Source organism: Vibrio sp. 2033 (assembly GCF_033339735.1).
In genome coordinates, this window is sequence record NZ_JAWOVC010000016.1 from 1 (window position 1) to 115,343 (window position 115,343).

The 115,343-nt window shown below is 43.8% G+C and carries 95 protein-coding genes, 4 tRNA genes, 1 pseudogene and 1 other annotated feature (1 of these 101 running past the window's edge); of the genes and pseudogenes, 40 read left to right on the top strand and 60 right to left on the bottom strand.

The genetic code is table 11. The features are described 5' to 3' along the window. The first annotated feature begins 288 nt into the window (after positions 1 to 288). The gene (locus tag R7P74_RS18250) at positions 289 to 1,251 is read left to right on the top strand and encodes an integron integrase (RefSeq protein WP_017636093.1); all 963 of its coding nucleotides are present in this window, start codon (positions 289 to 291) and stop codon (positions 1,249 to 1,251) included. Between the two features lie 43 nt (positions 1,252 to 1,294). Here R7P74_RS18250 and R7P74_RS18255 read toward each other — a convergent pair whose 3' ends face one another. From R7P74_RS18255 to R7P74_RS18290, 8 genes are all read right to left on the bottom strand, one after another. Further along, positions 1,295 to 1,768 carry a DUF2947 domain-containing protein gene (locus R7P74_RS18255; protein ID WP_017636094.1) on the bottom strand — a complete coding sequence of 158 codons (474 nt, stop codon included), beginning with the start codon at positions 1,766 to 1,768 and terminating at the stop codon, positions 1,295 to 1,297. A 13-nt stretch (positions 1,769 to 1,781) separates the two neighbouring features. Further along, a complete protein-coding gene (locus R7P74_RS18260) occupies positions 1,782 to 2,369 on the bottom strand; it encodes an HD domain-containing protein (protein ID WP_318123023.1) in 588 nt (195 codons plus the stop codon). 1 nt (position 2,370) lies between these two features. Beyond that, positions 2,371 to 2,955: a ribosomal protein S5-alanine N-acetyltransferase gene (rimJ, locus tag R7P74_RS18265; protein WP_225474039.1), complete on the bottom strand. Its 585-nt coding sequence runs from the start codon at positions 2,953 to 2,955 to the stop codon at positions 2,371 to 2,373. 36 nt (positions 2,956 to 2,991) lie between these two features. Further along, on the bottom strand, positions 2,992 to 4,536 hold the full coding sequence (gene tyrR / locus R7P74_RS18270; protein WP_005388272.1) for a transcriptional regulator TyrR: 1,545 nt from the start codon (positions 4,534 to 4,536) through the stop codon (positions 2,992 to 2,994). Between the two features lie 100 nt (positions 4,537 to 4,636). Continuing rightward, positions 4,637 to 5,677, bottom strand: a complete 1,041-nt coding sequence (locus R7P74_RS18275) for a YcjF family protein (RefSeq protein WP_017636096.1) — start codon at positions 5,675 to 5,677, stop codon at positions 4,637 to 4,639. Then, complete coding sequence (locus R7P74_RS18280; protein WP_047103200.1) at positions 5,674 to 7,050, bottom strand: YcjX family protein; 1,377 nt, start codon at positions 7,048 to 7,050, stop codon at positions 5,674 to 5,676. The genes R7P74_RS18275 and R7P74_RS18280 overlap by 4 nt, the downstream gene beginning before the upstream one ends. A 256-nt stretch (positions 7,051 to 7,306) precedes the next feature. Continuing rightward, positions 7,307 to 7,492, bottom strand: a complete 186-nt coding sequence (locus R7P74_RS18285) for a hypothetical protein (protein ID WP_005376906.1) — start codon at positions 7,490 to 7,492, stop codon at positions 7,307 to 7,309. Between the two features lie 174 nt (positions 7,493 to 7,666). Continuing rightward, positions 7,667 to 9,184 carry a fumarate hydratase gene (locus tag R7P74_RS18290; RefSeq protein WP_005396913.1) on the bottom strand — a complete coding sequence of 506 codons (1,518 nt, stop codon included), beginning with the start codon at positions 9,182 to 9,184 and terminating at the stop codon, positions 7,667 to 7,669. A 271-nt stretch (positions 9,185 to 9,455) separates the two neighbouring features. Between R7P74_RS18290 and pabB the strand changes: the two genes are divergently transcribed. Further along, positions 9,456 to 10,820 (top strand): aminodeoxychorismate synthase component 1, encoded by a 1,365-nt coding sequence (gene pabB, locus R7P74_RS18295; protein ID WP_225474040.1) that lies wholly within the window; start codon positions 9,456 to 9,458, stop codon positions 10,818 to 10,820. Positions 10,821 to 11,131: 311 nt separating this feature from the next. Here pabB and R7P74_RS18300 read toward each other — a convergent pair whose 3' ends face one another. Next, positions 11,132 to 12,832, bottom strand: a complete 1,701-nt coding sequence (locus tag R7P74_RS18300; RefSeq protein WP_005388280.1) for an ATP-binding protein — start codon at positions 12,830 to 12,832, stop codon at positions 11,132 to 11,134. Between the two features lie 7 nt (positions 12,833 to 12,839). Then, complete coding sequence (locus tag R7P74_RS18305) at positions 12,840 to 13,379, bottom strand: heme NO-binding domain-containing protein (protein ID WP_005388282.1); 540 nt, start codon at positions 13,377 to 13,379, stop codon at positions 12,840 to 12,842. Positions 13,380 to 13,610: 231 nt separating this feature from the next. Here R7P74_RS18305 and R7P74_RS18310 point away from each other — a divergent pair, with 231 nt between their 5' ends. From R7P74_RS18310 to R7P74_RS18330, 5 genes are all read left to right on the top strand, one after another. Next, on the top strand, positions 13,611 to 14,210 hold the full coding sequence (locus R7P74_RS18310; protein ID WP_005376901.1) for a CoA pyrophosphatase: 600 nt from the start codon (positions 13,611 to 13,613) through the stop codon (positions 14,208 to 14,210). A 345-nt stretch (positions 14,211 to 14,555) separates the two neighbouring features. Next, positions 14,556 to 15,809: an aromatic amino acid transport family protein gene (locus R7P74_RS18315; protein WP_005388284.1), complete on the top strand. Its 1,254-nt coding sequence runs from the start codon at positions 14,556 to 14,558 to the stop codon at positions 15,807 to 15,809. Between the two features lie 97 nt (positions 15,810 to 15,906). Beyond that, entirely contained in the window at positions 15,907 to 17,268 is a 1,362-nt protein-coding gene (locus R7P74_RS18320; protein ID WP_005376899.1) for an L-serine ammonia-lyase, read from the top strand. Positions 17,269 to 17,479: 211 nt separating this feature from the next. Continuing rightward, positions 17,480 to 19,195 (top strand): cyclic di-GMP phosphodiesterase TpdA, encoded by a 1,716-nt coding sequence (gene tpdA / locus R7P74_RS18325; RefSeq protein WP_005389236.1) that lies wholly within the window; start codon positions 17,480 to 17,482, stop codon positions 19,193 to 19,195. Positions 19,196 to 19,289: 94 nt separating this feature from the next. Further along, the gene (locus R7P74_RS18330; protein WP_017636099.1) at positions 19,290 to 19,757 is read left to right on the top strand and encodes a GNAT family N-acetyltransferase; all 468 of its coding nucleotides are present in this window, start codon (positions 19,290 to 19,292) and stop codon (positions 19,755 to 19,757) included. A gap of 89 nt (positions 19,758 to 19,846) precedes the next feature. On the opposite strand, the gene queD is transcribed toward R7P74_RS18330, so the two are convergent. The 4 genes from queD to R7P74_RS18350 form a co-directional block, all read right to left on the bottom strand. Next, a complete protein-coding gene (queD, locus tag R7P74_RS18335) occupies positions 19,847 to 20,218 on the bottom strand; it encodes a 6-carboxytetrahydropterin synthase QueD (protein ID WP_017820449.1) in 372 nt (123 codons plus the stop codon). Between the two features lie 584 nt (positions 20,219 to 20,802). Next, positions 20,803 to 21,720 (bottom strand): hypothetical protein, encoded by a 918-nt coding sequence (locus tag R7P74_RS18340; RefSeq protein WP_318123029.1) that lies wholly within the window; start codon positions 21,718 to 21,720, stop codon positions 20,803 to 20,805. A gap of 20 nt (positions 21,721 to 21,740) precedes the next feature. After that, positions 21,741 to 26,528 carry a PAS domain S-box protein gene (locus R7P74_RS18345; protein WP_318123031.1) on the bottom strand — a complete coding sequence of 1,596 codons (4,788 nt, stop codon included), beginning with the start codon at positions 26,526 to 26,528 and terminating at the stop codon, positions 21,741 to 21,743. Further along, positions 26,528 to 27,730, bottom strand: coding sequence for an EAL domain-containing response regulator (locus R7P74_RS18350; protein ID WP_318123032.1), 1,203 nt, complete (start codon positions 27,728 to 27,730; stop codon positions 26,528 to 26,530). Before R7P74_RS18350 ends, R7P74_RS18345 begins: the two co-directional genes overlap by 1 nt. 380 nt (positions 27,731 to 28,110) lie before the next feature. Between R7P74_RS18350 and R7P74_RS18355 the strand changes: the two are divergent. Then, a pseudogene (locus R7P74_RS18355) lies at positions 28,111 to 29,735 on the top strand (methyl-accepting chemotaxis protein). A 189-nt stretch (positions 29,736 to 29,924) separates the two neighbouring features. Beyond that, positions 29,925 to 31,325, top strand: coding sequence for an asparagine--tRNA ligase (asnS, locus tag R7P74_RS18360; protein WP_017636101.1), 1,401 nt, complete (start codon positions 29,925 to 29,927; stop codon positions 31,323 to 31,325). Between the two features lie 91 nt (positions 31,326 to 31,416). Here the strand turns inward: asnS and R7P74_RS18365 are convergent, their stop codons facing one another. Continuing rightward, entirely contained in the window at positions 31,417 to 31,641 is a 225-nt protein-coding gene (locus tag R7P74_RS18365; protein ID WP_017636102.1) for a hypothetical protein, read from the bottom strand. A gap of 98 nt (positions 31,642 to 31,739) precedes the next feature. After that, complete coding sequence (locus tag R7P74_RS18370) at positions 31,740 to 33,131, bottom strand: aminotransferase-like domain-containing protein (RefSeq protein ID WP_054574732.1); 1,392 nt, start codon at positions 33,129 to 33,131, stop codon at positions 31,740 to 31,742. A 259-nt stretch (positions 33,132 to 33,390) separates the two neighbouring features. Between R7P74_RS18370 and R7P74_RS18375 the strand changes: the two genes are divergently transcribed. The 3 genes from R7P74_RS18375 (at position 33,391) to R7P74_RS18385 (ending at position 35,689) form a co-directional block, all read left to right on the top strand. After that, on the top strand, positions 33,391 to 33,621 hold the full coding sequence (locus R7P74_RS18375; RefSeq protein WP_017636104.1) for a hypothetical protein: 231 nt from the start codon (positions 33,391 to 33,393) through the stop codon (positions 33,619 to 33,621). Between the two features lie 245 nt (positions 33,622 to 33,866). After that, positions 33,867 to 34,166 (top strand): hypothetical protein, encoded by a 300-nt coding sequence (locus tag R7P74_RS18380; RefSeq protein ID WP_005376885.1) that lies wholly within the window; start codon positions 33,867 to 33,869, stop codon positions 34,164 to 34,166. A 332-nt stretch (positions 34,167 to 34,498) separates the two neighbouring features. Then, positions 34,499 to 35,689: an amino acid aminotransferase gene (locus tag R7P74_RS18385; protein ID WP_017636105.1), complete on the top strand. Its 1,191-nt coding sequence runs from the start codon at positions 34,499 to 34,501 to the stop codon at positions 35,687 to 35,689. A gap of 93 nt (positions 35,690 to 35,782) precedes the next feature. On the opposite strand, the gene R7P74_RS18390 is transcribed toward R7P74_RS18385, so the two are convergent. Beyond that, positions 35,783 to 36,424, bottom strand: coding sequence for an outer membrane beta-barrel protein (locus R7P74_RS18390; protein WP_064354122.1), 642 nt, complete (start codon positions 36,422 to 36,424; stop codon positions 35,783 to 35,785). 314 nt (positions 36,425 to 36,738) lie between these two features. Between R7P74_RS18390 and R7P74_RS18395 the strand changes: the two genes are divergently transcribed. Together R7P74_RS18395 and R7P74_RS18400 are read left to right on the top strand one after the other, a co-directional pair. Continuing rightward, a complete protein-coding gene (locus tag R7P74_RS18395) occupies positions 36,739 to 38,628 on the top strand; it encodes a DUF294 nucleotidyltransferase-like domain-containing protein (protein WP_033905640.1) in 1,890 nt (629 codons plus the stop codon). Positions 38,629 to 38,636: 8 nt separating this feature from the next. Continuing rightward, positions 38,637 to 39,356, top strand: a complete 720-nt coding sequence (locus R7P74_RS18400) for a 3'-5' exonuclease (protein WP_081107483.1) — start codon at positions 38,637 to 38,639, stop codon at positions 39,354 to 39,356. Positions 39,357 to 39,426: 70 nt separating this feature from the next. On the opposite strand, the gene R7P74_RS18405 is transcribed toward R7P74_RS18400, so the two are convergent. Both R7P74_RS18405 and R7P74_RS18410 read right to left on the bottom strand, forming a co-directional pair. After that, the gene (locus R7P74_RS18405) at positions 39,427 to 41,310 is read right to left on the bottom strand and encodes a methyl-accepting chemotaxis protein (RefSeq protein WP_005376880.1); all 1,884 of its coding nucleotides are present in this window, start codon (positions 41,308 to 41,310) and stop codon (positions 39,427 to 39,429) included. Between the two features lie 231 nt (positions 41,311 to 41,541). Next, the gene (locus tag R7P74_RS18410) at positions 41,542 to 43,113 is read right to left on the bottom strand and encodes a BCCT family transporter (protein WP_005394723.1); all 1,572 of its coding nucleotides are present in this window, start codon (positions 43,111 to 43,113) and stop codon (positions 41,542 to 41,544) included. A 387-nt stretch (positions 43,114 to 43,500) separates the two neighbouring features. On the opposite strand from R7P74_RS18410, the gene R7P74_RS18415 reads away from it, so the two are divergent. Next, a complete protein-coding gene (locus tag R7P74_RS18415; RefSeq protein ID WP_005376877.1) occupies positions 43,501 to 43,977 on the top strand; it encodes a MarR family winged helix-turn-helix transcriptional regulator in 477 nt (158 codons plus the stop codon). A 40-nt stretch (positions 43,978 to 44,017) separates the two neighbouring features. Here the strand turns inward: R7P74_RS18415 and R7P74_RS18420 are convergent, their stop codons facing one another. The 6 genes from R7P74_RS18420 to R7P74_RS18445 all read right to left on the bottom strand — a co-directional run bounded on the left by R7P74_RS18420 (position 44,018) and on the right by R7P74_RS18445 (position 50,020). Next, the gene (locus R7P74_RS18420; protein WP_005376875.1) at positions 44,018 to 44,656 is read right to left on the bottom strand and encodes a response regulator; all 639 of its coding nucleotides are present in this window, start codon (positions 44,654 to 44,656) and stop codon (positions 44,018 to 44,020) included. Further along, positions 44,649 to 46,004 carry a cache domain-containing protein gene (locus R7P74_RS18425; protein WP_005376873.1) on the bottom strand — a complete coding sequence of 452 codons (1,356 nt, stop codon included), beginning with the start codon at positions 46,002 to 46,004 and terminating at the stop codon, positions 44,649 to 44,651. Before R7P74_RS18425 ends, R7P74_RS18420 begins: the two co-directional genes overlap by 8 nt. 151 nt (positions 46,005 to 46,155) lie before the next feature. Next, a complete protein-coding gene (locus R7P74_RS18430; protein WP_005376871.1) occupies positions 46,156 to 47,442 on the bottom strand; it encodes a TRAP transporter large permease in 1,287 nt (428 codons plus the stop codon). Between the two features lie 12 nt (positions 47,443 to 47,454). Continuing rightward, positions 47,455 to 47,994, bottom strand: a complete 540-nt coding sequence (locus R7P74_RS18435) for a TRAP transporter small permease subunit (protein ID WP_005376869.1) — start codon at positions 47,992 to 47,994, stop codon at positions 47,455 to 47,457. Positions 47,995 to 48,109: 115 nt separating this feature from the next. Further along, complete coding sequence (locus R7P74_RS18440; protein ID WP_017636112.1) at positions 48,110 to 49,201, bottom strand: TRAP transporter substrate-binding protein; 1,092 nt, start codon at positions 49,199 to 49,201, stop codon at positions 48,110 to 48,112. Between the two features lie 414 nt (positions 49,202 to 49,615). Further along, positions 49,616 to 50,020, bottom strand: coding sequence for a hypothetical protein (locus R7P74_RS18445; protein ID WP_005376863.1), 405 nt, complete (start codon positions 50,018 to 50,020; stop codon positions 49,616 to 49,618). 273 nt (positions 50,021 to 50,293) lie between these two features. On the opposite strand from R7P74_RS18445, the gene R7P74_RS18450 reads away from it, so the two are divergent. After that, entirely contained in the window at positions 50,294 to 50,959 is a 666-nt protein-coding gene (locus tag R7P74_RS18450) for a DUF2982 domain-containing protein (RefSeq protein WP_005376857.1), read from the top strand. Between the two features lie 18 nt (positions 50,960 to 50,977). On the opposite strand, the gene R7P74_RS18455 is transcribed toward R7P74_RS18450, so the two are convergent. The 15 genes from R7P74_RS18455 to nrfB all read right to left on the bottom strand — a co-directional run bounded on the left by R7P74_RS18455 (position 50,978) and on the right by nrfB (position 65,471). Beyond that, complete coding sequence (locus tag R7P74_RS18455) at positions 50,978 to 51,634, bottom strand: MBL fold metallo-hydrolase (protein ID WP_115386146.1); 657 nt, start codon at positions 51,632 to 51,634, stop codon at positions 50,978 to 50,980. A 129-nt stretch (positions 51,635 to 51,763) separates the two neighbouring features. Further along, positions 51,764 to 52,312 (bottom strand): DUF882 domain-containing protein, encoded by a 549-nt coding sequence (locus R7P74_RS18460; RefSeq protein ID WP_031778936.1) that lies wholly within the window; start codon positions 52,310 to 52,312, stop codon positions 51,764 to 51,766. Between the two features lie 166 nt (positions 52,313 to 52,478). Further along, positions 52,479 to 54,020 carry a L,D-transpeptidase family protein gene (locus R7P74_RS18465; protein WP_064354124.1) on the bottom strand — a complete coding sequence of 514 codons (1,542 nt, stop codon included), beginning with the start codon at positions 54,018 to 54,020 and terminating at the stop codon, positions 52,479 to 52,481. A gap of 153 nt (positions 54,021 to 54,173) precedes the next feature. Beyond that, positions 54,174 to 55,256 carry a DUF1513 domain-containing protein gene (locus R7P74_RS18470; RefSeq protein ID WP_225474044.1) on the bottom strand — a complete coding sequence of 361 codons (1,083 nt, stop codon included), beginning with the start codon at positions 55,254 to 55,256 and terminating at the stop codon, positions 54,174 to 54,176. Continuing rightward, the gene (locus R7P74_RS18475; protein WP_318123034.1) at positions 55,237 to 56,274 is read right to left on the bottom strand and encodes an imelysin family protein; all 1,038 of its coding nucleotides are present in this window, start codon (positions 56,272 to 56,274) and stop codon (positions 55,237 to 55,239) included. Before R7P74_RS18475 ends, R7P74_RS18470 begins: the two co-directional genes overlap by 20 nt. Before the next feature lie 10 nt (positions 56,275 to 56,284). Next, positions 56,285 to 57,667 carry a di-heme oxidoreductase family protein gene (locus tag R7P74_RS18480; RefSeq protein WP_065274667.1) on the bottom strand — a complete coding sequence of 461 codons (1,383 nt, stop codon included), beginning with the start codon at positions 57,665 to 57,667 and terminating at the stop codon, positions 56,285 to 56,287. A gap of 92 nt (positions 57,668 to 57,759) precedes the next feature. Beyond that, on the bottom strand, positions 57,760 to 59,022 hold the full coding sequence (locus R7P74_RS18485) for an imelysin family protein (RefSeq protein ID WP_318123035.1): 1,263 nt from the start codon (positions 59,020 to 59,022) through the stop codon (positions 57,760 to 57,762). 174 nt (positions 59,023 to 59,196) lie between these two features. Continuing rightward, complete coding sequence (locus tag R7P74_RS18490) at positions 59,197 to 59,793, bottom strand: GTP cyclohydrolase II (protein WP_025767283.1); 597 nt, start codon at positions 59,791 to 59,793, stop codon at positions 59,197 to 59,199. Positions 59,794 to 60,064: 271 nt separating this feature from the next. Further along, complete coding sequence (locus R7P74_RS18495; protein ID WP_020480909.1) at positions 60,065 to 60,241, bottom strand: hypothetical protein; 177 nt, start codon at positions 60,239 to 60,241, stop codon at positions 60,065 to 60,067. 146 nt (positions 60,242 to 60,387) lie between these two features. Further along, entirely contained in the window at positions 60,388 to 60,798 is a 411-nt protein-coding gene (gene nrfF, locus R7P74_RS18500) for a heme lyase NrfEFG subunit NrfF (RefSeq protein WP_053306573.1), read from the bottom strand. Next, the gene (locus R7P74_RS18505; protein ID WP_005376839.1) at positions 60,785 to 61,318 is read right to left on the bottom strand and encodes a DsbE family thiol:disulfide interchange protein; all 534 of its coding nucleotides are present in this window, start codon (positions 61,316 to 61,318) and stop codon (positions 60,785 to 60,787) included. The genes nrfF and R7P74_RS18505 overlap by 14 nt, the downstream gene beginning before the upstream one ends. Further along, the gene (locus R7P74_RS18510; RefSeq protein ID WP_225474046.1) at positions 61,296 to 63,203 is read right to left on the bottom strand and encodes a heme lyase CcmF/NrfE family subunit; all 1,908 of its coding nucleotides are present in this window, start codon (positions 63,201 to 63,203) and stop codon (positions 61,296 to 61,298) included. The genes R7P74_RS18505 and R7P74_RS18510 overlap by 23 nt, the downstream gene beginning before the upstream one ends. Before the next feature lie 9 nt (positions 63,204 to 63,212). Next, positions 63,213 to 64,184 carry a cytochrome c nitrite reductase subunit NrfD gene (gene nrfD / locus R7P74_RS18515; RefSeq protein ID WP_213969741.1) on the bottom strand — a complete coding sequence of 324 codons (972 nt, stop codon included), beginning with the start codon at positions 64,182 to 64,184 and terminating at the stop codon, positions 63,213 to 63,215. Next, the gene (gene nrfC / locus R7P74_RS18520; protein ID WP_086046905.1) at positions 64,181 to 64,867 is read right to left on the bottom strand and encodes a cytochrome c nitrite reductase Fe-S protein; all 687 of its coding nucleotides are present in this window, start codon (positions 64,865 to 64,867) and stop codon (positions 64,181 to 64,183) included. The genes nrfD and nrfC overlap by 4 nt, the downstream gene beginning before the upstream one ends. 1 nt (position 64,868) lies before the next feature. After that, positions 64,869 to 65,471: a cytochrome c nitrite reductase pentaheme subunit gene (gene nrfB, locus R7P74_RS18525; protein WP_225474047.1), complete on the bottom strand. Its 603-nt coding sequence runs from the start codon at positions 65,469 to 65,471 to the stop codon at positions 64,869 to 64,871. A 450-nt stretch (positions 65,472 to 65,921) separates the two neighbouring features. On the opposite strand from nrfB, the gene nrfA reads away from it, so the two are divergent. Then, entirely contained in the window at positions 65,922 to 67,349 is a 1,428-nt protein-coding gene (nrfA, locus tag R7P74_RS18530; protein WP_213874770.1) for an ammonia-forming nitrite reductase cytochrome c552 subunit, read from the top strand. A gap of 118 nt (positions 67,350 to 67,467) precedes the next feature. On the opposite strand, the gene R7P74_RS18535 is transcribed toward nrfA, so the two are convergent. The 3 genes from R7P74_RS18535 to gyrA form a co-directional block, all read right to left on the bottom strand. Then, entirely contained in the window at positions 67,468 to 68,022 is a 555-nt protein-coding gene (locus R7P74_RS18535; protein ID WP_225474048.1) for a hypothetical protein, read from the bottom strand. A 42-nt stretch (positions 68,023 to 68,064) separates the two neighbouring features. Then, positions 68,065 to 68,688 (bottom strand): TPR domain-containing protein, encoded by a 624-nt coding sequence (locus tag R7P74_RS18540; RefSeq protein ID WP_225474049.1) that lies wholly within the window; start codon positions 68,686 to 68,688, stop codon positions 68,065 to 68,067. A 123-nt stretch (positions 68,689 to 68,811) separates the two neighbouring features. After that, positions 68,812 to 71,532, bottom strand: a complete 2,721-nt coding sequence (gene gyrA, locus R7P74_RS18545) for a DNA topoisomerase (ATP-hydrolyzing) subunit A (RefSeq protein ID WP_318123036.1) — start codon at positions 71,530 to 71,532, stop codon at positions 68,812 to 68,814. A 475-nt stretch (positions 71,533 to 72,007) separates the two neighbouring features. Here gyrA and ubiG point away from each other — a divergent pair, with 475 nt between their 5' ends. From ubiG to yfaE, 4 genes are all read left to right on the top strand, one after another. Continuing rightward, positions 72,008 to 72,715: a bifunctional 2-polyprenyl-6-hydroxyphenol methylase/3-demethylubiquinol 3-O-methyltransferase UbiG gene (gene ubiG, locus R7P74_RS18550; protein ID WP_017636129.1), complete on the top strand. Its 708-nt coding sequence runs from the start codon at positions 72,008 to 72,010 to the stop codon at positions 72,713 to 72,715. Positions 72,716 to 73,216: 501 nt separating this feature from the next. Beyond that, positions 73,217 to 75,499, top strand: coding sequence for a class 1a ribonucleoside-diphosphate reductase subunit alpha (gene nrdA / locus R7P74_RS18555; protein ID WP_005376819.1), 2,283 nt, complete (start codon positions 73,217 to 73,219; stop codon positions 75,497 to 75,499). Positions 75,500 to 75,582: 83 nt separating this feature from the next. After that, complete coding sequence (nrdB, locus tag R7P74_RS18560) at positions 75,583 to 76,716, top strand: class Ia ribonucleoside-diphosphate reductase subunit beta (protein WP_005376818.1); 1,134 nt, start codon at positions 75,583 to 75,585, stop codon at positions 76,714 to 76,716. Beyond that, complete coding sequence (yfaE, locus tag R7P74_RS18565) at positions 76,716 to 76,997, top strand: class I ribonucleotide reductase maintenance protein YfaE (protein WP_005376817.1); 282 nt, start codon at positions 76,716 to 76,718, stop codon at positions 76,995 to 76,997. Before nrdB ends, yfaE begins: the two co-directional genes overlap by 1 nt. Before the next feature lie 96 nt (positions 76,998 to 77,093). On the opposite strand, the gene R7P74_RS18570 is transcribed toward yfaE, so the two are convergent. Then, entirely contained in the window at positions 77,094 to 78,326 is a 1,233-nt protein-coding gene (locus R7P74_RS18570; RefSeq protein ID WP_151514966.1) for a CinA family nicotinamide mononucleotide deamidase-related protein, read from the bottom strand. Positions 78,327 to 78,517: 191 nt separating this feature from the next. On the opposite strand from R7P74_RS18570, the gene R7P74_RS18575 reads away from it, so the two are divergent. Together R7P74_RS18575 and R7P74_RS18580 are read left to right on the top strand one after the other, a co-directional pair. Continuing rightward, on the top strand, positions 78,518 to 79,420 hold the full coding sequence (locus tag R7P74_RS18575; RefSeq protein WP_005376815.1) for a DUF3943 domain-containing protein: 903 nt from the start codon (positions 78,518 to 78,520) through the stop codon (positions 79,418 to 79,420). A 221-nt stretch (positions 79,421 to 79,641) separates the two neighbouring features. Beyond that, complete coding sequence (locus R7P74_RS18580; protein WP_064354133.1) at positions 79,642 to 80,154, top strand: glycine cleavage system protein R; 513 nt, start codon at positions 79,642 to 79,644, stop codon at positions 80,152 to 80,154. A 77-nt stretch (positions 80,155 to 80,231) separates the two neighbouring features. Here the strand turns inward: R7P74_RS18580 and nspC are convergent, their stop codons facing one another. The 10 genes from nspC to uvrY form a co-directional block, all read right to left on the bottom strand. Then, positions 80,232 to 81,365: a carboxynorspermidine decarboxylase gene (nspC, locus tag R7P74_RS18585; protein WP_025767273.1), complete on the bottom strand. Its 1,134-nt coding sequence runs from the start codon at positions 81,363 to 81,365 to the stop codon at positions 80,232 to 80,234. Positions 81,366 to 81,468: 103 nt separating this feature from the next. Then, complete coding sequence (locus R7P74_RS18590) at positions 81,469 to 82,713, bottom strand: carboxynorspermidine synthase (protein WP_012841628.1); 1,245 nt, start codon at positions 82,711 to 82,713, stop codon at positions 81,469 to 81,471. Positions 82,714 to 82,731: 18 nt separating this feature from the next. Then, positions 82,732 to 85,608 carry a pyridoxal phosphate-dependent class III aminotransferase gene (locus tag R7P74_RS18595; RefSeq protein WP_064354134.1) on the bottom strand — a complete coding sequence of 959 codons (2,877 nt, stop codon included), beginning with the start codon at positions 85,606 to 85,608 and terminating at the stop codon, positions 82,732 to 82,734. Positions 85,609 to 86,504: 896 nt separating this feature from the next. Next, positions 86,505 to 86,580, bottom strand: a tRNA-Gly gene (locus R7P74_RS18600). 13 nt (positions 86,581 to 86,593) lie between these two features. Continuing rightward, positions 86,594 to 86,680, bottom strand: a tRNA-Leu gene (locus R7P74_RS18605). A 78-nt stretch (positions 86,681 to 86,758) separates the two neighbouring features. Beyond that, a tRNA-Gly gene (locus tag R7P74_RS18610) sits at positions 86,759 to 86,834 on the bottom strand. Between the two features lie 38 nt (positions 86,835 to 86,872). Continuing rightward, positions 86,873 to 86,946, bottom strand: a tRNA-Cys gene (locus R7P74_RS18615). A gap of 463 nt (positions 86,947 to 87,409) precedes the next feature. Beyond that, a complete protein-coding gene (pgsA, locus tag R7P74_RS18620) occupies positions 87,410 to 87,967 on the bottom strand; it encodes a CDP-diacylglycerol--glycerol-3-phosphate 3-phosphatidyltransferase (RefSeq protein ID WP_005394805.1) in 558 nt (185 codons plus the stop codon). Positions 87,968 to 88,013: 46 nt separating this feature from the next. Beyond that, on the bottom strand, positions 88,014 to 89,846 hold the full coding sequence (gene uvrC / locus R7P74_RS18625) for an excinuclease ABC subunit UvrC (protein ID WP_080960110.1): 1,833 nt from the start codon (positions 89,844 to 89,846) through the stop codon (positions 88,014 to 88,016). A 1-nt stretch (position 89,847) separates the two neighbouring features. Next, positions 89,848 to 90,492 carry a UvrY/SirA/GacA family response regulator transcription factor gene (gene uvrY, locus R7P74_RS18630; protein WP_005386783.1) on the bottom strand — a complete coding sequence of 215 codons (645 nt, stop codon included), beginning with the start codon at positions 90,490 to 90,492 and terminating at the stop codon, positions 89,848 to 89,850. 427 nt (positions 90,493 to 90,919) lie between these two features. Between uvrY and R7P74_RS18635 the strand changes: the two genes are divergently transcribed. After that, entirely contained in the window at positions 90,920 to 93,283 is a 2,364-nt protein-coding gene (locus R7P74_RS18635; RefSeq protein ID WP_258481327.1) for a DNA polymerase II, read from the top strand. On the opposite strand, the gene R7P74_RS18640 is transcribed toward R7P74_RS18635, so the two are convergent. Continuing rightward, a complete protein-coding gene (locus R7P74_RS18640; protein WP_318123038.1) occupies positions 93,280 to 94,047 on the bottom strand; it encodes a nucleotidyltransferase domain-containing protein in 768 nt (255 codons plus the stop codon). The genes R7P74_RS18635 and R7P74_RS18640 overlap by 4 nt on opposite strands. Before the next feature lie 194 nt (positions 94,048 to 94,241). On the opposite strand from R7P74_RS18640, the gene efpL reads away from it, so the two are divergent. Next, positions 94,242 to 94,808: an elongation factor P-like protein EfpL gene (gene efpL, locus R7P74_RS18645; RefSeq protein ID WP_005376801.1), complete on the top strand. Its 567-nt coding sequence runs from the start codon at positions 94,242 to 94,244 to the stop codon at positions 94,806 to 94,808. A gap of 2 nt (positions 94,809 to 94,810) precedes the next feature. Continuing rightward, positions 94,811 to 95,131, top strand: coding sequence for an HI1450 family dsDNA-mimic protein (locus R7P74_RS18650; RefSeq protein WP_005376800.1), 321 nt, complete (start codon positions 94,811 to 94,813; stop codon positions 95,129 to 95,131). A gap of 187 nt (positions 95,132 to 95,318) precedes the next feature. Here the strand turns inward: R7P74_RS18650 and rluB are convergent, their stop codons facing one another. Next, positions 95,319 to 96,257 carry a 23S rRNA pseudouridine(2605) synthase RluB gene (rluB, locus tag R7P74_RS18655; RefSeq protein WP_005376798.1) on the bottom strand — a complete coding sequence of 313 codons (939 nt, stop codon included), beginning with the start codon at positions 96,255 to 96,257 and terminating at the stop codon, positions 95,319 to 95,321. Between the two features lie 566 nt (positions 96,258 to 96,823). Here rluB and R7P74_RS18660 point away from each other — a divergent pair. Beyond that, the gene (locus R7P74_RS18660) at positions 96,824 to 97,534 is read left to right on the top strand and encodes a calcium-binding protein (protein WP_005376796.1); all 711 of its coding nucleotides are present in this window, start codon (positions 96,824 to 96,826) and stop codon (positions 97,532 to 97,534) included. A gap of 91 nt (positions 97,535 to 97,625) precedes the next feature. On the opposite strand, the gene R7P74_RS18665 is transcribed toward R7P74_RS18660, so the two are convergent. Together R7P74_RS18665 and rnm are read right to left on the bottom strand one after the other, a co-directional pair. Beyond that, positions 97,626 to 98,246 carry an L-threonylcarbamoyladenylate synthase gene (locus R7P74_RS18665; RefSeq protein WP_005376791.1) on the bottom strand — a complete coding sequence of 207 codons (621 nt, stop codon included), beginning with the start codon at positions 98,244 to 98,246 and terminating at the stop codon, positions 97,626 to 97,628. A gap of 59 nt (positions 98,247 to 98,305) precedes the next feature. After that, positions 98,306 to 99,163, bottom strand: a complete 858-nt coding sequence (gene rnm / locus R7P74_RS18670) for an RNase RNM (protein WP_005386777.1) — start codon at positions 99,161 to 99,163, stop codon at positions 98,306 to 98,308. 95 nt (positions 99,164 to 99,258) lie between these two features. Between rnm and R7P74_RS18675 the strand changes: the two genes are divergently transcribed. The 8 genes from R7P74_RS18675 to R7P74_RS18710 all read left to right on the top strand — a co-directional run bounded on the left by R7P74_RS18675 (position 99,259) and on the right by R7P74_RS18710 (position 107,205). Beyond that, the gene (locus R7P74_RS18675) at positions 99,259 to 99,384 is read left to right on the top strand and encodes a trp operon leader peptide (RefSeq protein WP_005376787.1); all 126 of its coding nucleotides are present in this window, start codon (positions 99,259 to 99,261) and stop codon (positions 99,382 to 99,384) included. After that, positions 99,331 to 99,434, top strand: a sequence feature (Trp leader region). It overlaps the preceding gene by 54 nt. Before the next feature lie 126 nt (positions 99,435 to 99,560). After that, positions 99,561 to 101,126, top strand: coding sequence for an anthranilate synthase component 1 (locus tag R7P74_RS18680; RefSeq protein WP_225474054.1), 1,566 nt, complete (start codon positions 99,561 to 99,563; stop codon positions 101,124 to 101,126). A 16-nt stretch (positions 101,127 to 101,142) separates the two neighbouring features. Further along, positions 101,143 to 101,751, top strand: coding sequence for an aminodeoxychorismate/anthranilate synthase component II (locus R7P74_RS18685; RefSeq protein WP_054577042.1), 609 nt, complete (start codon positions 101,143 to 101,145; stop codon positions 101,749 to 101,751). 37 nt (positions 101,752 to 101,788) lie between these two features. Continuing rightward, positions 101,789 to 102,799, top strand: coding sequence for an anthranilate phosphoribosyltransferase (trpD, locus tag R7P74_RS18690; protein WP_225474055.1), 1,011 nt, complete (start codon positions 101,789 to 101,791; stop codon positions 102,797 to 102,799). 13 nt (positions 102,800 to 102,812) lie between these two features. After that, the gene (gene trpCF, locus R7P74_RS18695) at positions 102,813 to 104,252 is read left to right on the top strand and encodes a bifunctional indole-3-glycerol-phosphate synthase TrpC/phosphoribosylanthranilate isomerase TrpF (RefSeq protein ID WP_225474056.1); all 1,440 of its coding nucleotides are present in this window, start codon (positions 102,813 to 102,815) and stop codon (positions 104,250 to 104,252) included. A gap of 64 nt (positions 104,253 to 104,316) precedes the next feature. Next, positions 104,317 to 105,507, top strand: a complete 1,191-nt coding sequence (gene trpB, locus R7P74_RS18700; protein ID WP_005376781.1) for a tryptophan synthase subunit beta — start codon at positions 104,317 to 104,319, stop codon at positions 105,505 to 105,507. Then, the gene (gene trpA, locus R7P74_RS18705; protein ID WP_047009991.1) at positions 105,507 to 106,313 is read left to right on the top strand and encodes a tryptophan synthase subunit alpha; all 807 of its coding nucleotides are present in this window, start codon (positions 105,507 to 105,509) and stop codon (positions 106,311 to 106,313) included. The genes trpB and trpA overlap by 1 nt, the downstream gene beginning before the upstream one ends. Positions 106,314 to 106,509: 196 nt before the next feature. Next, entirely contained in the window at positions 106,510 to 107,205 is a 696-nt protein-coding gene (locus R7P74_RS18710; RefSeq protein ID WP_005376777.1) for a Crp/Fnr family transcriptional regulator, read from the top strand. Between the two features lie 126 nt (positions 107,206 to 107,331). Here the strand turns inward: R7P74_RS18710 and R7P74_RS18715 are convergent, their stop codons facing one another. Both R7P74_RS18715 and R7P74_RS18720 read right to left on the bottom strand, forming a co-directional pair. Further along, complete coding sequence (locus R7P74_RS18715) at positions 107,332 to 108,873, bottom strand: long-chain-fatty-acid--CoA ligase (protein WP_064354141.1); 1,542 nt, start codon at positions 108,871 to 108,873, stop codon at positions 107,332 to 107,334. 213 nt (positions 108,874 to 109,086) lie between these two features. Beyond that, the gene (locus R7P74_RS18720; protein ID WP_318123039.1) at positions 109,087 to 109,305 is read right to left on the bottom strand and encodes a hypothetical protein; all 219 of its coding nucleotides are present in this window, start codon (positions 109,303 to 109,305) and stop codon (positions 109,087 to 109,089) included. Between the two features lie 111 nt (positions 109,306 to 109,416). Here R7P74_RS18720 and R7P74_RS18725 point away from each other — a divergent pair, with 111 nt between their 5' ends. From R7P74_RS18725 to R7P74_RS18745, 5 genes are all read left to right on the top strand, one after another. Beyond that, positions 109,417 to 110,676 (top strand): dicarboxylate/amino acid:cation symporter, encoded by a 1,260-nt coding sequence (locus tag R7P74_RS18725; RefSeq protein WP_005376774.1) that lies wholly within the window; start codon positions 109,417 to 109,419, stop codon positions 110,674 to 110,676. A gap of 156 nt (positions 110,677 to 110,832) precedes the next feature. Beyond that, positions 110,833 to 112,017 (top strand): acyl-homoserine-lactone synthase, encoded by a 1,185-nt coding sequence (locus R7P74_RS18730; RefSeq protein ID WP_262687744.1) that lies wholly within the window; start codon positions 110,833 to 110,835, stop codon positions 112,015 to 112,017. Beyond that, positions 112,010 to 114,550, top strand: coding sequence for a quorum-sensing autoinducer 1 sensor kinase/phosphatase LuxN (gene luxN, locus R7P74_RS18735; protein ID WP_213901600.1), 2,541 nt, complete (start codon positions 112,010 to 112,012; stop codon positions 114,548 to 114,550). Before R7P74_RS18730 ends, luxN begins: the two co-directional genes overlap by 8 nt. A 111-nt stretch (positions 114,551 to 114,661) precedes the next feature. Then, positions 114,662 to 114,904, top strand: a complete 243-nt coding sequence (locus tag R7P74_RS18740) for a hypothetical protein (protein ID WP_017634694.1) — start codon at positions 114,662 to 114,664, stop codon at positions 114,902 to 114,904. Between the two features lie 198 nt (positions 114,905 to 115,102). After that, positions 115,103 to 115,343 carry the start of a septation protein A gene (locus tag R7P74_RS18745; RefSeq protein ID WP_005376769.1) on the top strand. The gene runs 323 nt beyond the window's last position, so only the first 241 of its 564 coding nucleotides appear in the window; it begins with the start codon at positions 115,103 to 115,105; its stop codon lies beyond the right edge, outside the window.

Here is a 115,343-nt window from a genome sequence, read left to right on the forward strand (position 1 = left end):
TGAACCAAACAAACAGCTGCCAAATTTTGAGCTCAGAAACATGATTTTGATTACTAGCTTTTTCTGGCGACTAACGCTTTCTATACGGCGATTTGCCGTTTTTCTGGCAGGCTACCGCCTTCTTTCTTATCAAAAGCGCTATCAATCGTAGCACTTATATATATGAAACAAATAGAAAAACAGTATGAATATGTGTGGTAGCGCGCGCAATTAGGCGGCGCACAGCACGCTAATTTCAAAAGTGGTGATACATCAAGGGAGCTGTATAAATAAACAGGTTAATTTATCATGAAAAGTCAGTTTTTACTTAGTGTAAAAGAGCACATGCTTACTCGTCATTATGCGAATAAAACTATCGAAAGTTATCTATTTTGGATAAAACGCTTTATCACTTTTCACCAGCTTGCTCACCCATCAACACTAGCAGAAGATGATGTCATTCAATTTCTGAGTTACTTAGCGGTAGAAGAAAAAGTTGCGGTAAAAACGCAAGCTTTGGCGCTGAACTCAATATCATTTTTATATCGTGATTATTTCAAAACCCCACTATCACTTGATATGAGATTTCAGAAATCCTTGACCGAAAAGAAACTTCCCGTTGTGTTAACCAGGGAGGAGATCCGAAGATTCGTTCAGCATATCGACCCGAGGTATAGACTCCATATTCAGCTGCTTTACGGCTCCGGGCTTCGAGTTATGGAATGTTTACGCTTAAGAGTTCAAGATATCGATTATGATTATGGTGCAGTTCGCGTGTGGCAAGGAAAAGGAGGTAAAAATCGTACAGTCACATTAGCCAAAGAACTGCATGAACCACTCAAAGCTCAAGTTAATTTAGCAAGAAACTATTACTTTAAAGATAGGCACATGCCTGGTTATGCGGGCGTATACATCTCTGAAGGTTTACGACGTAAATACCCAAAAGCGGAGCTAGATTTTAACTGGCACTTTTTGTTTCCATCAACAAAGTTAAGCGCAGATCGAGACACTGGTGAATTGAGAAGGCATCATATCAATGAAAGCGCAATACAAAGAGCAGTAAAGCGCGCGGCAAGCGACGCAAGCATTGAGAAAACTGTAACTTGCCACACACTAAGACACAGTTTTGCCACGCACTTATTGGAATCTGGCGCAGACATTAGAACTGTTCAGGAACAATTAGGGCATACTGATGTAAAAACCACGCAAATCTATACTCACGTTATCGAGCGCGGGGCTGGTGGCGTGTTGAGTCCATTATCCAGCCTTTAGAAAAACAAAGCCACCTCGAAAGGTGGCTTTGCTTTATAACTCGTTATTGACGAACACCGAGTTTCACATTGCCTTTTGAATCAAACCAAAGTGCTTGCGAACGGCGACGTCCTATTAGTATCGGACCATCGTCATAAAAGAGAAAGTTCTTCCAGTGCTTTTTAAAAATAGACCATTTCGTTTCGATGACATTGTACTTCTCGTAGCAAAAGTAAACGGTTACATCGTCTTGCCAATCGATATGTGCCTCAGCTTCCGCTGGCATGTCAGGATCATCCGACTCCCACGCAGCCATCCAATCCACAGTTTCAGACCAATTCGCCTCGTTCATTGGCCAGTCTTGGGAACTTAGTCTATCCATATCAGGGCTTTGAGCACTGATATTTTCTTTCCAAAATTGTGCTGAGCGGGCTTGGCTCATCGGCTTAATAAAAGCCAAATCTTCTTCTGGCACAGGCATCGACTGATGCGTAAAAATCCATTTTCTTTGGTATTCGTCCAAAGGCAAATAAGACATTCAGTCTCCTTTATTACGATTTCAGCCAACCTTTCTCTGTGGCTTCTTCAATCAACTCTTTCGCTTTGTCCCATAAGGTAACAGAGCCAAATTCAATTCGTTTATTAATGGTAAGTGCTTGTTCGCTTGAGACACCATGTTCCTTCCAACTCTGACCATTATTATGGTAGTTCAAGAGCATTGGAATTAACCGATCGAGTGCTTTTGCATACTTAGCATCATCGGTCTGCGCGGCTTCAAATTCATGCCAAAGCGCCAATAGCTCTTGCTCCTGATCGCTGGGTAACATACCAAACAAGCGCTCTGCGGCTCTAATTTCTTTTTTTGCTTGCTCTTGAGACGCAGCAGTATCATAAACAAAGGTATCGCCCGCGTCGATCTCTACTACGTCATGTATCAATAACATTTTCATCACTCGGCAAATATCAACAGGTGCATTCGCATGCTCTTCCATCAATATTGCCATCAGTGCGACATGCCAACTATGCTCACCACTATTTTCGAGGCGCCCTTCAGCACTTTTAACTCGAGTTCGGCGCAAAATGCTTTTGAGTTTATCGAGCTCGATTACAAGTGCTAACTGCTTTTCCAATCGTTCCATACTATCGCCCTTCTGGCTGCCAATTCGGATTAATAAGCGACGTTAGAACGTGGTCTTGCCACTCACCATTAATCAAAAGGTAATCTTTTGCATACCCTTCTCGGTTGAAACCTACATGCTCTAGCACAGCTTCACTGCGTTTATTGTGAGGCATGTAGCCAGCTTGAATACGATGCAGTTTCTGAACGTTAAACATGTAGTCGCAAGCCATGGTTAATCCACGACGCATATAACCATGCCCTTGCGCTTTTTCAGCGAGAGAATATCCGACGTTACAAGAATAAAAAGGAAAACGACTCAAACTACTAAAGGATATCGTACCTAGCATTTCACCCGAAGAGGCTCTGACTAAAAGGCAATAATACCCCAATCCCATTCGATGCAGCTCATTGAGCTTGATAAGCTTTTGCAACCAACCGTTAACTGAGAAAAAAGCCTCTTCACGTTTCGGTTCAAACGGTTTCAGGTATTCTCGGTTCGCTTGAAAATAGTCGGCAATCATATCTGCGTCACCGATTTCAGCGGTACGAAGAAGCAAGTCACCGTCCAACTTATGAACGGCGATAGATGAGCTGTTATCTTCCATTACAAATGATTAATTCCGTCTTTTCGTTCAATTCGATTAATTCTTACGTATACCGTAATCACGCAGTTTATTAGCGATTGAGGTATGCGATACATTTAAGCGCTTAGCAAGCTTGCGGCTTGATGGGAATGACTGATACAAACGTTCCAGAACTTGAGATTCATAATCACGCATGATCTCATCCAATGAACCGTCGATGTTAAGCGTTGTACTACCAGCGCCGACTGACTGAGGCTGAGGTAAATTGAAGTGATCCGCGTTTAGTATACCACCATCCATTTCCGTGAGCGCTCGAAGAACCATGTTATCCAGCTGGCGCATGTTTCCTGGCCACTGATAATTTGCAAGGGCATCAACTAGACCATCATCAAACTCTGGCTTATCAATCCCAAGCTGTTGAGCATGTTTCGCCACAAACAACTCAAGCAATGGTGCAACGTCGTTTGAGCGCTTACGTAACGGAGGAATGCTGAGCGTAAGTACGTTGAGGCGATAATACAAATCTTCACGGAACATTCCTGCTTCAGAAAGCTCGGCAAGGTTATGTTTTGTTGAAGCGATGATACGAACATCGACATGCATCTCATCTTCTGCACCGACACGACGGAAATTACCATCTTGTAGAAAACGTAACAGCTTGATTTGAAGGTGCGAACTCATTTCACCGATTTCATCAAGAAATACCGTCCCGCCATTTGCTTGCTCAAAGATGCCTTTGTGGCCTTGTTCATGATTAAATGAACCCGGCGCATGACCAAAAAGTTCGGTTTCTGCTACATCGTCAGGCATCGAAGCACAACTCAAAACTAGGAATGGCTTGCTCGCACGGCTAGAACGACTGTGGCAAGCTTTAGCAAGCATTTCTTTACCGGTCCCCGTTTCGCCCTCAATCAACAATGGTTGGTCAAGCACAGACAGCTTCTTAGCTTGGTTCATTAGTGCTTTATGACGGTTCGATATACCAACAAAGTGCTCAAAACCCAGAGGATTATGCAGCGGTAGTGCTTCTTCAATTCTGGCAACTTGCTGACTAGAGCGAATCGTCATTAGAGTACTCGCTAGAGTCGAGTTTTGCGCTTCGTCTCGGATATAAACGGGCATCAACTCTAGAACATAGTCCAAGCCATCAATCACAAGGTTTTCCCGCGTTCGACCATTAACACCTTCAGACCAACGAGAGAAACGAACACTTGGTAACAAAGCACCGATTTGAGTACCAATCACTTCTTGCTTGTGAAGGCCAAGCAATGAAAGTGCAGACATGTTTGCCATGTCTACGGCACCTTTAAGATCAATGGCAAAAACCGGATCGGGCAAGTTATCAACTAACGAGAGCAGCTCCGTATTGTGGCGCTCCATCGGCATAAACTGGATTTTACGTACGTCTTTCACCCCCGGAATACGGCGGATTTCAGCCATCAGCTCACTAAACGTATCAAAATCAATATCCGGGCAATTCAAATAGATAATACCGCTAATATCGATTTCGATACCACGCAAGTCGATGCTTTTAGACGCTAAAATATCGAGCAGTTCTCGGGTCAAGCCGAGTCGATCTTCACATAAGACTTCAAGACGCACTTAAAATATCCCAATTCACAACTGTCAGGAAAAGTTGACAGTAGTTTCTATCATGCTTGGAATGGCGTCAAGCAATCCTATCCATCAAAGTTGATATTCGTTACGGTTTCATCGTAATTGATGCAACTTTCGCCGCCACTGCCTTGCGTATGGTGCCCAACTTAACCTGACGGTCAGGATACCAGGGTAGTGGACGCAATAAGGTCATCGCTTTCAAGCCCAAACGTGCCGTTAGAATACCAACACCTAGTCCCTGCCCCGCACGAGCAGAAACTTTGCCAGCAAGATCCATCGACATCAAATCCATACTGGCATCAATAGCGAGCTCACTGGCACCAGCCGCCGCCATATTGACAAATACCGCTCTTAGTAACTTGATGCGAGAGGCATAACCTAGCTCTACCCCATATACCTTGGAGAGGTTGTCGATCATTTTGAAATTTCGCCAAGCCACCAGCAACATATCAGCGGCAGCCAGAGGGCTCACGGCGACTAGGGCCGCACACTCGGTTGCGTGCTGTGATACGATTTTCGTTGCCAACTTGTCTTGTTGGCTCACCACCATCGAGTCATACATATCAAGAATTTCAGCGTCACTATGAGCAGGGTTAATACTGTTCTGCCAACGATCAAAGCCCGGATTCTCTGCCATCACACCACTTTGTTCTGCTACGGTTTCGCAAAAGGCTTTCCCTTTCCCAACGCTCTCACTATTAACAAGTGCTTCTGCTTCTTCTTGAACACTAAAATGATTTCGTAGTTTTCGCAGTTTCCAAAGCTCTTTACCCATAGCTCCTAAACCAAGCGAAGCGATCGCAGCAATAAACCCCGTCCAGCTTAAGGCTAGCCAATCAGAAGCCTGAATTGCGGTTATAACCGAGTCCACCGCTTGCCAGCCAACCAAACCAGCAAAAGTTGCAAATGCGCCAGTCGCGAGCCATTTTCTGCCCGATTTTGGACGAATGACATGCTCGAGTTGCAATTCCTGTTCGGTCTCCTGGTGCGCTTCTTTAACTTCAACAGGTACAAATGTTTCTTTTTCGCCGAATGTTTGCTGCGCCGTCAACTCCGGTTGATTCGATTGCTGATCTTTTTCCATTACCTTTTCAGAGAAAACTTGTTTTTGCTTCAACTCACTCATTTCAATTTATCTCCAATCAGGTAATCCAGTGCTTTGTCTAAGCGTATGTGCTTCACTGGCTCATCATTCGGTGAGGGCATCGGACGAAACGACGTAAAATCAAACCCGTTGTTTTGCCAATAAGCTGCATTTGGTAGCTTTTTCGGCACCTCTCCGGGAAACATAGTCATCGGCTCACCACCCAATGTTGTTCCTTGTAACGCCGGGATGGTCTTATCTCCAGAGGAAATAAACCCCGTCGTGGTTGCTTGGATGGAAGCGATACTCATGCAGCTCATCTCAATATTCTCGTAGGCTGCCGTTTGCCATGCTGGATGCACCATTTGTTGGAGCAGAGACACCAAATTTGGGTGCTGATCGGGCGTGATATGATCCGCTTTTGTAGCAGCAAACAACACTTTGTCGATTTTTGGTGAGAACAAACGACGCAAAAAGCTACTACGACCATAACGGAAGCTATGCATGATCTGTTCTAGCGCTTGGCGCATGTCGTAAAACGCTTCATCACCAGCATTGAGAGGCTGCAAACAATCCACCAGTACAATCTGGCGATCGAAGGTCGCAAAATGATGCTTATAAAACGCTTTCACTACTTTTTGTTGGTATTCCTGAAAACGGGCTTCTAGCATCGCTAAGTTACTGCCCTTGGGCGCTTTGCTTTCCGAATCAGCACGACACGGAAAAAACTGTAGCACCGGCGCGCCTGCTAGCTCACCAGGTAATACAAAGCGGCCAGGCTGAACCCAATGAAGGCCAGAGTCTTTACAAGAATGAAGGTACTCTGTGTATGTGTGTGCAACTTTCTCAAGTAGTTTCTCATTCACTTCTGTAAAGAGATCCACTTTCTCCAGTTCAGAAAGCCAAGCTTTGGCTAAATCGCCACGCTGGCCTTTAAGTGCATCAAACTGAGTTTGCGACCACGTTGCAAAGTCCATGTCCAATAAAGGCAGGTCGAGCAACCACTCTCCTGGATAGTCGATAATATCAACATTTAAAATTGCGGTTTTACTCAACAGCTTTTTCGTGGTTTTATTTGGTTTGTACTTGAGCGCTAAGCGAATCTCACTCACATCACGTGTCGGTACTGGCCACTGAGGTGGAGTCGCATGAATTTGGCTCATCGCCTCATCGTAAGCAAAGCGTGGCACCATCATATTCGATTGAGGCTCACGTTTCGCCCCAATAAGGCGCTTATCTCTAGCCGCAGTCAAAAGAGGCAAATTGTCATGGGTTGCAGTATGAAGAAGCTGATTCACTAATGACGTGATGAATGCCGTCTTACCGGCACGAGAAAGTCCGGTGACAGCAATTCGAACATTAGAGTCCATACCTCTGTTGATAAAGTCATTAACTTCTTTCTTTATTCTCTTCATTACGCTTCTTTATCTTACTCCACTTTAAAACAACGTTGTCAGCGACTTCGAATTTCGAGCTACGAATACTGTTCTATCCCGAATTCTATGAGTTTAACTTTATATACCTTAATAAAAGATGAACAAAACATCCGGCTTGATGCTGTATTAAAAAAAGAAAAGCCCCTGAGTGGTTCAGAGGCTTACTTAATTTACAGCATTAGTAACTCTATATGCGCTGATTACTATGTTAAACAGGAACCCGCTTTCTTTAAGCCTAGTCGTCTTCGATCAACTTATAGATAACAAATAGAGCGATTTCTAAAATCAGCCACAACACACATGTGATGGTCACGTACTTTTCATCAAAGATGCTGATACCGTGAAGAATCAAGTCATAGCCAACAAAGCCACCTATCACTACAGCAAGAATAATTTGTAGAATCTGAATAAAACGAGGCATGCCGTCTCCTAATTATTGTTCGCATAACGTTTGATTGCTATGCCTAAAGGTTTATATCCTTAATTATATAGACAAAAAGTGCAGGTTTCGCTGCACTTTTGTCAATTGTTTGCTAGGTAAATCAGCACCTTGTCACATTCTCTCTACTGAGACGCAGCAAGATTGCCCTTTGCCTTATGCTTCCATCTCTTGAATTTTCACTTTCCAAGTGTCTGGACCAATTTGGTGCGCGTTAACACCATTTGAGTCGACGGCCACTGTTACTGGCATATCTTCAACTTCAAATTCGTAAATCGCTTCCATACCTAAATCTTCAAATGCGACAACGCGAGCTTTCTTGATCGCTTTCGCCACCAAGTACGCAGCGCCACCGACAGCCATTAGGTAAACCGCTTTGTGATTCTTGATAGATTCAACCGTTGCAGGGCCACGCTCAGCTTTACCGATCATGCCCATGATGCCGGTCTTTTCTAGCATCATGTCGGTGAATTTATCCATACGCGTTGATGTTGTTGGGCCAGCAGGACCAACGACTTCATCACCAACTGCATCGACAGGGCCTACGTAGTAAATGAACTTGCCGTTTAGATCTACGCCTTCAGGTAGACCTTCGCCATTATCTAGCATGCCTTGAATACGTTTATGCGCAGCATCACGACCAGTCAGAATTTTACCTGATAGAAGAACCGTTTCGCCTGTCTTCCACTCTTGTACTTCTTCTTTAGTAATTGTGTCTAAGTTTACGCGACGCGTATTTTCGCCCGCTTCCCAAGTGATATCTGGCCAATCTTCTAGTTTAGGTGGTGTTAGCTCTGCTGGGCCGCTGCCATCAAGTGTGAAGTGTACATGACGAGTCGCCGCACAGTTCGGGATCAAACAAACAGGCTTAGAAGCCGCGTGCGTTGGCGCCGTTTTGATTTTGACGTCGACAACAGTCGTCAAACCGCCGAGGCCTTGCGCGCCGATACCAAGTTTGTTCACGCGATTAAAGATATCCAAACGAAGCTCTTCTTCTGCGTTTTGTGGGCCACGGTCAATAAGCTCTTGAATATCGATGTGTTCCATTAGAGATTCTTTTGCCAATACCGCTGCTTTTTCAGCCGTACCGCCGATACCAATACCAAGCATGCCAGGAGGACACCAGCCCGCCCCCATTGTTGGTAGCGTTTTTTCTACCCACTCAGCAATATCGTCAGATGGGTTTAGCATCACCATCTTAGTTTTGTTTTCGCTACCGCCGCCCTTCGCAGCGATCTGAATTTCAACTTTATCGCCCGGAACCATGTTGATATGTACGACGGCAGGCGTGTTGTCTTTGGTATTAATACGTTTACCAGCAGGGTCCATAAGTACTGACGCACGCAACGGGTTGTCTGGGTTCGTATACGCTTGTCGAACACCTTCATCTACCATCTGCTGAACCGTCATGTCGGTTGAGTCCCATTGCACGCCCATACCGATGTTGACGAAACACGTCACGATACCAGTATCCTGACAAATTGGTCGGTGACCTTCTGCGGACATTCGGGAGTTAATTAGGATCTGAGCCATCGCGTCTTTAGCGGCTTGGCTCTCTTCGCGGTGGTAGGCTTTTTCAAGAGCTTGAACAAAGTCTAGCGGGTGGTAGTAAGAAATATACTGTAGCGCATCAGCGACACTGCTGATCACATCCTGCTTGCGTATTACCGTCATTACATGCCTCGTTATAGTTATGCTTCCATTATTGGCTTGGCTTCAATCGTGTTTGTTGAGCTTATTGCTCTTTTGAGCTTCGTTTTTTTATAAACAATTGTCGAACGGCTGATATCGACACACGAAACGCTGAAGTCGCCTACTTGTAAACCATCTCAAAACCCTATGAATAGAGGGAGTTTGGCTATACAGAGGAATATGATACTCTTGCTGCCCATGACATGCCATGCAGTGAACGATCTCTTTGTCACAAATTACACAAATGAACAACATGGACAATCAATTCATTGATTTTAAAACGCTGGAATACGCACCAGAGTTTGCTCTTCACCTCTTTTCTCGCATTCAACACCAGCCTTGGGCGATGTTGCTGCGTTCTGCATCAGAAACGCATATCGATAGTCGCTTCGATGTGTTGGTTGCCAACCCAATTGCAACGTTAGAAACCACTGCCGAAAGCACACAAGTTGAAACACCATCGAATGCCTATTCAACTCAAGATGACCCATTCGCGCTGCTTCATCAGTTGCAGGAACAGTGGCTTCCTCACGTTGAGTTAAATAAAGAATTGGATTTGCCTTTTGTCGGCGGAGCGCTCGGTTACTTCAGTTACGATTTAGGTCGACGCGTAGAAACGATGCCAGAACTGGCCGAAAAGGACCTCAACGCGCCGGATATGGCGGTAGGTCTGTATGAATGGGCCGTCGTTGTTGACCACAAGCTTAAAAAAGCCTGCCTAGTCGGTCAGAATATCGAGCAAGCTTGGCAATGGTTAGACGAGCAAGAAGCAGAGCAAAGCGTAGACTTCGCTCTGTCTGGTGATTGGCAGTCAAACATGACGAAAGAGAGCTACGCTACTCGCTTTGACCAGGTGCAAGAATACTTGTTGAGCGGTGACTGTTATCAGATCAATTTGGCGCAGCGCTTTAACGCACCGTATCAAGGCAGTGAGTGGCAAGCGTATCTGAAATTGGAGTCCGCCAACCAAGCGCCATTCTCAGCGTTTATCCGTATGCCTGAGTCTTCGATTTTGAGTATCTCTCCAGAGCGCTTTTTAGAGCTCAAAGATCGCGTCATTGAAACAAAACCAATCAAAGGTACTCGCCCACGCAGCGAAGATCCAACGAAAGATAACGCTAATGCCCATGACTTGCAGACAGCGGAAAAAGATCAGGCAGAAAACCTGATGATTGTCGATTTGCTGCGTAATGATATTGGTCGAGTTGCATCACCGGGTAGCGTTCACGTTCCAAAGCTGTTCGATATTGAAAGCTTCCCTGCCGTGCATCATTTGGTGAGCACCATTCGTGCAAATTTGGATGAACAATACGCTCCTGCGGATTTGCTGCGAGCGTGTTTTCCAGGCGGTTCAATTACGGGCGCACCTAAAGTTCGCGCAATGCAGATCATTGAAGAACTGGAGCCGCATCGACGCAGCGCGTATTGCGGCAGTATTGGCTACATTTCACGCCATGGTCGTATGGACACCAGCATTACTATCCGAACTCTTGTAGCGGAACAAAACAAACTTTACGCTTGGGCTGGCGGCGGCGTCGTGGCAGATAGCGATTGCGCCTCTGAGTATCAAGAAACGTTGGACAAGCTTTCAAAGATTTTGCCAGCGCTGCAATCGTAGGTTTCAAAAGCGGACAATGCCGCTCGTTTAACAGCGAGTGGCATATTTCTGTATCTCATCACCCTGCACAGCGACGAAAGAGCGTGATACAGGTTCTTCTATTCAAGCACTTTGTGGTCAAATTTGTTTCATTACCCGCTCATCGTGCTGCTACTAGATTCTCAGTATCGCCAAGGCTCGCTAGAATGACCCAAAAAACATCGTTAAATGATCGGCATTATCCAGCGTGGTGCGTTTTTTGTGTGCTTTATTTGCATGTACTTTAGCTTTTAGCCGTTGGCCAACAAAAATTCTTTTTTAAAAGGCAGCGTCTACTGCTCAAGCCACTTACACATAATCTGTTCAATATCGGTTGCGGTGTACGGCTTAGTGAGGATGTCGTCCATGCCTGAATCAATACACTTTTGACGCTCTTCGATGGTAGTGCCAGCGGTTAATGCAATAATAGGATGAGTAAAGCCACGCTCTCTCAGATACATCGTCGCCTCATAGCCATCCATTTCTGGCATTCGGCAGTCCATGAATATCAGTTCGTAGTCTTTACTTTTCACCGCTTCTAATGCTTCTTTGCCGTTGGCTTTTAAATCAGGTGTGATGTCGAGTTTTTTCAGCATTTGAGTAACAATGACTTGATTCATTCTGATGTCATCAACCACTAATATTGAGCGTCCTGCTAAATCGCTTCGCTCTATGGTGACCAATTCCCCCTCTGCTGTACCTTGTGCTTGCCCTTCCTCAAGAGGAATAGCAACTTTAAAAGTTGTCCCTTTGCGCTCTTCACTTTCAAAGCTAATTTGACCTTGCATCAAATCCACAAGGTTTTTACAAATCGCGAGACCTAAACCTGAGCCTTCAAAGCTGCGTTTCGCCGAGCGATCAACTTGGACAAATGGATCAAATAGTGACGGCTGTGCTTTTATTGGGATGCCAATACCAGTGTCTTCAACCTCAAAATAAGCCGTGCCGTTAAGCCATTCCACCCGTAACACGACGCCACCCAAGTGAGTAAACTTAATCGCGTTTCCCACCAAGTTAACCAAAATTTGTGTAATGCGCTCTAAGTCACCGACTAAAAATTCCGGGATCCCCAGCTTTTTGTCGATAGAGAAATGGATACGTTTTTCCGCAGCCTTAGCTGCAAATACACCCATGATGGCTTTTTCAAGTTCCTCCCAGGCAAAGACTTTATGTATGATTTCCATCATACCGGCATTCATCTTACTGAAATCAAGAAGATCATTAATGATAACTCTCAATAAGTCCCCTGATTGAGTCAGATTGCTCAAGTATTGACGCTGCTCTTCTTCTAATTGGGTTCGACTCAATAACTCCGCACTACCCAATACGCCATTGAGAGGAGTTCGCAGCTCATGGTTAATCATGGCGACAAACTCCTTCGTCGCTTTTTCTGATTCCTCAGCCCGCTTTCTCAGCTCGACCTCTCGCTCTAAACTTAAGTGTCGACCAATAACACCATGAACTAAGTCAGACACGAGCTCCATCTGTTTGGAAATAAAAGACTGATCGATTTGATCTTGCAACACAGAGAAAATCAACTCCCCAACCGTTTCCCCATCAATGATAACTGGCAAATGCAAATTCTCTCCCTGCCAATTAGGAGAGGTTAAAATCTCGTTGTTATGACGAAGCTGTAAGTGACCAAAGTGATGACGACGCAATGAGCTCAGCTTTGTAGCGTCAAGAAACAAGTAAGCCGCAGAAATGATCGAGTTAGAAGTGAGCTGCTCAATAAAGCTCGCTATCATTGCTTCATCGAACGTGCTCGATAAAAAAGTACGACCGAACTTAATCAACGTGGCATCAATTTGCTCTTCAAACTCAAACTTACGAAGATCCTTTTTAGATTTCAGCTCCAGCTTTTTCAATGCAACACTGAGTTGCTGGTTGGATTCATATAACTCTAAGCTTTTCTGTTCCAACAGCTGCTCAGCTGCTTTTCTTGATGCAACTTCTCGTTTGAGTTTCCTTTCTAATGAGGAACTTCCCGTCATATCGTTCTTATTGAGCCTCTAACCAAAAACGTACTTTGCTGCCATCCTCTGACTGGTTTTGATGTTTGATATGAACTACCTCACCAAAATGCGCAGCACAGCCTTTTATCAATCCTAAGCATACGTGAGACATACATCTTGCGCTGTGGTAGTCAAATACCAATTGGGATTGGTTTTCACTAATGAAATCAAATTGCGGAGGGTTAGCATCAGGATAGAGCTTCTTAACTTCGACATGAATAAAGTCTTCAACATGGCGAACAAATTGAAACGTCGTTTCACACTGTTGCAAACTGGCGTGACTAGGAATGGAGCGAAGTAAATTCAAAAAGACGCACTCTCCAAACACTTCTTGCAGTTGCTCGGGGGGAACACCAGATACTTTACTGAGATTCACGATCAACTTAACCAAGTCTTTGTGATCGTAACTACCAACAGCGGTGTAAACACCTTCATCGTTAGAAAGGTCGAGAACTTGGTCTAACACATCAAGACCGAATTTCTCTTCTACTAACTCCATGAACTCGGTGAAAATAATCCCTTTCATTGGCCAATACTTGCCCTATAGTGACGTCCTAAAATAAAGAATGGTGTATAACCTTATAAGTTTCAAATTAATATGTTCAAGCAGAGTGAGACACACAACACAAAGAGGGAAAGTGCTGGCGAGTGTTTTAATGTGAATGCTTTATTTGGCAACCAGTAACGATAACGCCATACGCTTTGCCGTCTTTGAGTATAATAAATAATGGTTAGGCACGATAAATAAGGACTCAGTTTGGTTATCGACAAAACTCATTTACTACAGAACTTTCAATTTCGGCTTCCAACGGGCTACCACAAAGAGTCCCTTGCACGACTAAAATGGATGAAAGAAAAGTCCCTGAGAGATGCGGCAGTCTTAATCGGTTTTGTGGAACGCGATGACGGGTTACAAGTCATTCTGACTAAGCGTGCAGCCCACTTACGCCATCATCCGGGACAAATCAGCTTTCCCGGTGGCAAATATGAGCAGGAAGATATTCAGCTCGTGAATACCGCTTTAAGGGAAACCAAAGAAGAAGTTGGGATAGAAGATGAGCATATTCATGTGTTTGGTCAACTGCCTACACTACCAACGATTAGTCAATTTAATGTGACACCTTTTTTGGCTTTTGTTTCTCCGGAATATAAAACGCATATTGACCCAAATGAAGTAGAGTCAGTTTTTGAGGTTCCTGCCAACCATATTCTGAACCCCAAAAAATTGTATAGCACCAAATTTGACCTAAAAAGAAGCAGTCATCGTGTATTTGCTATCCCATATAGACAGCATTTCATCTGGGGCATGACGGCACAAATTATCGAATCAATGCAAAAACATATTATTTCACATTAAACAGTTGTTGATATCGGTGCTTTTATAGGCGCGATCATTATGCGCATCAATATTAATAAAACGTTGCTTCATAAACATTCATTCACATTAGATTAATTTTCCATTTTCACCGCAAACGCTTGCGGTGAAATAAATTTATACAAACAGCCCTATTGATAAGTTTTTCTAATTTTACTCATTAGCAGAAATCACGAGTAGCACATCATTTTCGTGATAAAAAGCAGGTTTTTGACATATCATTCAATAAGCGTAAGCAATAAATGATTTAGATCTAATTTTCCTAGTGTAAAATCTTGCAAAATTACTCCCGACTTATTTCCTGTTCCCAAAATGAGTAACTAAAAAATGAATACAACTACTTCTGCGGTTTCTACCGCACAATCGTCTAGTAAGTTTTCTTACAAAGACTTTACCTGGTGTCTGTCCCTTTTTGGTACGGCAGTAGGTGCAGGTGTACTGTTCCTTCCTATTAAAGCAGGTGCAGGTGGCTTTTGGCCATTAGTAATCCTAGCCCTAATCGCAGCACCAATGACTTGGTTCGCACACAAATCTTTAGCTCGTTTCGTTCTTTCTGCGAAAAACCCTGAAGCGGACATCACCGACACAGTAGAAGAGCACTTTGGTAAGACTGGCGCAAACCTTATTACGTTCGCTTACTTCTTCGCTATCTACCCAATCGTACTTATCTACGGTGTTGGTATCACAAACACAGTTGACTCTTTCCTAGTTAACCAAATGGGCATGGAATCTATTCCTCGCTGGCTACTTTCTGGTGCACTTATTGCTGCAATGACAGCAGGCGTAGTATTCGGTAAAGAGCTTATGCTGAAAGCAACTTCAGCAATGGTTTACCCTCTCGTGTTCATCCTACTAGCACTGTCTGTATACCTAATTCCTGGTTGGAACACTTCAATGATGGAAGTGTCACCTGACTGGGGTGCAATGCCAGCTATCGTTTGGCTAGCAATCCCTGTTATTGTGTTCTCTTTCAACCACAGCCCAATCATTTCTCAGTTCTCTAAAGAGCAACGTCGTGTATATGGTGATGACGCAGTTAAGAAAACTGACGCTATCACTGGTGGCGCAGCAATGATGCTGATGGGCTTTGTTATGTTCTTCGTTTTCTCTGTTGTACTTTCTCTGTCTCCAGAGCAACTAGCAACAGCGCAAGAGCAAAACATCTCTGTTCTTTCTTACTTAGCAAACGTGCATGAATCTCCACTGATCTCTTACATGGGTCCATTGGTTGCTTTCGCAGCGATCACCTCTAGCTACTTTGGCCACTTCTTAGGTGCGCACGAAGGTCTAGTTGGTCTAGTGAAATCTCGTTCAAAATCACCAGTAAGCAAGATCGAGAAGATGTCTCTAATCTTCATTGTAATCACAACTTGGATCGTTGCTATTGTTAACCCAAGCATCCTAGGTATGATTGAAACAATGGGTGCACCGATGATTGCGGCAATCCTATTCTTGATGCCAATCTTCGCAATGCAAAAAGTTCCTGCGATGGCTAAGTACAAAACTTCAGCACCTGTGCAAATTTTCACAGCAATCTGTGGTCTTGCTGCAATTAGTTCTGTAATCTACGGCGCTCTTTAATCATCTCTGCCCAGTGCAGTATGATTAATCCAAAAATATAACGATAAAATTAAGCCTCCCAACTCCCCTTGGGAGGCTTTCTTCTGAGGTAATCGATATGATTAGTGTTTTTGATATCTATAAAATCGGTGTTGGACCTTCAAGCTCACACACTGTAGGCCCAATGAAAGCGGGTAAAGAGTTTATTGATGATCTTCGTGCAATGGGAAAACTGCGCGACATCACTAAAATCACCGTTGACGTTTATGGATCACTATCACTGACAGGGAAAGGTCACCACACAGATATTGCTATCATCATGGGTCTTGCAGGCAACACTCCTGAGAAAGTTGATATCGATTCTATCCCGGGCTTTATCGCTCGTGTAGAAGAAACTGAACGCCTTCCTGTTGGCATGCACTGTCACACAGTATCGTTCCCACGTGAAGGTGGAATGAACTTCCACAAAACAAACCTAGAGCTACACGAAAACGGCATGCAGATCCACGCTTGGATTGATGACGAAAAAGCGTACTCAAAAACTTACTACTCTATCGGCGGTGGTTTCATCGTTGATGAAGAAAATTTCGGTAAAGAAGCTGAGAACCCAGTAAAAGTACCTTACCCGTTTACAACGGCAGAGGAACTGGTTAACCAATGCCACGAAAGTGGATTGTCCATCAGCGCACTAACCATGAAGAATGAGCATGCGCTTCATTCAGATGAAGAAACTCGTACTTATTTCGCTAACATCTGGCGCACAATGCGCGAGTGTATGGATCGCGGTATGAATGAAGAAGGTATTTTGCCTGGTCCACTACGCGTGCCTCGTCGTGCAGCAGCACTTCGCCAGCAGCTACTTACTTCAGAAAAGACGACAAACGACCCAATGTCTGTTGTTGATTGGGTAAACATGTTTGCTTTCGCAGTAAACGAAGAGAACGCAGCAGGTGGCCGCGTTGTCACAGCACCAACTAACGGTGCGTGTGGCATCATCCCTGCGGTACTGGCTTACTACGATAAGTTCATCCAAACTGTGACTGAAAAAGATTACATCCGTTACTTTGCAGCTTCTGGCGCAATCGGAGGTCTTTACAAGCGTAACGCGTCTATCTCTGGTGCAGAGGTTGGCTGTCAGGGTGAAGTTGGCGTGGCATGTTCTATGGCAGCAGCAGGCCTTGCTGAGCTTATGGGTGGTAGCCCAGAGCAAGTATGTATGGCAGCAGAAATCGCGATGGAGCACAACTTAGGTCTAACGTGTGACCCAGTTGCAGGTCAGGTTCAGGTTCCATGTATTGAGCGTAACGGTATTGCGGCAGTAAAAGCAATCAACTCTACTCGCATGGCACTACGTCGCTCTTCAGCTCCAACTGTTTCTCTAGATAAGGTTATCGAAACCATGCTAGAAACAGGTAAAGACATGAACGCGAAATACCGCGAAACATCTCAAGGTGGTCTAGCAATCAAAGTGATTTGCTAACACGCCTTTCTGAATACCAATCAAAACCCGAGTTTATGCTCGGGTTTTTTTATACCCAAAAAACCTAGGAGAATACGTTATCAGGACAAGTAAAAAAAACCTAAAACGTTGAATATATCCAAATATTATGGATATCTCAGTAAAAAATCACATCTCTTCCCTAGCTTTATTGATAACGTAGCCAAAAATTAAACTTGGAGCACATCAACACATGATTAGGTTTGAAATTGGAAACCAAATCTGCGTTTGCTTGTCCGAAAACGAAATATCTCTAGAGCTCAATCAGTCACTCCACCACTCCATTCCTGTCAACCCAAATGAGTACGCCATTCTGTCAACTATCGCCACATACGGCAGTTTAAATACGCCGATTAGTCAGCGGTTAATAGAAAGCAAAATCACTCAACAATACAAAATGACACTGCCTGAAAATGGCTTTAAAAACGCGGTGGCCGCTCTAAGAAAGAAATTTCGCAAGCTCACGGAAGAACATTTAACCACTAACAAAAACATTATCGAAAACATTCACCGGACCGGATACTTCATCCCTTTTACTATGCAAAACAACCACCAGAATGGCATCGAACATCAACAGAAGATCAATCAATACACAACCAATAGTCTTCGTAAAGCGCTTCGTATTTGCCTGCGTAATAAAAAGATCTATTCAGAAGCAATGTGGGTTGTGTTGATCACTGCGACCATTTTCTTTGCTATCTGTTACTACGCGATAAACAGCATCGTTAAACATAATTATCTGGATAACGCCTTCGAAATTGCAGAGAGCCTTTCCCGCAGGAGTTGCTTTGCTAATGAAAGCGAACTGAAGTCGCTATTTGATAATGTGAAGTTGGTGGAATCGAGCATGATGCTAGATCGTTTCAATATTCGATGCTTAGTCACTCCAGAAACCGTTGTCCCTGTCAGCAAAAAAGCCTTTGAAGAGTGGAGTAACAATAACAATTACACCACCCAATCATTTGACTTAAATAACGCAACTGTTTTGGTTCGTGTTAAAAACATTAACTTATCCGACAATGTTGAAAATCATATTTCACGTTTTTTTCTTTCTGGTATGAAGCTATCAACGAATACCGGAACGTCGTTAGAGATTGGTAACACCAATGAACGCTTTTTCAATTATCACGTAAAGAATAGTGGCTATAAAGAGGTGTATTACATCTCTGGACCGTTTCAAAGTATCATTCTACTGAGCTTACTTTTTCTCATTATACTGCGTCACCGCTCCCTACAAGCCTTTATGGCTTACTTGTGCGCAATTCGACAATTCAAAATAAAACTGGAACCGATTTATAACACTTCGGCACAAAAGATTGTGCACTACGAAGCCCTCTCCCGGTTTAAGGTAAAAAATACGCAACGGTTTATTGAAACACTGATCCGCAATGGATTGCTGCTAACTCATACCTTACTGGTGATTGATTCGATCTACACCAAACAAAAAGCGTTGCCCATCCCTATCAGCATTAACGTTTGTCCTTCTTTGCTGCGAGGGCGTAACTTTTCAATCCTATATAGAGAGCTATCTAATCGGGATTGCCGTTTGCTGACAATCGAAATCACAGAAAATGCATCGATGTACTATACCTCTGAGATTTATGGCAATGTCGCAAAACTAAAAGCTCTGGATTGTAAAATCAGTATTGATGACTTTGGCACCGGCAATAATAACGTGGCGCTTATCAGCAAGCTGAATCCGGACTACCTCAAAATCGACCGAGAATTTGTTATTGGCCTAAAATCTGATGATAAAAAGATAGAAACCTTGCGTCAGTTAATTGCTATGGGCAATACGTATCGCTGCACGGTCATTGTTGAAGGCGTAGAAACGGCAGACAGTGCTCACTTACTCACAACATTGGGCGCCTATATTCACCAAGGTTATTATTACCCTCTTCATTGCTAGCTTTTCTTCACTCGGTTAGTTACTTAAAATAGATCTAATACTCTATAAAAACTCGTGGTGGCATAACGGTATGCCGCCAATTTGTGATTGAGCGATGATTGCGATTAAACCCACCAAACTGAAAGATTTTTCAAGTTTGATGCAATTGGATGTGCAAGAAGAGCAAAAAGGATTTTTTACACCGTTTGAAATGGCTTATCAAAAACGTAGTAAGTCAGAGGCGTTCTTTACGATTTATTCTGATGATCTATTAGTAGGCTATCTTGTTATCGATAAAGGTTTCTCCCAACATGCGCCGTTTGCTAAACGATACGAACTGGAGCTTAAGTACTTGATGATTGATCAACGTTTCCAACGTCAAGGGGTTGGGAGTGAGGCATTGCGTAAACTGTTCCTTTATGCGTATACCATTAACCCTAAAAGCACCTCTCTTTGCGCCACTGTCCCACAAAGTCAGCAATACGCTATCAGTTTTTTTGATGCGTGCGGATTCATTAATACAGAGGAAACAACATTGGGGGATAATGAAAAAGAATGGATTCTACGACACCCATTAAGCTAGCAGGCGAAGCCTAATCAAAATTGGGGCATTCAGATACAACAAAGGCAAGCTTCTCGCTTGCCTTTGTTTAATGCTCAATAGAAAGTGACTTATTCACCTTTGTAAATACAACCCGCTGTGCACGTTTCTTTGATTTCTACTTTACTTAGCAGTGGTAAGCTTGGCTTAAGCTGCTGCCAAATCCATTTTGCTAACACTTCGCTAGTCGGGTTCTCTAACCCTTCAATGTCGTTTAGGTAGTAATGGTCTAAGCGATTGTAAATTGGTTTAAATGCAGCTTTGATCTCTGCAAAATCCACTACCCAACCTGTATGTGGATCAACTTCACCTTCTACATAAAGACGAACAAGGAAAGAGTGTCCGTGCAAACGACCACACTTGTGACCTTCTGGTACGTGTGGCAAATGGTGTGCTGCTTCGAACATAAACTCTTTGTATATTTCAGATGTATAAGATGACAACTTAGTAAACCTCTGTTTTAAATGACTTTTCACACCGCGATTTGAGTATTAATACGTCTCGATAGAAACACTCACATACACGCTGTATTTCTCATACTCCTCGATGTACAAAAATCTTAATGATGGAGCAGAGAGCGATAAATAACGACACGGTTATTATCCTTAGCACAGAACCAACGTGCAAGCTTTCTAAAAGTAAGTTCATGACAAAAAGAACTCTCAATGCAACCCATTTAGTAGATACTAGTTATTCTTTCTTCATATCACCAGTCATACTCAAGGACGGTAACTGGCTATTGGCATCGTGCTTACATTGAACACTGTAGAACGTCTCATTGTATTCAAAAGTACCCATACGAGTTTTTCTATATGCAATCAGACAACTTCAGCTTAAAATTATCGTAGGTTACCAACGGCTAACAAATACACCCAGTCGATCACGCGAGTTGATTAGTCTTAATAAATTAGTCCTAGTTCGTAAAGAACGCCGACAAACCCGAAGCTATCGAAAAAATATAAATTAGAAAGAAAATCATATGAAACATGCTGTCGAGATATTAATTAAAATTACAACATCTCTATTCTTATTGAGCGTCTTTTATAGCTTCAATAACTGTATCGTCTAAGTTTTTATTATATAAATGTTTCTTACATCCGATTTTAACCTGAAGCTCTAAATTAGATATATTTTTGTACAACTCATGGTATAGATTATTAAAATCTATAGTGTTTATATCATGTACTAATATAGTAAAGATGCTATCATTTAGTCTGGCTATATAATTATCACCTCTTTGAAAATTTTTTAAAATTTCACATAAATTGTATAAATTACTCTTATAAGAATCTCCACTCTCATCAAATATACCCAGTGCATCAATAGCAATTATATATAATGGAACACCAACGGTTCTGACATCGCTCTGCTCTTTTTCTAAAAATATAGACCAACCTAATCTATTAAAAAAACCAGTCTCAGCGTCCTTAAACTGACTTGGGAGGTGATACATTTGTCTACTCGCCGCGGTATTTCTCTCTATTTCCATACACAGCATGCTAGACAAAAGCTTTGAAATAAGCTCTACCGTGGCTTGCCCATCAGATGGAATAGATTTATGAACTGCAGTATCTATAGCACACAATGTTCCAAACAACTCCCCATCAGGGTAACAGATAGGGATTCCAACATAAGAGCAAATACTTAGCTGTTGGTTTATAGGTGCACATTTGTAATTTTCAATAGCTTGCACAGAAGGAGCCCACCTAGGCCCGTTACCTTGTACCATTCGGCTACAAATCGAATCGCTCCAAACCAACGTCGATAGCTCCTTAATATTGTACTTGTCGCTTTCTACCTGCAAAATGATCCAATCTTCTTCATTTTTTCTTGTTAACATCCAGGCGCCAAATCCATACTTTTTATGAAGATACTTCAGTGTAAAGCGACTAGCTTCTTCGAAGGAGTCGAAAGGAGCTTGATCTATCGTATTTGAGTTAAACATCCATATCTCCTAAAGGAACGCTAAATTATATTCTCTTGCATTAACTGGCTCTCAACCTGTTTAATGAGCTGCTTTATCTCTCTCATAAGAGAGTCAACTTTCCTAGCATTGACGTAGTTTTCTTCTAACCTTTTGAATAAAAACCCTAATGACAATACCCCACTTGATGTAGCCGCGCCCTTAGCTCCATGAGCAAGGTTTCTCACTAGTTCAAGGTTAGCCTCTTTAATGGCAGCTTCTAGCTTCTCTATGTCTCGAACAATATTATCCCAAAACATTGAGAGCACTGCTTTCTGCATCTCCACATTGTCAGACCCGATAACGGCAGATAGATGATCATAATCGATCAATTTAGAGAAATTAGCCTTCTCAATTGAATTCATATGCGATGTTTCAATCAGCTTTGTATCACTCTTGTTTCTTAATGTTTTTCCCCTTAAGCGTAACGACAGCACTTTATTCAACGTTTTTAACTCCACAGGTTTAGTTATGTAGTCATCCATACCGGCTTCTAAACAATGCTCAGCCTCACCTAACATTGCATTAGCGGTAAGGGCGATAATTAGTGTTCTCCCCTCGCCCCTCATTTCCTCTACTCGCCTTATTTCTGATGTCAACTCAAATCCATCCATCCTTGGCATATGACAATCTGTTAATACTAAGTCATAATCTCCCTCTGACCATCGTTCAAAAGCCTCTTTTCCATCAGAAGCCATATCATAACTGAAACCAAGATGGTCCAGCTGTTGAGATAGAACTAACTGGTTAGTCGGTTGATCTTCAGCACAAAGTATAGTGATGCCACTTTTATCCTTATCATTCGAATCAAACTGACAATTATCTTTACCATAAAGGCACTCAGACCAATCAAAGTCAGGGCTTTCTTTTCCAGATAACACCGCAAGGGCCGTAATAAAATCACTGGGTTTGAAAGGATGTGTACCAATCACATACTTATTAGGTTTAATATAACCTTTAATTGCTGTTGGATTATCTATGACTTCTAAAACACGGAATTTACTATTTTCATCTAATTGGTTTGCTTGGTCACCAATATAAATAATGCTCGACTCACTCTGATTCGTTAATTTTTCAATCTCATCAAAAATATCTGCCACCTTGAGGTCCAAAAGCATTTTTCTGACAATATGTGATAAGTTTTCATCATCGATATTTAATACAACTTTAAAACTCGATAGTTCATAACTGTAGAGTGCTGGCGAGGATTCATTAGGCTCTGCGGGAATGGAGAATGAAAAACAGCTTCCGTAACCAAGCTTGCTTGAAACTTCTATTTGTCCTCCCATAAGCTCAACAAAGGATCTGCTAATACTAAGCCCTAAACCTGTACCTCCAAATTTTCGTGTAGTTGAGCTGTCCGCTTGAACGAAAGGAGTAAAGAGTCGAGACACTTGCTCTGGGCTCATTCCTACTCCGTTATCGTCAACTGAAATTCTTAAACTATTGTTTTGATAACTTACACATAATTTGATAACTCCTTTTTTCTCTTCACTACTTGTAAATTTGATAGCGTTACCTAACAAATTTAGAAGGACTTGACGAATTCTAACGGTGTCTAGCAGTAGTTCTTGAGGAATTGTATTTTCGAAATAAAGATACAAACCGATACCTTTCTGATGAGCATTAACCCATAAGGCATCTAGGGTTTTTTCAATTAAACTGAGAATATTTACAGTGGTAAGGTCAAGCTCGATTTTTCCTGACTCTATTTTTGAAAAGTCTAATATGTCGTTTATTATCTCTAGCAAAGAAAACGATGAATCACGTATTGTACGAACCATACTGTGCTGATCTGTACTCAGATTTGTTTCTTTAAGTAAATCAACCATACCGATTACACCATTCATAGGCGTACGTATTTCATGACTCATGGTAGCGAGAAAACGAGACTTCGCAGCATTAGCCTGTTTTGCCGATAAGGTTTCACGCTCTAAAGCAGCTTGAGCATCCTTCTCATCAGTGATATCCACGTTAACTCCAAAAACCATCTCATCACCAGATTCTTTGTCGAAGACAACATCTCCAGCCGCTTTTATCCACCGAATTTGATCTGTATCTTGATTAATTATTCTAAACTCAGCGTTGAATACTTCCTTGGTTTCTAGAGATTTAGTAAAGGCATTTGTTGCTTGTTCGTAATCGTCTGGATGTATTGCTCCTTCCCAATCTTTTACTGAAAGCTTAGTGCCTTTTTGGACGCCATAAAGCTCATACATCTTATCGTCCCACTTAAAAACTCCTGATTCCGTGTTCAGCACCCAATTGCTAATTCCTCCTGCATCTGAAGCTAGGCGCATACCCCTTAATAACTCATCTCTAGATCTTTTCGCCGATCGAAGCTCTTTCTCAATTTTCTTCCGATTAGATATATCTTCTATTACTGATATAAAATATTTAGGTTGATTATCATCGTCTAAAACAGCCGATACAGAAACCGTAGCCCAAAATATTCCTTTTTCTTTACTAAGATATCGCTTGTCTATTGAAAAACTACGCTTTTTACCTTCAATTAATAAAGACATCATTGCTCGACTTTTGTTGAGGTCGTCGAGATGAGTAACCTCTTCTACTGACATACAAAGTAATTGCTTTTCACTGTAGCCAAATATGTCACACATTTTATCGTTAACTTCGATGAAACTTCCCTCTAAACTAACACGACAAATTCCTACAGCGGCTTGGCTAAAAGCGGCTCTGTAGATAACTTCTCGTTCACGTAGTTCGTTTTGAAGCATTAATTCTCGTTGCTTTGTATCCTCTTGACTAGTTATATCTTTTATAATCCCAACAAACACTTGAGAGTCATCAACCTTAGTTTCTCCTACAGATATCTCTATTGGAAAAACACGTCCTGACTTATGCAAACCTTTAACTTTTCTTGGAGTTCCAATTAACTTCTTATCACCAGTAAACAAAAACTTACGAATATATTCATCATGTTCATGAGCATAACTCGATGGCATAAGTATAGAAACATTCTCTCCGATTAGTTCTTCTCTAACACGTCCAAATATAAGTTCAGTTGATCGATTAATATCTAATACAATTCCATTTTTGTCGATAACAACGGTGCCATCTAAAGCGGTATCAAATACCGTTCTTAATCGAGTCTCAGACTCTCTAGCTTCTTTTGTTCTAGTTTGTATTTCTCTTTCCAGCTTAATCTTTGTCTCTTCTTCGCGTCTTTTTATCTCTGTTATATCAGTAATGATACCAATGAAATGTGTGATTTTATTTTCATCATCAAAAACTGGGTCAATTCTTAAATTATTGTAGAATAATGTTCCATCTTTACGGTAGTTCCGCAAAATAACAGATATAGATGAGTTGTTTTTTAGAGCCTCACGTATCGCCTCTAAACCATCTTGATCTTTATCGTCACCTTGTAAAAATCGACAGTTTCTACCAAGAACTTCCTCTTTAGAATAACCTGTAAGAATTTCAAAAGCTCTATTTGCAAAAATAATTGGATAATCTTCCCGATTAATATCAGTAACAATTATTCCTGATGCTGTAGAGTCTATTGCTTTACTCTGAATATCTAACAAAAACTTTTGTTCATCCGTTTCTTTCGTCAGCCTTTCTCTTTCGATAACAATTTCTTTTAAATTATTAAGCTCTGCTACCATAACCGCTAGTTCATTTTTACCGTAAATAGCAGGAAGCTCTATATTCTTCTCTCCACTTGCTAATCGCTTAATACTCAGCGCTAAGGCACTTAGCGGACGAGCAATCTGTTTGCCCAAATAGAATGATACTAGTAAAATCAAACCCAAAATTAGTATTGAAAGAAGCAATGTATTTTTAAAAAGGGAGTCAGACTCGTAAAATGCTTCATCAACACCAACACGAATCATTGCAGACCAACCCAGACCAGGGTAATCATAAGCACCACTGGTATGTGCGTAACCTGTAACTTGTTGCACTTGTTTTCGAAAATGTCTTGAAATATTAGACCCACTGAGCCCTGCGACCGCCAGTCTTGCTCCCTCGACACCATTATTTGCTAGATTCAAACGACTTAAGACACTAAAATCTCGTGTATATCTTGACTTACTCTGTCCAACAGGATCATAGTCCACGATAATTCTTCCTTGATCATCAAGGATGGTTAGCTCTGCACTTTGCAGCCCTCGGCTTGAAAGTAGCTCATATGTTTCCTCAACTATCTTTTCGACCGCGCTAAAATCGACGACATTTACCCAAAGTCCTATACTTTGACCATTAGCGTTGCGAATAACTGATGCAAAAAGCATATCGAAAGAGTTAGAGTCATTATCAATCAAATATCGATTCGGACCCGTTACATAACTGCTTTCTGGTTGCTCTGGCTCAAGCGTAAGACCATTCATAGCCTCTTGAAACCAGATGCTATCACGTATTTTACTAGGGCTTATATCAAGATCTATGAGTTCCTTTCCAAAAGGATTTTCAGAGTTGCTAGCTAAAACATTTCCATTAGAATCAAATATTATTACTCGTCTATACACCTTATAATTTCTTACAAAATCATTTAGGTTATCTATAACTTTAGGACTGAGAGCGTTTTTGTCTAAATAATTCACTTCAAATTGACCTAAAGAAAGTTTAAAAGCCTGTACATCGTGATATCGTTCAAATAAATTTCTCTCTATTAGTCTAATTAATAAAGTGGCTTCCCTTTCTATATTTGTTAAAGTGGTATCCTGAAGAATATCTTTACCTTTCCAAGAAACAAATGTAACCGCACTTAGCATAACCAAACTTAATATAAAAAATAATAAAGGTAACTTAATAGAAAACTTCATTAACGACTCTCACTATTAAAGTTAAATTCATTAATTACATTTATTATTTCACTAGACTTAGTTGGTCTGTAATAAAAATATCCCTGTCCTATTTCACAACCCTTACTAATTAGAAACTCCTCCACCTCAATGCTTTCAATACCTTCTGCAACAACTGACATTCCTAGCGCTTTTCCCATTGCTATACTTTGCTCAACAATCGCAGCAGATTTAATGTTAGTGAGACAGTTAAAAACAAACTCTTTATCTATTTTTATTTCATTAAATGGGATCGTATGTAACTTAGCTATTGATGAGTACCCAGTACCAAAGTCATCGATAGATAACTTAAATTTCATAATTCTCAACCTGAGCATTTGAGTATCGACAATAGTCGGGCTGGAGCTTATTGCTGTTTCAGTTAACTCACAAATAATGTTTTCATGTGGAATACCATACTTATCAACCGTTCTACAGAGCCAATTGGGAAAGTCATTATTTTCTAAAACTTTCCCTGATATATTAAACGCATATGTTAGATCACAAAAAGAGTCATAGTTTTCTGATATTTCTTTCAAGGCCTTATCAATAACATTCTTCGTAAGATCAAGTATGATAGAAGGAGACCTTTCTGCTGTGGGAATAAAACTATCCGGTGGGATCAATGAACCTTGGTCATCACTAATTCGTGCTAAAATTTCTACACCTTTCATCTTTCTTGACGCCAGATCTACTTGAGGTTGAAAGTAAGCCTCAATTTTCTGTGCTTCTAGGTATTTAACTAGTTCATCTTCAGGCAGTTCGAAAAGTTGTGTTTCTGTACGTTTAAGAGTGGGTAACGCTTCAATTCCCTCTATGATATTTTGAACCACTTTAAACGTTATAGGTTTTTCTACACACCCTATAATATTCAAGTCATAAAAGCGCGCTAAGTTAGATGTAGATGCTAAGATTTCTTGTTCTTCACTACTAATGATTATGACAGCACCTGGAAACTTCATGGTACCTAAAAACATCAGGACCTCGAAGCCATCCTCTACTGGCATATTCAAGTCACAAAAAATTACGTCGAATTCGCCAAACGCCACAAGCTCCTTTGCTTTCTTGCCATTTTCAGCTTCTAAAACTTTCTTTATACCTAAGTTATTCAAACAGATCGTTAATGTTTTCCTGACCACTGGTTGATCGTCAACTACGAGTATCTTATATTCTGAAGTCTTCACGCTATCCTCCCCTTCAGAAAGATGTGAGCCACTAACTACAAGTACTTCACTTCTATCAATTTTCAGTGTAGATGCGAGCAACGGTTTATGCCAAAATTACGCGTGATTACATGTGCTGCTCTCAAAAATGACGTATGTTTTGGTTCAACTTTACTAAATACAAACGCAACAAAACGTGGAGGGCTCTCAGCGCAAGTAATCAAAACTTTTGTCTCGGCGTCGTATTTTTGTCACGCGCCAAACATTTGATTACACAGCACTCACATCACAATTACATATCCCCAACATGTGTGGGGTCACAATCATTCATTTCGTTGTTCGCAGTGCGCATTTGTGCACATTAATATTGTGCAGTTCGTTCCAATTACACTTATAAATTTATGCGCTCAACTATCACTTTTAAGCTCTTACTGGCGTTAATTGCTGTCTTCAGCTGCGTTCTAGCTGCCTCTACGGCTTACCAATACCATCAACAAAAAACCTTAATCAATGATGTTCTTAGTGAACAACTCCATGATAAGGCTAGCAATTATTTCGATAGCCTAAATATGATGATGCTTACGGGCACCATGTCGCAAAAAGAAACCTTACGTCAAAAAGCCCTGGCCCAAGAAGGCATTGAAGCAGTTCGCGTGTTGCGAGCTGATACTGTGACCAAACTTTACGGACCTGGGCAACAAAACCAGCAGCCTGTCGATGATATTGATCAACGAGCGTGAATGGTGAACTGGTGATTGAACCAATCTCAGCCGATTGGGGCAAAGGGTTAGTAGTCGCGCTACCAATGAAATCGAGCGAAAATTACCGTGGCACCAACTGCGTTTCTTGCCACGTTGCACCAGCAGGAGAAGTGTTGGGCGCGATTCGCTTGGAATACAACATGAATCATGTCAATTCAATGATCAGTAAACAGGCAATGTTTGCGATGGGAATAATGGCCGTAATCGCACTTGTGGGCTTCATCATAACGATGAGTTTGATTCAGAAAATCATTGTACGACCAATTCAAAGAACGTCGAAATTCATGTCGAATGTGAGCCATAGCAAAGATCTATCTCAACGACTTATGCATCACCAACAGGATGAAGTGGGCCAACTTTCTACTGCAATCAATTCATTCATGGATACGGTCTCTGAAAGCTTAGAACGTGTGCAAGACACCTCTCACTCACTTGCCGACTCCGCGAGTAAACTAACTGCTGTCGCGCAGTCCACAGATAAAGCGGCCAATAACCAACAGCTAGAGACCAACGAAGTACAAAGTAATATCACCGATATGTTGCAGCAACAAACTGCGGTTGAGGACTCGACTAACAACGCTACTGTTTTGGTCAATCACACCGTTGATGTCGCCACTCATAGTGCAAGCCAAGCACACAACGTCAGTGAAGACATCAAACAACTAGTAAGTAACATTGATACCGTACGGGAAAAAATCAGCTCTCTAAATCAAAGAACCGAAGAAGTGTCGTCCATTCTTGTGGTTATTAAGGGTATTGCAGAACAAACCAATCTGCTCGCGTTGAATGCTGCTATTGAAGCCGCCCGAGCCGGAGAGCAAGGACGCGGTTTTGCGGTCGTCGCGGAAGAAGTGCGTAACCTGGCTTCTAGGACGGCTGAGGCCACTGGTAATATTGAACATATCATTTCTCAATTCCAGCAAGGAAGTGAAGAGTCATTAACTTCTGTTGATACCGTCTGCCAGTTTGCTCATCAACGCTCTGTCGATGTCGAGGCACTATCAGCCACAATGCATAACGTTGTTGACGAAATGCGCCAAGTGCTCAGACATGCAGAAGATATCCAAAACCAGACGCAAACCACATCTGATGTAAGTCAGCATATTCAATCTAAAATAGATGTGATCACACTGCATGCTAACGACACATCGCAATCAGCATCGCACACGCGTGATATTAGTGTTGATTTAGAGCATCTATCCGAACGTTTAGAGCAATTACTAAACCAATTCACACTTTCAGAGCACCAAAGAGTGAATAAATAGAGAGATTCTCCCCATCAAAACGAATATAAAGGTTGATGCGAGCGAATTGACAGGTAATATGTCTCGTTGAATCTGTAAAATGCTACCCAACTCAGCGCTTAGCTTGTTTTTTGAACAAAAATGTTATTAGACAAGTACTTTAAGTAAGCGTTGAGTTGAATTTTTACCTCAATGGAGAATATTGAAAACATGACTTACGCGCCTGTATCAGACGTATTGAAAGGTCAGCTAGCAGTAGACAGCGAAGTGACTGTTCGTGGCTGGATCCGTTCACGTCGTGATTCCAAAGCTGGAATCTCTTTCCTTGCCATATATGACGGCTCTTGTTTCGACCCGATTCAGGCCGTGGTCCCAAATAATCTTAATAATTACGAAGACGAAGTATTAAAGCTAACGACTGGCTGCTCTGTTGAAGTAACTGGTAAGATTGTTGAATCTCCTGCAAAGGGTCAAGACTTCGAACTTGCTGCCACTGACGTTAAAGTGGTTGGTTGGGTTGAAGATGCTGAAACTTACCCAATGGCAAAAACTCGTCACTCAATCGAGTACCTACGTGAAGTTGCGCACCTACGTCCGCGCACAAACGTAATCGGTGCAGTAGCACGTGTACGTAACTGCCTATCTCAAGCAATCCACCGCTTCTACCACGAGCAAGGTTACTTCTGGGTATCTGCGCCGTTGATCACGGCTTCAGATGCTGAAGGCGCTGGTGAAATGTTCCGCGTATCTACGCTAGACATGGAAAACCTTCCTCGCACTGACGCTGGTAAAGTGGACTACAACGAAGACTTCTTCGGTAAAGAGACGTTCCTAACCGTATCTGGTCAGCTAAACGCAGAAGCTTACGCTTGTGCGCTAAGCAAAGTTTACACTTTCGGCCCTACTTTCCGAGCTGAAAACTCAAACACAAGCCGCCACCTAGCAGAATTCTGGATGGTTGAGCCTGAAGTTGCGTTCGCAGAACTGGATGATGTAGCGAAACTGGCTGAAGACATGCTCAAGTACGTGTTTAAAGCAGTGCTTGCAGAGTGTCGCGATGACCTTGAGTTCTTCGCTCAACGCATCGACAAAGAAGCAATCACTCGTCTAGAGCAGTTCGTTTCTTCTGACTTCGCGCAGGTTGACTACACTGACGCAATCCAGATTCTTCTTGATTCAGGCCGTGAGTTCGAATTCCCAGTTGAATGGGGTATCGATATGTCTTCTGAGCACGAGCGTTTCCTTGCTGAAGAACACTTCAAAGCACCTGTAATCGTTAAGAACTACCCGAAAGACATCAAAGCATTCTACATGCGTGCTAACGATGACGGTAAAACAGTTGCAGCAATGGACGTTCTAGCACCGGGCATCGGCGAAATCATCGGTGGTTCTCAGCGTGAAGAGCGCCTAGACATTCTAGATGCACGTATGCGTGAAGTGGGTATCGATCCTGAACATATGAGCTGGTATCGCGACCTACGTAAATACGGTACAGTGCCACACGCAGGCTTCGGTCTAGGCTTCGAGCGCCTAGTATCTTACGTAACTGGTATGGGCAACGTTCGTGACGTGATCCCATTCCCACGTACTCCTCGCTCTGCGAACTTCTAATCACTTTTTAGTGATATCGAATTAAAAAGACCTCCCATGTGGAGGTCTTTTATTTTGTACGAATGATTTTCTAGCAACCGATGTATGCACTCTAGTTGTTATTTTCGTCGTCATCCTCATCTGCTCGCGCTGCGTATTTTACTCCAACCACACACAAGCCAAACATCACAAATGGGATAACGGCAGCAGTGTATTCCGTCCAAACCATATGAGAAAAAGATTTCGCCAATATCAAGTGTGCAAACACCAACAAAAATGCGCTAAAAATAGCAACACCCATCAACCTAAGTTCATGCTTTACCAACTGCTTTTTCATTCCGGCTCCTAACCTAAATGGTTGTCTGCCCATGATTGAAACACAGCTTCGGTATCGTCCACTGATACAGTTTGAGCAAAAAACAGGTAAACAGTTGGCTAATGAAGTAATTCTCCGACCGTCTTCACGGCTTGTTCTAATTCATCATTTACAGGTAACGATGTATTAAGCCTCAGGTAGTTCTCATAATTTGGAGCGACAGAAAACAACTGACCAAATGCTACAGTGATGTTCGCTTCCAATAACTTTTGATAAATCGCTTTTCCGCACTTTGTTTTCGGCAGTTCTATCCAAAGAAAATAGCCGCCTTCCGGTTGCGTGTAACGAATCGATTGGGGAAAGTACTTATCAACCAGTTCAATAAACGCCAATTGCCGCTGCTCAAGATTCTTTCGCAGTTTTCTAAGATGGCTATCATAACTATCGTTTTGCAAGTAATGCGCGATACCCTGCTGGATTGGTGCACTGCCTGACAACGTCGAGATAAGTTGCAGCTTTTGAAGTTGCGCATTGAAGCGTTTGTTTACCACCCAGCCCAGCCTATAGCCAGGGCAAAGGCTTTTTGAAAATGATCCACAATGCAATACGCGCTCTTGTGTATCAAAAGCTTTAAGTGAGCTTGGCTTTTTTTCAGAAAAATAAAGCTCTGAATACACATCATCTTCGATCAAGTACACATCGTATTTGTCAGCCAGTTCGACGATACGCTGCTTCTGCCCGTCACTTAATAAGGTTCCTGTTGGATTGTGAAAGTTAGTCATTAACCAACATGCGCGAACATCATTGTCGGTAAAAGTCGCTTCAATTTGATCCACTGAATGTCCAGTTAACGGATCCACCGTTATTTCTATCGCCTTTAGACCTAAACGTTCAATCGCTTGAAGTGCGCCATAAAATGTCGGTGATTCAACTACAACAGTATCTCCAGGCTGGGTCACGGCCTGAAGGCTCAAATTCAACGCTTCTAATGCGCCAGAAGTAACGACAATATCATCATGGGTAAACACCATACCTTGTTGGATGTACCGTTGAGCAATCAAACGGCGTAGAGACTCACAGCCCGGCGGCAAGTTATCCAATAACGTCTCTGCCCCCATCTTCCTGCCTGAGCTGGCTAGGTTGCGGTTTAGCGCTTCTAATGGGAACAATGCAGGGTCTGGAAACGCGGAGCCAAACTTCACCGCATTCGATGAGGCCTGATTTTTGAGGTAGTCGTAAAGTTCATCGTTGATGCTGGAGCGATAAACGGAAGTGGCTGGAGAACTCGGTTCGAAGCGGTCCAACTCCGCAGTAACAAAGTATCCAGACTGAGGTTTCGCTGCGACCCAACCTTGTGCTTCGAGCAGCTGATAAGCTTGTAATACCGTACCTGCGCTGACAGAATGGTTTCGGCTTGTTACACGCACTGATGGCAGCTTTTCCCCTGCTCTCCAAGTATTTTGCTGAATCTGCGTTTTGAACAGCTCAGCCAGTTGACGGTATCGGTTCATGTTTCCCTCATTTCACTTACAGCCGCACCATAGCATACTTCGCGCCAGCATTCTGATATGGGAGTATTCAATTTAGCAACGTAATTTATCAAGCTTATCAATAGATATTTCAGCCACGAAGTGAGCGTTTATATCCCATACTTTGACCGTTACACACATATTGCCTCACATCTTTGCAATACCTAAAAGCCAAGGTTTTACGTTGGACTGAGTGCGTTAAACTCACTTCGAACTACTGTCTTTAAATCAGGAGGAAGCGATGAAAGTTTTTACAATGGACGATCTCTCGTATCGCGGAAAACATAAAGGTGTACATAGCTGGGACCATCCTGGCAGTACCACCCCTTATTATTGGCATCCTGATTGGCTGCATATCGCTGAAGATGCTTTGGGTGAACACAAAAAGGCTGACCTTGAAGTCCCTGATGGAGAAACAGCGACAGAAGAGCATGCAAAAGCGGCGATTCTCAAACACTTGAATGACGAGTAGTTTAGGCTCTATCACCGTTCAAGAATAGCATTAGGTAGGCGAATCCATCGTTGTATGCTTTAAACACAAATAAAGCTAAAACCTGCCAAATAGTAAATTCTTCTGAATGAGAAGTACGCATCTTCTATAGCGTTCAAAGGGCAAAATAAGTCGATTGTTATCACATTAATTTTCATTACATCTGTTACATTTAAATAGTAATGGTGATGCACACCTCAACTCATGGATTATGAGAGAAAACAATAATGGCGAAATACAACGAAGAAGATATTAAATACAAAGGTGAATCCAACGGCGTACATTCTTGGAGCTCTCCTTCCGGCCAACCTTATTACTGGCACCCAGATTGGCTACACGTTGCGGAAGATGCGACGGGTACGCATCCGAAGCAAAAACTTGAAGTTGAAAAGACAGAAGTACCAACCGAAAAGCACGCATTAAAAGCGATCTTAAAGCATATGAACGACTGGGCGACTGAAAAACTTTCTTCTAACCCTGACATCGAAACCAATGCGGTTGAGTCGGAAATCAATCTAAAGAAATAACCCCAACCGATATCCATACTTCTAACAGTAAACGCTCCACCTTTGGTGGGGCGTTTTTGTCTCAACAAATCCTCACTAGACAATTATAAACGCGTTAACGCAAAGCACTGAATTGAAACGATTGGGATGTGTGCAAAACTTCTCCAACCATGGCATAAATGCCCTTCAAACTCTGTGCCTACCAAACGTTTTCATGGCAAAAACTTTAGTTATGTTAGAATTCTGTTTCAAATCGCAACTTTTTTAGGTTTTCTTTTCAGTAACGGTTGTAACCAATATTGCTGAAAGGTATAAATGTTAGCACACCCCTTCGATTAACATGGATGAAGATTATGTTTGAAAAAGTAGTTGCCGCTCCGGCTGACCCTATTCTTGGCCTTACTGAAGAGTTTAAAAAAGATGCTCGCGCAGACAAAATTAACCTTGGCGTAGGTATTTACAAAAACGAGCAAGGCGAAACTCCCGTTCTTGCGACAGTAAAGAAAGCTGAAGCAGCACTTGTTGAAACTGAAAAAACCAAATCTTACCTAACCATCGAAGGCACAGCAGAGTACGGCATTGCAGTGCAAAAACTGCTTTTCGGCTCTGATGCAGAAATTGTAAACGAAAAACGCGCTAAAACAGCTCAAGCTCCGGGTGGTACTGGTGCACTACGTGTTGCCGGCGAGTTTATTAAACGTCAACTAGGCGATGTAAAGATCTGGATCAGCAACCCAACATGGGCGAACCACAACGGCGTATTTACTGCTGCTGGTATCGAAACGGCACAATACAGCTACTACAATGCTGAAACAAAAGACAAAGACTTCGATGCGATGCTAAATGATCTGCAATCTGCATCTGAAGGCGACATCGTGCTTCTACACGGCTGCTGTCACAACCCTACAGGGATCGATCCTACGGCTGAAGAATGGGAAACATTGGCGAAACTTGTCGCAGAGAAGAAATTGCTTCCTCTGTTCGACTTCGCCTACCAAGGCTTTGCTAAAGGTGTGGAAGAAGATGCTGCAGGTCTTCGTACTTTTGCTAAATACAACAAAGAAATCCTAGTCGCGAGCTCTTTCTCGAAAAACTTTGGCCTATACAATGAACGCGTAGGTGCCTTCACGTTAGTAGCTGAGTCAGAAGAAGTCGCAACAACCGCATTTTCTCAAGTTAAAGCCATTATTCGCTCTATCTACTCTAACCCACCTGCACACGGCAGCGCTGTCGTGACTCACATACTTGGCAACGCCGAAATGCGTGCGGAATGGGAAGCTGAAGTAGCAGAAATGCGTGACCGCATTCAAGAAATGCGTGAACTATTTGTAGCGACACTAAAAGCAGAGGGTGTGGACGCAGACTTTAGTTTCATCGAACGTCAAAATGGTATGTTCTCTTTCTCTGGTCTTTCTAAAGAGCAAGTTAACCGCCTTAAAGAAGAGTTCGGCATTTACATTGTCGGTTCTGGCCGAATCAGTGTTGCTGGTATGACGAAGTCAAATATGGGCCCTCTGTGTAAAGGCATTGCAGCGGTTTTATAATCGACTGTCGCATACTTTATTAAAAGGAAAGGTCAGCATAAGCTGACCTTTTTTGTTTGTTTTAACTTAACGCCAAAAACGAACCCGTCCGATCTAGTAGACAAACTTCAAACTCAGCCCAACTTCATTGACGTAATCTGAGCTTTCACCGCTGTAATCAGTATCTCTAAACTGATAAAAAAGACCAGTGCCGATGACTTTATGCCATTGGTAGTTAAGACCGATCTTAAAATTGTTCTCATCAACGATATCACTTCGGTTCAACTCCACTTCAGCTGTCGCAATAAGCTTTTCACTGAGCAAGTAATTCACCCCAACAGTTACAGCTTGAATCAATTCGCTATCGGAAGACAACGTATTATCCGTTTTGTCGTCCGTCGCTTTCGCTTTGATTGCGCCTATTCCATATATCCCGTAGATATCGAATTGCTCTGTAACTCCATAACGGTAACCACCACCAAACAAAAGGCGGTCAATGCGAAGAGTAAAATCATCCGGATGGAAAAACTGCGCTGAGTAATCAACATTAAACAACCAGTTCTCAGTAAACAAATAGTTACCACCGAGTCCAACTGTGGTCGCATTAGAGTTATCTAACCATTCTTCGTTTGTCGTTCCGGCACCAACATCCAAATGAATGTGTTCGTACCCAAACTTTTCTGCTTGGTCCATGACCGCTGCGCTTGATATCGCCGGCAAAGCAGCTAAAGAAACAAGCAATAAATTTCTCATCATTCGACTTCCTTTCATGAGAATTATCTAAACACTGTATTCCATCGCCTGAGCTACTTGGCTCAAGAAGAATAGCGTAATCTAAAGACGTGATAACGATCTGAAACAGCCAAAGATCTAATCAGTCATCACGAAGAAAACATATCGACGACGTCTTTTTCAATTGAGGTGACCATATAGTAGTAAAAATGAAGCTCCCTTATCGTGCGATATGTCAGAATCTTATGACTGAGCACGAAAATCGCGGTTCAGATAAGACTCTGTTTTAAAACTAAGTTAAGATTACTTTATTATTTGCGAACTAAAAGGCGCCTTCGATGGATGCAGAACTTCTCGAGATTTACAACTTTCTCGCCAAGTATCCCCCGTTCAATGAACTCCCTGAAGAAACACTAAACAAGGTGACAGAGAGTGTCGAAATCTCGTACTACCGAGAAGATACCCCCATCATCCATTTTGGAGACTATATCCAAGATTTATACGTGGTGCGAAGCGGTGTTGTTGAAGTTTATCGACGCAAAGGTGAGCTGTATAATCGCCTTGACGAAGGTGACCTATTTGGCCAGATGGGCATGCTCACCAATAACAAAGTCCGCTTTCCGGTAAAAGCCATTGAGGATACCCTGCTCTACTGTATTCCTGGTGACATTTTCCAAGAAATTTACGATAACTTTGATTCCTTTGCGGATTTTGTTGAAGTTGAAAATAGCGCTCGTTTACGCCAAGCCATTTCAGAAAACAAAGACGCCAATGACCTGACGACGTCGAAAGTGAAAACCTTGCTGACTGGCGATGCTCATACGATTGATCGTGGTCAGACAATCCAGCAAGCCGCGCAGCAAATGGCGAATGACAACGTATCGGCTTTACTTATCGTCGACCCAGATTTCGTTCGTGACGAAGACGATCCACAGTCCCCAGTACTTGGTATCATTACTGACCGTGATTTGTGTACCCGTGTGTTAGCTGAAGGTTTGTCCCCACAGGACGATGTGTCTAGTGTGATGACCACGGAGGTCATGTCTCTTGACCACAACGCTTACATCTATGAAGCAATGTTAACGATGCTGCGTTACAACGTACATCACCTACCAGTGGTAAAAAACCAATTACCAATCGGTATTATCGAAACAACCGACATTGTTCGTTATGAATCTCAGAATTCGTTGTTGCTGGTGAGTAGTATTTTCCAACAACAGACTATCGAAGATTTAGCCGTTGTTGCCGAAGAAGTGAAAAGCAGCTTCGTGCGTCTGGTCAATGAAGATGCCAACTCTCACATGGTGGGTAGCGCGATGTCGGTCATTGGCCGAAGCTTCAAACAGCGTCTGCTAGAAATGGCAGAAGAAGAGCTTGGCCCACCGCCAATTCCTTATTGTTTCCTTGCACTTGGCTCAATGGGGCGAGATGAGCAACTGTTGGTGACTGACCAAGATAACGCCATCATTCTAGATGAGACCTATCAAGAAGAGAAACATGGTAAATACTTCGAAGCCCTAGCAAAATACGTCAGCGATGGGTTAGATGCCTGCGGCTACAAATATTGCACAGGCGATATTATGGCAACCAACCCACTGTGGCGCATGACTCGTTCAGAGTGGGAAGAGTGTTTTGCTGACTGGATTGATAACCCGAACCCGAAAGCACTACTCAACGCCTCCATCTTTTTCGACTTGGATGGCGTCTATGGCCGCTTAAAATGGGCAGAACAGTTAACTAGCTTTATTGTTCGTCGCGCTCGAAAGAACAACCGCTTCTTAGCGTGTTTGGCTCGTAACGCACTAAACAGAACACCACCTCTGGGCTTCTTTAAAGACTTCGTGATGGAAAAAGATGGCAGACACAACAACTCCATCAACCTCAAACGTCGCGGTACTGCTCCTCTGGTCGACTTAATTCGCGTTCACTCTCTGGCGGTTGGTTCACGTGCACAGAACTCGTTTGAGCGTCTTGACGACATTATTGATGCTGGCATTTTGCCAAAAGGTCGAGCACAAGACTTAAAAGACGCGTTAGAATTTATTTCCATGGTACGTATTCGTCACCAAGCGACGGATGTGGAACTAGGCATTGAGCCTGATAACAATATCGAACCGGAAAACCTCTCTGAGTTTGAACGTCGCAACCTAAAGGATGCATTCCAGATCCTAAGCAATGGTCAAAATTTCCTTAAGTTCCGCTACCAAGCGAACAAGAGCTTTAAGTGAGGTTTAGCATGATTAAAAAGCTCTTTCAGAAGCCAACCATTCAGTGGCCAACGAAGTTTGAACAAAAGCTGGAGATGGCGAAGGATGAGAATTTAATTGCGTTTTATAGCAACAAGCCGCCTGCTCCAGAAACACCGTTATCTGAGGTGGAGTTCGTGGCGTTAGATTTCGAAACGACGGGTTTGAATCCTGAAAAACATGACATCATTACTATTGGTTTGGTGCCGTTTAACCTGAAGCGAATTTTCCTACGTAACTCGCGTCATTGGAAGGTACGTCCACAGCGTGCACTCGATGAAGATTCAGTCATTATACACGGTATTACTCACAGCGAATTGATCGATGCACCTGACTTAGGCGATATCTTAAGCGAGCTGCTACCATCCTTAAGCGGGAAAATCATTGTTGTTCATTACCGTCGTATCGAGAGAGAGTTTCTGGATAAAGCGCTCAAAAGCCGTTTAGGGGAAGGTATTGAGTTTCCTGTTTTAGATACGCTGCACCTCGAAGAAACGATTCAACAGAAACGTTCCGGCTCTCTCTGGGAGCGTTTAAAAGGGAAAAAACCAGAATCGGTTCGGCTAGCGCAATCTCGACGCCGTTATGGGCTGCCAGACTATACGCCTCACCATGCATTAACCGATGCAATTGCTACCGCAGAGCTACTGCAAGCGCAAATCGCCCATCATTACAGTGAAGAGCAACCCATCAGTGAGTTCTGGCTGTAGTATACTTCACGCTTAATAGCGATCAAAAAAGGAGCCAGATGGCTCCTTTTTTACTTAGGTTGAGACAAGATTACAGCTTAAAGCGTTGAATCTCTTGTTCAAGTTCGTGTGATAGCTCAGACAGGTGAGCAGCTTGTTCTGCTGCTTGATGAGCTTCGACTGACAACTCGTTAGACACGTCACGAATACCTTCAGTGTTACGAGTGATCTCAGTGGTTACCGATGCTTGCTCTTCCGCTGCTGAAGCAATCTGCGTTGCCATATCACTGATACGCTCAACAGCAGTGTGGATTTGCGTCAAGCTCGCTGCAGCCGCATTGGCATCATCAACACTGGTATCAGCTAGACGACGACTGTCACCCATAATACCGACCGCTTTGGCTGTTGTGCCTTGTAGCATCTCGATAGTTTCTTGAATCTCTTGCGTTGAAGCATGAGTACGTTGGCTCAATACGCGGACTTCATCTGCAACCACAGCAAAACCACGGCCTTGCTCACCTGCACGTGCCGCTTCGATCGCCGCGTTAAGTGCAAGTAGGTTCGTTTGCTCTGCAATGCCTTGAATCGTTGATAGAATCGTATTGATGCTATTTCCGTGTGCTTCTAGCTCTTGAATCACATCAGTAGCAACTTGAACTTCTTGCGCTAAGTTCTGAATAGAGCCTTGCGTTTGAGTTACTTGGCTTGAACCGTGTGAACAAGCTTGAACCGCTTCTTCTGAGTTACTTGCCGTGCTATCAGCATTACCTGCAATTTCTTGTGTCGCTGCTGCCATTTCGTTCACGGCCGTCGCCACCATGTTGATTTCATCTTGCTGGTAAGAGATACGCTGACTACGCTCCTCAGCTTGCTGTGCTGTCGTGCGTGCTTGCTCTGAAAGCGCAGAAGATACGTGGCTAAGCTTAGTAACCATTGTGTGCATGTTGCCAACAAAACGGTTGAAGTTTTCCGCCAGTTTACCTACTTCATCATCACTGCGTGGTTCTAGGCGTTGCGTTAAGTCACCTTCGCCAGATGCAATTTCTTCCAGTGCATTTGATACGCGGTTCAAGTCACGGAACAAGAAACCAACTAGCCAAGAAACTGCAAGAATAACCACAATCGTGATCGCCACAGCAGTAAACAATAGATCTCGTAGCAATACCGCATGACCTGCTTCTTCTGTTGCGCGATCCATTTCAATCGCAAACATCCAATGCGTACCAGGAACTTTATTGAAGTAGTAAAGCTTCTCTTTTCCTTTGATTACCGTATCTTCGATACGACCTTCATCGGCGGCGCGCTCAATTGCCTCTTCTGAAAAATCTTTTAGAACACTGGTGATAGGCTTAAGCGTCAAGCTTTTATCTGGATGCGCTAAGAAGGTGCCTTCATTCATGTCGATTAGCATCGCATGCGCGTTTTCACCTGCATCTAAGTTAATCACATCGCTGATAAGCTGATCGATCAGTACGTCCGCACCAACAACACCAACAAACTGACCATTTTTCATTACTGGCTCAGCAATGGTCACAAGTAGTGCATTCGTGATTGCGTCTTGATATGCGGCTGTGATGATTTGCTTACCCGCGGCATCAGCATCCTTGTACCAAGGACGTGTGCGAGGGTCATAATCAGCACGGTTACGCTCCGGATGAGAGCGGTACATATCACCGTTTGGTGTACCAAGGAAGATGTCATCGAAGCCACCAGCCTTGCGAGCTTGTTGTAGGAAAGGAACAACGTCTTGCTCGGTCGAGTAGTCGTTGAACGCAGTGGCAATATCTTTACGGATATTGACCCAATCAGAAATTCCCTCTGACGCAGTAGTACTAAGACTTTGCGCACGTGAATAGACACCTGAACGAGTCTGATCAAATAATTGACCAGCCGACAACCAAGTAAGTGCTGTTGCCATCACAACAACAGCAGAAAGGCTTGCGCCTATAAGCTTTTGTTTTAATGATAATTTCATATTTATAGTTTTTTGAGTTGGGAGAACAGTTAAGGTGCATGAATATTACACACTTTTTTACGACTATTCACTAATTTTTAAAAAACAAAATAGCACATTAACTCTTTGTAAAATATGAACTTTCATGTGTCATTTTTTTGTCTCGAGCGTCATAAAAACCGCACAAAAAAAGCCAGCAAATTGCTGGCCTTTTGATTAATTGTTAGTCAGACGGTTTTATAAAATGCCGAATTACTGACGCTCAGTTCGCATACCCATCAATAAGCTCACACACATTGCAAGCAGAATGAAGGTAAATGGCAGTGCTGTAGAAATGGCACCGGCCTGAAGAGCTTGAACCGCCTCGGAGCCACCAATCCATAGCAGAGCAACCGCAATTGCACCTTCCATGAATGCCCAGAAGACACGTTGAAGTACAGGTGCATCGACTTTACCACCTGCCGTGATACTGTCGATAACAAGTGAACCAGAGTCAGAAGACGTAATGAAGAACACAAGTACCAGCACAACAGCGATGATAGAAAGCATGCTACCAAATGGAAGAACATCAAACATTTGGAACATAGCAAGTGATACGTCAGTCAAGCCATTTGTGCCCAGCTCACCTACTTTATCAACAACTTGCTCGATCGCCAGGCCACCAAATACAGACATCCAAACAACGGTAACCGCAGTTGGAACCAGTAGAACTGCTGTGATGAACTCGCGAACGGTACGGCCACGAGAAACACGCGCGATGAACATGCCTACGAATGGCGACCATGAAATCCACCAAGCCCAGTAGAACACTGTCCAGCCTTGGAACCAAGCTTCGTCCGTACGACCAAACGGGTTACTTAGTGGGATGATATTCTCTACATATGCCATAAGTGTGGTTGGAATCGAACCTAAACTCGCCGCCCAACCGATAAGACCAACAAGAATCAGTAGCAAGAACGCCACAACCATGTTGATGTTACTAATGACTTTAACACCACCATCGATGCCGCGTACGACTGAAACAACAGCAAGTAAAGTCACCACGGTAATAACGACGATTTGTAGGCCCAGGCCTGGCTCAACACCAAATACGTGATGAATACCACTTGCTGCTTGCTGCGCACCTAGACCTAGGGATGTAGCAAGACCAAATAAAGTCGCAAGCACAGCCAGAATGTCCACAATGTGGCCAGCCCAACCCCATGCACGATCACCCAGAAGTGGGTAGAAGATCGAACGCATAGATAGCGGTAAACCTTTGTTGTAGGCAAAGAATGCTAAAGAAAGTGCTACAACACCGTAAATTGCCCATGGGTGAAGGCCCCAGTGGAACATCGTTGCACCCAGTGCCAATCTCGCGGCTTCTGGTGTATTTGCCTCAACACCAAGTGGCGTTTCATACCAACCGGTGAAGTAAGCGACAGGTTCTGCAACACTCCAGAACATTAAACCGATACCCATACCAGCTGCAAATAGCATTGCAAGCCATGACATAAACGAGTAATCGGCGACAGCGTCTTTACCACCTAGTCGAATCTTACCCATTGGTGAGACGATAAGCGCCAAACAGAAAATAACGAAAATGTTACCTGCAATAATGAACAACCAATCGAATGAACCAATAATTTTCCACTTCAGCCCATCAAGTGCCGTCTTTGCGGTATGTGCATCTAGAACTAATGCAGCGACAAGAAACAGCGCAATTAAACCTGCACTAATACCAAAAACTGGGTTATGAACATCAAAACCCCATTTTTGAACGTTGTCCTGACCTACCGTATAGTCGGTACTATCGATACTGTACTTATCTATACCCTTTGTCATCGTTCCTCTCTATTTTTGTAGTGTTTTTACGTACCAAACAAAAAAATCTTTCGAACACGATACGTTTTGCATTCCGTGAAGGCGCAAGATCCTATCATTTGACACGTTTTTGTCTATCTTTTTGCTATTAAAAAATCCAATAACTTACTTTTCACTGTGTGGTTACGGCCTTTGATAGAACAAATCACTACTACAATAGTTAGACCACAAACATTTATTGCTATAATAATTTTAGCTCTTCTTATTTTGTCGAAAAGGCGCGACAAAATGGTATTGAGGACACGGCGTAAAATTGTAGGGGTAATTTTTGATTTCCCCCCTTTAAATAAGGGCGCATTTAAGTTAGTGTCGCCTCGATAAATGTTCCCTACAGACTGGATGAATAAATTGGAAAAGTACGAAGAAGTATTGGTCTCGATTCGTCAGATCATCCGCGCTATTGATTTACATTCTAAAAAGCTGAGCAAAGAGTCTGGATTGACTGCTCCACAGTTGATTTTGATGCGCGCTATCAATGACTTAGATAACGTGACGATTAAACAGTTGTCTAGCCACACTAACATGAGCCAAGCGACCGCAACGACCATTCTAGATAGACTAGAACGAGGCCAGTTTGTTGAGCGTCAGCGCAGTGTTCAAGACAAGCGTAAAGTGCATGCTGTACTTACGAGCAAGGGCCAAGAAGCCTTAAAACAAGCACCAACGCCGCTGCAAGAGCACTTCATTAATCGATTCCAAAAATTGGAAGAATGGGAGCAATCCCTTCTACTATCTTCCGTTCAACGCATCTCGACGATGATGAATGCAGAGGACATCGATGTTGCTCCAATGCTAGAGCTTGGTAGCATTACCAAAGCCGATTAGTTTCGCTCCCACGTGCTCGCTTTTTGCGGGCACTACTCTCCTACTCAGTCAACCCAGTTTCAAACGCATATTTTGCTAACTCCGCCGTCGAATGTAAGTCCAACTTGTGCTTAATGTTATGGCGATGCGTCTCTACCGTTCGATAACTAATATTGAGTAAAGTGGCGATTTTCTTGCTGCTGTTTCCTTGAGCAACTAATTTAAGTACCGCTTCTTCCCTGCGGCTGAGAGGATTCGTTTTTTGCGTGGCAGGCACCACTTCTTGGGTAAAGAGTGTTTGTGTGACGGATTCACAGAAATACGTCGAGCCTTGGTTAACCGTTTTTATTGCTTGCACCATTTTCTCGGCCGAGATTTCCTTGAGCATATATCCTACGGCACCAGCTTGCATGACCTTCATGATGTACTCGCGATTATCGTGCATGGTCAACATAAGTATTTTGCTCTCTGGGCGAGCTTCTTTAATTACACCAGTCGCTTCAATACCGTTCATTATTGGCATGCTGATATCCATCAATATGACGTCCGGTTGCAAGTGCTTTGCGACCTCTATCGCTTCCAAGCCATTACTTGCTGTACCCACCACTTCGATGTCAGGCTCTAACTCCAAACGAGCCATGAAGCCATCCAATACCACTTGATGATCATCGACAATCACTACACTAATCGGTTTATCCATAAACTATTTCATCCAAATTAAGCAGCACAGTAATCTCTGTTCCCAAGCCAAGCTCACTCATTAGCTCAAATTCACCACCGATGAACTCTACACGCTCTTGCATGTTCCTTAACCCAATCCCTTGTTGGTGCACTGCATGGTTAACCACAAATCCAACCCCATCGTCACGTATGAGTAATTGCAGCATATTGCCCATTTTTTGCAAAGTAACCGTTACTTTTTTCGCTCGCGCATGTTTTTCAATGTTATTCAAAGACTCCTGAGCGACGCGATATAGCGTCGTTGCGACTTCCGAAGTCAGTTTGTGCTGCTGAGTATCGAAATTGCTCTCGATATCAATCCCGGAATGGGAATGAAAATCCTGTAGCAAGGTCGTCAATGCTGCTTCTAAACCGATATCATCGAGGGCGCTTGGACGGAGCTGATGAGAAATATGCCGCACCTCATTTATCGCGGTGACGAGCGATCGTTGTGATTTATCTAAGTGGGATTTGAGTTTTTCGTCTTCCAGTCTATGACTCATTAAGTCTAAATGACATTTACTGGAGACTAACAACTGATTGATTCCATCGTGCAGTTCTCGCGCTAAATGCTTTTTCTCATCTTCTTGGAACATCACGGTTTTATGTGCCAATTCTTTCAGGTTCTTATCAGCGAGGCGATGCTCGTGCAGATTGATCGCCAGAGTGAGAACAATGATTACAGCAACGGTCACCGCTAAGATCACGACGACTGAGAAAAATGTCGTTTCGATATTTTTGTTCACTGCCGCGCGCATATTGGCGACTTCTCGGCTGACATCCTCAATATACAGCCCAGTCCCTATCATCCACTCCCACTTATCGAGCCATGCAGCGTAACTAAGCTTAGGGACGACTTCACCCGTAGATGGCTTTTGCCACAGGTACTGATGAAATCCACCACCTGATTGCGCTTGATACAATAAAGCTTCGATTAAGCGATCGCCATTTTCGTCTTCAAGATAGAGTAAGTTTTCCCCGACAAGCTCCGGAAGAACTGGGTGTACAAGGTTGGTACCATATTTATCATAAGCAAAAAAATAGCCGTCCGACCCATAACTCAAACGATTTAAAATCGCTTTCACACGCGTTTTGGCAACACTCTCTTCTAAAGTCGGATCGTTGTAGATGTAAGAAATGGAGTCAAAAGCGACGTCGACCGTATCTTTCAGCGCCGCTTCTTTTGATTGGATCAGGTTTTGATGAAAGATCTCCACCTCCCTTTTGCCAAGGGTCTTGGTTTGATAGATAGAGATCCAGCTGATACTCGCTGACACCAATACCACGGGTATCAGTGTCAGCAGAATTAACTTTGCTTTGAGAGGCATCCCTTCCCTCCATGAAACGCTGCCTTTACAGCTTACTATCTTAGCAGTACAAACGAATCGATTGTGTCTGCATAGACATAATTAACAGCTTAACAACTTGTCTCAAAAGGTAAAAACTCTCAGTTCACAAAATCTCTTTCTTATCGAGTGATTAACTCATACCGTAAAAACCTGGGAAAAACAGCAAAGACGCCAACACAACAATCTGAATCGCGATGAATGGCATCACACCTTTGTAGATATCTCGCGTAGTAACCCCTGCTGGCGCGACACCTTTTAGATAGAACAAACTAAAGCCAAATGGCGGTGTGAGGAACGACGTCTGCAAGTTCATCGCAATAAGAATCGCAAACCACGTCATATTAATGCCCATCAATTCAGCGACTGGCGCAATAATTGGCACGATGATAAAACAGATTTCAACGAAGTCGATAAAGAAACCTAAAATCAGAATCACCACCATGGTAATAATAAGGAATCCCCACTTTTCACCCGGCAGTTCTAACATCCACTCTTCAACTAAATAATCACCACCAGTGTAGGTAAATGCCATTGAGAAGGCGGTCGCACCAAGTAAGATCGCAAAGACCATTGCGGTTACTTTAACTGTCTCTTTTGATGCATCATAAATCATCGACCAACTAAACTGCTTATACAATAGCGATAAAATAATCGCACCTGCACCACCCAGTGCCGCTGACTCTGTTGGTGTTGCAATCCCTGCAAAGATGGAGCCCAATACCACGATGATCAATGCTAAAGGTGGCAATACAGCTTTCAGTGCGGTGAGCACTTCTTGTTTACGACTGATCGACTCATCGCGCTCTATCGCCTGTGCGGCTTGAGGGTTCAACTTCGCGTAGATGAGAATGTAGATCACATAGGCGCCAACAAGTGTAATACCGGGCCAGATCGCAGCTTGAAATAGGTCCCCTACCGGTACGCCAAGTACATCACCCAACAAGATCAACACGATAGACGGTGGGATAATTTGGCCCAACGTGCCAGACGCACAAATAGTCCCACACGCTAAACCTTTGTCGTAATTGTACTTGAGCATCACAGGAAGAGATATTAAGCCCATCGCAACAACTGATGCGCCTACCACACCCGTTGAAGCTGCAAGCAATGCGCCAACTAACACGGTAGAAATAGCGATACCACCGCGAACGCCACCGAACAAACGCCCCATTGATTCTAGTAGCTGTTCAGCAAGCTTCGTTTTCTGTAGCACTAGCCCCATAAAAACGAACAGCGGTACGGCCATTAGCACCGTATTTTCCATAATGGACTGAATTCGATATGGCATAAAAGCAAACATCTCGATGCCTTCAGCCCAAACACCAAAAATCAGCGCGATACCACCAAAAGTAAAGGCAACGGGAAATCCCAATAGAAGCGCAAAGAGCGCAACAAAAAACATCACTATACCGATCATAATGACTTCCTTTTACGACTTACCGTTATTACCGGCATAGATGAGATGAGGGTTGACAATTTTGTTGATTGAATGAAGTAACAATCCAATACCACTCACCGCCATAAAGAAAAATGACAGCGGAATCATCGCTTTGATAATCCAACGATATGGTAAGCCACCTGGGTCACCAGACGTCTCGCCTAACGCGTAACTCTCCTTGGCGAAATCAATACCAAACCAAGCTACCAGTAGGCAAAAAGGGAATAAGAAAAATAGTGTGCCTATGATGTCGATGATGGATTGTGCTTTGTAAGATAAGCGTTCATAAAAAATGTCGACTCGGACATGGCCACCGGACTTAATTGCGTAAGGCACACCAAGCAAGAACACGGCAGAGAATAGATGCCATTCCATTTCTTGGAATGCGATAGACACATCATTAAACACGTAACGCATGACAACGTCGTACACAACGTTTGCTAACAACAAAATAAACAGGATGCTGGATAACCATCCGAGAAAATCGCTAAAGCGGTTAAATAATCGCTCAATATAAATAAGACTTCTCATTCCGAACTCCGTGGAACGTTTAGATGCGCTCCGCTATGGTGCGGAGCATTCATTATGAAGTTTTCTTGGGCTTCGATAGCAGGCTAAACCTCTTGGCATCGCCTGCTTCATAACGTTATTGTTGAGCTTGACTGTTTAAGTACGCTCGGTGCGAAATATCTGACCATGGTCGAACTTGATTCATATAGTTCGCTTGCGACTCTTGAATCTCTTTCGCCAAAGCATCTTTTTCTGCATGTTCTTTCAACAAACGATCGTTTGCTTCTCGCAACGCAGCTACGACTTCAGGTGGGAAATCTTTTACTTCAACATTTGGGTATTCAGACTTAATAGATGCCCAGTTTTTGCCGCTTTCGTGTTTCGATTGCGTGTACATATCGTAAGCGGCCGTTTTCATGGCTACTTGCAAAATCGCTTTTAGATCATCAGGTAGACGATTCCAGGTACGCTTGTTAACGAGGAACTGAAGCTCAGTCGCTGGCTCATGCCAACCTGTGTAGTAGTAAGGCGCGATTTTGTGGAAGCCCATACGTAGATCCAGCGATGGACCAACCCATTCCAAGGCATCAATTGTGCGACGCTCTAGAGAAGTATATAGCTCACCAGGGGCGATATTCGTTGGCTTGGCACCTAACTCAGCCAAAATCTCACCAGCAAACCCTGGGATACGCATTTTCAAACCCTGTAAGTCCTCGACGGACTTGATCTCTTTTTGGAACCACCCGCCCATCTGAGTATCGGTATTACCGCCAGGGAAAGACATCAAGTTATGTGGAGAGTACACTTTTTCCATCAGCTCCATACCACCGCCGTAGTAAAACCATGCATACTGCTCAGTTGGCAGCATACCGAAGGGCATAGAAGTGAAGTAAAGTGTGTTTGGAACCTTACCCTTCCAGTAATAAGACGCTGAGTGACCCATGTCATACTGCCCCGACTTAACCATATCAAACACCCCAAAAGGCGCTTTATGCTTGTTTGCGGAATCAATGCGGATTTGCAAACGTCCGTTGGACATCTCTTCCGCCATTTTGGCCATGTTTTTTGTGGTATCACCAAAAATTGGGAAATTAGGCCCCCAAGTTTCAGCAAGCTTTAAACGATAGACTTTTTCAGCAGCGTTTACAGAAGTCGCTGCGAGTGCCATCGCGGCAGCGACAGCGGTTGTTTTGAGCACTCGTTTTAAAGATTTTTGGATTAGACTCATCGTTCACGTCCTTTATCACCAAGGTTATTGTTGTCATCCATTTCATTAGGATTGGCTGTATTCGGTATAAAAGATGTAACAATGTTGTCTAATGCGAAATGGGCATGAACACGGAAGCGAGTAATTCATCAATAAGGCATTAGCCTAAGGTATTACGTACAAGTACGTAGGATAATCGTCATGACAAAAGACTGTTAATAGCAAAATCAATAAATTATATTTTTATCTATGAATAAAAATAAAAGACAATACGTACGTATTTTTCTGCCAAAAAATTTACATAGTATTTAAGAAAATGTGACAAACCACTTATTGGTAGTGTTAAAGTCAGTACTTAATGCATTATTTCCAATACCAAGATAAAAAAATACCTCGGCATCGGCCGAGGTATTCAATCTAGAACGGTAGCGGTAATTAAACTGCTTTGTAGATAACTTTGTTACCTGCTAACTGCTCTTTTTGAACTAGGTTTTCTTCAAGAAGCTTCTTTAGTGCGCCAGTAGCCCATGATGCCGCTTTAGTATCTTCTTGACCTGCAGCTAGACCGATGCCTTTAGGGTTAATACCTTCAGCATTCGCCATAACGATGTCTAATACTTGTTGTTGCTTAGGAGTAAGGGCAACATCAACTGTTTTCACTGCAGCTACTTTTTTATCAGCTACTACTTTCTCCGCAACAGCTTTTTCAGCAACAGAAGGTGCTACTGCTTTTTCCGCAACAGGCTTCACTGCTTTAGGTGCTGCAGCTAAGTTTGCTACTGTCGCTTTAATGCGTTTTTGCAGTTTCATCTGCACTTTACGCTTATGAGCAAGTCTCATTGAATATTTCTCCAGTTCACTGCATCTCAGCAGGGATGAAAATTTGAAGCGCGTTTTATACCAAAATTCACAAGCAATTTGTAGGTTTTAGCGGCGAAACGCGATGAAAAATGCGCTCAAAGCATAGAACGTCTACTATTTAATCAGATATTTTATGAACGGATTTATTGAATACTGGGTATAAAAACAGAGGTTTGTTTTATTTTGAATGCAAATCAATGCACATAAAGCTACCCACTTATTTTTGGACAAGTATTCGATGAGGTTATAAGCATGGAAACGCTGCACCTAACAAATTCACATTTCAAACCCGACTCCCCTATCAACAGAATACTTTTGTTGCTCGTTGCACTCATCACTTTGTTTTTGGTTGCCATTTCTCCGGGATGGAAGCAAGCCATGTTGTCGGTCATTTTGATGTCTGCAATCGTTGGTTTCGCCATCTTGATGATTAAGAAAAGCCAAGTCACTTTTACGCTGACAGCTTCTCACTTTCAGCAACACCTTTTTAAAGGAGGTTGGGTCGTCAGGTGGCGAAATATTGAGTCAATCGGTATTTGTAGCTACCAACAGGAAGGGTGGCACCAACCGCTACCTTGGATCGGTATTCGTCTAAAACACTACTCACCCTACTTAAATTCAATCTGCCCTCGTATAGCGACTGAAATTCTCCTCAGTCAGCGAGCACTGCTTTACTTAGGCGCGAAACAAAATCAGTGTGAAGATAAGTTTGAGGATATGGTGCTTGACCCTAAACCGTATATAAACAGAGATGGGATTGAGTACAAAGGTTTGTTAGCGATGCTCGCCAACCGGATGAAGTATCAGAGAGGCTTTTATGGCTACGATCTATTTATATCAGCAAGTGATCTAGATCGTGAGGCTGAGGATTTTGTGGGACTGACTCGGCGATACTTAGCTGCCGCCGAGCCAGAATAATGCTTAGTACACGCACTTTTAGTAAAGCGGCATCTCGTCAGCAACGAACGGGTTAGTTTTACGCTCATGACCGAAAGTCGATTGAGGGCCGTGACCAGGGACAAACGTGACATCACTGCCTAAAGGCCACAATTTCTCTTTGATAGAACTAATCAACGTATTGAAATCACCTTGTGGGAAGTCAGTTCGACCAATGCTACCGTTAAACAAAACGTCACCCACAAACGCTAAACGCGCTTCTTCACTGTAAAGCACAACGTGACCAGGTGTATGACCAGGTGTGTGGAATACATTCAGCACTTGATTACCGAAAGTGACAGTGTCACCCTCATTTAGCCATTGGTGCGGTTCAAACGCTTCTGTCAGCGGGAAACCAAACATTTGGCTCTGACCTTCCAAACCTTGCAACCAGAAGTTATCTGCCTTGTGAGGGCCAACAATCTCTGTACCGCCAAGCAGTGCAGACAGCGGCTCCGTGCCACCTACGTGGTCCAAGTGACCGTGTGTTAGCACTAGGTTTACCACGTCAACACCTAGCTCTTTGATAAGCATAGCGAGCTGCTTTTCATCGCCGCCTGGGTCAACCACAATACCTTTCATGGTTTCGTCACACCAGACAATAGAACAGTTTTGAGAGAAAGATGTTACTGGAACAACTTGGTATTTCAGAGCCATAGATAACCTATACCGAATAAATTTGCGTGAAAACTGCCGCAACTATGACACTAAGGCCTAGCGACTTCAAGCTTTGAACTGTGGGTAATCGACGACGTTCTGAGACTAGAAACCTTGTCTCAACTAGCACTACCAGGAACGAACAGCTCCCGTATCGATATGAACAAAGTTACTACCTGGATAATAACCCACGCCACCGGCTTTTAGGCTTAATGCAGCATCACGAACCGTTGAAAGCTTCACGCCGTCTAAACGAAAATCAATGGCCTTCCCTTCCATGTGCATGCTCTTTTTCGCTACACGAGAAGACCCGTTGCGCAGCGAGGCGTTAGTGGCAGGAGAACGGTAACCTGAAATGACGATCACCTCTGCTTCTGTACCAATTAACTTTTGAATTTGACTTATTTGATCGAACAAGCGTCTATCCATGGGATGAACCTCATTTCGTCGATGGTCTCGACAAAACTCATTCAGCCTTTGAAGTTCATCATTAATGTATCGTTTTCCATCGAAATAGCATGTTTCGAGGATCTCTCCAGTATTAAGATTGTTCATCGCCAGCGCACGTGGCTCGTCAGGGAGTGAAGCCCAAGAAAATGATGGCAGGGCAGACGCCAACACCACACCACCAGCGGTCATTTTAAGGAAATCTCGGCGAGAAAAGTTACGACTTACCATTTCAAAATACAGTGCTCAACAACTAGACAAGTCGTGGACATTAACCAAACACATTTGTCACGTCAAATGCATAAAACGCTCCATCTTGATTTTCAGATGCAGTAATTATTGCTTAATTATTGAACGAAAAGAGAATTCTTCGTTTTGTAAATTTTCCTTAAAAATTTCAACTGCGGTGATCGTACTTATAGATATCATCACGGTAGTAAAGCGTTCCCTCTTCCAACCATGCTGTTTGATAAATGATGTGTACTTGAATGCGCTCTCCCAAAGGAACTGACGTGTTAGACCGACGAGAACTTTCTCGCTTTTTCGCTAAACGTTCTTCCAACCCCTGAGTTTTGAACAGAAGTTCTGCTAACTGGTCTGCATGTTCTACACGAACACATCCTGAGCTGAATGCGCGTCTGTCCTGTTCAAACAAGTTCTTACTTGGCGTGTCATGCAAATAAATAGCTTGTGGGTTAGGCATATTGAACTTGTACAATCCCAGTGCATTTTGTAAGCCCGACGCCTGTCGCATACGATAAGGAAATGTTCTCGGATTCACCGTTGCCCAATTGATGGTTGTAGGGTCAATAATTTCGTTCGAAGTCCAAGACCGAATGATTTGAATGTTATGGTTAATCAAATACATCGGATTACGTTTTACTTTAGGAATAATGTCTTTAACCATGATAGTCCAAGGCACGTTCCAAGTTGGGTTGAGAATAACTGAATCCAGTGCTACCGACATGATGGGCGTTTTTCTTGATGCTCTCCCTACCACGACTTTAGACTCAAACAAGGGTTGACCGTCATGCCAATACGTGACTTCGTATCCAGGCACGTTAACAAAGACAACATTATCCCTTTCTTTCGACCAAATTCTTGAACGCTCAGAATTCAACGCCAACAGATGCAATCGCTCTTGAGGAGAAAAGTTGATCCATCGAATGGTATTCGGGCCGATAACGCCATCTTCTTTCAAACCATGAATACGCTGGAACTCTTTTATCGCAAGCTCTAATTGTTCGTCATATTCTTCAGTGACTAAATCCAAGTAAGAAACATCTACGCCTACGATCTCCATTCGCTCAATCAATAGGGGTCTGTTTTCTAATATATCGCCAACACGTGCTAGCCCAGTTTGTTGATAGGCAGGATATTGGTACTGAGAATGTTCCGATAGCGAAGAATAGGCGGAGTAGAAAGCATCATCTGTTTGTAATGGAGACCGGAGACTTGCCAAAAACTGACCAAGTTTGCCAACCGTAATCTCATTACTCAAAATCGATAAAGTATCGATGCTAGGAGCGGGTAACGTAACATGGGCTTTGTCTGTAAATAGCCAATTAATCCCTTCTTCGGGGAGTTGCTCAAGATAACTAAGGTACATCAAGAGTGAGTCTGTCATCACTAAATCGAAGTCGAGATTATCTCCCTGCCACCTTACTTGGTTTATCCGGTGAAGTTGATTTTCGAATTCGTCGGTGACATCCGCAAGAGCAACCAGGTTTACTTGAAAAAGAAACTGCTCAATATCACTTTCATTTTCCCAGTTCAAACGGTAATTGGTGCTTTGATACAGTTGATCAATCACCTCTGGATAATGGATCATTTTTTCTACAGACAGCTTTTGTACCGCTCCCTCTTGCTCGACTTGCGCTGAAGCTTCGAGAGAAACGACGGTGGAAAAGCTGCAAAACGGCACCAGAAGTGCCGTCATGATTAAAACCCTAGCAAACACTGAAATGATCCTTGCGCTACTTGCCATAATAAAAAGTATGGCAAATATCTCACAGCTTGCAGGTTTAAAATTAAGAATCTGATGCCGAAAACGACAACAAAACTCTCTATAAGTAATTACTCAATGATCTTTCTAGATAATTCTCGACCAATGGTTGTCCCATTGCACTCCGCTTGCGAAGGTACTTTTTGACTCCTCTGGTCTTTGCTCTACCACTTTTCCCGCCCCAGAGCTGACTCGGAACTCATCGCCATAGACCACAACACCAGAGGCGTCTGGTAACGCACTTAGCTCTACCAATTTGCCAGTAGATTTAGACCATATACCATAACAACTGCCCGGAGGCGAAGTGGCTAAGATCCATTCATCGGTTGCTGCAATACTCGCAACGTAGTGATTGAAACGCGCCCACTCTTCAGGTTCAGCTTGAAGATCTTGCATTTCACCACCACGTGTGTGCATGGCGATCAAGGCTGGATACTCATCCGGCTCACCACGATATTGCTGCCCACAAAGCACGGTTTCCGCACCATCATGGGCTAAGTGGCGAATACTCAACTTGTGATCCGGTAAAGAAACCTGATCCAGCAACGCACCATCTTGTGAAAGATAACTTAAGCTCGGTTTCATCGTTTCAAGGTTCAGTGGTTCACGGCCGTTGGTGTGTACGCCACCGACGCCAATCGCTAGTGCGCCGTCAGGCATCATGATCACTTCATGCGGGCCAAGGCCAAAACCTGTTAACTCATCGATTTTTTGATATTGCTTCTGCACATCATAAACACCAATGATCCCGCGACTTGTCCCCCTCTCCCCTTCTGTGGCAAATAGCAATGTGCCATCATGGGAGTAAACTCCATGCCCATAGAAATGGCGGTTTGGTTTTGCTAGCTGCAGTTTGATCATCTGCTCTGAACGATAATCAAACACCATGAAGAAAGTACCTGGCCGACGACCAAAGACTACGGCGTGGCCTTGTTGGTTGGTTGCCACACCGTGACCACGCTCAGGAATCGGCAATGAAGATAGCGGTATACCATGCTCATCTGCCACCACCGCGGCGTATTTATCTCGGCCAATGATAGAGCAGCCGATCAACGCAGGCTCACGTGAGCTTGTTGAAGCACAACCAAATGGCATCATAGGTGTAGCCGCCCCGAATAGAGCGGCTTTCAGTAAGTTTCGGCGGGTTTGATCAGTCACCATCGGTTGCATTAAATCCTATAACCACGCCAAGCTCGATCGCCACTTCTTCGTGAATCAGGTACTTCAATTGCTCTAGCTTATTGTACTGAGCGAGCACCATGCGATAGCCTTCTTTTGTTTGTAGTGCAGCAAACAAGCTCTTATCTTCTGGCCAAGTTTCTAACGCCATTTCAAATTGATGAACAACACGGTCTGCGAGATCTGCATGGCCTTGCTCTCTAAGTAGCGCATCTAGACCATTTCCGTTAGCAAAGTACAACGCTTCCATCCCTTGAAGGTTGGCTTTTAGGTTTGAAAGCGAGGTCTCTGAACGCCACGATTCTGAGAAATACGGGCGAGGCTTACCAATCTTCGCTAGCGGTCGGCTCAACTTTTTCATGCTATATTCAAGCTGATTCGAAAGCAGTGAAATGTACTCAGATTCCCATTCTGTCACCTCTAGCGATTTCCAAGGGTTCTCTGCCCAAGAATCCGCAATGATCTGCGCTTTGTTATCGAGGTTTTCTGCAATCGAAACGCCTGTCGCACAGGTATTGCTGTTGCTAGATAAGGTCGACGCTTTATCGTAAAGCAGCCATTCCAATGCACCTAAACCTTGCACGGTGACACTTTGGGTGGAGATATCTTCTGCACTCCAAGCTTGATCAGATTTCGTCAGTACAGACATTTTACGACCAGTGGTGTTCTTTTTATCTGGCCAAAACTGAACATTCCAGCTTTGCTCCAACGCCGTAGCAGGGCCACGTTCTTGACCTTGTAATGCCATCCACGCAAGCATAGTTTGATGCCATTGCTGTTTTACTGGTGCATCATCTTTCGACTCTGATGCGCAGTAATCCGCGAAGCGCTGTTCAAGTTCTGTGGTTTGCGCTAAAAACGTCTGAGCTGATTGAAACTCAACCTCGTACACGCTTTGAGAAATATGACTTGTACTCTCAGGCTTGGCTGAGCTCGAACCGATGGTCGATTGGCAACCAACCAAACTTAACGTTGCGGCAATCGCACTCACTAACAGTGTTTTTTTCATGGTTGCTTCCTTATAGAGAGTTCAGAAACGCAATGAGAGCATCACGTTCTTTTTTGTTCAGAGCTAAAACATTTTGTTTCGCCGTTTCAGCTTCGCCGCCGTGCCACAACACCGCTTCCATCAGGTTACGAGCGCGGCCATCATGTAGAAAGTACGTGTGTCCGTTTACTTCTTCGGTATAACCAATACCCCACAACGGTGCCGTTCGCCATTCACGGCCGTTTGCTAAGTATTCCGGACGGTTATCGGCTAAGCCTTCACCCATGTCGTGCAGAAGCATGTCGGTGTATGGATGGATAAGCTGCTCAGAAAGCGCTGGTAACTCTGGTCGCTTCGCCGTTTTAACACTGGTTTTATGGCAGCTTTCACAACCAGACGCAGCAAAGATTTGCTGACCAAGTTTCACGCTAGGCTCATTGATGTTACGGCGAATAGGTACGGCTAAGTGTTGGCTGTAAAACTCTACGAAGTCGAGAATATTTTCACTCACTTCAGGTTTGCCGCCATTTGGCATGTCGTCACAAATGCTTTGTTTCGAGGTACAGTTTTCATTTGGGAATAAATGGCTCGTAAGACCCACATCACCATTAAATGCTGCTGCATTTTGCTGCATTAGCGTCGGTTGTCCTGCTTTCCAGCCAAAACGACCAATCGAGAAGTCGTCCTTTTCAATATCCCACACCTTATTGACTTTGCCTGAGATACCGTCTTTGTCGGCATCTTGTTCATCAGCCCAAGCAAGTAGCGTTTCGTCGGGAATACTCTCCAACAAACCAAGGCCGATCATTGGTGGTGCCACGCGTGCTGAGAACTCGGTATCTGGGTGCATATCGCCGTAACCCAGATCGGTAATGTTCAAATGAGGTTTTCTTAGCGTCACCGTCGTACCGTCTTTAAATTTCACTGGGACATCGGTGTAAGTGATTTCGATTTTGCCTTCTGGCGTTTGATCTTGCAGAGCGAAATCTTGAAGCTGGCCACCATAAGTCGGCTCAGGTATGCCGCCATCTTTGATGTAAGCTTTCTTTTGTTCTGGCGTCATCGCAGGAATGCTTAAGCGCACTAACATAGACACGGCATGTAAATCATCTTTCTCTGGCGGATGACCACGACCGTCTTTGATGTGACAATTCTGACAACCATTGGTGTTAAAAAGCGGGCCTAAGCCATCACGAGCGTCCGTTGACGCTGGCGCTTGTACCCAAGGGTTACGGAAAAAGCTGTTACCTACGCTAAAGTCGAGGCGTTTGCTCATTGGCAAGTTAGCAGCAGGAAGAGAATAGGCATTCGCGCCGTCTTTTTTAACACTGGTTTTGCCACCGGACTTAACATCGTAAGCCATGGCAGAAGAAGAAAGGATCGCGGCTAGCGCAGAAATTAGGTATGGCTTCATATCATTGCTCTACATAGACAACAAGGGTGATAACAACGAGCTCAAACGGCAAAAGGGCTCACAAAGAGCCCTTATTTATTATGGTTTTCTTATTAAAACTCGTGGTCAGCAGTATCAGGGCTTAGGCTGTCGATGCCGACAATGCTTGCCGCGCGCTCAATCGCACCGGTTTGTGCTACCAACGACATGATGGTGTCGTTTACTAGCGCGTTGCCTTGTGCGTTACCCGCTGCAATAAGTTGGTCAAAGTGCTGGTTGTTCTTCTCTGCAGAAGTCACTAGCTCACCAACTTGGCTACGTGTTGTATCAAACTGCTTTTTAATGTCGGTCGCGGCTTTCTTATCTTTTTGAGCAACAAGATCAGCAATACTTGGACCAGATAGCTCTTTGCCGTTTACACCTTTGTATGTACCTGTGTAAACGTTGTAGATGCCTTGCTCATTGTAGTAGTGAGAATTATGCGTGTTGTCTGAGAAACAATCGTGCTCGTCTTCAGTTGAGTTCGCTTCTAGTGCCACTTTCATGCGCTCACCCGCTAGCTCACCTAGAGAAAGAGAACCCATGCCGAATAGCATCTTACGTAGACCATTGTCCGCTGAGTCGTTCAGTAGCTCTTCACGGTAGTTACCTTTTACTTCAGCAGACCACTGCTTTTCCATCCACTCAAGGTCTTGAACCAGTAGATCAGCGGCTGCTTTTAGGTACTCACCACGACGATCACAATGACCATTCGTACACTCAGAGCCAACGACGAAATCAGTGTAAGCACGTTGACCTGCACCCGCGTTAGTACCGTTTAGGTCTTGACCCCAAAGCAAGAATTCAATCGCGTGGTAACCTGACGCGACGTTTGCCTCAGAACCGCCTACTTCGTTTAGATCCGCTAGCAATTCTGGAGTGATTTTTGAAACGTCCAGTTTAGAAGCACCAATCTGCAGACTTGTGTTCGCGATGATGTTGGCAGCAGCGCCCTCGTTACCCAATTCGTATTGGTAATCAGCCGCTACGTAGTCAATCAAACCTTCATCAAGTGGCCATGCGTTCAGCTGACCTTCCCAATCATCAACAATCGCGTTACCAAAACGGAAAACTTCAGACTGTTGGTAAGGCACGCGAGAATCTAGCCAAGCTTGTTTTACTTCTTCAAGCTTTTTCGCTGATGGTGATTGTAGAAATTCGTCGATTTTCACATCAAGCGCTTTCGCTGTTGTTACTGAATCAGCAAATACAGCATGGGCAACGTCCGCGTAATGTTCGACTACTTGTTGTTTAGTTACTGTGGCAGCAACGGTAGAACCACTGGCAATGAGGAGTGATGCAGCAATAGATTGGACTAAAACTTTTTTTGCATTCATCTGAAGCATCCTTGTTGAGCTTTTCAATTATCGTATTGGTAGTGCTAATTATTCTTATTTGCACTTTAGTCTCGAGATAATACAAATTTACAATTTATTTGCAACTCCAGATACAAAAAAACCTCATAAAAATGAGGTTTTTCACAGACTTTATTGTCAGTTTTATCTTTAGGATTAAACCTTTAGGTCGTGTTTTCCGTGAGAGACTTTTGCCTTCAGATAATTTTCGTTGCCATCTTTGATATGTGCAGAGGTATTGACAACCTCGCCAATTTCAATTCCGTACTCAGATAACTCACGAATTTTCTTAGGGTTGTTCGTCACGAGGCGGATCTTATTCACGCCTAAAGCTTCTAGCATTTGTGCTGCTTCTGTGAAATCACGCAGGTCATCATCAAAGCCCAAATGGTTGTTAGCTTCGTACGTGTTCATGCCCTGGCTTTGTAAGCGGTATGCATCGATCTTATTGTACAAACCAATACCACGACCTTCCTGACGGAGATACAAGATGATACCACCGGACTCGCCCATGCGATTGATCGTCTCTTCTAGTTGCTCACCACAGTCACAGCGTGAAGAGTGAAACACATCGCCTGTCAAACACTCAGAGTGCATACGAACTAAAGGCATGTCCTGAGTTTGGTCCGCTTGTTTAAAGATAATAGCAACATGCTCTTTGTCTGTCTTCAGACCATGGAAAGACAGAATTTCGGCATCAATGTTACTTTTTGCCCCGACTTTAAAATCTACTCTGGCACGTACTTCCGCCATATCTATACTCACTCGATTTATTGCTTGATGCGCTTGATGCGTTTTCGTTATTGCATTCATGGGATTTACTCGTTGCTCTTCAACTATGGGGACTGATACCGCATTTTGCAATATAGAGATCACAATTGAGGGCAGTTATCCACTCAAGACAGCAAAAGAGAAACACTCTCCAACTGAACAATTGTTATATTATAACAATTTAAAAAAACTACAATAAAAAACCCCAGACAAATTTTGTCTGGGGTTTCAAGAAGGTCGTTTGGTCTATCTTTTAATGGGTCTGACTGCGCTTCCAAACGGCGAGTTCAATCCAAACTGCTTCGAGTTCTTGGATTTCCTCGTCGGTCAACACGGCGAGCGTTGAAGTAACTTGAGGCAGGTTCGGTGATTGCAATGCACGAATCTGCGAATAGAAGTCTTTTTTAAGTTGTAATATAACTGAATCCACTGCGTGCACCTATTTCGTTCTTTTATTACTTATCCAGCTCAAAATTTTTATTTTCTTTATACTGGAAACTTCATAAATTCGGAAAAATGATAACATTCTGCTTGTTAAGTGCACAATTTATTTTTAATAGTGGAATAACGGTCACATTAATTACGCTTCACCATTCGGATCGAATATAAGACAAAAAAGATCAAAAATAGCACAGGAAAGATCCACAACAGCGCCGTGGAATAATTTAATGGTGGTTGGTACAGAACAATATTCCCATAACGAGCAACTAGATAGTCCTTTATTTCTTGATCTGAGCTGCCTTCATTGGCCATCGTATACACTTTCAACCTCAGGTCTTTAGCCGCTTGTGCATTAGACTCGACAAGGTTTTGGTTTTGACACTGCGGGCAGCGTAATGCCTTGGCTAACGAGGTTGCACGCTGTTGCACTTCAACGGAATGAAATTCAAACAGATCAACATTCTGTTCTATATCCGCACTTCTCGTGAAAGGAGAAAATAGTATAAATAGGATTAAAGTGAGGAGAAGATTATTAAATCGAAACATTCAAGTATCCTGAAAATATATCGTTCCATTTATCTGCCGTTAGCTCTCCACGATATTTGATCAATATACGACCATTTGGATCAATCAAGTAAGTTTCCGGCGTTCCGATAACACCTAGCTCCACAGCGAGCTTTCCATTAGGGTCACTAATTACTTCAATATATGGATTTCGTTTAGAGCTCAAATATTCACGAGCGGCTTGTTTTTGATCTCTATAATTCAGCCCAATAATAGGCACACCGAGTTCTGCTAACTGCAATAATTCTTCATGCTCTCGTTTGCATACTCCGCACCAAGATGCCCAAACATTCAATAATTTATATCCGTCGCTTTTGAACAACTGCTCAGAAACCATGTCATCAGAGATCAGAGAAGTAGAGCGAAAATTAGGTGCATCTAAATTTCGTTGTGGGGACAATTCAACATGTGGTCGCTCAGACAAAGCCACCGCAGTTACTACAGCAAACACGGCAACAGCCACAAACAGACCTGCGAGTTTAAGCGTATTTCTCGATCGCATTGATAGCCTCTCTCCTTTTCTTTAGGCCGGTTAATAGCGCACCAAACACAGCTAGTAGCCCGCCAGACCATATCCACCAAATACCTGCGCGGTACTGAACTTTAATCGCATAAGCATGAGTATCGACTTTGTCACCCAATGTCACGTAATAATCGCCATGCCATAGTGAACGAATCGCAGGCTCGGTCATATTCATCACTCGCACAGGGTAATGACGCTTTTGCGGGTTGAAATTGAGCATGCGGCCATCTTCCAAGTGCAAGGTGATCTGTCCTTGTTCCGCGGTGTAGTTTGGCCCCACCAGCCATTCGATACCATGATAATCGATAGTGATCCCCGCCCTTTGTTGAGAACTGCCGGGTTCGACACGTAAATTATGTTCATATGAGTAGTGACTGTTGAATACAGCTCCACTCACCGCCAGCGCAAAACCGATATGTGCCATCACGATTGGCATGAGTTTGCGCTTATTGGAACAACGAAACAGCATAACGAGATGCGCCACAATCACCCAAGTAGCCAATATTATGGTTAGCAATACTTCGAAATGCAGTACGTTCACTGAGAACATAAACCCGATCCCAGAGACTAGAGATAACGCAATACTAATCGCGATATCAGTGCTTCCACTCGGAACTGTGCCTTTTGTCCACTTCAGCACCGGCATCAAAGCTAAGGCAATCAGAGCCAGTATGCTTAATGGGAAGATCAGACTATTAAAGTAAGGTGCGCCAACTGAAATATTCCCTAAGCCGAACAATTGATAAACCATCGGATAAAAAGTGCCAAGAAAAACGATGGCAGTCGCAATAACCAATAGTCCTTTGGCGATATAAGCAGCGTAAGCTCGGCTCGCTAGAGATTGAAGTTTGAAGCGAGGGAGTTGTTCTCCTTGCAAAATCAATACGCCAAAAGTGATGATGATAAGCGAGCTCAATACACCAAGCAGCACTAAACCCTTAGTTGGGTCCACCGCAAAAGCATGCACTGAAGTCAGCACGCCAGAGCGCACCACGAATGTCCCTAAAATGCTTAGGCTGAACGTAGCAAACGCCAGTGCATAGGTGCTCCAAATTGCGCCTCTGTTACGTGTTGCGACAACACCGCTGTGCAACAAAGCAGTACCCGTAAGCCAAGGGAGTAAAGAAGCGTTCTCCACAGGGTCCCAAAACCACCATCCGCCCCACCCTAACTCATTGTACGCCCACCATGATCCGACCAAGATACCCAACGTGAGCGTTCCCCATGCAAAAAACGCTGCGCTTCGAGCGACCACATACCAATCGCTCATCGGTTGTTTACCCAATAGCGCCGCTAATGCAAAAGCTAATATTGCTGCGTAACCAACATAACCGAGATAAAGCAATGGTGGATGAATGATAAGCCCAACATCTTGCAACATTGGATTTAGATCTCGCCCTTCCGACGCCAATACTTGGGCATATTCGAACGGGTTAGAGGTCATTAACGTGAACCATGCAAACGTCCCAATCAGAACGTTCATGATTCCTAAACAGTCGCAAGTATATTGGGCATTGAGCGGTGACTTAAATGCAATAAACGACGCCCATAAACTCAAGGTGACGACCCAAAACAACATAGAGCCTTGGTGCCCACCCCAAGCGGCAGCAATTTTGAACGCCACGGGAAGTTGACTGTTGGAATGCGTAACAACATATTCCAACGCGAAGTTGTCTTGCACGAAGCAGACGATCAGAAGTGCTAAACAAATGATGGAAGCTAAGCTAATGATTTGGGACATCGCGACTTGATGCGGCAATGTCGCCTTCTTACCCATAGCACGACGTAGCCAATGCAGCCAAGATGCACAAGTCGACGTTACAGCCACCAATATCAGTAAGAAGAACCCTAGCTCAGCCTCCATTTTTCCCCCTTACACTATGGTCATTTGACCGGCATAGAGAATGAAAGTACGCAGCATAAGTACGCCGACCAAGCTCAACGTCGTGACCACAAAAACGTAACTGCCTTTGTGGCGCACTTCAGAAGGCGTCAACCAATTGAGAGTCAAAGGCGTTATCATGCCGATGAACACTACCCCAACCCAGAACCATTGAGCCCAGAATCCACTCGAAATTGCATTCCAAGCCGCGACTTCGTTCTGACCACCGCTGAAGATCAGTCCAGTAAAGAAGGTCACTAAGACAAACAACTCAAACAACACTACTGGGCGTTCAAATCCGTGCACCCAAGATACACTTGGGCTGCTGGTCGACTCTTTAAACACCAAGATGCCGAACATCAAGCATGCCGCTGCGCCCGAGGACAAACTAGAGAACAGGAACAAGATTGGCAGTACTGGATTGTTTAGCATTGGATAAGTCTTCAACGCAGACAATAGAAAGCCAGTGTACGCTGCAAGTACGATGGCTAAGAAGCCCAAGAACAATTCAATGGCGTTGTTGGCTTTCCCCGCCTTAATCAAAATGCCATCGGCAAAATCCAGCAGTTTGCTTGGTAACTTCCCTTCACAGAAGCTGATGATTTGATGGCGGAAGATAACGCCAATCCAAACAAACAACACGATCATGTACACTTGGAACAAGATCACGCCCATCGACATTACCGACGTTGGGTTGTAGTAGATCATGATCTTCCAAAACTCTAAAGGCTTGGTTAAATGGAAAATCAAAATTACCAACCCAGCAATGATGCCAAATGGTGCGAGCCAAGCCATCGCTTTCATGATGCCGTTGTTTGCAGGATCACCTTCAATCACTTTGCGTTTTAAATAGATTGAAATCATCACCGCACCCGCTGACATCCCAGCAAGGAATAAGTAAATCGCGATGATCCAATCCCAGACTAACGAGTCAAAGTGGAATGCACTTTCGAAGCCGTTCATGATGACACCTCCCCTTTGCTATGCGGAATTTTGTACAGTTTAGGTTGCGTACCTAAATGCGATTTATCGCGATAGACAACATGGCTTTCGATAGCTTTGCTCACCTCGCTAGTTGGGTCATTCAAATCACCAAAGATGAGTGCTTTTGTTGGGCAAGATTCCACGCAAGCTGGCTGCTTACCTTGCGCTAGGTTGGTATCACGGCAGAAGTTACATTTATCCGCAGAGTGATCGACTGGATTAAAGAAGCGCACTTGGTAAGGGCAAGCGGCAAGGCAATAACCACATCCGACACATTTCTCTTTGTGCACATCCACGATGCCGGTCGCTTCATCTTTGTATGCAGCGCCTGTTGGACAAACGTACACACATGGTGGGTTATCACAGTGCTGACAGGATTCGCGAGTAAACTGGTATTCCACATCTGGAAATTCGCCAATCGGTTCACTGCGATGAATTTTAAGTCGCGTTACGCCTTCAGGGACTTTATTTACTTCGCGACAAGCATCGGTACAAGCGGTACAGCCAATGCAGGCATTTTCATCATGAACCATACCCATGCGTTTCGCTTGTTCACGGTTGCTGGCATAAAGAGAGGAGCTAACAACGGAAGTGCCTGCAACGCCTGTAGTTAAAATCAACGCGCCGCTGCCGGCTAAAAAGTTTCTTCTCGAACATTTCATGCTATCTCTCCTCTTCTTTGGCAAGTTCAGGTTCGACGGCAAATTCAGAGTGACAATCCACACACTGCTTGATCAGTTGTTTTCTGTCGTACGACAACGCTTTGGTTTTCGCTGCGTGTACATCGTGGCAATTTGAACAAGTGAGGTTTTTGGCGTGCACATCGTGCGTCCAGTGGCTTTCTCTCAGTTGTGTCGGTGCATGGCAATCCACACATCGGCTGTTGGCTTTAAGAATCATGCTTGGATCAAGGAACACTTTGTCGTGTACCTCTTTCGATTGCGCGGCAGAAAACTTAATCACATCAGGCGAGCCTTCACGGTGATCAGGGCCGATGTTGCTATGGCAGTTAGTGCAATTGAGTTGCTTACCTTGACTCAATAACGCTTGCGAATCATGCGATAGATTCAGAGTCTCTTTGGCGTCCTTATGACATTGAAGACACTTGTAGTCTCGGTCACGGATCAACTCGACTTGATGACGCTCAGCTTGAGCACCTTCAATCGGCTCTGAAGAAGTCGCATGGGCGGCGATGGAGAAACCATAGATGGCAAAGACGAAGAGAAGTTTCAGCATTGCCTCTATGGTCAATTTTATATTGCCCATATTGTTCTTTCCTTAGCTCGATAATAATTGATAACTATTCTCAATTATTTATTTGAGCGAAAATTAATTTCCTCTGAAGATATTTTTTAGATCTTCAAATGACATCAATTCTTATTTCGGAAAGCCACAACGCTAAACCTATATTTATAATACCTCTATTATTCATAAGGGGTAGAAACGCCTGCTCAAAAAGCGAACTAAATCACCCTATTTTTAAAAAGGTTAAAACCCCAAAGCATTGCAGAACAATGACTTAATAACTACCACTTTAGAGGTATATAAATTCAAACATGACTGAGATCACTGGTGTAAATTGATCTAAAACAAGACAAGATTCACTCACTATTTCATCTATCCAATTAAGCAATATTATTAATCGTAGATCTCCAGTTCTTATTTGGAATAGCTTCTCACAACGCTGCTAATAAAAACGAATATGGAGATAACACCGTGAGCATAAAACACTGGATGAGCGCACCTATCGCGGTTGCGACCTTATTCGCCAGCCAATTATTTTTGGTCGGCGCTCCGTTGGCGGCAGAAGAAAAAGGCCTCATCGATCCTCGAAATGACGCCTTTGAACAGAACCATCCCGACCAATACCACTCTTGGAAAGCAACATCCGAAAGTGAGCACATTGAAGATGCTCTAAGTGAAGACCCAAACATGGTGATCTTATGGGCTGGCTACGGCTTCGCAAAAGACTACAACAAAGCGCGCGGTCACTTTTACGCACTTGATGATGTTCGTCAAACCTTACGTACCGGCGCACCAACCGACGAGAAGTCCGGGCCTATGCCAATGGCCTGTTGGAGCTGTAAAAGCCCTGACGTTGCTCGCGTGATTGATGAACGTGGTGAAGACGGTTATTTCGAAGGTAAATGGGCACGCTTAGGCTCAGAAATCGTCAACCCTATCGGTTGTTCCGATTGCCACAACACAGGCTCTGAAGCCTTCAAGAAAGGCGAACCTGCGCTAGCACTGACTCGCCCATACGTCGAGCGTGCTTTTGATACTATTGGTAAAAACTTTGATGAACAGTCTCGCCTAGATAAGCAAGCATCGGTCTGCGCTCAATGTCACGTTGAATACTACTTCACCGGCCCAACTAAAGCGGTTAAATTCCCATGGGATATGGGCACCACCGTTAATGACATGGAGAAATACTACGACGCGTTGAATTTCAAAGATTGGACGCATGCCGTATCTAAAGCGCCGATGCTAAAAGCGCAACATCCAGGTTTCGAAACTTGGAGAGCGGGTATTCATGGTAAAAACAAAGTGGTGTGTGTGGACTGCCACATGCCTAAAGTGACCAAAGAAGACGGTACGGTGTACACAGACCACAAAGTGGGTAACCCATTTGATCGTTTTGAAGACACCTGTGCGCAATGCCATACCCAAACTAAAGAGCAGCTACAAGGCATCGTCTCGACTCGCAAAGCGCAAGTACTGAACATGAAGCTAACCGCCGAGAAGCAAATCGTAGCGGCACACTTTGAAGCAGGCGCAGCGTGGAAAGCAGGTGCAACAGAAGCAGAGATGGAACCTATCCTACAAGATATTCGCCATGCACAATGGCGTTGGGACTACGCGATTGCTTCTCACGGTGTTCACATGCATGCTCCTGAGGTAGCACTTGAAGTACTAGGTACTGCAGTTGACCGCGCTGCTGACGCCCGTACCAAATTGGTTCGTTTACTGGCAACCAAAGGCATTACTGACCCTGTTCAAATTCCAGATATCTCGACCAAAGCGAAAGCACAACAAGCACTAGGCATGGATATGGATAAGATGAACGCAGACAAGAAACACTTCCTAGAAACAGTAGCGCCAGAGTGGGATAAAGCAGCAGCTGAACGCGAAGCCACGTATTAGTCTAACTGGCAACGGTTAACTTATAGATACAACAAGGGGCGTACTGAACGCCCCTTTTCTTTCTTTATTATCTTTATCTCTTCATCCTGATTCTATCGAGAGACAAAAATCGAATGTACTAGCGACGAGGAAGCCTAGGTCTAGGTTGAATATTTGGACGTGCTTTAGGTATCTGCACATTTGGACGAGCAACTGGACGCTGGATCTTCGTTTCCGGCAGTGCTTTTCTTTGTTGAACCTTTTCTTTCACCGCCTTGCCTTGTAAAGTCGCTGGTTCAATATGCTCCGGACGATTCTCCCATTGGGTTCGAATCTCTTGCTTTTGCTCGTCAGGCAGTGATTGCCAATGATCGTCAAGTTGGCGTTTCATGTTATCGATATTGGCGGACATATCGTCGTCTTTCCAATCTTCGACTTTGTCTTTGATGGATTGCTGTTGGTCTTCATCTAAACCATTCCACCACTCTTCCAGTTTCTCTTTGTATTCATCGTCGTTATCGCAACAGCCCGGATAGTAATAAATCCAGTAGTCGTCATGATCGCACCACCACGGGTCGTAGTAACCCGATGAATAATAAACCGTAGAGGAAGAGCCAGAATGATCGGAAGAGCTACAACCCGCCAGCACAGAGCCGCACAGCAAAACCAATATGCTTAGTGCTTTATTTTTCATTCGTTGCCCACCTTTCCCTCTATTGCTTGTTAAATTGTACGCTTACAACAGCTCTTTTGCTTTGTTAATAGAGTTAATGATTTGCACCCTATCTAAATTTGGATCATTAGAATCTAATAATAGTACCCAGGCATCAATCGCTTCCTGAAATCGGAATGACAGAAAATGATCATTTGCGATCAAAGACAAAGCGGCTTCATTGTGCGGTTCTATCTGCAAAGCTTGCTCCAGAAGCAGGCTGACTTCTTGCGTCATAGATTGTTGGTGGATGTAGTATAAAGTGGTCGCCTTTGCGGCAAGTTGCGTGGCACTGACAGGTTCAGTCAGTTGGATCGCGTAATCAAAACAAATCAACGCTCCGTCAAATTCCCCCTCTAGCAGGTAGCCCTGCCCGAGTTGGAACCACAATTCAGCGTTGTTTGGATCCTCTCGTAGCTGGTCCTGAATCTCTTGCATGATGTCACGAGCAGTCATCATACGTGACATTTCCGCTTGTATTGGTTTAGGCGGTGTTTGATGCAGCAATAAGAAACTGGCACTCGTCACGACAAGTACTAACAGGCAAAAACCAAACCATTGGGCAGGTTTAGCTTTTGATGCACTCAGTGATAAGAGTACGATGAACAACCCCATCAGAGTGATGGCAGCGAAAAACCAAACAGACATAACACGTCCTGTAAACAAAGATAACGTCAGTGTACGCATTTCTTACTTTAAATGCGTTGACACAGATACAAAAAAGCCGAGCAACTGAGGCTCGGCTTTTCATATCAGGATAACGATGTAAGATTACTCTTCGTTACCTTCCTCTGCATCATCAGCAGCTGGAGCTTCTGAAGCGTCTTGCTGCGTACTTTCGCCTGTTGACTCTAACGCTTCTGCATCTTCATCAGCAGGCAGCTCTTCATCATCAACTTCTTCAATACGTTGCAAACCAACAACTGATTCATCTTCCGCAGTACGGATAAGCGTTACGCCTTGTGTGTTACGACCAACCTGGCTAACTTCACCCACACGAGTACGTACTAACGTGCCAGCGTCGGTGATCATCATCATTTCATCACCTTCAACAACCTGGATAGCACCAACTACCGGGCCATTTCGCTCAGAAACTTTGATAGAAACTACACCTTGAGTGCCACGACCTTTTGTCGGGTACTCGCTAAGTGCTGTTCGTTTACCATAACCGTTTTCTGTAACCGTTAGGATGTCGCCTTCGTGCGAAGGAACAATAAGTGATACAACTTGGTCATTTTCAGCCAATTTCATACCACGAACACCAGAGGCGGTACGACCCATAGGACGAACACCTTTAAACTTAATCTCTGGCTGACCATTCTCATCAAGAACTGGTTTACCATTTTCATCAAGTACTGGAATCTCTTCTGCTTCTTTAAAGCGAACCACTTTACCCGCTTTAGAGAACAGCATGATTTCGTTTTCGCCGTTAGTGATATCCACACCGATTAACGAATCGTCTTCACGTAGGTTCACAGCGATTAGGCCGTTTGAACGTACGTTTGCAAACTGGTTCAACGGCGTTTTCTTAACCGTACCGTCACCTGTTGCCATGAAGATGAATTTGTCTTCAGAGAATTCATCAACACGTAGAATCGCGGTAATGCGCTCACCTTCTTCTAATGGAAGGATGTTCACAATTGGCTTACCACGCGCAGTACGGCTCGCTAGAGGCAATTGGTAAACTTTCAGGCGGTATGTCTTACCACGAGTAGAGAAACACAAGATGTTATCGTGGGTATTCGCCACTAGAAGACGCTCGATATGGTCTTCATCTTTCATCTTAGTCGCACTCTTACCTTTACCACCACGGCGCTGTGACTCGTAGTCGCTCAGTACTTGGTACTTAACGTAACCACCGTGAGATAGAGTAACCACAACGTCTTCACGTGCGATCAGCTCTTCCATGTCAATATCATGGCTCGCAGCTGTGATTTCTGTACGACGAGCGTCACCAAAGCCGTCACGAACCGCTTCAAGTTCTTCACGGATCACTTCCATCAAACGCTCAGTGCTCGCAAGGATATGCATGAGTTCAGCGATTTCTTCTAGAAGTGTTTTGTATTCGCCAAGAATCTTCTCGTGTTCTAGACCTGTTAGTTTATGTAAACGTAGATCTAGGATAGCTTGTGCTTGTTGCTCAGTCAGGAAGTACTGACCATCACGAATACCATATTCAGGCTCTAGCCATTCAGGGCGCGCAGCATCTGTACCAGCACGCTCTAGCATTGCTGAAACGTTGCCTAAATCCCAACCACGAGCGATAAGACCCGCTTTTGCTTCAGCCGGTGTAGGTGCCTTACGGATAAGCTCAATGATTTCATCAATGTTAGCAAGCGCTAGAGCTAAACCTTCAAGGATATGAGCACGTTCACGCGCTTTACGCAGTTCGAAGATAGTACGACGTGTCACAACTTCACGACGGTGATCAACGAAGCACTTCAGCATATCTTTTAGGTTGAATAGCTGTGGCTGGCCATTGTTTAGGGCCACCATGTTGATACCGAAAGTGGTTTGCAGCTGAGTCTGAGCGTAAAGGTTGTTTAGAACTACTTCGCCCACAGCATCGCGCTTACACTCAATAACAATGCGCATACCGTCTTTATCTGACTCGTCGCGCAGTGCACTGATGCCTTCTACTTTCTTATCTTTAACTAGCTCAGCGATCTTTTCGATCAAGCGAGCTTTGTTCACCTGGTAAGGAATTTCAGTGACGATAATGGTCTCTTTACCATTCTTCTCCACTTCGATGTCCGCTTTCGAACGCATGTAGATTTTGCCGCGACCTGTTTTGTACGCGTCTACAATGCCTTTACGACCGCTGATAAGCGCCGCCGTTGGGAAATCAGGACCAGGAATGTAATCCATTAGTTCATCAATAGTGATTTCTTCATTATTGATGTATGCAAGACAGCCATCAATCACTTCGCCAAGGTTATGAGGCGGGATGTTGGTTGCCATACCTACTGCGATACCAGAAGCACCGTTAACCAATAGGTTTGGAATTTTAGTTGGAAGAACCGCTGGGATCTGCTCAGTACCGTCGTAGTTTGGTACGTAGTCTACGGTTTCTTTGTCTAGGTCAGCCAATAGTTCATGGGCAATTTTTGCCATTCGAACTTCGGTGTAACGCATTGCCGCAGCAGAGTCGCCATCGATCGAGCCAAAGTTACCTTGACCATCGACCAGCATGTAACGAAGCGAGAACGGCTGAGCCATACGTACGATTGTGTCGTACACAGCAATATCACCGTGTGGGTGATATTTACCGATTACGTCGCCGACAACACGGGCTGATTTTTTATATGGTTTGTTCCAATCGTTGCCTAGTACGTTCATCGCGAATAAAACGCGGCGGTGTACTGGTTTTAGGCCATCACGCACATCTGGAAGAGCACGACCCACGATGACTGACATCGCATAGTCTAGGTATGAACCTCTAAGCTCATCTTCAATGTTTACGGGCGTGATCTCTTTAGCTAAATCGCTCATAGAGCCATTATCCCTCTATTATCTGATCGTAATTACGATACGTGTAAGGTGCAAAAATATAACACACAATTCATCACTTCGGCATCACTTTCCCTCTCCTTTTATCAGGTTGTGAGCTTGGTTATGAATCAAATGTCGAGAATTTGCACACTCATCCCATATCTTTCTGATTAGTGGTTATATTTCGGTCAATATTGAGCAAAATCGGACCCTTTACGCGGAAAAGCGAGGTAAATTCCTTTAACTACACAACGCGAAAATGCAGGTTTTAGAGTTATTATCACTGGCACCAGTTCAAGGATGAACCAAAAACAATAGTTAGCGCTTTACAAATTACAGGCACCTGTCTCGATTGCCGCGCCAGTGAACTCTGTCATTGTCCCTTAACTAAGCACATCGAGGTTGTTTGGGTGTAAAACGTTGGAGTATACTGGCGCCCTCTAAAGGACTCAGATTGAATGCAATAAAACCAATTATGACTAAAGCACAAAACGTCGACCCAAGTGAAATTAAGAAATTCGAGGACATGGCTTCTCGATGGTGGGATTTAGAAGGCGAGTTTAAGCCGCTTCATCAAATTAACCCACTTCGTTTGAACTATGTACTTGAAAAAGCAAATGGCTTGTTTGGCAAGCGAACACTTGATGTCGGCTGTGGTGGTGGCATTCTTGCTGAAAGCATGGCAAAAGAAGGCGCTATTGTGACGGGGCTTGATATGGGTAAAGAACCATTAGAAGTCGCGCGACTACATGCATTAGAAACAGGCACTCAACTGACCTACATTCAGAGCACAATAGAAGACCACGCTATAGAAAACGCAGGAACTTACGATGTCGTGACTTGTATGGAGATGCTTGAACACGTTCCAGATCCTCTCTCCGTTATCCGCTCTTGTGCTGCGCTAGTCAAACCCGGTGGTCACGTGTTTTTCTCAACTTTGAACCGAAACATTAAGTCGTACTTATTTGCTATTGTCGGTGCTGAGAAGCTTCTTAAGATTGTTCCTGAAGGCACTCATGAGCACGATAAGTTTATCAAGCCAGCCGAAATGATGAAGATGATAGACCAAACTGACCTGACGGAAATGGGCATTACTGGGCTTCATTACAACCCTCTAAATGATAGCTACAAACTCGGTCGTAATGTAGATGTAAACTACATCGTTCATACTAAAAAATACTGAACGCTATTAAGTTAAAAAATGAGTTTTGTGATTGACATTTTTTAAAGAAAATGAATCGGAAGCGGTAGCACAAAGTTGCCGCTTTTTTTGTCTTTTTATGGCTAAAATTCGTGCTCTAGATTCCATTTTGACCAAGCCATTTTTCGTAGATAAAAACGGCCAAAGATCAAGGAAAATATTTTTGCATGCGGTTATTTCTAAACCGATCTCGAAACCGTACTTTTAACCATTCAAGTCTGCCCTTTTCTCATCGGTTAGTGTTCACTTACTGATTTTTTTCATTTTGTCAGTTATCCACAAGTCATCCCCGATCTGTACCTTGATAAATCAGTGTAATAGCACTATCTTGTAACCCGCAAACAAATGAACCCCTATATGTTGTGTTTAAGCGACAATATATAGATAGACTTTGATCACAAAGCCGCCGCAAGCTTTACTCATATTGCACATAAACAAACAAAAATACGGCTTTTATCAGTTTTCTTAGGGAAATAAAGCAGAATGAACCAACAACTTACCGTCACCAAGCGTGATGGCCGTAAAGAAAGTATCGATCTGGATAAAATCCACCGCGTTATCACTTGGGCTGCAGAAGGTCTAGATAATGTTTCGGTTTCTCAAGTAGAACTTCGCGCTCACATCCAGTTTTACGACGGCATCACAACGACAGATATTCACGAGACAATCATCAAGTCTGCGGCAGACCTGATCTCTGAAGAGACTCCGGATTACCAATACCTAGCTGCTCGCCTAGCGGTATTCCATCTGCGTAAAAAAGCGTATGGCCAATACGAGCCACCAACGCTTTATGATCACGTGTCTCGCCTCGTCGATATGGGTAAGTACGATCAACATATTCTAGAAGACTACACAAAAGCAGAACTCGACGAACTTGATGCGTACCTCGACCATAAACGCGACCTAAATTTCTCATACGCGGCAGTTAAGCAGCTAGAGGGTAAGTACTTCGTACAGAACCGTGTTACGGGCCAAATTTACGAAAGTGCTCAGTTCTTATACATCCTTGTAGCAGCGTGCTTATTTGCGAAATATCCAAAAGCGACACGTCTTGATTACATCAAACGTTTCTACGATGCGACATCGACATTTAAGATTTCTCTACCTACGCCAATTATGTCTGGCGTGCGTACCCCTACTCGCCAGTTCAGCTCATGTGTTCTGATCGAGTGTGGCGACAGTCTTGATTCTATTAACGCAACAGCAAGCTCAATTGTTCGTTACGTATCTCAGCGCGCTGGTATTGGTATCAACGCAGGTCGTATCCGTGCATTAGGCTCAGAGATTCGCGGTGGTGAAGCATTCCACACTGGTTGTATTCCGTTCTACAAGTACTTCCAAACAGCAGTAAAATGTTGTTCACAAGGTGGTGTACGTGGTGGCGCAGCTACTGTGTTCTACCCAATGTGGCACGGTGAAGCACGCTCACTAATGGTACTTAAGAACAACCGTGGTGTTGAAGAAAACCGTGTTCGTCACATGGACTACGGTGTTCAGTTAAACAAACTGATGTACCAACGTTTAGTTGAAGGCGGCAATATTACGCTATTCTCACCATCTGATGTACCTGGTCTGTACGACGCATTCTTCGAAAACCAAGAAGAGTTTGAGCGTCTATACGTGAAGTACGAGAACGATCCTTCAATCAAGAAAGAAACGGTTAAAGCGATTGAAATGTTCACTCTGCTAATGCAAGAGCGTGCATCAACGGGTCGTATCTACATCCAGAACGTGGACCACTGTAATACTCACAGCCCATTTGATTCTGAAGTCGCTCCAGTTCGTCAGTCGAACCTATGTTTAGAAATCGCACTGCCAACGAAACCATTAACTAACGTTGAAGATGACTCAGGCGAGATCGCACTGTGTACGCTTTCTGCATTCAACTTAGGTGCTATCAAGTCTCTAGATGATTTCGAAGAGCTATCCGATCTTGTTGTTCGTGCGTTAGATGCACTGCTTGATTACCAAGATTACCCTCTACCAGCGGCATACAAATCGACTATGAACCGTCGTACGCTAGGTGTTGGTGTGATTAACTTTGCTTACTACTTAGCGAAGAATGGCGTGAAATACTCTGACGGTAGCGCGAACGGCCTAACTCACCGTACGTTCGAAGCAATGCAGTACTACCTATTGAAAGCATCTGTAGCACTGGCGAAAGAGCAAGGTAAGTGTCCTTCATTCGACGAGACGAACTACGCGAAAGGCTTACTGCCGATTGATACGTATAAGAAAGATATCGATCTAATTTGTGACGAAGCGCTGCACTACGACTGGGACAGCCTACGTAAAGAAATTATGGAGCACGGCCTACGTAACTCAACACTGACTGCACTAATGCCTTCTGAGACTTCTTCTCAGATTTCAAACGCAACTAACGGTATTGAGCCACCACGTGGTTACGTTTCAGTAAAAGCTTCGAAAGACGGTATCCTGAAGCAAGTTGTACCAGAGTTCACAGAACTTAAAGACAGCTATGAACTGCTTTGGAATATCGGTTCGAACGACGGTTATCTACACCTTGTGGGTATTATGCAGAAGTTTGTTGACCAAGCTATCTCTGCTAATACTAACTACGACCCGTCACGTTACGAGACTGGCAAGGTTCCAATGAAGAAACTACTTCAAGACCTGCTAACAGCGTATAAGTTTGGTGTGAAAACGCTTTACTACCACAACACTCGTGATGGCGCGAAAGATGAACAGAAAGACGCTGTTCAACCACAAGATGACGATTGTGCTGGCGGCGGTTGTAAGATTTAATCTTCCCGTACCTAGCGAACCCGTAAAGACAGACTATCGATAACCTCCCCCTTACGGGGAGGTTTAAAAGGAATTGAGGCATTATGGCTTACAGTACTTTTAACCAAAAAAAGAATGACCAATTGAAGGAACCTATGTTCCTAGGTCAATCAGTAAACGTTGCACGTTACGACCAACAAAAGTTTGAGATTTTCGAAAAACTTATCGAGAAACAACTTTCTTTCTTCTGGCGTCCAGAAGAAGTAGACGTATCTAGCGACCGTATCGATTACAACAAACTGCCAGATCACGAGAAGCACATCTTCATCTCTAACTTGAAGTACCAAACGCTTCTTGACTCTATCCAAGGCCGCAGCCCTAACGTGGCACTGCTGCCGCTTGTGTCTCTACCAGAACTAGAGACTTGGATTGAGACTTGGTCTTTCTCTGAAACGATTCACTCTCGTTCTTACACACACATTATTCGTAACATCGTGAACGATCCTGCTGTAGTGTTTGATGATATCGTTGAGAACGAGCACATTCTGAAGCGTGCAAAAGACATCGCGCACTACTACGACGATTTGATTCAAGCGACGAATGATTACCATCGCTACGGTGAAGGTGAGCATGTCCTTAACGGTGAAACGGTTAAGGTTAGTCTGTACGATCTTAAGAAGAAGCTGTACATCTGTTTGATGTCTGTTAACGCATTAGAAGCTATTCGTTTTTACGTCAGTTTCGCATGTTCTTTCGCTTTCGCAGAACGCGAACTAATGGAAGGTAACGCGAAAATCATCAAGCTGATCGCTCGTGACGAAGCACTTCACTTAAACGGCACGCAGCACATGATCAACCTGCTACGTAACGGTCAAGATGACTTCACTTTCATGCAAATCGCAGAAGAGGCAAAACAGGACTGTTTTGACCTATTCAAAGAAGCGGCTGAGCAAGAAAAAGAGTGGGCAGAGTATCTATTCAAAGATGGCTCTATGATCGGTCTAAACAAAGACATCCTAAGCCAATACGTTGAATACATCACAAATATTCGTATGCAAGCGGTAGGTCTACCAGCAGCGTATCCAGAAGCAACAACCAACCCAATTCCATGGATTAACGCTTGGTTGTCTTCAGATAACGTTCAAGTTGCGCCTCAAGAAGCAGAAATCTCTTCTTACCTTGTGGGTCAAATTGACAATGAAGTTCGCGCAGATGACTTCGAAGGATTCGAGCTGTAATGGCAACACTCAAAATCAACAAACTGATCAGCATTGAATCCAACCCTTCCAATACGATTTTGGAAACAATGGAGCAAGCTGGCCTATTACCAGAATACAACTGCCGTGATGGGCACTGCGGCGCCTGTCGCTGCAAATTGGAGTCTGGTGAAGTGGAGTATGTTGGTTTTGCCATGGCTTACACACAAAGTGATGAAATATTACCTTGTATCTGTAAAGCAAAATCAGATTTGTCACTTAGCGGCGTTAACTACGCGATGAAAGAAAAGCAGCGCGCATAACGTTGACTCGACGGTATAAAATGCAAAAGCCAAGGCAATCACCTTGGCTTTTTTGTCTCTGTGTTTTGTCTCTCAGACTACTGTATAGAGCTTTGGTTATAAAGCACTGCTCGGGAGGTGCATCTCTTTAACTTTCTCTAAAAATGCATAATGCGCAAACATCGGTTTACGTTCTAGGTAGCGACGCAACAAGTCTAGAGCTGCCGTGCTGATCACTTTAACTTGATCACTGCGCTGATACTTTTTCGAGAGTTTATATAACGCTCCCCACTCGCCTGACGGTGTCGATAAAGCGACGGAAAAAAAACCCTCTTCAATATGGCCAGTAACGAGTGATAAATCCGTCCCACACTTCTCTCGCGTAGCACCAGCCAGAGCAAACGTTTCTGCTAATGGATCTCCGCTGTTGGCCATCGCTTGAGTCAGGCTCGGTAGTATCCAACCATGCCCTAGTTGCTTTTCAGCGTTTTCATCACCGTTTAGCCAGTACGTTAAGTATCCTCCGCTACTTTTTTCGGAGGTCGACACTGTTAGTCCTTTATCGACCAACAACTGGCCGACATTTTCAACCATAGGTAAATCAATACTAACGGTATTACTCTCAAGGTGTTTATTAATTATCTGTACGAGTTTCAAACGCTGTTCAAGCTGATCTGAAGGACCAAAAAGTTTCACTTCAATAAAAGGCAAGTAAGAGCGATACCCTAGCTCATAGCCTTGAGGAAGTTTTAGCTGATCTAGCTTATCTGAAATACCGGATTCAGATAGACCAAACGTGTAGATTCGACTACAACATGAACCTTGAACATCGGGAAACACTCTTCTCAGATCGGGAAGAATTTGCGTCTCTGCCATGAGCTTAAATTCACTTGGTACACCCGGTGTGAAATAAAAAATGGCATCATTAATCAGCATTTTGAAACCGCAAGCAGTGCCTATCGGGTTGTCCAATATCTCTGCCGTTTCTGGCAGCATTGCTTGCTTTAAATTACTGTCCGGCATAGGGATGCCACGTCGAGCATACAAACTTTCTAGATGCTGCAACCACTCTTGGAATAGCACCAGTTTACAATCGGCGGCTCTCGCGGCGGCGGCAGCACTCATGTCATCCGTTGTAGGGCCTAAACCACCATTAACAATAACCACATCGTTGTTAAAGCTGAGCATTAAAAACTCTTCAACCAAACTCGATAGGCTATCACCAACCGTTGAGCGCTTTGTTAAGCCAAATCCATGTTGATAAAACAGGCTAGACAACCATGCCGCATTAGTATCAACAATATCACCGTGGAGGACTTCCTCACCAGTACTAAGCATTGCTATTTTCACAACTGACTCCTGAACGTAAGCACAATCCTATTTTCGTTATAGCGCTTATTTTTCTTTTTATTTGGACAAATCTCGCCGAGGTTTGTTGGGACTAAATAAGGGTCAAGTGTTTAAATGATTGATGTTTTGAGGGATAATTACGAGCCCGAACATACACCATTAACTCGGAGACCTTTGTGTCAAAATCATCCATGTTCAAGACGACTCTAACAGGCCTTTGCTTGGCTTCGTCAGCGCTTGCGCACGCAAGTCACTATGACCTAAGCCGTCATACAGAGTTTTCTTACACACCTGATTGCTTGTCAGGTTACTGCGAAACGACGACTCTGTACACCTTCGAGGCTCAAAATCGCGGTGTTATGTATGAACAGAATAATGATGATTCGCTAAACCTTGACGCAGGGCTTCAGCCTAAACATCTCATCATCCCTCAAGATAAAGACTGGGATTACCTGATGGGTCAAACCTACACCATTCTAGGTCTCAGTATCGCGACCGTAGGCATGATGACTTTTCTTCCAGAAAGTATCACCAAATGGGACGAAGAAGACCGAGACATGAGTAAGTTGGGGCAAAAGTGGAAAGATAATGTCTCTGACGGCCCCGTTTGGGATCGCGATGAACATGTCCTCAACTACATCATGCACCCATATTTTGGCGGCGTTTACTACACGGCAGCACGTCACGCTGGCTATAATGAATTTCAGTCGTTTTTGTACTCCGCAACTATGTCGACGTTCTTTTGGGAGTATGGCGTGGAGGCGTTCGCAGAAGTACCATCTTGGCAGGATATTTTTATCACACCATTCTTTGGTGCTGTTGTTGGTGAAATGATGTTAACGGCTGAGCAAGACATTATTGCAAACGGCGGCGAAGTTATGGGCTCTGAAACCGCAGGTGATGTTTCGCTCTTCTTCTTAAACCCTGTTGGACATATTCATTATTGGGTAACTGATGCATGGGGCGGTAGTGCAGAACTACAATTCAATTCATCACCTTGGTTTGGAAACCAAGATGTTGCAAAATTCGCCATGGACGCAGGCGCAAACTATGACAGTCAATTTTATGGTGTCGAGTTAAAAGTAACCTTCTAATCCTAAGTTGATACTCGGTAAAAAGCAGCCTTACGATGGCTGTTTTTTTGTGCTCTGAACATTGTTTTAATTATTTGCATCACGAATTAGTGTTAAAAATTGACTTTCATCAAACATTACCCGCCCTTAGCACCTACACTAAATAAAAGGATTTATTCCAATAACTTAAGTAGCACGTTTATTCGTACTGCGTCCAAACCTTGATTCCAGGAGGGGACATTATGAACACCGTATTTATTGTTAATTTTGTCGGACAAGCGTCACCCGCCACGATTAAAGAGCTCGCTGCAATCACACACGAAAACGGCGGGAAATGGCTGATCAGCAAAGTAAACTTTATCGAAGACCAAGTTGCAGGTGTCATCAAAGTAGAGCTTCCAAGAGAAAATGCCGACATCGTTAAACAGGCGTTCTCTTCTTGTCAGACTCTTGTTGTTAGGTTCGTCGACTCTGAACCTCATTCATATCGTGAAGAGACTATCTTCCAACTTCGTTTAGATGCCAACGATAGAGCGGGTATTGTGAATGAAATTACTCACGTTCTCGATAATCAAGGTATCTCAATTTTAGATATGGATTGTCAGCGTGTATTCATTGCTGGAGGCGGAGGGGTAAGCTCTAGCTTATTCAGCGCTAAAATGGCGATAAAACTACCTAGCGAGCTAGAAATTGAAGACATAGCCAATGAGTTAGAATCTCTGAGTGAAGACACTCGTGTAATTGTAGAAAGCTAACTGCATACCTTTAACGCTTCCCCAATAAAAAGAGCAGCAATTCAGCTGCTCTTTGTCGTTCTAATACTCAATACGTTTTATTTCACTGACCACTGAGACAGTGAACGTTTGAAATCAGAGTAGTCAAATTCATTCAGTTTTTGAATGTCACCATTCGAGCGTTCACAGTAGACCGACGGCATACGTAGACCGTTAAACCAGTTTAGTTTCACCATGGTGTAACCGGCACTATCTAGAATATGCAGACGCTGTCCTATCTCTAGAGGCTGTTCGAAGTTCGCCACGCAGAACTGGTCACCAGCCAAACAAGAGCACGAGCCGATCACATACTCATGTTCACCATTTTCAGATGCTTCAAGGATTGACGCTGGCTCATTGTAGATCAACGTATCTAAGCGGTGAGCTTCTGTGGCCGAATCGACAATCGCCGTCTTCTTTACGTTCTCTACAATATCAACCACTGTTACAACGAGATCAGTGGTCTTAGTAATTATCGCTTCACCCGGCTCTAAATACATTTGTACGCCGTGTTTCTCTGAGAACGCTTTAAGTGCTAACCCCAACTTCTCGATATCGTACCCCGGCCATGTGAAGAACACGCCGCCGCCCATGCTCACCCAGTCCAGCTTATCTAGGTACTCGCCAAACTGATCTGAAATAGCATCGAGTAAGCCGATAAACGCATCTACGTCTTTGTTCTCACAGTTCATGTGGAACATTACGCCATCAATACCATCAAAAATTTCCGGTTTGATGTGATCAGCCTGAACCCCAAGACGAGAGAATTGACGCGCTGGGTTTGCTAAGTCTTGCCCTGCATAGCTCACACCTGGGTTTAGGCGCAAGCCAATCGATGCTTTACCTTCGACAATATGACGATAAGCCGCTAGCTGTGACTGAGAGTTAAAGATCATCTTGTCACAGATGTCCGCCACATCGCGAACGTCATCTTCGCTGTAACCCACACTGTATGCGTGTGTCTCACCACCGAACGTTTCGTAGCCAAGCTTCACTTCAAACGGGCCAGAACTTGTTGTTCCGTCTAGGTAAGGCTTGATGATGTCGAATACACCCCATGTTGAGAAGCACTTCAGTGCTAATACAAGCTTCACACCAGAGATGTCTTTTAGCTGTTTTGCTTTCTCTAGATTCTCAATCAGCTTGTCTTCATTGATCATGAAGTATGGCGTTTTTAGTTCGTTTTGTTGCATTTTGATACCTTACGTCCCTTCGCCTTAGCAAAGACACTATAAAATCGAACAAAGCCGACGCAAGTGCATCGGCTTAAACGTACAAATAAGAGTCGCTAAATTCTTACTTCAATTTATGGATAACAGGTTGTCCTGGCTCCAGTTCTTGAACATGCCAATCTAGACCAATAGATGGCATGGTTTCTAGGAATGGGTCAGGATCTAGCTGCTCCATGTTGAACACGCCTTTGTCTGCCCATTTGCCACGGAAGAACTGCAAAGCAGCAGTGATCGCAGGTACGCCAGTGGTGTATGAGATAGCTTGGTGTTCAACATCTTCGTATGCGACTTCGTGATCAGCGTTGTTGTAAATAAATACACTGCGCTCTTTACCATCTTTTTTACCTTGAACCCAAGTACCGATACACGTTAGGCCAGTGTAGCCTGGTGCGAGAGATGTTGGATCTGGTAGTAGTGCTTTTAGCACGTGCAAAGGTTGAACAACCGTACCGTCGTGAAGCGTTAGTGGATCTGGGCTGAGTAGACCGATGTCGCGCATCACGTTGAAGTAGTTTAGGTAACGGTCACCAAAGCCCATCCAGAATTCGATGCGTTTCGCCGGGATGAACTCTTGCATAGATCGAACTTCGTCGTGCGCCATTGAGTACACTTTGTGTGAGCCACAATTCGGGAATTCGAACTCAAGCATACGTGAGTGACAAGGTACTTGTTTCCACTCGCCGTTTTCCCAGTAGAACGAATCGCCTTGAATCTCAAGCATGTTCGTTTCTGGATCAAAGTTAGTTGCGAACTTCTTACCGTGGTCGCCTGCGTTTACATCCATTACGTCGATAGTATCGATTTCATCGAACAGATGCTTCACTGCGTATGCGGCAAACACCGATACTACGCCCGGATCGAAACCAGCACCAAGAATACCTGTAATGCCCGCTTCTTCAAACTTCTCACGGTAGCCCCACTGCCAATCGTAAGCTTGAGGTACTTGTTGGCCTTCAGAGCACAAGTCAACCGCAACAGATGTATCAAGGTATGACACTTTAGCTTGGTAACATGCTTCCATAATAGACATGTTCACCCAAGGAGGACCTGCGTTGATCACTAAGTCAGGTTGTACTTCTTTAATTAAAGCAACTAAAGAATCTACGTCGTCCGCGTTTACCGCTCGCGCTTCTAATTTCTTAGTTGAATCTTTCAGATTGTTTTTCTTCTGAATCGATTCGATGATTTTCTCACACTTACCTACGGTACGTGATGCGATTGTGATATCACCCAGAACGTCGTTGTTTTGTGCTGCTTTATGTGCAACTACCCAGCCAACGCCGCCTGCACCAATCTGTAGAATTGCCATAGTTTTCCGTTACCTTTGTTAAACTAGCTCTGCCGCTAGCGTATTGATTTTTGAGAGCAAAGATTCAAAGTCCGCCGTCGTCAGACACGGGTTCAAAATCGTAAATTTCAATGCAGTTTTATCGTCGACAATGGTTTCACCCAATACCGCGATACCGCGTGTTAACGCTTCTAAGCGCAACGTTTTGTTCAGTTCATCAAGATCCGCTGATTCATGTGTCGCTCGGAACAGAACCGTAGATAGTGATGGTTCAGCCAACAACTCAAAGTGTTTGTTATCTCGAATCATGTCCGCCACTTCAAGCGTCTGTTCAAGCAAATGATCATACATATCGCCTAGTGCTTTTGGCCCTACGCTTTGCATCGTCATAAACACTTTGAGCGCATCAAAACGCTTAGTTGTCGCAATAGACTTATCCACCAAGTTCGGTAGTTCGTCGTGTTCGCGGTTCAAGTAGTCTGCATGGTGAAGCAGGAATTTAAAGTTAGACTTGTCGTTTACCAATAGCGCACCACAACTGATGGTTTGGTAAAACAGCTTATGGAAGTCTACGCTGATGGAATGTGCACGCTCACAACCTTTCAGACGTGTTTTTTGGCTACTTAGAATCAGAGCTCCACCGTATGCACCGTCGACGTGCATCCACATGTCATGTTTCGCTGCCATATCGGCGATAAAGTCTAAGTCATCAATAGCACCGTGATCCGTTGTACCCGCTGTGCCAACAATGGCAAATGGGATTAAACCTTCTGCTTTGGCCTGATTGAGAACTTCGTCTAACTTAGTGACATCCATCGTTCCATCGGCATTAGCATCGACGGTCATGACCGCTTTTTCACCCAATCCCATCCAAGACGCTGATTTTTGAACCGTGAAGTGGGATTTTTTCGAACATACAATACGTAGCTTGTCTGCGTATTCAGGAAGGCCAAGCTTTTGAATTGAGTGTGCACTGAGTTTGTCAGCAATCCAATCTCGCGCAAGCATCAAACCCATTTGGTTACTTTGCGTGCCGCCGCTCGTGAAGATACCGTCCGCTTTTTCACCTAACTCATATTTATCGCATAGCCAGTTCACAACTTTCTGTTCAACATAAGTCGCTGATGAAGCTTGATCCCATGAGTCCATCGACTGGTTCAAAGCCGCAATCATTGCCTCTGCCGCAATCGCTGGCATCAACGGTGGAGTATGCAGGTGAGCAATACAATCTGGATGTTGAGTAAAAATTGCGTTTTTCGCGACCAGATCAGCAGCATCGTCGATAACGGATTTAAGAGGCGCATTTCCATTATCAAGATCAACGTCGTGAATCGCTGCTTCCAATGCTTTTGGATCCATACCTGAATACGGTGCAGTCACTTGTTCAAACACTGACTTCATTGCCGTAGTAGTGTGATTCATCACCGAAGCAAATTCATTGCTGCCCATCTCTCCAGTGTGGATGAAATGCTTCTTCCATTCATCTTGTGGCTGAGTTTCGATGTGACTACCGCCAGCGGCTAAAATCGCGTCTTCAAATACACGTAAAGCAAAGTCGATTTGTTCAAACGAGATGATAAGAGGAGGAAGGAAACGAATTACTGCGCCTTCGCGTCCACCTTTCTCAACGATCAAGCCACGCTCGAGTGCTGCGCGTTGAATAGACAGTGTGAGTTCACTATCCGCTTGAGGTTCACCAAATTTATTGAGTTCACCGTTTGGAGTTTTAATCTCCACGCCTAGCATCAAACCTTTGCCACGAACCTCTGCGATACAGTTCACACGCTTTTGAATACTTTCAAGGCCGTAGCGCAGGTACTGACCCGCAACATTGGCATGCTCAACAAGGTTATCACGCTGGATAATTTCTAATGCTTTCGCACCAGAGACCATAGCTAGCTGGTTACCACGAAATGTACCTGTGTGCTCGCCCGGCTTCCATGTATCATGTTGCTTGTTGATAACCAATAGCGACATTGGTAAACCACCACCAATTGCTTTTGATAAACACAGAATATCTGGAACAATGCCCGACTCTTCGAACGCGAAATTGTAGCCAGTTTTACCAACACCACACTGGATCTCATCGAAGATCAGTAAGATACCGTGTTCATCACAAATACGACGTAACTCTCGTAGCCAGAATGCTGGCGCAGGAACAACACCACCCTCACCTTGCACTGGCTCCACGATAATCGCGGCAGGCTTCATAATGCCTGACTCATCATCGTTTAAAAGACGATCGATATAACGAATACTTGCTTTCGCACCTTCATCACCGCCAAGCCCAAAAGGACAACGCAGGTTGTATGGGAAAGGCATAAAGTGCACATCCGACATCAAACCAGTTCGACGAGCTTTCGTGCCTAAGTTACCCATCATCCCCATCGTACCATTAGTCATACCATGGTATGCGCCACGGAAGGCAAACATAGTGTTGCGACCGGTAGTCTGTTTCGCGAGCTTGATAGCAGCTTCAACCGCATCAGCTCCAGACGGGCCACAAAATTGGATAACGCTGTTCTCGCTTAACTCTTGAGGAAGAAAAGACTTAACGGATTGAATAAACGTCGTTTTTGCTGATGTTGCAATATCTAGCGTCTGATATGGCAGTCCTGAATCTAATTGTTCTTTCAGCGCTTGGTTTATTTCAGGATGGTTATACCCCAAAGCTAGAGTGCCAGCCCCCGCAAGGCAGTCTAGAAAGATCTGTCCACGCGTATCTTCAACCAAGCACCCAAAGGCTTGTTTAATTGCGATCGGCAAACGACGTGGATAAGAACGTACTTCAGATTCATGCTCAGCCTGATCAATCAATACTTGATCTGGCGTTAAGTCATACGTTCCCTCAACGATAGGAACCTGGGACGAAAAAATGTTTGCGATATTGCTATCGACTTCAAAGGCAGTGCTCATACTACATAATCCCTTGAATTATAATAATTCTGTATCCTGTATTAAAATCATTAGAATGAAATTACAGGAGGTGTGAATACCCCTCCGCATTTGTCAGTGCATAAATGACAAATACAGATCATCCGCCACGATACTCGCGACTTTATATGTAAAAGGGATTAATCAAGGTTCTGTAATGCACCCGTTTTGTAAAACAGGACATTTCGGCAGTATGAAGCTGATTAGTGTGTGTTTATTCAAAGGTTTCAATGTTGGGTTTCCCATTAATATGCCGCGTTTACAGCATTAGTATCCCGTCTATCGACAAAAGGCTTTGCCGATACCTACCCTACGCAGTGTCACAATCAGCTTGAATGGTCACTACGCGTATCCCCCAGAGATCAAACGTTGTTAATTACGCTCCGAGATTGCGCGCGAATTTATCACAAAATAAAATCTTCTGGCAACGATTTTTCATATTAGTAACAGTGATGTAAATCACAACAAAACATACCCCATTGCAACTCACATGTTCATATTCATGAGCTATGCTTTTCTGCTTCTCTCAAACAGCTGTTATTTAAACAAATATTCTTGAGATATCATCACCTCATCCAACAGAGGTTTAAGGTTGTGCTGCTTAATCGTAAAACATTCCTTTCTATATCCGGAACATTTAAAAAGATAGCATTCTCGTCACAGCTTTGCCTGGAGCAAGAGTGGTTATTCTCCACAAGTGATGGTTTAAACATAGACTAGTAGGAATGGCTAAGATGCATTGCAATGGCAGAATGAACAATCACTTGAGTCAATGAGACAAAGGGTTCGTTACTTAACGAAGTCTGTGACAGAAAAGAAGTTTGAGATTTTCAAAAAATACGAAAAAGGCCTAACATTTTCATGTTAGGCCTTAAATCTGGAGCGACACACGAGGTTCGAACTCGTGACCTCAACCTTGGCAAGGTTGCGCTCTACCAACTGAGCTAGTGTCGCATTTAATATGAGATGGTGCCCCGGGCCGGACTTGAACCGGCACAACGCGAACGTCGAGGGATTTTAAATCCCTTGTGTCTACCAATTCCACCACCAGGGCACACAAATATTCTTTGTGATGCCTTTACAGAAAAGTAAAACACCATCTGATACCGCTAAATGCCATATCAATAAAATTTGGAGCGACACACGAGGTTCGAACTCGTGACCTCAACCTTGGCAAGGTTGCGCTCTACCAACTGAGCTAGTGTCGCATTTTTTTCTCGAAAGCCATTCGCTCTCAAAAGAATAATGGAGGCGCCTCCCGGAGTCGAACCGAGGTCCACGGATTTGCAATCCGCTGCATAGCCACTCTGCCAAGGCGCCTCATTTGTGAATAAAGCTAAGCTTTTTCACCACCCTTTTGAGCCGTGCTCTCTTGGGTACGGGATGCATTCTACGGATTCGAGCGATCGAGTCAACACTATTTTTATTTTTTTAAATCGTTTGACTAGAATTTGTGCGAAAGACGATGGATTGCTTAGTTTTAATACTAAAAATCGCTTAAATACACTTGTTTATCATAAAACTTTGGCTACGCCTTACACTGCTGGCCGTGCGTTGCGTGCATTGAAGTATTAATAATCAGAAGACTCGCCTCTCTAAGACTCTCCAAGGACAAAAACAAGACTTAGATCACAAATAGAACTCTATCGAAGCAAAAGCCCCAGATACAAATTGCAAACATGGCCGTTAGCAAGCATTGAAAAGCGAGAGAAGCCAAAAAATGCTGTAGATTGTCTTAGATACAAAAAAGCAGGCTATTAAGCCTGCTTTCTAACATCAGAATTTAATGGTGCTCTTCATTCAACAGATCGTCTTTCGCAGCAGCCAAATATTGAATCATTGACCAATATGTCAAGAAAGTTGCCACATACAAGGCCGCAAAGCCTAGCCAAACCATCCATTCATCGTAACGCCATATCAACACCCATAAGGCGAACATTTGCGAAACAGTTTTTACTTTGCCAACCCAAGATACCGCAACACTCGCTCGCTTACCGATTTCAGCCATCCATTCTCGCAATGCTGAGATAATGATTTCTCGCGCAATCATCGTTACCGCAGGAATGGTCACCCAAATTGAATGATAATGTTCCGTGATTAGAATCAATGCCGTTGCCACTAGCACTTTATCAGCGACAGGATCAATAAACGCGCCAAAACGAGAAGTTTGGCCAAGTTTACGGGCCAACATGCCGTCAAGCCAGTCAGTAAAACCCGCTACCCAAAACACCATTGCTGCTGCAAACGGTGCCCATGAATAAGGTAGATAAAAGACAACCACAAAAACAGGGATTAGGAACAGTCTAAGAAGAGACAGAATGTTCGGGATATTCAAACGCATTTTATTATTCTCTTACACATTGCGGCTTAATGTTGCGCGATTTTCCTTATTGTTTCAATGCTTGGAAAATAATTTCTGCTAAAGAGTGACTTATTCCCGGTACTTTGGCGATTTCTTCGACACTTGCACGTTTAAGTTCTTGTAACCCACCCATGTACTTGAGTAACGCCTGACGTCGTTTAGGGCCGATTCCCTCAATCCCTTCGAGTGCACTCGTACGTCTGGTTTTACCTCGCTTAGCACGGTGCCCCGCTATAGCATGGTTATGGCTTTCATCACGAATATGTTGGATAAGGTGCAGCGCAGGAGCATCGCTTGGTAAATGAAACTCCTCCCCATCGACTGTAATCAGCGTTTCTAAACCTGGTTTGCGAGTAACGCCTTTTGCAATACCAATCATGATGGGACGCTTTGGCCAATCCCCCCAATATTGCGAAATGATGTCATGCGCACGATTTAACTGACCTTTACCGCCATCGATAAAGATGATGTCGGGAATTTTCTCTACGTCCAATTGCTTCGAATAACGACGCTCCAACGCTTGTCCCATTGCTGCGTAATCATCACCACCGGTAATCCCAGTAATGTTGTAGCGACGATACTCTTGCTTTACGGGGCCTTCGTTGTTGAACACCACACATGACGCAATCGTGCTTTCCCCCATCGTATGGGAGATATCAAAACATTCCATTCGAGCTATAGACTCCAACTTCAATGTTTCGCGAAGCGCATGAAAACGCTGATTAATCGTCATCTTGTGATTGATTTTGGTGGTAATCGCCGTTAGTGCATTCGTGTTCGAAAGCTTGAGATACCTTGCTCGAGAGCCAGTTGGCGACGTATGAAAATGAACCTTACGGCCTGCCACTTCACTTAACGCTTTCTGTATTGGCGCAATATCTTCTGCCAACTCTTGATTCAAAATAATACGAGAAGGAATTGTACGTGCTTCGTTATGGCTCAAATAATATTGAGTCAGAAAACTATCGAACACTTCCTGCTGGCTTGTATTTTGTGGGATTTTCGGAAAATGGCTACGGCTACCAAGCACTTTGCCTTGGCGTATCATCAGGATATGGATACACGCGATACCATTCTCCTGAGCAAACCCGAGTACATCCATATCATCCATGCTGTCTTCTGAGACGTACTGCTGCTCTTGAACACGCCTAATCGCTTGGATTTGATCGCGAAATTTAGCGGCATCTTCAAAGCGCAATTGCTGACTGGCAACTTCCATTTTCTCGATCAGTTGTTTGAGTACTTGCTGATCTTTGCCTTGCAAAAACATGCGCACAAAGCCAACCAACTCTGCATATTCTTCATCAGAAATGATGGTATTAACGCATGGTCCTGCACAACGACCAATTTGGTACATCAAACATGGGCGCGTTCGGTTGGAATAGACAGTGTCTTCACACTGGCGCACAGGAAATATCTTTTGCAGCAAATGCAATGTTTCTCTTACTGCACCAGAATCTGGGTAGGGGCCAAAATATTCACCTTTGCGCTTCTTGGCGCCACGGTGGATAGAAAGCCGTGGGTGCTTATGACCGCTAATAAAGATATAAGGGTAAGACTTATCATCTCGCAGCAACACATTGTATTTCGGCAAATACTGCTTGATGTAGTTATGCTCTAAGATCAGCGCTTCTGTCTCAGTGTGAGTCACCGTGACGTCTATTTTGGCGATATTACTGACAAGCGCGCGAGTTTTCTCACTGTCTACTTTTTTCCGAAAGTAGCTTGAAAGGCGCTTTTTAAGGTCTTTGGCTTTACCTACGTAGATTACAACAGCTTCGGCGTTGTACATTCTGTAAACGCCGGGCTGATTAGTTACTGTCTTGAGAAAGGAAGCCGAATCGAAGGGAGGATTCACGCTAAAGGGTCTCGGTGTCCAGCATTCCGTGGCGAATCGCTAAGTGAGTTAACTCAACGTCACCATTAATGTCCAATTTACTAAAGAGTCGGTAGCGATAGCTGTTGACTGTCTTTGGACTTAAATTAAGTTGCTCAGAAATATCCGTTACCTTTTGGCCTTTGGTGATCATAAGCATGATCTGCAATTCACGCTCGGATAAGTCTTTAAAAGGGTTCTCAGAGGCTGGAGAAAATTGACTCAATGCCATCTGCTGCGCAATCTCTGGCGAGATGTAACGCTGCCCACTATTAACTACACGAATCGCATTCACCATTTCGTCAGGGCCAGCACCTTTGGTTAAATAACCAGACGCACCTGCCTGCATCACCTTGGTTGGAAACGGGTTTTCTGTATGAACGGTAAGTACGATGATTTTCACATCAGGATTCACGCGAAGAATTTTTTTAGTGGCTTCCAAGCCGCCAATTCCTGGCATGTTCATGTCCATTAAAACGACGTCAGCATGATTACTGCGACACCATTTTACTGCATCTTCACCGCTGTCAGCTTCTCCTGCTACGTTCATTCCACGGACGTCTTCAATAATACGTCGTATCCCTGTGCGAACCAGCTCGTGATCATCTACAAGGAAAACATTTATCAAACTTGTATCTCCACACTTTGTATTGGTTCTGCACCCACATAACCATTATTTGTTAAATGTGGATATCAGTATGACTGCCTATATACTAACGTAATCGACAAAAAATTGCTTTCTATGAATATGTGCTGAAACGCAAACTTTAGCAAGAACTTATTCATAAACCACTCTATTATTTTAGAGCGTGATGAGCAGAACCGAAATCTAAGAAAAGACAATTAACAACATTAAGTACAATAAATCAAGTAACTAGGTTTCATATTGCCCAGAGAAACACGCTATAACTTAAAATGACACTGTCCCTCTTGCACCAAAGACTAACTTGTAATCACTAATTCCAGCAAAAATTTGAGACGCTTTCTTTACTGGTTATTTTTACAGTTCTTAGTGTTAAACTAACGTTCTTCAAGTTTTCTAAGGTTTCTCACATTTGAATATCCAACAAGGCTTTCTGCTTACTCGACAGGCACGAGACATCAAAGGTCAAACTCAAATCGAGCTGTGGCTTTCGACAGAAGCAGGTCCTACTCAGTTACTTATTAATGGTGAGAAGCCAGTATTTTTCATCGCTCAGAAACACTCAGAGCAAGCAAAGACACTCGCACGAGAAAAAAACATATTCGTCGACATCCGCCTTTTGGATCTCAAAACGTTTGAACATACGCCTCTTGCTGCCTGCTATACCAATGTAACCAGAGACGCTCTCACACTCAAAGACACATTCGCTCAAAAAGATATCACTACGTATGAAAGTGATATTCGCCTCGCCGATCGCTACCTAATGGAACGTTTTATCAAAGGCAGTATCGAGTTTACAGGCAATGTGACTTGCACCAATGGCTACCAACGCGTCCAGAACGCAAAATGCCGTGCGGGGCAATATGAGCCGAAGTTAAACGTTGTCTCGTTAGATCTAGAATGCTCTGAGAAAGGCATTCTTTACTCAATCGGATTAGACAGCGTCATGGATTCCCGCGTTATCATGATCGGAGAACCAGAACCTTCGGAGACACCGATACAATGGGTTAAGGATGAAAAAGCGCTTCTAGAAGCACTCATCGTTTGGTTTAAACAGTTCGACCCCGATGTCATTGTCGGTTGGAACGTCATTGATTTTGACTTTCGTCTGCTACACAAACGAGCAGAATGGCACAACATGAAGCTAATGCTTGGTAGAGCAGACCAAGCCAGCTTTTTCAGAAGTTCATCTCAAAGCCAACAAGGGTTTATTTCCATTCCAGGGCGAGTTGTAATGGACGGTATCGATACGTTAAAAACGGCGACTTATCACTTTCGGTCTTGGTCATTAGAGTCTGTATCTCAAGAACTCTTAGGGGAAGGGAAAGAAATCCACAACGTTCATGACCGTATGGATGAGATCAATCGTATGTACCGCTCCGACAAACCATCGCTGGCTAAATATAATTTACAAGACTGCGTGTTAGTGAATAAGATTTTCAATCACACTCACCTGCTTGACTTTTCAATAGAGCGCTCTCGTCTCACAGGTGTCGAACTGGATCGTGTCGGCGGTTCGGTTGCAGCATTCACAAACCTATACATGCCTCAGATACACCGAGCAGGCTACGTTGCTCCGAACCTACACCCTGAAAATTGGATTGCGAGCCCCGGCGGTTACGTGATGGACTCCATCCCTAACCTATATGATTCTGTTTTAGTATTGGATTTTAAGAGTCTATATCCATCGATTATTCGCTCTTTCTTGATTGATCCTATGGGTTTGGTTGAGGGGTTATTACTCGATATTGGAAAAGAAGATAATGAGGCTGTTCCTGGCTTTCGCGGTGGGCAGTTCCATCGTACGAAACACTTTTTACCAGAAATGATTGAAAAGCTTTGGACAGCACGTGATGTTGCAAAGAAGAACAATGAAAAAGCTTTTTCTCAGGCAATCAAAATCATCATGAACTCCTTTTATGGCGTACTGGGCTCATCGGGATGTCGTTTCTTTGATACTCGGTTAGCTTCTAGTATTACCATGCGCGGACATGAAATCATGAAGCAAACTAAGGTGCTGATTGAGGAGCAAGGATATCAAGTGATTTACGGCGATACGGATTCCACATTCGTGTCGTTGAATCGACCATACAGTCAAGTAGAAGCTGACGCTGTTGGAAATCAATTAGTTGATTACATCAACTCTTGGTGGCAAGAACACCTGCGTTCTGAGTACAACCTAACATCTATGTTGGAAATCGAGTATGAAACCCATTATCGCAGATTCCTTATGCCAACGATTCGTGGCGCAGAAACTGGCTCGAAAAAGCGCTATGCGGGTTTAATCGGTGAAGGAGAGCAAGAACGGATTGTATTTAAAGGGTTAGAAAGTGCCCGTACTGACTGGACCTCGTTAGCTCAGAAATTTCAAAATACACTCTATAGCATGATTTTCCATGGTGAAGATCCAAGCGACTATGTCCGAGAGATGGTTGAGAAAACTAACAACGGTGAATTTGATGAACAGTTGGTGTATCAAAAGCGACTGCGCAGAAAACTGCATGAGTATCAGAAGAACGTCCCGCCACAAGTGCGCGCAGCTCGTTTAGCGGATGAGATAAATGCCAAGCTTGGCCGCCCATTACAGTATCAAAACAAAGGACGAATTGAATACATTATTACCGTGAACGGCCCTGAACCTTATGAGTACCTCAATAGCCCGATTGATTATCAACATTACATTGATAAACAACTCAAACCCGTTGCAGATGCGATTCTCCCTTTCATTGGGACGGACTTTGACAGGCTTTCAGCGCCACAAATGGGGTTGTTTTAGCCGATACGAAACTCTGTTTTCTGGTACTGTTTGACTAACCAATCACCAAACGCATCAATTAGCCCGATAACAGAACGCTTGGGAATCCCCCGGCCAGAAAGTAAAATTTCTAGCCGCTCGATCTCAAGCTGCTTTTCAGGATGATAAGTTAAGAATACCTTGCCACACTCTACGGGGTCATCAAACCAACGTTTATCTCGATACATCACCAAAGAGTATGACGCTCTTAGTAACTTTTTAGCAATCACGCGCTGGGCGGCCACCTGCTCTTCTATCGTCTTCGCTTGTACGATTTTTTTGCGATAAGCCGTAATCCAATCTTCCACATCCATATTCCAGTGCTTAGCAATTTCCCAACTTGGGACGTAATCACCAAAACAGTCTGCTAGATCATCACCATAAACACAGACACAGCAATGCTTAAGCATAAAGCCCCAAGTGAAAATACTATCTAAATTAGCTACTTCGCTCACTAAGGCTGTACGGACCGATACACCATTAACGTGAGGGTAACTCTGCTGCGCACGCCACTTAATTGTGTTGAGCAAAGTCGCGCGATTGTGATCAAAGGAAGATTGAGTAACGACAACCAGGTCTAAGTTCGACCTCCCAACGATCGCTGTTTTACGAGCAACACTACCGTATACATAAACGCCGTGTAAGTTTTGCCCCAATCCACCTTTGAGACAAGCGGTGACTTCCCTAATTAAAGGCGCAAACTCTGGTTGAAATGGTTGTTTAGGATCGATAACAGGCAGAGACATGACTTAAAACGTGTTCTCAGATGGTTCAAGAAGTTGGGCTATATGTTCTCTTAGCCGACTCACCGAATCAAGTCCATTCAGGTGTTTAGTCATGGGAGTAACAACAAATTTCTGCAATGAATTTTAATGCTAGGCGGCTAACTTAGCGCTATAATCACCGAGTTTTGCTTAATAAGTATGAATAGGAATATACAATGCCAAAGGCAAGTGAAATCAAAAAAGGCTTCGCAATCGAGTCTAATGGTAAAACTCTTCTCGTTAAAGACATCGAAGTAACGACTCCTGGCGGTCGTGGCGGCGCTAAAATCTACAAAATGCGTTGTACAGATCTAAACACGGGCGCACGTGTAGATGAGCGTTACAAGTCTGATGACGTTGTTGAAACGGTAGAAATGAACAAACGTGCAGTTGTGTACTCATACGCTGACGGCGATGAGCACATCTTCATGGATAACGAAGACTACTCACAATACACATTCAAGCACAATGAAGTTGAAGACGACATGCTGTTCATCAACGAAGATACACAAGGTATCCACATTATCCTTGTTAACGGTGCTGCAGTGGGTATTGAACTACCATCTTCTGTTGAGCTAGTGATTGAAGAAACTGACCCTTCAATCAAAGGTGCTTCTGCATCTGCTCGTACTAAACCAGCACGCTTCGCTTCAGGTCTTGTCATCCAGGTTCCTGAGTACATTGCAACTGGTGACCGTGTTATCATTAACACAGCTGAACGTAAATACATGAGCCGAGCATAAGCATGTCTGATTTGATTTCTTACGACGACGTCATCGACGCAGCGTACGACATTTTCCTTGAGATGGCTCCAGATAACCTAGAGCCTGCTGACGTGATTCTGTTTACTGCGCAATTTGAAGATCGTGGTGCCGCAGAACTTGTTGAAACCGGTGATGACTGGGTTGAACATGTTGGCTTCGAGATCGACAAAGAAGTATATGCAGAGGTTCGTATCGGCCTAGTAAATGAGGAAAATGACGTTCTTGATGACGTATTTGCTCGTATGCTAATCAGCCGAGACCCTGAACATAAGTTCTGCCATATGCTTTGGAAACGCGATTAACGTTTCTTCATCATGAACAAAGATACCAGCCTAGTGCTGGTATTTTTTTATCTGTTGTTTTCGTCTAGCTGAGATATATGTTTATACAAAGCACCCTGCTCTATATAGGCTTTAGATCCTTTTGTTATGTAACAGATAAGAAAAAGGCTTGCCGAATTGGCAAGCCTTTCTGATGTTTTGCTATCGATTAACGATGCTTGTTGCGTGCGCCTTGGTCACCAGCAGTCTTCTTCGGCTTACGACGAGAAGGGTTGTTGCTGCGACCTTTTGGCGTGTTAACACGCTCTTCATGGCGCTTAACTGCGCGACGAATTTTTTGGCTGCGTGCACGCTCACGTTTGCGTGACGTGTTGTCTTTGTTCAGATCAAGCATGGTTTCTTTCTCTGGACGAAGCTCTACAAGCTCACGCAAGTAGTTTACTTCTTTCAGGTCAAGCTCCATCCAACCGCCACGAGGCAGTTTCTTGTCTAAGAAGATGTCGCCGTAACGAACACGTTTCAGACGGCTAACGGTACACTCTTGCGATTCCCATAGTCGACGAACTTCGCGGTTACGACCTTCATTGATAACAACGTAAAACGTGTGGTTCATGCCTTCACCACCCGCGTAAACAACATCTTCAAAGCGAGCTAAACCGTCTTCCAGTTCAACACCTTTTACTAGATTACGAACTTTCTGTTCAGTTACTTCACCGAACACACGTACTAAGTATTCACGTTCAACTTGGCGGCTTGGGTGCATTAAGCGGTTCGCCAGTTCACCATCCGTTGTGAAAAGTAGAAGACCAGAAGTGTTCGCATCCAGACGACCAACTGAAATCCAACGAGAGCCACGAATTTTTGGCAGACGATCAAAAACAGTACGACGACCTTCTGGATCGTGACGAGTACACAGTTCACCCTCAGGTTTGTAGTACGCAAGTACACGACAAATCACTTCTTCTTGAATCTTTGCAGAGACAATGTGACCATCGATACGAACTACGCTGCTCTCGTCTTCAAGTCTTTCACCAAGCTTAGCGACTACACCGTTCACGCTAACGCGACCAGATTTAATTAACGATTCAATCTCACGACGAGAACCGTGACCAGCACGTGCTAATACTTTTTGTAACTTTTCGCTCATTTATCTACCTATGTGTCGTCTTCACAGACGTCTAGACCAGGATTGGTCTGCATTTTGCTATTTACCCATTTCAGTGGGATTTTTCGGTCGGACATTATACGTAACTTTCTTAGTTAATGTAAGCTAAATCGGCGCCATTCTCCACACCAAAATTCACTTCAAAAATGACCGAAATATTTGTCCTATTCTGCAACTTTTTTACTACTTAATGCAGGCATTGCTCAACGAGAATCCCACTAATATCGGTCTTCCTGAACCACTTTAACCACGCTGTACCTGATAAAATTGTCAGGGTTACAACAATAACCACTTGGGGTGTGTTTACTGTTCATATTGCTAGAAAGCAACGAAGAATAAGCCGTCCCTGTTTGCTGCTAAGTAATACCAATCACCGCAGACAATGAGCGCTCATAGCAAAACAAGGTCGTGGGTAGCAAGACAAAAATTGTCTTTAAGTCATTAGTTCACATCAAAAAATAACACTAATGCTATCGTGTACTCTGACTCTCTAGGTTCGCTCTGCACTCTCGGCGATTGGCATAAATCAGACAAAAAGGAATAGAACAATGTCTATGCTAAATCTCGACCTAAATTGGATTTTTGGGACATCTCAAGATGACGATATGACAGGCACAAAAGGCTCTGAAACAACCGATATTTTCTTCGGCTTCTGTGGTGATGATAAGTTTGTAGGATACGGAGGTAATGATATTGTCTTCGGTGGCTGGGGAGATGATACCTTGCTTGGTGGCCGAGGTAACGACTTTGTTTCTGGCGGCTTTGGAAACGATTTCCTATCCGGAGGATTAGGAAACGACAAACTCTTTGGTGGCTGTGGCGACGACACAATTTTTGATTATTCAGGCAACAACTACTTGAGTGGTGGCTGGGGTAACGACACCCTCGTTGTTGGTGATGGTGAATCAGTACTGAGCGGTGGCTGTGGAGACGACACCTTCGTGCTTACAAACCGCCTGGCTATTGGTGTACCTGATCAGCCAGTATCTTCCAACGATATTGATGTCAAAGCCGACATTGTCGATTTTAATATTTTCCATGACAAACTTGTCTTTGATATGGGCCGAGACACTGATAACGATGGCATTCGAGATACGTTCTTGGATTCAGCGGATGATCTGACTTTATCTTACAATGAATGTGGCTGGGCAGTATTCTCAAGTGATGAATACAATGTTGAAGTGACACTAAACGGTGTGAGCTCTGCATACATCAACTATGCAGAACAAAATGGTATCGACATTTTCGATTTTGCTTAACCTCAATCAGTTAAGTTCAATGAGATATTCGATATGACAACTAAAATAGGAGGCGCGATGCCTCCTATTTTGTTTGGCGGTGGTGCGTCTACTATTCGAATGGTGCAGGGTCACCTGATCCCAAACGAACTACAACAGGTTCACCTTCGCTAAAGTCAATTACAGTCGTAGGTTGTTCACCTAGGTAACCGCCATTAAGAATCACATCAACCGCATGTTCTAGTTTATCGCGAATATCCTCTGGATCAGATTCTGTTACGTCACTGCCAGGTAGAATCAACGACGTAGACATCATCGGTTCACCTAATGCTTCCAACAAGTCCAAGGCAATTTGATTGTCTGGGACACGGATACCGATGGTCTTACGTTTTGCATTCATCAAACGACGCGGCACTTCTTTTGTGCCTTTGAAGATGAAGGTGTAAGGACCTGGTGTGTTATTTTTCAGCAGTCGGAATGCAGAGTTATCCACTCGCGCATAGAGAGAAAGCTCCGACAAATCACGACACAGTAAAGTAAAGTTATGCTTATCATCCAGACGACGAATCTGACAGATTCGTTCCAGTGCTTGTTTGTTCTCCAACTGACAGCCAAGTGCGTACCCTGAATCAGTAGGGTAAACCACAACGCCGCCGTTACGAATGATTGCTACTGCTTGATTAATCAAGCGAGCCTGTGGGTTTTCTGGGTGAACGTAAAAAAACTGGCTCATTGTAATTCCTCATTATCGAGCCTCTCGGCTCTATATTTTTATGGGTTCTCGACTTCGTATTACTGAGTATTATTCAACGAAGGATCTATTCCCCAATCTTTCCAAACTGGTTCGACGCCAGCAGGCAACCATAGGTTCCTTCCTAGCTCCATCCACGGTGATGGGTAGTGAAAATCACTGCCTTGAGAGGCTAATAGTTTGTATTGTATAGCATAATCAGCCAAGTTGCGCCTTTCTTGTTGCGCTTGCTGTGGCTGTGCAACTTCCATCGCATCACCACCTGCTTCGACAAACGCTGCTAGAAGACGCTTAATCCACTTCGCTGTCAACTTATATCTGCCAGGATGCGCTAATACCGCCATTCCACCAGCCGCATGGATAGCATCAACCGCATCCTTCATCGAACACCAATTCGGTGGTACATAACCTGGGTTATTACGCGTTAGGTATTTTTTAAACACCATTTGCATGGTTTTTGCGTAACCATTATCTACCAACCATTTCGCGAAATGCGCTCTTGTCACTGGAGCATCACCGGCGATTTGCCTTACCTCTTCAAGCACACCTACTCGAGTTGCTTTTTGTAGTCGCTCTGCAATTAACTCAGATCGTGTTATGCGATGCTGCTTCTGCTGTTCTATGAGGGCAGATAATTGTTCATTTTCCGGATCAATATTCAGGCCGACAATATGAATGTCTTTGTTTTGCCAGACGGTCGATATCTCAATGCCATTGATGATTTTTATCGGCAAATTATTATCTTGAACGTATTGCTTAGCTAACGCCAAACCGTCAACCGTATCGTGATCAGTGATCGCCAAAACCTCGATATCAAAACTCAGCGCCCTTTCCACTAAATCTTTAGGTTCTAACCGACCGTCCGATGCAGTGGTGTGACTATGTAAATCAATTCTCATATTTTTATCGTTTTAATGCCGTTTTGGGGTTGACTTTTTACTCTCGCACTAGTTAACTAGTACACAAATACAAAGTACGTAATTTAAGGTTCACCATGTTACAAGAATTTAACCAAAACCAAAAAGCGAAAGTTGCGGTTTGTCTTAATAAGGCAAACTCATCAGATCTTGCTTGGTGGCGCACTTGGACTAGTTCTTGGTGGGCAAACGTATACTTCTAGTTTATAGAACCAAACGTTGTAAAGCCCGCTACTTAAGCGGGCTTTTTTGTTTTGTTGCTCATTTCACATTCAACTGCCTAAACATTAATCGAATATAGCCAACTCTAGATTGGGAGAACGTTTGCTTTATGCGACTATGTACGGTAGGAAGATTTAAACAGCTACAAGGAGGTCTTGTGAACAAGGCCATTGAAATTAAGAAACTTGGACAGCTTGAAGTGCTAACGGCTTCCGTCCCTTATACTCAAGACCCGACTCGCTTGTTCCACACACTATGTGAGAACAAAACTGACAGCCTATTGCTGGAATCTGCTGAGATCGATTCAAAGCAAAATTTAAAATCCCTGCTGATCGTAGATTCAGCGGTTCGCATTGTTTGCTTCGGCCATACCGTTAGCATGCACGCCTTGACCAATAACGGTAAAAACCTACTGTCTCACCTAAACCAGAACATCCGTGGTGACGTTGAGAGCAAGTTCGATGGCGAAACGCTAACTTTGCAGTTTAACCAGCCATGCGACACGTTAGATGAAGACTCTCGCCTACGTGAAGCCTCTTCTTTCGATGCGCTACGTTTGGTTCAGCATAGTTTTGATATTTCACAGCAAGACAAACACGCAATTTTCCTTGGTGGTCTGTTTGCCTACGACTTAGTCGCAAACTTTGAGCCGCTTGGTAATGCCGAAGTAACAAATCAGTGTCCAGATTACGTTTTCTACGTCGCGGAAACACTACTTGTTGTCGACCATCAAACGGAATCTTGCCAGCTTCAAGCGACGTTGTTTGTTGATGGTTCAGAGAAAACAGCGTTAGAGACTCGCATTGCAGAAATCAGCGCTCAGTGTGCAGCGCCAAAACTACTGCCAAGCGCAAAACAAATCGCTGACATAACGATAGAACCTAGCGTATCTGATACAGACTTCTGCCAAACCGTTCGCAACTTAAAAGAGTTCGTAGTGAAAGGCGATGTATTCCAAGTTGTACCGTCTCGTAGATTCACTCTACCTTGTCCTTCTCCACTGGCGGCTTACAAAGAACTGAAACAAAGTAACCCAAGCCCTTACATGTTCTACATGCAAGATGAGCTGTTCACTCTGTTTGGCGCATCACCAGAAAGCGCGCTTAAGTATGAAACCGATACCAACCAAATTGAAATCTACCCAATTGCAGGCACACGTCGCCGTGGTAAACGCCCGAATGGAGAGATCGATTTCGACCTAGATAGCCGCATCGAACTTGAACTGCGCACCGACATGAAAGAAAACGCAGAACACATGATGTTGGTTGACTTGGCACGTAACGACGTCGCTCGTATTGCTCAAGCTGGTACTCGCCACGTAGCAGACCTTCTAAAAGTCGACCGCTACAGCCACGTAATGCACTTGGTGTCTCGTGTGGTTGGTCAACTGCGTGAAGACCTAGACGCGCTGCACGCATATCAAGCATGTATGAACATGGGTACGCTCACCGGCGCACCTAAGATTCGTGCCATGCAGTTGATTCGCGATGTAGAAGGCGCACGACGCGGTAGCTACGGCGGCGCTGTTGGCTACCTCACTGGTGAAGGCACACTCGACACCTGTATCGTGATCCGCTCAGCGTACGTTGAGAACGGCATTGCTCAAGTTCAAGCTGGTGCTGGCGTGGTGTTCGACTCTGATCCGCAAGCGGAAGCAGACGAAACGCGCGGCAAAGCACAAGCGGTAATCTCTGCTATCCAAGCAGCGCATAAGTCACAATAAGGAATAGGGTTCAGAGATGGCTAATATCATTTTTATCGATAACTTTGACTCGTTCACCTACAACCTTGTGGATCAGTTCCGCTCGTTAGGTCACTCGGTCAAGATTTACCGAAACAACATCCCAGCAGAAACCATCGAACAAGCGGTAAACGAGCTTGAAAACCCAGTGGTTCTGCTATCGCCAGGCCCTGGTGCTCCTTCAGAAGCAGGCTCAATGCCTGAGCTTATCCAACGCATGAAAGGCAAAGTGCCGATGATCGGCATTTGTCTTGGTCACCAAGCGATTGTTGAAGCGTACGGTGGCACCGTTGCTGGCGCGGGCGAAATCATTCACGGTAAGGTCTCTATGATGGAGCACCAAAACCATGCGATTTACCAAAACCTACCATCACCACTTGCAATTGCACGTTACCACTCGCTAGTTGCGACCAAGGTTCCTGAGAGCCTAACCATCACAGCAGAAGTGGATGACTTGGTAATGTCTGTTGTACATGAAGAAGATAAAGTTTGCGGGTTCCAGTTCCACCCGGAATCTATTATGACGACCTACGGAGCAACACTGTTGGCCAATGCCATTGAATGGGCACTTGAAGAACAAACTTCAGCGACCCCACTCACTGCTTAAAAAGCACTTGGCACATAAGAAATTTAGGAGAGGAAATATGGAAGCAATCATCAACCCTATTATTACCAAACTGTACGAGCAAGAATCGCTTACTCAGGAAGAGAGCCAACAGCTATTCGACATCATTATCCGTGGTGAACTAGACCCAATTTTAATGGCATCAGCACTGACTGCACTAAAACTCAAAGGCGAAACGCCAGACGAAATTGCAGGCGCGGCGAAAGCACTGCTGGCAAACGCAAATCCATTCCCTCGCCCAGATTACGATTTCGCAGATATCGTAGGTACTGGTGGTGACGGTCACAACACCATCAACATTTCAACCACTGCGGCGTTTGTTGCTGCAGCATGTGGTCTAAAAGTAGCGAAACACGGTAACCGCAGCGTTTCAAGCAAATCTGGTTCTTCTGATCTTCTTGATTCATTTGGTATCAACCTAGCTATGAGCGCAGAAGATACGCGCAAAGCGGTAGACGATATTGGTGTCGCTTTCCTATTTGCACCTCAATACCACGGTGGTGTGCGACATGCGATGCCAGTGCGTCAAACCATGAAAACACGCACCATCTTTAACATTCTTGGTCCACTGATTAACCCTGCACGTCCTAACATCGAATTGATGGGCGTTTACAGTGAAGAACTGGTTCGTCCTATCGCAGAAACCATGCTACAAATGGGTATGAAGCGCGCCGCTGTAGTACACGGTAGTGGTTTGGACGAAGTAGCAATTCACGGTGAAACAACGGTTGCAGAAATCAAAGACGGCAAGATCACTGAGTACACGCTAACACCAGTAGACTTCGGTCTAGAAGCGCACCCATTAGAAGCGATCAAAGGTGGCGATCCTGAAGAAAACAAAGCAATCATTACCAATATTCTGACGGGTAAAGGTACAGACGCACAATTGGGCGCAGTGGCAGTGAACGTTGCTCTGCTAATGCGTTTATTCGGCCACGAAGATTTGAAAGCCAACACGCAACAAGCGATTGAGGCAATGAATTCAGGCAAGGCGTACCAATTGGTACAACAACTTGCCGCACACGCTTAAGGAATTGAAGAAGATGACTGACTTCAACACTCAGCAAGCTGGCAACCTGTCTGAACACGTTTCTAAGAAAGAAGCAGAAATGGCAGAAGTACTGGCGAAAATTGTCCGCGACAAATATCAATGGGTAGCAGACCGTAAGGTGTCTCAACCGCTAAGCACATTTCAGTCTGATTTGCTGCCATCGGACCGCAGCTTCTACAATGCTCTGAGTGGCGAAAAGACGGCATTCATCACCGAATGTAAGAAGGCATCTCCTTCTAAAGGTTTGATTCGTGATCACTTCGACTTGGATTACATTGCATCGGTTTACAACAACCATGCTGATGCGATTTCAGTCCTAACAGACGAGAAGTACTTCCAAGGTAACTTTGACTTTCTTCCTCAAGTGCGTGGTCAAGTTAAACAACCCGTTCTGTGCAAAGACTTCATGATAGACACCTACCAAGTTTACCTAGCACGTCATTACAGTGCTGATGCTGTGCTATTGATGCTTTCTGTCCTGAATGACGAAGAGTACAAAGCGCTAGAAGAAGCAGCACACAGCCTGAACATGGGTATCTTGACCGAAGTCAGCAACGAAGAAGAGCTTCATCGTGCCGTTAAGCTTGGCGCACGCGTTATCGGCATCAATAACCGTAACCTTCGCGACCTAAGTACTGATTTGAATCGTACTAAAGAACTGGCACCGACAATTCGCGAACTGGCTCCTAACGCAACAGTAATCTCAGAATCTGGCATTTATACACATAAACAAGTTCGTGATTTAGCGGAATACGCAGACGGCTTCTTGATTGGTAGTTCACTGATGGCGGAAGACAACCTAGAACTTGCTGTACGTAAAGTGACGTTAGGCGAAAACAAAGTGTGTGGCTTAACGCATCCAGATGACGCAGCAAAAGCATATCAAGCTGGCGCGGTATTTGGTGGCCTGATTTTTGTCGAGAAGTCGAAGCGTGCGGTTGACCTTGAAGGTGCTCGCTTAACCATGAGCGGTGCTCCACTGAACTATGTAGGCGTTTTCCAAAATCACGATATCGATTTTGTTGCTTCTGTCGTCACCTCTTTGGGTTTAAAAGCGGTGCAACTGCACGGTCAAGAAGACCAAGCTTACGTAAACCAACTCAAAGCCGAACTGCCAGCAACGGTAGAAATTTGGAAAGCTTACGGCGTGACTGATGCCAAGCCAGAACTGCTAGCAGACAACATTGATCGCCATTTATTAGATGCGCAAGTTGGCACTCAAACTGGCGGAACTGGTCAAGTGTTCGACTGGTCACTGATCGGCGACCCAAGTCAAATTATGCTAGCGGGCGGACTGTCGCCAGAAAATGCTCAACAAGCAGCGACACTAGGTTGCTTGGGATTAGACTTAAACTCTGGTGTAGAAAGCGCACCAGGCAAAAAAGATTCACAGAAGTTGCTCGCGGCATTCACCGCTATTCGCAGCTACTAAAGCTGGATATCAGCTAAAAAATTTAAAGCTATTCGTAGCGAAAAATACGAGAAGGAATATAACGATGGCAAAACTGAATGCCTACTTTGGCGAATACGGCGGTCAGTACGTTCCGCAAATTCTAGTTCCAGCACTGGAGCAACTAGAGCAAGCGTTTATCGACGCGCAAGAAGATCCAGAATTCCGCAGCGAATTCATGACGCTTCTTCAAGAGTATGCGGGCCGCCCAACGGCTTTAACTCTAACTCGTAACCTAACCAAAGGTACGAAAACCAAACTGTACCTAAAACGTGAAGACCTACTTCACGGTGGTGCCCACAAGACTAACCAAGTGTTGGGTCAAGCGCTACTTGCGAAACGCATGGGCAAAAACGAAATCATCGCTGAAACTGGCGCAGGTCAACACGGTGTTGCAACCGCACTAGCATGTGCACTGCTTGGCCTTAAGTGTCGCGTGTACATGGGTGCAAAAGACGTTGAGCGTCAAAGCCCGAACGTATTCCGTATGAAGCTAATGGGCGCAGAAGTTATTCCTGTCCACTCGGGCTCTGCGACACTTAAAGATGCATGTAACGAAGCGCTACGCGACTGGTCTGCAACTTATGAAGACGCGCACTACCTACTAGGTACAGCGGCAGGCCCTCACCCATTCCCAACGATCGTGCGTGACTTCCAACGCATGATTGGTGAAGAAACGAAGAATCAGATTTTGGCACGTGAAGGTCGTCTTCCTGATGCGGTTATCGCATGTGTGGGCGGTGGTTCAAACGCGATTGGTATGTTTGCTGACTTCATCGAAGAAGAAAGCGTTCGCCTAATTGGTGTTGAGCCAGCAGGTAAAGGTATCGATACTGACCAGCACGGTGCACCACTTAAACATGGTAAAACGGGTATTTTCTTTGGTATGAAAGCGCCATTGATGCAAGATCCAAACGGTCAGGTTGAAGAGTCATACTCTGTCTCTGCTGGTCTTGATTTCCCTTCAGTTGGTCCACAGCACGCACACCTAAACGCAATTGGCCGTGCTGAATACGACAACGTGACAGACGATGAAGCGCTAGAAGCATTCCAAGAGATTGCACGCCATGAAGGCATCATCCCTGCACTTGAATCTTCTCACGCCGTGGCACACGCACTGCGTATGGCACGTGAGAATCCAGAAAAAGAGCAATTGCTGGTTGTTAACCTATCTGGTCGTGGTGATAAAGATATCTTCACTGTACATGCCATCCTAGAAGAAAAAGGAGCGATCTAATGAGCCGTTATGAGAAGATGTTTGCGCGCCTAAACGAAAAGAACCAAGGCGCATTTGTACCGTTCGTAACGGTTTGCGATCCAAACGCAGAGCAGTCTTACAAAATCATGGAAACACTGGTTGAGTCTGGCGCAGATGCCCTTGAACTTGGTATTCCATTCTCAGATCCGCTAGCCGATGGCCCAACCATCCAAGGCGCTAACATTCGCGCGTTAGATTCAGGTGCAACACCAGATATCTGCTTCGAGCAAATCGGTAAGATCCGAGCTAAATACCCAGAGTTGCCTATTGGTCTTCTGATGTACGCGAACCTTGTTTACTCTCGTGGTATCGAGAACTTCTATGAGCGTTGTGCAAAAGCAGGCATCGATTCTGTTTTGATTGCAGACGTACCAACTAATGAAAGTGCTGAATTTGTTGCTGCTGCAGAGAAGTTTGGTATTCACCCAATATTCATCGCACCACCAACGGCAAGTGATGAAACACTGAAGCAAGTATCAGAGTTAGGTGGCGGCTACACTTACCTACTATCTCGTGCTGGCGTTACTGGCGCAGAAACCAAAGCAAACATGCCTGTAGGTCATATGCTGGATAGACTGAACCAATTTGATGCGCCACCAGCACTACTTGGTTTTGGCATCTCAGAGCCTGCACAGGTGAAACAAGCACTAGAATCTGGCGCCGCTGGTGCAATTTCTGGTTCAGCCGTGGTCAAAATCATTGAAGCGAACGTTGATCAGCCACAAATTATGCTCGACAAGCTAGGTGAATTCGTTTCTGCAATGAAAGCCGCCACTCAAAAATAATTTCAGTTTGATATGACACAACAACGCCCGCTTAACATTATGTTTAGTGGGCGTTTTCTTACTATCGCGTTTATGCCACGTCATTTTTTGTTCAACGCCCGCACTTTCCAAATCTATCTCAAGCAGAGCACTCAAAGAGTGTTAAGCTTGGGTAACTTAACTAACTCAATAAAGCAATGTGCAGTAAGGTTGCTACATGGAAGAAGTCAAAACACTGCTAGCCAAATGTCCTGTACTATCAGGGCTGCCAGATAAAGGGCTTAGTGAAGCAGCGCAAATGACTAAGGTTCGCTGCTTCGACGAAAAAGCACTGATTTGCAATAAAGGTGCGCTTCAATCTTCTCTTATGGTCATAGCTCAAGGTGCAGTGAGAGTGAACTCAATTAGTTCAAAAGGCAAAGAAGTCACACTGATGATTTTCGAAGCTGGTGGCTGGTTTGGAGACAATGTTTTTTCTCCCGGTATGCCTCGTATTTTTGGTGCGACCGCGCATTCTGACGTGACTGTAATGGAGCTTCCTGGAGATAAATTTCGCCAGTTACTCGCCAAATACCCTCAAAGTTACCCCACTATACTCGACTTACTTAGCCGCCGTTTATGGTCTGCTATTTCTGTTATCGAAGATGACGCGATTAGAGGAATTGAAGAACGAGTCGCCAAAAGGTTGCTGCTGCTTGCTGAATACCAACTTAATCAAGCGATCGATACTCGACCATGCGTTGTCAGGGTAACAAGAGAACATATCGCTAACATGATGGGGCTAACTCGTCAGAGCGTACACAAGATACTAAAACGATTAGAAAGTATTGGGATGCTAGAGCTAAACTATGGCTCAGTAACCATTACCAATCCGAAACGCTTAGAAGAATACTTTAAAGAACTCGAGCAATAGATCCATTCAACAAACGGTAAGTATTGTCTAACGATAGCTAAAAACCTTATGCATCTAATTGGTCAAGAGCACAACACCATTTGCACTTAGGCAAGTGGCGCTGTGACACAAAAACCATTGAATTGACTAAGCTATATTCAATTCAGATTTCAACTCACGTTTCAAAATCTTTCCTGTCGCACTCATCGGGAGGTGTTCACGAATTTCGACATAACGAGGATATTTAAACGAGGCTAATTGCTCTTTACCCCACTTTTGTAATGAATCGGCGTCAATGTATTCTTTTGGTTTAAGTACAACGTAGGCTTTTATCTCTTCGCCATACTCTTCATTTGGAATCCCTATCACCGCTACCATTGAAACTGCAGGATGAGTCATGAAAACTTCTTCAATTTCTCTGGGATAAACATTAAATCCACCTCGAATGATCAGATCTTTCATTCTATCGACAATAAATAAATTACCTGAACTGTCAAAGCGGCCCACATCACCAGTATGGAACCAACCATTTTGTAGCGCAGATTCAGTAACTTCTGGGCGGTCAAGATATCCCTTCATAACATTATGACCACGCACAACAATCTCACCTTCTTCGCCTATCGGTAGTGCATTACCTTCAATATCGATAACTTTTACTTCGACACCTTGAACCGGTTGACCTACCGAGCCTGGTATGCGCTCCTGATCCAAATGATTAAAACATGCAATAGGACTTGTCTCCGATAACCCGTATCCTTCTAAGATCGGCACATTAAATGTTTCTTCAAAGGTTCGAAAGATTTCGGTTGGCAATGGCGCACCACCGCTTACTGCAACACGCAATGACGAGGTATCAAATTGATGCTGCACGTGAAGCAGACCGATGTACATCGTTGGCACACCAGCAAATATCGTCACCCTATGTTTTTCCACCAGCTCAAGAACATGTTTAGGCTCAAACCTAGGCACTAACACCAATGTTGCCCCGCCCAAAACACTAGCATTTAAGTGGACGGTTTGACCAAATGTATGAAATAAAGGCAAAGTTACTAAGTGAATATCATCGGCCTGGCTGCCCATAATGTTTTGTGCCACCAGAGCGTTCATTATGATGTTCTGCTGAGTCAGCTCAGCGCCTTTTGGTAAGCCTGTCGTCCCTGATGTATACAAAATCACACAAGTATCATCCGCATTACGCGGTATATAATCCGGCAACGGTTGGACATCGGCTATAAACGCATTGAGAGTTATTACACCATTCCAATAGCTTTGATCTTGAGATTGAGTCAGTACGACTATGCCTTCGCATGTATCGACTTGTTCAAAGGCTTTGACGCCCTCTTTTGCCATTGGCAGTTCTTTCGTCCCTTCAAAGCAGAAATAAAACTTCGCTTTTGAATCTTCTAAGTGATACTTAATTTCTCGCGCTTTCAAAAGCACATTTAATGGGACTGCAACCGCGCCAGCTTTTTGTATTGCATAATAAACAAACGCGAAAAAAGGAATGTTTGGGCATGAAATCGCAACGCGGTCACCTGGCTTTACGCCTTTATTGATTAAAGACGCTGCGATCTTGCCGGCGATCGCATTAAACTGCGCATAATTTATCTTTTCAGCGCCACATATCAACGCCGTTTTATCTGGTTTACTCGCAGCATTTCTTTGTAACGCAGCAGCAAGATTCATCATAGTCTCTTCACCTCTTACTTGTCTTTCTCGTCTAATCAGCTCAGGAGCATTAACTAAGCAAGTTATCCTTAACACTGGATCGTCAGCATTTGATTCTCACCAGTCATTACCATTTAACATTATGTTTACAACGCAATCAGGACTAAGAATGTAAAGCAATTAACATTTCAGAAGGCAAATTAATAAAAGTGTGAGCTTGAAAGAGATGAATTGTTATAAATATCCCCCCAAGTCACTAAAAACTCTGACTGCAATAGCAAATACAAAAGCGGTTAAAATTAACAAAAAGAAAACAAATAAAGAAAAATAAACTTGAACAATCCCAAGCGTAACCCTTATAAGAAAAATCAATAGCAAACGTTTGCTATTGAACAAAACTTTATCGTTCGTCAATAAAATATCGATTAATCCATCAATAATACCTTGCTGCATATTGCCAATTGTAAACGATAAGTGTAAAAAGCAAGGCGAGATAATTATCCGTAAATCCATTTATGGTTAGTGGGTAATTTTAGGATTTTACATTTTATTAGCACAGAGGTTATGGAAGTGTTAAAAGAAAAGAGTTTGCTAAACAACATTGGCGTACAAGTCGTAATCGCCATGATCGTGGGCACAGCCGTTGGTGCCATGATGGGTCATGATGCGACAGTGTTCGCTCCTTTAGGTGCTATCTTTATCAACTTAATCAAAATGTTGGTTATTCCTTTGGTCGCTGTAGCCTTGATTTCTGGCGCCGCTGGTCTTGGGAACAGCCAGTCAGCAGGTAAAGTTGGTATCGTCACTCTAGGTTATTTTGGTTTAACATCCGCCCTAGCCGTTGCGCTTGCACTATTTATGGGTGAAGTATTCCAACCAGGCATGGGTATCGACGTCTCTGGCGTCGAAGGCATGTTCTCAGCAGAATACGCTTCAAAAGGTGAACTACCTACTTTCTGGGCAACCATCACTGGTATGATCCCAACCAACGTTTTCCAATCACTAAATGAAGCAAACATCCTACAGATCCTCGTTTTCTGTATGTTCTTTGGTATTGCGATTTCTAAGCAAGCAAAAGAGCGTCGTGAACCAATCATCAATGGTGTTAACTGCATCGTTGACGCAATGGTTTGGATGATCAACAAAGTAATGATCATTGCACCTATCGGTGTATTTGGTCTGATGGCAGAAGCCGTCGGTACGTTCGGTTTTGGTGCGCTAATGGTGGTGTTTAAACTGTTCGTTGTTTACGTTGCCGCCATCCTAATCTTCGGTTTCGTTGTTTACCCAGCAATGGTGCATGTTTTCACGAAGACATCTGCGAAGAAATTCCTGTCTTCAATGAAGAAACCGCAAGCAGTTGCGCTTTCAACAGCGTCTTCTATGGCAACACTGCCTGTTACAATGGACACCTGTGAAAAAGAGCTGGGCGTAAAAAATTCAACTGCATCATTTGTTCTGCCTCTAGGCGCAACGATCAACATGTCAGGTAATGCGATTTACTATGGCTTGGTTGCTATCTTCTTTGCTCAACTGTTCAATATCGATCTAGGCATGGGCGCTTACATTGCAATTATCGTAACGTCTACATTGGGTGCGGTTGGTCAAGCGGGTGTTCCTGGCCCTTCTTTCCTAGTGGTTGCCGTGCTTCTTGCCGCTGGCATTCCAATTGAAGGTCTACCGCTGCTATTCGCTCTTGACCGTATTTTCGATATGATTCGTACAGCACTGAACATCACAGGTGATGCTGCATGTGCAGTTATCGTTGATGCGCTAATTGAAGAAGAAACGGCAGAAGCTGAGCTAAAAAAGCAAGAAGCCTAACCCTTTCTTGAATAGACCAAAAACCGCTCATAATGAGCGGTTTTTTTGTCTTTTCTTGCATTACGTAACTATACAAATAGAAACCGATGGCATAAATTTTTCAAAATGATATAAACCATTACAAAATATAACAAAACGTTAGAGCTAGGTTATATCATGAGTCTTGAGCAATCTTTGGACTATCTCACCAAAACAAATTTGCCGATCGAATCAAAGCAGCAGGCCTTGGTTGACTCAGTTATTCTTACCCTAACGAAACAAAAACGAGATGCTCTTTTTCAACAGGTTGCTCTGTATCGAATAAAACTGCTTAAATCTCTCTTTCCTAAACACGCATCAAAAAGTCTTTCTGCACTATTTGAGTTAATGGATTATCGAGATTTAGTGCAACAGTATCCGACAGGTTTCTCCAAAGAGATTCATTTACTTGAACAACTTGCCGCAGATTGTTACCCGCATTGGATGGTTTTCTGGTGTCAATGCGAGATCGAAGCAATCAAGCAAAAATATCCTTCAAACGAAGCTGCGATTCCTACTCCGCTTCCGTTTGACGACCACAGCTATACTAGCGTGTTAATTGAAGATATCGCAGATTGCGATCTTGAGGTAATGCTGCCAAATCATGCAGCGTTAATGCCGATTTCCGAAGCGATCACACTGAGTAATCTTGAGCTTTTCGTCCAAACTGAACAATGGTTTGAAATCTTGCCTCTTTTATCACTCTCGCAAAAAGGGCAGCACTTTGCGCTCTTGCTCAAATCGTCATCTTCACCAATCATGGTCTCCTCCGCTTTAGTGCAAGGCTGGCATCAACGAAATAACTGGCTCAGTTACTCACCACAGTTTAGTAACGAACAATGGCAGTTTTGCTTTCCTAATCATGGGTACAGTGTTCTCAATCAACTGGGTATTTTGGAGTGTCGTGCTCTAACTCATGAGCACACTCTTATTGGGTTTGATGCTCAGTTTCAATCTCATGTAAAGAACACTGAAGCGGTTTGCGAAGTACTGCGTCTTACGGTGGGAGGCAACATTCAACAAAAGCTGTATTTTTTGTATCTGGCGCAAAAAACTATGATGAGCGAGCTCTATAAAGCAGGCTATAAGCTCGGCTTTACCATTATTGAGCAAGTATTTATGTTAAATTTCTATCAATCTATTGATTTAAGTGCCTACTTTCACTCAGGATACCGCGACATTAACGGTGACGGTACCAAGACATACCGCGGTTTCTGGAATTTAGGTATGATGGTTGAAGCATTTCAAGACATACAATTTCGCGACTACAAACATTGCGTACGAACAAAAAGAATGGATAAAAAGGTGAATGAGCATGCTTGATGTTCATTTGCACGGTCTCTTTTACCCAAAAGCAATGGCATTGTACGCGACTGTACTAATAGTATTCGCTTGGTTACTGTATTACTGCTATCGCCTAAAACAGAAGAGTGAATCAATCTTAGGCTCGCATCACGCGCCTTACATCGCTTATTCCAGCTGTATCATTGTTTGGATAAGCAGCAACGCCTATTTCCATACCGATTTATTGCCAGAATTAGGCTCTGTTGGTGGCATTTTTATGGCTAAGTTAGCGAACTTAGCGTCTTTTTTCGCCTTTGCGTTTGCATTCTATTTTTCTTGCCAGTTAACCGCAGATGTTAAAAAAACAGCGGTCAAAGTCTGGCAAAAAGTCGTCTTTGTCGCACTAGCAACGTATTCACTGTACATCAACTTAGTGCCGAATCTTACTGTCGAAAATGTCACCATTAGTGGTCCAAGCCAGTTCGTCATTGAATTTGGCCCACATACCTCATATTTTTTCATTAGTTTGCTAGCTTTCGTGGTACTAACGCTGCTTAACTTGATTGCCATGCGCGCTAACAGCAGCAAGCTCACGCTAGCAAAAAGCAACTATATGATCGCTGGCATTTTGGTATTCATGTTATCTACGGCAGTGATACACCTTGGAATGACGTATTTCCTTGGCGACTTCTCCCTAACTTGGTTACCACCAGCACTTTCAATCAGCGAAATGTTGTTTGTGGGCTATGCCCTACTTACCTCTCGCTTCTACAGCGCTAAATATCTCACGTACTTAACGGTAAGCGCGCTCTTAGTCTGCGCCATTTTTGTTCTGCCGCTAGGGGCGATATTTATTCCTATCTCTGAAGATAACCAATGGCTTGTTGCGGTACCTTTATGCGCGCTTATCGGTATCACTTGGCACTTGCTTTTTAAGCGAGTCAGTCGTTTCGCTTCGTATTTTATTTATGGGAAACGACACACTCCCGTTCAGCAAATCCTTGGGTTAGAGGAAGAGTTTAAACGCTCAATAGATGATGCTATGCGTCAGTTGGCATCGTTACTTAACATACCAAACAACAAGCTACAGCTAGTCACTAGCAATTACACAGAAACGTTTTACGAAGAGTACCTGCCGTCAAGCAAGTCAGTTCTCGTGCTAGATGAGTTGTCTGAAGAAATTGATTATGCCTCCTCTTCTAAAGGGTCGATGAGAAAGCTCTACGAGCGCATGCGCTCAAGCAATACTGCGCTCGTTATGCCTCTCTTCGGTCGTGGAAAGTCTGTTACTCACTTACTAATTTCTTCACATAAAATAGATAATAAGCTGTTTTCTAATGAAGAAATCTCAGCTCTGCAAACGTTATTAGTTCGCATCCAGAGCACCATTGAAGCCGATAGAAAGGTACGCCAAAGCCGTGCGCTGGCTAACTCCATTGCACATGAAATGCGTAACCCTCTCGCTCAAGTACAATTACAATTTGAATCTTTAAAACAGCATATAGAGTCAAACGCCTCACTGGATACGCTAAAAAGAGAAATTGATAAAGGTGAAGCCGCTATACAACGCGGTAGACAACTTATCGATATTATTTTACGAGAAGTTAGCGACAGTTCACCAGAGCATGAGCCTTTAGCTCTCACTTCCATACATAAAGCCATCGACCAAGCAGTAAGCCGTTATGGTTTTGAAAACGATCAAATAATAGAGAGAATTAACCTGCCACAGGCACACGATTTTGTCGCGAAGTTAAATGAGACCCTGTTTAACTTTGTCATTTTCAATTTGATTCGTAACGCTATCTACTATTTTGATTCTTATCCCGACAGTCAAATTGAGATTCGTACCCAGACGGGGGCTTACGAAAACATTCTGATCTTCCGAGATAGTGGGCCAGGTATATGTAGCAGTATCTTACACAAGATATTTGATGACTTTTTCTCGTATCAAAAAAGCGGAGGCAGTGGCTTAGGTTTGGGCTATTGCCAACGTGTTATGCGCTCCTTCGGAGGACGAATAGAGTGCCAGTCTGAATTGAACGAGTTCACAGAATTCTACTTGTATTTCCCAGTCGTACCAAACGCACCAAAACCAGAGACATTAAGAGCACCGGACTTTGATAGCTGGAAAGCAACTGCATCACATTCTGAAAATCATTCAGCTCAACACGTACAAGTATGTAAAGATGCACCAACAGTGCTCATTGTAGATGACAAAGAGGTGCAACGCACCTTGGTACAGATGTATTTAAAAAGATTGGGAGTCAACAGCTTACAAGCAAATAATGGAGCCTCTGCGGTAGAACTATTCCACTCTCACAAGATTGATCTCGTTCTTATGGATGTCCAAATGCCGGTAATGAATGGATTTGACGCCAGCCAACGGATTAAGCAAATCACATCCTCCGTTCCAATCATTGCCTTATCTGGTGAGTCTGGAGCTAGAGAGTTGGAGCTAATTTCGACACTCATGGATGACAGGCTCGAAAAGCCCACCACGTTAAATGCACTTCAAGTCGTCATCCAAAGATGGTTACAGAACGAGAATTTTGCACCTTCCAACACTTTTTAATTTGCAAATATAGAATTGGCACTAGATGTGCATTGTTGGAGTAAATCGAATTATCCAGAAGGTCAAGCAGGCTGCAAATGAGTAGCGTATGAGCTTGATAAGGAGATCGCCATGTTACTTCATCGACATACATACTACGGCTTGATTCATCATGGAATCAAAACACTGTTACTTGATCGCTTAGGCCACTATACAGAAGAAGAGTATCATCAATATCTGACCCTGATGACTGGTAAATCCACTTGCTTCACGATGTCTCTCGAAGAGCTAGAAGCAACGGTCGATAACTTACTGCGGGAAGGCTATTTAGAAGATGTAAAAACGCTTATTTCCCAATATCAACGTGTGGCTTAAGGTTTAAAACTCTCAACTCTATTGCCGCTTCACGCGGCAATTTTTATTCCTTCCATTTGCTGTTTCGACGTGGAAGAAGCTTGCGGTCTATACGATATACTAAGCGTTACTATTCTTACCTTAACTTCCTCAGTATTCACATCTTGTCAGATTCCGTTAGACTGTCTTCAATTCAATAATTAGGTAGATTTTGCCATCATGAAGCAGATCCTAGACTTTATACCACTCATCGTTTTCTTCGCTTTATACAAGCTGTACGACATCTACGTAGCGACAGGTGCACTGATCGTAGCAACAGCCATTCAACTTGTCGTCACCTACGCGCTGTATAAGAAAGTCGAAAAGATGCAGCTAATAACATTTGTTATCGTCACTATCTTCGGCGGCATGACCCTTTTCTTCCACGACGACAATTTTATAAAGTGGAAAGTCACCATCA

Excerpts from the sequence above, each read along its gene's own strand:
- R7P74_RS18330 (WP_017636099.1), top strand. The coding sequence starts at position 19,290 with ATGATTGCGATTAAACCCACCAAACTGAAAGATTTTTCAAGTTTGATG.
- pgsA (WP_005394805.1), bottom strand. The coding sequence starts at position 87,967 with ATGCGTTTGAATATCCCGAACATTCTGTCTCTTCTTAGACTGTTCCTA.
- R7P74_RS18395 (WP_033905640.1), top strand. The coding sequence starts at position 36,739 with ATGGATGCAGAACTTCTCGAGATTTACAACTTTCTCGCCAAGTATCCC.
- trpCF (WP_225474056.1), top strand. The coding sequence starts at position 102,813 with ATGACTGACTTCAACACTCAGCAAGCTGGCAACCTGTCTGAACACGTT.
- R7P74_RS18580 (WP_064354133.1), top strand. The coding sequence starts at position 79,642 with ATGAACACCGTATTTATTGTTAATTTTGTCGGACAAGCGTCACCCGCC.
- R7P74_RS18575 (WP_005376815.1), top strand. The coding sequence starts at position 78,518 with ATGTTCAAGACGACTCTAACAGGCCTTTGCTTGGCTTCGTCAGCGCTT.
- R7P74_RS18510 (WP_225474046.1), bottom strand. The coding sequence starts at position 63,203 with ATGGAGGCTGAGCTAGGGTTCTTCTTACTGATATTGGTGGCTGTAACG.
- nrdA (WP_005376819.1), top strand. The coding sequence starts at position 73,217 with ATGAACCAACAACTTACCGTCACCAAGCGTGATGGCCGTAAAGAAAGT.
- R7P74_RS18535 (WP_225474048.1), bottom strand. The coding sequence starts at position 68,022 with ATGAAAAATAAAGCACTAAGCATATTGGTTTTGCTGTGCGGCTCTGTG.
- R7P74_RS18650 (WP_005376800.1), top strand. The coding sequence starts at position 94,811 with ATGTCTGATTTGATTTCTTACGACGACGTCATCGACGCAGCGTACGAC.
- R7P74_RS18250 (WP_017636093.1), top strand. The coding sequence starts at position 289 with ATGAAAAGTCAGTTTTTACTTAGTGTAAAAGAGCACATGCTTACTCGT.
- R7P74_RS18290 (WP_005396913.1), bottom strand. The coding sequence starts at position 9,184 with ATGACGGTAATACGCAAGCAGGATGTGATCAGCAGTGTCGCTGATGCG.
- R7P74_RS18440 (WP_017636112.1), bottom strand. The coding sequence starts at position 49,201 with ATGAGTCTAATCCAAAAATCTTTAAAACGAGTGCTCAAAACAACCGCT.
- R7P74_RS18730 (WP_262687744.1), top strand. The coding sequence starts at position 110,833 with ATGAGTCTTGAGCAATCTTTGGACTATCTCACCAAAACAAATTTGCCG.
- R7P74_RS18640 (WP_318123038.1), bottom strand. The coding sequence starts at position 94,047 with ATGTCTCTGCCTGTTATCGATCCTAAACAACCATTTCAACCAGAGTTT.
- tpdA (WP_005389236.1), top strand. The coding sequence starts at position 17,480 with ATGATTAGGTTTGAAATTGGAAACCAAATCTGCGTTTGCTTGTCCGAA.
- R7P74_RS18260 (WP_318123023.1), bottom strand. The coding sequence starts at position 2,369 with ATGGAACGATTGGAAAAGCAGTTAGCACTTGTAATCGAGCTCGATAAA.
- R7P74_RS18480 (WP_065274667.1), bottom strand. The coding sequence starts at position 57,667 with ATGAAGCCATACCTAATTTCTGCGCTAGCCGCGATCCTTTCTTCTTCT.
- R7P74_RS18255 (WP_017636094.1), bottom strand. The coding sequence starts at position 1,768 with ATGTCTTATTTGCCTTTGGACGAATACCAAAGAAAATGGATTTTTACG.
- R7P74_RS18665 (WP_005376791.1), bottom strand. The coding sequence starts at position 98,246 with ATGAGCCAGTTTTTTTACGTTCACCCAGAAAACCCACAGGCTCGCTTG.
- trpA (WP_047009991.1), top strand. The coding sequence starts at position 105,507 with ATGAGCCGTTATGAGAAGATGTTTGCGCGCCTAAACGAAAAGAACCAA.
- R7P74_RS18420 (WP_005376875.1), bottom strand. The coding sequence starts at position 44,656 with ATGGATAAACCGATTAGTGTAGTGATTGTCGATGATCATCAAGTGGTA.
- R7P74_RS18385 (WP_017636105.1), top strand. The coding sequence starts at position 34,499 with ATGTTTGAAAAAGTAGTTGCCGCTCCGGCTGACCCTATTCTTGGCCTT.
- R7P74_RS18685 (WP_054577042.1), top strand. The coding sequence starts at position 101,143 with ATGGCTAATATCATTTTTATCGATAACTTTGACTCGTTCACCTACAAC.
- R7P74_RS18590 (WP_012841628.1), bottom strand. The coding sequence starts at position 82,713 with ATGGCAATTCTACAGATTGGTGCAGGCGGCGTTGGCTGGGTAGTTGCA.
- R7P74_RS18460 (WP_031778936.1), bottom strand. The coding sequence starts at position 52,312 with ATGGTAAGTCGTAACTTTTCTCGCCGAGATTTCCTTAAAATGACCGCT.
- R7P74_RS18300 (WP_005388280.1), bottom strand. The coding sequence starts at position 12,832 with ATGACGGGAAGTTCCTCATTAGAAAGGAAACTCAAACGAGAAGTTGCA.
- nrfF (WP_053306573.1), bottom strand. The coding sequence starts at position 60,798 with ATGTTTCGATTTAATAATCTTCTCCTCACTTTAATCCTATTTATACTA.
- R7P74_RS18345 (WP_318123031.1), bottom strand. The coding sequence starts at position 26,528 with ATGAAGTTTTCTATTAAGTTACCTTTATTATTTTTTATATTAAGTTTG.
- pabB (WP_225474040.1), top strand. The coding sequence starts at position 9,456 with ATGGACAATCAATTCATTGATTTTAAAACGCTGGAATACGCACCAGAG.
- R7P74_RS18675 (WP_005376787.1), top strand. The coding sequence starts at position 99,259 with ATGTTACAAGAATTTAACCAAAACCAAAAAGCGAAAGTTGCGGTTTGT.
- R7P74_RS18375 (WP_017636104.1), top strand. The coding sequence starts at position 33,391 with ATGAAAGTTTTTACAATGGACGATCTCTCGTATCGCGGAAAACATAAA.
- trpB (WP_005376781.1), top strand. The coding sequence starts at position 104,317 with ATGGCAAAACTGAATGCCTACTTTGGCGAATACGGCGGTCAGTACGTT.
- nrfB (WP_225474047.1), bottom strand. The coding sequence starts at position 65,471 with ATGGGCAATATAAAATTGACCATAGAGGCAATGCTGAAACTTCTCTTC.
- nrfC (WP_086046905.1), bottom strand. The coding sequence starts at position 64,867 with ATGAAATGTTCGAGAAGAAACTTTTTAGCCGGCAGCGGCGCGTTGATT.
- R7P74_RS18505 (WP_005376839.1), bottom strand. The coding sequence starts at position 61,318 with ATGCGATCGAGAAATACGCTTAAACTCGCAGGTCTGTTTGTGGCTGTT.
- R7P74_RS18285 (WP_005376906.1), bottom strand. The coding sequence starts at position 7,492 with ATGCCTCGTTTTATTCAGATTCTACAAATTATTCTTGCTGTAGTGATA.
- R7P74_RS18315 (WP_005388284.1), top strand. The coding sequence starts at position 14,556 with ATGAATACAACTACTTCTGCGGTTTCTACCGCACAATCGTCTAGTAAG.
- nspC (WP_025767273.1), bottom strand. The coding sequence starts at position 81,365 with ATGCAACAAAACGAACTAAAAACGCCATACTTCATGATCAATGAAGAC.
- R7P74_RS18365 (WP_017636102.1), bottom strand. The coding sequence starts at position 31,641 with ATGAAAAAGCAGTTGGTAAAGCATGAACTTAGGTTGATGGGTGTTGCT.
- R7P74_RS18715 (WP_064354141.1), bottom strand. The coding sequence starts at position 108,873 with ATGATGAATCTTGCTGCTGCGTTACAAAGAAATGCTGCGAGTAAACCA.
- R7P74_RS18425 (WP_005376873.1), bottom strand. The coding sequence starts at position 46,004 with ATGCCTCTCAAAGCAAAGTTAATTCTGCTGACACTGATACCCGTGGTA.
- R7P74_RS18400 (WP_081107483.1), top strand. The coding sequence starts at position 38,637 with ATGATTAAAAAGCTCTTTCAGAAGCCAACCATTCAGTGGCCAACGAAG.
- rnm (WP_005386777.1), bottom strand. The coding sequence starts at position 99,163 with ATGAGAATTGATTTACATAGTCACACCACTGCATCGGACGGTCGGTTA.
- R7P74_RS18725 (WP_005376774.1), top strand. The coding sequence starts at position 109,417 with ATGGAAGTGTTAAAAGAAAAGAGTTTGCTAAACAACATTGGCGTACAA.
- R7P74_RS18390 (WP_064354122.1), bottom strand. The coding sequence starts at position 36,424 with ATGATGAGAAATTTATTGCTTGTTTCTTTAGCTGCTTTGCCGGCGATA.
- R7P74_RS18720 (WP_318123039.1), bottom strand. The coding sequence starts at position 109,305 with ATGCAGCAAGGTATTATTGATGGATTAATCGATATTTTATTGACGAAC.
- R7P74_RS18490 (WP_025767283.1), bottom strand. The coding sequence starts at position 59,793 with ATGGCGGAAGTACGTGCCAGAGTAGATTTTAAAGTCGGGGCAAAAAGT.
- R7P74_RS18485 (WP_318123035.1), bottom strand. The coding sequence starts at position 59,022 with ATGAATGCAAAAAAAGTTTTAGTCCAATCTATTGCTGCATCACTCCTC.
- R7P74_RS18435 (WP_005376869.1), bottom strand. The coding sequence starts at position 47,994 with ATGAGAAGTCTTATTTATATTGAGCGATTATTTAACCGCTTTAGCGAT.
- R7P74_RS18710 (WP_005376777.1), top strand. The coding sequence starts at position 106,510 with ATGGAAGAAGTCAAAACACTGCTAGCCAAATGTCCTGTACTATCAGGG.
- rluB (WP_005376798.1), bottom strand. The coding sequence starts at position 96,257 with ATGAGCGAAAAGTTACAAAAAGTATTAGCACGTGCTGGTCACGGTTCT.
- R7P74_RS18320 (WP_005376899.1), top strand. The coding sequence starts at position 15,907 with ATGATTAGTGTTTTTGATATCTATAAAATCGGTGTTGGACCTTCAAGC.
- nrfD (WP_213969741.1), bottom strand. The coding sequence starts at position 64,184 with ATGAACGGCTTCGAAAGTGCATTCCACTTTGACTCGTTAGTCTGGGAT.
- yfaE (WP_005376817.1), top strand. The coding sequence starts at position 76,716 with ATGGCAACACTCAAAATCAACAAACTGATCAGCATTGAATCCAACCCT.
- gyrA (WP_318123036.1), bottom strand. The coding sequence starts at position 71,532 with ATGAGCGATTTAGCTAAAGAGATCACGCCCGTAAACATTGAAGATGAG.
- asnS (WP_017636101.1), top strand. The coding sequence starts at position 29,925 with ATGACTTACGCGCCTGTATCAGACGTATTGAAAGGTCAGCTAGCAGTA.
- R7P74_RS18280 (WP_047103200.1), bottom strand. The coding sequence starts at position 7,050 with ATGAAGAGAATAAAGAAAGAAGTTAATGACTTTATCAACAGAGGTATG.
- R7P74_RS18445 (WP_005376863.1), bottom strand. The coding sequence starts at position 50,020 with ATGAGACTTGCTCATAAGCGTAAAGTGCAGATGAAACTGCAAAAACGC.
- luxN (WP_213901600.1), top strand. The coding sequence starts at position 112,010 with ATGCTTGATGTTCATTTGCACGGTCTCTTTTACCCAAAAGCAATGGCA.
- R7P74_RS18305 (WP_005388282.1), bottom strand. The coding sequence starts at position 13,379 with ATGAAAGGGATTATTTTCACCGAGTTCATGGAGTTAGTAGAAGAGAAA.
- R7P74_RS18430 (WP_005376871.1), bottom strand. The coding sequence starts at position 47,442 with ATGATCGGTATAGTGATGTTTTTTGTTGCGCTCTTTGCGCTTCTATTG.
- R7P74_RS18740 (WP_017634694.1), top strand. The coding sequence starts at position 114,662 with ATGTTACTTCATCGACATACATACTACGGCTTGATTCATCATGGAATC.
- R7P74_RS18475 (WP_318123034.1), bottom strand. The coding sequence starts at position 56,274 with ATGAAAAAAACACTGTTAGTGAGTGCGATTGCCGCAACGTTAAGTTTG.
- R7P74_RS18410 (WP_005394723.1), bottom strand. The coding sequence starts at position 43,113 with ATGACAAAGGGTATAGATAAGTACAGTATCGATAGTACCGACTATACG.
- R7P74_RS18660 (WP_005376796.1), top strand. The coding sequence starts at position 96,824 with ATGTCTATGCTAAATCTCGACCTAAATTGGATTTTTGGGACATCTCAA.
- R7P74_RS18275 (WP_017636096.1), bottom strand. The coding sequence starts at position 5,677 with ATGAGTGAGTTGAAGCAAAAACAAGTTTTCTCTGAAAAGGTAATGGAA.
- R7P74_RS18405 (WP_005376880.1), bottom strand. The coding sequence starts at position 41,310 with ATGAAATTATCATTAAAACAAAAGCTTATAGGCGCAAGCCTTTCTGCT.
- R7P74_RS18455 (WP_115386146.1), bottom strand. The coding sequence starts at position 51,634 with ATGGCTCTGAAATACCAAGTTGTTCCAGTAACATCTTTCTCTCAAAAC.
- R7P74_RS18595 (WP_064354134.1), bottom strand. The coding sequence starts at position 85,608 with ATGAGCACTGCCTTTGAAGTCGATAGCAATATCGCAAACATTTTTTCG.
- R7P74_RS18340 (WP_318123029.1), bottom strand. The coding sequence starts at position 21,720 with ATGTTTAACTCAAATACGATAGATCAAGCTCCTTTCGACTCCTTCGAA.
- R7P74_RS18380 (WP_005376885.1), top strand. The coding sequence starts at position 33,867 with ATGGCGAAATACAACGAAGAAGATATTAAATACAAAGGTGAATCCAAC.
- R7P74_RS18370 (WP_054574732.1), bottom strand. The coding sequence starts at position 33,131 with ATGAACCGATACCGTCAACTGGCTGAGCTGTTCAAAACGCAGATTCAG.
- R7P74_RS18470 (WP_225474044.1), bottom strand. The coding sequence starts at position 55,256 with ATGCAACCGATGGTGACTGATCAAACCCGCCGAAACTTACTGAAAGCC.
- ubiG (WP_017636129.1), top strand. The coding sequence starts at position 72,008 with ATGACTAAAGCACAAAACGTCGACCCAAGTGAAATTAAGAAATTCGAG.
- nrdB (WP_005376818.1), top strand. The coding sequence starts at position 75,583 with ATGGCTTACAGTACTTTTAACCAAAAAAAGAATGACCAATTGAAGGAA.
- R7P74_RS18465 (WP_064354124.1), bottom strand. The coding sequence starts at position 54,020 with ATGACGGCACTTCTGGTGCCGTTTTGCAGCTTTTCCACCGTCGTTTCT.
- rimJ (WP_225474039.1), bottom strand. The coding sequence starts at position 2,955 with ATGGAAGATAACAGCTCATCTATCGCCGTTCATAAGTTGGACGGTGAC.
- trpD (WP_225474055.1), top strand. The coding sequence starts at position 101,789 with ATGGAAGCAATCATCAACCCTATTATTACCAAACTGTACGAGCAAGAA.
- R7P74_RS18540 (WP_225474049.1), bottom strand. The coding sequence starts at position 68,688 with ATGTCTGTTTGGTTTTTCGCTGCCATCACTCTGATGGGGTTGTTCATC.
- R7P74_RS18450 (WP_005376857.1), top strand. The coding sequence starts at position 50,294 with ATGGAAACGCTGCACCTAACAAATTCACATTTCAAACCCGACTCCCCT.
- efpL (WP_005376801.1), top strand. The coding sequence starts at position 94,242 with ATGCCAAAGGCAAGTGAAATCAAAAAAGGCTTCGCAATCGAGTCTAAT.